The organism is Formosa haliotis (genome assembly GCF_001685485.1).
In the GTDB taxonomy this organism is placed as follows: domain Bacteria; phylum Bacteroidota; class Bacteroidia; order Flavobacteriales; family Flavobacteriaceae; genus Formosa; species Formosa haliotis.
Window position 1 is genome coordinate 3,234,353 of the sequence record NZ_BDEL01000001.1, and the last position, 115,343, is coordinate 3,349,695.

Sequence of the window (115,343 nt, forward strand, 5' to 3'; positions counted from 1 at the left end):
TTTTGCCGGAGGAGCAGTAATGGGCTTAGGCGTTGTAGGTTTAGGAGTTTTAGGTTTAAGTTCTTTATTTATAATGTACCAATGGATGTGGCCTGGAGCAGAAAATATTCCTATGGTATTAAATGTACTTTCAGGATTTTCTCTAGGGGCATCTTCAATCGCTCTTTTTGCTCGTGTAGGAGGAGGTATTTATACTAAGGCTGCCGATGTAGGAGCCGATTTAGTAGGAAAGGTTGAAGCTGGAATTCCAGAAGATCATCCTTTAAATCCAGCTACTATCGCAGATAATGTTGGAGATAACGTAGGAGATGTTGCAGGTATGGGAGCCGATTTATTCGAATCGTTTGTAGGTTCTATTATTGGTACCATGGTTTTAGGATCCTTAATATTTACACCAGGTTTCGATGGTTTAGGAGCAGTTTATTTGCCTCTAGCTTTGGCTGCTGTTGGTATTATTATGTCTATAATAGGAACCTTTTTTGTTCGTGTTAAAGATGGTGGAAATCCGCAAACAGCATTAAATATTGGCGAATTTGGTTCGGCGGGCTTAATGGTTATCGCGTCTTATTTTATAATTAAAGCCTTAATCCCAGAGCAAGTAGACGGTTTACCTCAAGGATCTTGGGGTGTTTTTATGGCAACCATCGCAGGTTTAGTTGCGGGATTATTAGTTGGTAAGGTTACAGAATATTATACAGGAACAGGTAAAAAACCTGTAAAAGATATTGTTAGACAATCTCAAACCGGTGCAGCAACAAATATTATAGCTGGTTTAGGTGTGGGAATGATGTCTACTGCAGTTCCAATTTTGTTAATTGCAGCAGCAATTATCATTTCACATTATTATGCAGGTTTATATGGTATTGCAATTGCAGCAGTAGGAATGTTAGCAAATACTGGAATTCAATTGGCTGTAGATGCATACGGACCAATATCGGATAATGCAGGTGGTATTGCGGAAATGGCCGAATTACCTCACGAAGTAAGAGAGCGTACAGATAAATTAGATGCGGTAGGAAACACCACTGCGGCCATAGGAAAAGGATTTGCTATTGCTTCAGCAGCCTTAACTGCTTTGGCACTTTTTGCAGCGTTTATGAAAACCGCAAATGTAACGGCTATCGATGTGTCTCATCCAGATATAATGGCAGGACTTTTAGTAGGAGGTATGTTACCGTTTGTGTTTTCGGCATTGTCTATGAATGCGGTGGGTCGTGCAGCCATGGCCATGATAGAAGAAGTGCGTCGTCAGTTTAGGGACATTCCTGCTTTAAAGGATGCGCTTGTGATTATGAGAAAATACGATTCAGATATGACTAAAGCTTCTCCAGAAGATCGCGCCATTTTTGACCGTGCCGATGGTGTTGCCGAATACGAAAAATGTGTGGCCATTTCGACCCAAGCTTCTATTAAAGAAATGGTATTACCTGGTTTACTAGCCATCGTGGTGCCAGTACTAATTGGTTTTATTGGAGGTGCAGAAATGTTAGGTGGTTTGCTTGCAGGGGTTACAACTTGTGGTGTTTTAATGGCTATTTTTCAATCGAATGCTGGTGGTGCTTGGGATAATGCTAAAAAGATGATTGAAGAAGAAGGTAAAAAAGGAACAGAAGCCCACAAAGCGGCTGTTGTTGGAGATACTGTGGGAGATCCGTTTAAAGATACTTCTGGTCCGTCATTAAATATCTTATTAAAATTAATGTCTGTAGTTGCATTAGTTATTGCACCAAGTATTGCCTTAGATGCAGATGCTGTTACAGCTTATAACGAAAACACCTTAAATCATAACACAGAAATGGTTCAAGAAGTGCGTAAAGAAGTTGCTATTACTGTAGACGATGATGGTAATAAAATAGCCGAAGTGACTACAGTTCGTGTGGTAAATGGTGAAGAGCATATTGAAACTAAAGTTTACGAAGGGAGTGAAGTAGATCAGTTTATTCGTGAAAACACAAATTAAAAAATAAATTAAAGTTTTAATCAAAACCGCCTGAAATTAATGTTTCAGGCGGTTTTTCATTTATAAATAGCTTTAAATCCGATATTAATCTTCTATTTTTACACTAAATTTAATATGACGATTAGTATTAAAGATGTTTAAGAAAGATCCCTTACAAATAATTGCATTTCAAAGTTACGGTTCAAGTACTCATTTTTATCTTCGAGGTAGAGCGTTAGAGGACGAAACCATTGATTTGGAACAAAAAGGATTATTCAAACTTTTTATAAACACGTATAAACGTTTTGAAAGTGATGAGGTAAAGGATGTAGAATTAAATTTACGTTTACCAAACGATCGGGTTTTAAAAGTTAGGACCGATGAACATGGCTATTTTAAATCTGAAGAAATTTTAGAAGATTTAGATACCTTAACAAATAAGGAAGGATGGTTACAAGTGGTCGCTTCCTATAGCGATGTCAATATAAAACGTAAAATAACAAATCAGAATCGATTTCCTGCCGAAATTTTGATACCCTCGAAGACAGCACAATATGGTGTTATTAGCGATATAGACGATACCATTATGCATACGGGTGTAACCTCATTATTAAAATGGCGTGTTTTTGTAAATACCTTTTTTAAAGGGGCTTTTAAACGCATTCCTTTGGAAGGTGCTGCTGGATTCTACCATAAGTTACACCGAGGTAAATCGGGGAAAGATGCTAATCCTATTTTTTATGTAAGTCATAGCCCTTGGAATTTATATCGGTATTTAAAATTTTTTCTGAAAGCGAATAATTTTCCAAAAGGTCCTATTTTACTGCGTAGTATGAACACGATTTTTAGAAAGAAAAGCAGCAGTGAGAAGCCTGAAAAACAGAAAGAAATTATAAATATACTTAAAATGTATCCCGAGTTGCCTTTTATTCTAATAGGTGATAGCGGTGAACACGACGCCGATATTTATATTGAAATTGCAGAGTTGTTTCCTAAGCGCATTCTTGCTATTTATTTACGCTGTGTAGGACATAAAACTAAAATGCTGCGCATAAAAGGACTTTTTGAATCTTATAAAACCACACCGGCTTTATTGGTGCATTCAAGTAAAGAAGCTATAGATCATGCCAGACGTAGCGGATTTATTCAGTAAAAAAATTAGAATAAGCCGTTTATTTCGGCATCAATTCTATTAATAACATAGCCTAAATCTTCAGGATTGTCTACAAAATCTAAGTTATCTACATCAATAATTAAGAGTTTCCCTTTGTTGTAGCCATGAATCCAAGCTTCGTAACGCTCATTTAATCGGCTTAAATAATCTATACTTATAGAATTTTCGTAATCACGACCACGTTTTTGAATTTGCCCAACTAAGTTCGGAATCGAGCTGCGTAGATAAATTAACAAGTCTGGCCCTTGTACAAGCTCTTCCATCAAATCAAAAAGCGAACGGTAATTTTCAAAATCACGATTCGTCATTAATCCCATGGCGTGTAAATTAGGTGCAAAAATATGGGCGTCTTCGTAAATTGTTCGGTCTTGAACAATCTCTTTTCCGCTTTGTCTAATTTGTAAAACTTGTCTAAAACGACTATTTAAAAAGTAAACTTGAAGATTAAAACTCCAGCGTTCCATCTGGTTATAAAAATCATCTAAATATGGATTGTCTACAACGTCCTCTAATTGGGCTTCCCATTTAAAATGTTTAGCAAGTAACTTGGTTAACGTGGTTTTTCCAGCGCCAATATTTCCGGCAATTGCAACGTGCATATCTTAAGGTGTTTTTAATTGGAATTGATTCAGGGTTTTCAAGTCGTAAAGATACAAGGTTTCGTTGGTAAGCAAAAACTGTTTTATTAATAAATCGGGTAACTTTATTTTTAAAAAACTTGAAGTTCCTTTTTTTAAATAGAACAATTCATTTGCTTTTTGAAGCACTAAATTCTCATTGCTTTCATCGAGTTTTGTAAAGCCTTCATTTTTAATTTTTTGAACCATAGAGCCAACATAGTTAAACTGATAAAGAAAATCTTTAGTAAGAAGCCAGCACCAATTATAATTACTTACAATATCTAAAACATCGTTATTTATTGGGGTCGATGCCGCTCGTACAGCATTGGTTTTATAATCGTAAAGTTCTAATTGTTGGGTGTTGTCGTTAAAAATCCATAATGTGGTGTCGTATCCTGTTGCCACATGCGATGGATTTCTGTATGGTGTAATGGTATTAAAATCGATTTTAAAAATTTCTGCCAAACGGTTATCTAAAATTATTACCGTATTAAAATTACTGTAAAATAAATTCAGTCGCAACGAATTAAAAGTGTTAACACGTGTAATTGGTCCTAACTGCAAATTGGTGTAATGTAAAGTCTGTTTTGCGTTTTGTTTAGAAAATTCATTTTGTTTAATATAATAGGTGGTTTCTAAGCCATCATCATCAACAAAAGTGGTTACCTCTAGCGGTTTCGATGATTTAAGCTCGGCTTCAATAATCGATTGGCTATGCATAGATACGGTTGATAACAAAAAAGCAAATACAAGAATTTTCATACTTGAAAAGTACAAAATTCAACCGATTATTTTCAAAATTTCGTTGAGGTGAATTTAAAATAAACAAACTGCAATAAAATAAATCTCAATAAAATTGAATTCCAGATTAAACGATTTAAAATTTTAAGAGTCTTATAACATATTATAACCTTGGTTAATTCAATTTAATATGAAATCACACATGTTTAAAACACTTATGGTGTTTGCCATTTTCGCGACCTCATTGCATAATTATGCACAGGCCGATTTTCAGGGCGTAGCCTACTACGAGTCTAAAACTACTGCAGATATGCCAGACTTTGGAGGTAGACAAATGAGCGAAGAACAAAAAAAACGAATTGCAGAACGTATGAAATCGATGTTAGAAAAAACATATGTATTGACGTTTAATCGTTCGGAATCTATTTATAAAGAAGAAGAAAAGTTAGAAGCGCCTACAACATCTGGCGGACGTGGATTTAGAGGCATGGATTTATCTTCAGGGCCGCAATATAAAAATATTAAAACCAACCAGATTCTTATAGATCAAGAGTTTTTTGGGAAACAATTTTTAATTAAAGATTCTTTGCCAAAATTAGAATGGAAGATGGAAAATGAAACCAAGCAAATTGGACAATATACCTGTTTTAAAGCCACAGCCATGAAAACGGTTAGCGCAACGGACATTAGAACTATGAGACCTCCAGGACGGGGCGGAGATGATAACGATAAAGAAGAGAAAGAAGAAACACCAAAGCAAATTTTGGTAACGGCATGGTATACACCACAAATTCCAATTAATCAAGGGCCAGGAGAATACTGGGGATTACCAGGTTTAATTTTAGAAATTAATGCCGATCGTACAACCATACTTTGCTCTAAAATTGTTTTAAATTCTAAAGATGGCGAGGTTATTAAGGAACCTAAAAGAGGTAAAGAAGTAACACAAGAAGAATACAACGAGATTGTGAAAAAGAAAATGGAGGAAATGCGCGAAATGTATGGAGGCCGAGGACCAGGTGGCGGACGTAGACGATAATAGCTTAGAACATATACCAATTAAAATGAAAAAAATACTAGTTGTTTTGTTGCTTCTAGCTGTTAACTTGGGTTTTGCACAGGTAAAATTAGAAGGCGTGGTTAAAGATAGTATTGGCAATCCGTTAGAGCTGGCCAATGTTATCGCTATAAATACCGAAACTCAGGCATTAGAATCTTATGGAATTACAAACCCACAAGGTGAATATAAATTATCGGTTTCTAAAAATTCTGTTTACAATTTACAGGTAAGTTATATTGGAATGAAAACCGAACAATTAAAGGTAGAAACTACAGATAAAAATGTATATAAAACCTTTGTTTTGCATAGCGATAATACGCTAGATGAAGTTGAATTAATTTACGAAATGCCAGTAACTATTAAGGGAGATACCATTGTTTATAATGCAGATTCCTTTAAAAATGGTACCGAACGAAAGTTGGAAGATGTCCTTAAAAAGTTACCGGGTGTAGAGATTAACGACGACGGACAAATTGAAGTAGAAGGCAATGTAGTGAGTAAAGTAATGGTAGATGGGAAAGATTTTTTTGATGGCGATTCTAAACTAGCCACTCAAAATATTCCGTCTAACGCGATAGATAAAGTCGAAGTTTTAAAAAATTTCGCAGAAGTTGGGCAGTTAAGTAGTGTAACAAACAACCAAGATAATGTTGCGATAAATATTAAATTAAAAGAAGGAAAAAAGAATTTTTGGTTTGGAGATATTAAAGCAGGATCTGGAATTGCAGAAACAGAAGGCTTATATATTTTACAACCCAAATTGTTTTACTACAGCCCGAAATACAGTATAAACCTAATTGGAGATTTAAATAATCTTGGCGAGATTGCCTTTTCCCGACGTGATTATTTCAATTTTACGGGCGGATTTAGAGCACCAAGTAGAAGTAGCGGAACCAATATTAATTTAGGTAGTAATAGTCTTGGTTTTTTATCGCTTCAAAATAATAGAGCGCAAGAAATAAATACCAAGTTTGGAGCTGCCAATTTTAGTTATTCGCCAAATGAACACTTAGATTTAAGTGGTTTTGGAATATTCTCGAGCAATAGAATTACGATGCAGGAAAATAATAGCATCATTTATACCAATACAGATTTAGGGGTGCCAGACGAAATTACCGAGAGTAAAACGAAGCAAAGTAGCGATTTATTCATGGCCAAGTTTAGTGTGGGGTATAAGCCAAACTCCGATAACCAATTAGACTATGATGTTATGGCGCGGGTATCTAAAGAATCTCAAGATCAGTTAGAAAATTCTTCTGTGCTTGGAAATACCATGCAATTTGAATCTTCTAGTCCGTTTAGTATCAATCAAAATTTAAACTATTATTACACGTTAAGTGAAAAACACATTTTTGCTATAGAAGCCCAACATTTATGGCAAGACGAAGATCCGTTTTATAATGCAATTATAGAAGATAAAAATACTTACGATAATACGGCAGATGCGCTAGGATTAGATAAGCAGCAAATAGATTATAATGTCAATCAAGACAAGCGCGTAAAATCTAATCAGGTTGATGCTAAAGTTGATTACTTTAATGTATTAAATGCAAAGAGTAACATAAATGTTACGTTAGGAACTATTTATAGTCATCAGAAATTTAACTCAGATATTTTTCAAGTTTTAGATGATGGTACTGCGTTCGATCCTACACCAACTATTAACGATGGCCTTGATGAAAATAACATACAATACGCCTTTACCGATGTGTATGTCGGGCTGCGTTACACTTTAAAATCTGGAATATTTACGTTTACACCAGGTGCTACTGTGCATTCTTATAGTAGTAATAACGAGCAGTTTGGAGAGAAGTATACTAATAATTTCTTTAAAATTCTACCTGATGTCGATGTCCGTCTTCAGCTTAAAAAGAGTGAGCGCATAACTTTAACCTACAATATGGAAACGCAGTTTACCGATGTTACCCAATTGGCCAGAGGTTTGGTAATGAATAATTACAATTCGTTCTTTTATGGAAATGAAGCTTTAGATAATGCCATTTCTCATGCCGTGCGGTTATCATATTCTAGCTTTAATATGTTTAACTACACCAATGTATTTGCCAATATAAGTTATAATAAGAGTATCGATAAAATAAGAAACATTACCAATTTCGAGAGTGTAATTCGTTCTAATTCGCCATTTAACTCGGCTTATGCAGATGAAACGGTATCTGCAAACGGACGTTTTCAGCGTCAATTTGGAAAATTTAGAGCGTCTGCAAATGCACGTTTTAACTATTCGAAATTCAATCAATTTATTCAGAATAATAGATCTGTAAACGAAAATTACACTCAGAATTACGGATTAGAATTACGTTCTAATTTTAGGGAAGCGCCTAACTTCGAGATAGGTTACAATTATAGTATTCAAGATAACGACCAAGGCCAAACCCGAACAAAATTCTTTACCTCTTCGCCGAGGGTTGAATTTGATGCCTTAATTTGGAAAGTCCTAACGTTTAAAACCGATTATACTTATAATAATTTTAAAGATGAAGAAGCAACTTTAAATAGTTACGAGTTTTGGAATGCATCTTTGGCGTATAGAAAAGATAAAGACAGTAAGTGGGAGTTTGAATTGAAAGCAACCAACTTGTTAAATACCAAAACGCAGAGCCAGAGTAGTGCCAGCGATATTTCTGTACGTGCTACAGACTATTATATTCAGCCGAGATACGTAACATTAAGAGCCGTATACTCGCTATAAAGACCAGAATTGTTAGTGTTTTTTACCATTGATCTGAGAAAATTAAGGTGCGAAGTAAAATTTTATTAGCACCTTAATTGCTCATTTTTAGGGCTTAAAATAAATTCAATAAAAAATGATAGATTTTTATTTGAAACACTAAAAAAGAATAATATATTTGCATCCGGTTTTGGGGAGATACTCAAGCGGCCAACGAGGGCAGACTGTAAATCTGCTGACTACGTCTTCGCAGGTTCGAATCCTGCTCTCCCCACAAAAGCAAGCTTTATAGCTTGCTTTTTTTGTTTTTATACTTTTCAGTTTGTACTTAGTTTCGCTTTAATATTCTTTTATTGTACAAATTCTAGAAGAAGTCTTTTAAATAAGGTGGAGGAAATAAATTTCATTCAAAACAATACATTCTATTTTGAATGAAATTATTATAACAGCGTTTCGATTTAGAATAAATCATCAACGGAGAGGTAGCGTTCGCCTGTATCGTAATTCATCGTTAAGATTGTTTCATCGCCTTTTAAAGTTTGTAACTGTTTCCTAACCGCGGCTAGGGATGCTCCTGTAGAAATACCAACCAAAATACCTTCTGTTTTGGCTATTTTTCTAACTTCATTAAAAGCTTCTTCGGTAGTAATTCTAATAGCACCATCAATAATTTTAATATTGAATACGTCTGGAACAAATCCAGGACCAATACCTTGCAAACGGTGCGGTCCGGGGTCGCCTCCAGAAATGATGGCCGAATCATCAGGCTCTACAGCAAAAACTTTTAAGGACTTATATTTTTCTTTTAAAACCTCTGCAATACCCGTAATATGTCCGCCCGTTCCAACACCCGTTATAAAATAATCTAGCCCTTGAGGGAAGTCCTTAATAATTTCTAAAGCTGTTGTTTTACGATGTATTTCTGGGTTTGCTTGGTTTGTAAATTGAGATGGCATCCATGCATTTTTATTATTGGCAACCATTTCATTCGCCTTAGCGATCGTGCCACCCAAGCCTTGCTCTTTAGGTGTTAAAACAAGATTTGCGCCATAAGCCGCCATAAGTGCACGGCGTTCTACAGACATAGATTCTGGCATCACTAGAGTTAACTTGTAATTTTTAACCGCAGCAACCATGGCTAAACCAATACCTGTGTTACCAGAGGTAGGTTCAATAATTTCTGTTTCTGGAGTTAATATATTTCTTTTTTCCGCCTCTTCAATCATGGCCAATGCAATTCTGTCCTTTATGCTTCCTCCCGGATTTTCTTTTTCTAGCTTCATCCAAACGTTGGCATTCGGAAATAATTTAGATAATCGCACTACAGGAGTGTTTCCGATGTTTTCTAGAATGTTATTAATTTTCATATGTTTTTAGTGTTTTTTGTTTTCTGTATAAGCTGCTCCGTAGGTCTGTATTTTAGTTTGTACCTCGTTATTTCCAGAAATAGTTACAATGTATAATCTGTCGAATTCACTAGCGTCATCTATTGCAGATCCGGGATCGCCACCTAATAATTCCACCATTTTAGGAGTGGTATTGCTGTGGCCCACGATAACATGATTTCCACCTTCCTCTCTAATTCTATCGGCTAAGGCCTTAAGGTTGCTTGGATCGTAAATTTCGGGTGTTAATCCAAAGGCGTTTGCCGTTGGTTCGGCTGTATCACGCGTTCTAATATAATCTGTGCTATGAACATGGTTTATGTTTGCGGCCTTTAAGATTTTCATTAATGCTTTAGCGCGTTCTTTTCCCGATTCTGAAAGTTCAGGATCTGTGGTAAGATTTGCTTTTTCTGCATGTCGTACTAAATAGACCACCGTTGGAGCTTGAGCAAAACTGCTGTTTTTTTTAGGTTGAATGCCTTCATGGTTAAAAGGAAGTAGCGAAAAAAATAAAAAGGAGATCGTGAGTAGTAATTTCATATTAGCGACAATGTTATAGTTTAATGCGTAATAGGAAATTTCTTAAATCTTGTTATAAATTACTCTAACTACGCATTATAAATTTAGTGATTACTAGCCGATAATAAAATTTAAAATACCATCTATTCCAATCTTATCAATTGGATGGCATCCATTCTTAAGCGGGCATCTTTTATTAAAGTTTCGAGCGTTAATTGTGCGTTTCTAGCAATTTCAATTTCTTCAAGTCTTATATTACTGTTCTTTTCTTTTAAAATCATAAGTCTGTCAATTTCATGATTCAGAGTGTTATTCATCCGCTCTAACCCGTCTTCAATAGCTTCTTTGCGTTGTATTTCAGTAATTTTTGTAGCCATAGAAATCATTTGAGGTATGATTGTATCCATTAATGTCTCGTTATCGAGTAGGGGATCAATCTGTCCGGAAACTAAATTTTTGTCTAAAAGTTCTACAGGAAATTCAGTGGTAACATTTTTTCCAGTATGGTTTACAACCACTCTAAGCGGGGTGTTTGGTAAAAATCGATCGACATAACTATTCGATTGCGACGCAGTTTCGAGTACAAAAATTAGCTCTAAAAGCAAGCCTTGATTTTTACTCCCTTTAAAAACGGCATAGCTGGCACTACCAGTTCCCGAGCTTAAAACAAGATCGATAGCATCGGTGGTCATAGGGTGATCCCAACTAAGAAAATTAAGATCTTCACGGCTTAGGGCATGTGTTCTACTAAAAGTAACACCTACGCCTTCTGGCGGAATGGATGGAAATATTTCGGTGTTTATAGATGTTGGTTTTAAATAATAGGTTTTAGACACCAAATCTTCCATTTCAATATCAAAATGCCTAAACACTTTAGTTAAATACTGTTCCAGACGTTTGTCTTTATCTTCAGATTGAATTTGTTCCACTAATTTTGAAGCTATTTTAGGTCGGAAAGAATTCATTTCCAGTAAACGATCTCGGCCATCGGCTAAAGTTTTTTGAAGCTCTTTTTGATAGTTTGCTGTTTCAGAAATTAATAATTTTAATTTTGAATTTTTAGCTGAATTTGGATCCGATTTTGAAAGTTCTAAGAGCCTTTGACTAAAAGTTTTCGAAATTTTATGTCCGCCTTCAATATTGTTTTCAAACGCATTTAAACCTTCATGATACCATTTTACGAGAATTTCTTGCGGACTATCAACAAGGTATGGCACATGAATTTGAATGGTTTCTACCTGTCCTATGCGGTCTAATCTCCCAATACGTTGTTCCAATAATTTGGGGTGTAGGGGCAGGTCGAATAAAACGAGGTGATGCGCAAATTGAAAATTTCGACCTTCACTTCCTATTTCTGAACACAGCAGAATTTGTGCGCCATCGGGTTCCGAAAACCATGCAGCATACCTGTCGCGTTGCACTATGGTCAAGTCTTCATGAAATACCGCCACCTTTATACTACTGCGTTTTGTTAAGGCTTGCTCTAAAGCCAATACTTTTTCTTTGCTTTTACAAATAAGTAAAACTTTGGCAGGAGTAACGTCTTTTAGCATAGTTAGTAGCCATTGTACTCTAGGATCTTTATTGAACCAAAATTTCTGAGCACTTGTAGCTTCCTTAGGTTGCATGTCATGAAAAAATTCGTCCTTTAATCGTGAACTCCACAGTGTTTTATCGGTAGTAACTTCTAAAGGAATAAGTTTAGCTTTTCGTTTAGGAAACCCCGATATGGTTGTGCGCGTATTTCTAAATAATACACGACCGGAACCATGCTGGTCGAGTAAATTTTCGATGATATTATCGAAATTATTACCTTTAATTATGTCCTGTAGTTTTTCTTTTGAAAAGATAGACTCCAAGCGTTTCATGGCTTTCGTGTTTAGTTTTTTGCCTTGATCTAATGTTTCAACAATTTGGGCAATGTCTTTTTGGTTCGAAGATTCGTTTATAAAATCGTCGTAATTTTCATATCGATTAGGGTCTAGTAATCGCAAACGTGCAAAATGACTTTCTAAACCTAATTGTTCGGGAGTTGCAGTGAGGAGTAACAAGCCTTGAGCAACCTGGCTTAGACGTTCTACAATGCTATATTCCGGGCTTGACTGGGTGGCAGACCATTCTAAATTATGGGCTTCATCTACAACAAGCATGTCCCAATTGGCAGATAAAGCTTGTTGGCTACGTTTTTCTGAACCTGCCAAAAAAGCCGTACTACAAATAATAAGTTGGTTATCTAAAAACGGATTTCCGTCGGGGGCATTGTCATCTAAGGAAGCGCAGCGCTCTTCATTAAAAATATTAAACCACATATTAAATCGACGTAAAACCTCCACAAACCATTGATGTACTAAGGATTCGGGAACCAGAATAAGCACTCTAGAAATACGTCCGGATAACAATAGGCGATGCAGAATTAAACAGGCTTCAATAGTTTTTCCTAGTCCAACTTGGTCTGAAAGTAACACGCGAGGTGCATATCTTGAACTCACTTCGTGGGCTATATAAAGTTGATGCGGAATCAGGTCTATGCGTCCGCCAACAAATCCACAAACAGGAGAAAGCCGTCTTTTGTATTCAAGTTCTAATGTTTCTCGGCGCAAAGCAAACGCTAGAGGAGAGTCTACATCACCCATAAAAAGTCTGTCATCTACACCGTGATTTACAGAAACATCTCCCAATTCCGATTCGGATATGGTTGTTCCTTTACCATGATATTTGTATAGGTTCTTGTCAATTTCAACCTTAGTTATTAGTAAAGGTTCGTCTTTTAGGTTTTTAATGGTATCTCCAATTTTAAATATCACGCGTTGTAAAGGCGCACTTTCAGTAGCATATAAACGTGTAACATCTGCAAGTGGAAAATAAATTTTAACCTTCCCTTTAGTGGCTTCGGTTAAAATACCAACACCAAGTTCGGGCTCGCCTTTGCTTGTGTATCTTTGACTTGGAAAAAATATATGCATTAAGATATTCGGTTTAAAATTGGGATATGCGTGTGCTTTTGTTTGTTATAATTGATCAATATCTACTGAAAAAATCCCAAATTAAAACATTGGCGTCTAAACCTGAGTTTTCCTTTGTGGGTAAATCGTGACCAAAATGTTGTAATTTATAATACCAGACTTCATTATTATGTATGCCTTTTTTGTAATGATAAGCTTGTATTTTAGGTGAAATGGACAAGGTGTCAATTTGTTTACATGCATTAAATTTACTCCAATAGTTCATTATGGTATCCATATGTGGAGCGCCTCCCCAGCCATACGCTGTAGACATACTGCCGTCTATAGGTACAATGGTGTCTAGGGTTCCAGATATTTGTAAAACAGGTATGGGTTGTGTTGTTAAATTTCTGTTTTTCCAGAGCTGCCCTGTCATGGTGCCTTCTACCGATGCTATTGCTTTAAAAACATTAGGCGATTTGCAAGCTAAGGTATAACTCATAAAGCCCCCGTTAGAAATGCCGCAAGAAAATGTTCTGTTAGGATCGAGATTATGTTTAGTCTGTAGATGTTTTGCGAGATCTGTTAAATAACCAATATCATCAATCTTGGTGGTTGCTAATCCTCCTGTCCAATAGGGTTTTCCTGTATTTACATCTAAAGTTCCTTGGGGGTAGCAGACCATAAATTTGTTGATTTCGGCAATGCTATCTAGTTGTAAACTCTGCATATGGTCATTTGCAAACCTTCCATAACTGTGAAGTACGAAAACTAAAGGAGCGTTTTTAGGTAAATTTGAAGGTGTGTATATTATGTATGTTCTCTCTAAATTATTATGTATGAATGTACCTTTGCTAATATGGTTTTTACATGAAAAAAGACATAGTACAATAGCTGCAAACGTAAATAAAACTTTAAATTTTAATTGGTGATTTACCATGGGTTTGCATTATAAAGTATGGCTTAATTGTAGTAAAATATTTGGTTATAAGTTAATTACATCTTTAAATGTAACATATTTATTAAACTTGTAAAAGGGTATGGAACAGATTAATACAGCCTGTTGAATATTTAAACAAGGATGTAGGTTTGGTTATGCCGTGGTTTTGATTTTCTTCTCGGCACTTATAATTTGCTCTACGGCTTGTCTGTATTTTATAGGATTTGTAGCCTTTTTTATGGCTTTGTATGTTTTTTGTGGGTTCGAAGTCGATTTTGAAAAATAGTCCCAAAACCCTAACATTTTCATTTTAATTGGTGTTGGTCCAGATAAATAAGCGTCGTATTGCTGATAAATAGTGTCGTGAAATTCAGAGAAAATAGTCCAACGGTCTTCTGGGTATTCGGTGGTGTTGTTTTTAATCATGCTAGGTAAAAACGGGTCGGCAATTAAACCGCGACCAATCATAAAATGGTCGATACTAGGAAATCGTTCTTTAAGGGTGTTAAAGGCAGAGACACTAGTAATATCGCCATTATAATACACCTTATGTTTTGTATTGTTTATGCAAGTTTCAAAAGCATCTAAATCTACAGAACCTTTGTATAGCTGTTTTCCAATACGGGCGTGAATGGCAATGTTTTTAAGTGGATATTTATCTAATATAGGAAATGCTTCAAGAATTTCTTCGGCATTTTCGTAACCCATTCGCATTTTCATAGATACTAATATATCGGTTTCGTTATGTGCTCTATGTAACACTTCATCAATCCGGGATGGGTTACAAATTAATCCAGACCCCATTCCAGATTTTGTAACCATGGGGTAAGGGCAACCTAAATTCCAATTCAGTTCTTTATAGCCTAAACTTTGTACGTAGTTGGCAACAAAAATAAACTCGTCTGGATTGTTAGTTATAACTTGTGGAATGACTTCTAATGTGGTATTGTTTTCTGGTAATAAATCGTTTTGGTACGATTGCTTAACTTTCAGTTTTCCATCAAGTCTAATATAAGGAGCATAAAACGTGTCTATACCGCCAAAATAATGGTTAAACGCATTTCGGAATCTAAAATCTGTAAATCCCTGTAGGGGCGATGAAAGTAGGGTAGAAGCCATGTTTAAATTTAAATAGGGCAAAGATACGTTAATTGATTGAGGACCACTTGACCATTCTTGTAATATTGTTTTAACCTTAATATTAAAGAGACCTGTTGGTGTAAAACGTTTAATTTGCCCTATCTAAAATAGAATCTGTATTAGTTATTATTCAATAAGTGAAAAAGTAAAAAATCTATTTCTTGAAATCTGCTTCTGTTAAATTGTTGTTGAATTTTATATCGGTCCAATTTACATGAATCCAAGGATCGTTAGATACCTCGGCATCCCAATTGGAGGCTTTATATTTACGTTTAGTAGGTATTAAAAGACCGTCGATATTTTCGTATTCCATTTTCATTAATAAAGGGTCCATTTTATTAAAGTCGACCACCGTGAAAAGGAATTGGTCTACAAGGGTGGTTTCCTTATTAATATAGATCTGATAAATGTCTTTTGGTGTGTTGTCTTCAGATTCAAAAGTAATCTTTACAATGTCGTATTTTATATCGTCAATTGTTTTCTCTCCAATATATTCGTAAATCACTCCTTCATCTAATAATTTAGGCATCATGGTAAACCAGTAAAAATTTGTAGGTCTGTTAAATGCAACGGCCTTTAAAAGTGCGTCATCATTTACAATAGTACCATTATGCTTTAGCCAGAATTCTTGGCCATCATAACCTTGTTCAATTAAGCCTTCTAACTGTGGTAATGTGCGTTCGTGTTTTTTGTAGGCGCCATAAGACAGCTCCCCCGAAAAAATGTATTTTTCTTTAGAAATATCCGTTTTTCCATCTGGAGTTTTATAGGTATACGTATATATAACGTCTTTTTTCTCTCGTAGTTTTTTGTAATTTCCAACATGCTGTACCATATTATAAACCAATTCGTGTGCGTTGTTCTTAAATTCGGGAGTAGATGCTTGAGTAGTCTCTACAGGAGTCTCTTTTTTAGGAGCAGCTTGTTTGTCGTTTTTACACGACCAAATAAATAGGCTTAACATTGCGACTACTAATACTTTAATTTTCATAGGTTTTTTAGTTTAATTGTTTTGAAATTTTTACTTCTGAATACTTATAGTATTGTTTACTGTCGGTATAAAACAGGATAACTTTCGTTATTTTTTCGATTCTTTTTGAATGAAATAAATATGCTTTTAAGCAGGGAATACAAATAAAAAAGCCATTTTCGGTTAAGAAAATGGCTTTTGTTAAATCGTGCGATTTTTTATAAGTTGAATGCTGCCTTTACAACATCTACATAATCTAATTTTTCCCAAGTAAATAGTTCGACATCTAAAGTAACAGGGCTACCGTTTGGTTGCGAAAATGTTTTGGTAACAGTTTCGTTTTGTCTTCCCATATGTCCGTATGCAGCGGTTTCGCTATACATAGGTTGACGTAGTTTTAAACGTTCTTCAATAGCGGCTGGGCGCATATCGAATATTTGAGATATTTTGTGTGCTATCTCGCCATCGGTCATATTAAAAGGACAAGTTCCGTAGGTGTTTACGTAAATTCCCATAGGCTCTACAACTCCAATAGCGTATGAAATTTGTACAAGAATTTCTTCGCAAACTCCTGCTGCTACTAGGTTTTTAGCAATGTGTCGCGTAGCATAAGCAGCACTACGGTCTACCTTACTAGGGTCTTTTCCAGAAAAAGCACCACCACCATGGGCACCTTTTCCGCCATAAGTGTCTACAATAATTTTACGTCCGGTTAAACCGGTGTCGCCATGCGGACCACCAATAACAAATTTACCAGTTGGATTAATATGGTATTTAATGTCGTCGTTAAATAAGTTCTGAATATGTTCAGGTAATTTAGCGATAACACGTGGAATTAAAATTTTAATGATGTCTTCGCGTATTTTTGCTAACATGATGTCGTCGGTCGCAAAGTCGTCATGTTGTGTAGAGATAACAATAGCTTCTATGCGATGCGGTACATTGTCATCGCTATACTCTATAGTAACTTGGCTTTTAGAATCTGGACGTAAATAGGTAATATCTTTATTTTCGCGTCTTAAAGCTGCTAGTTCTTTTAAAAGCAAATGCGATAAATCTAGCGCTAAAGGCATGTAATTTTCGGTTTCGTTGGTGGCATAACCAAACATCATACCCTGGTCTCCGGCACCTTGCTCTTCTTTGCTTTCTCTGTCTACACCTCTGTTAATGTCGTCGGATTGTTCGTGGATTGCAGAAAAAACTCCGCAAGAATTACCATCAAACATATATTCACTTTTCGTGTATCCAATTTTATTGATGGTTTCTCTAGCAATTTGCTGAACATCTAAATAGGTTGTAGATTTTACTTCACCAGCAAGTACAACTTGACCAGTAGTAACTAGAGTTTCGCAAGCCACTTTTGCGTCTGGATCGAATGCTAAGAAATTATCTATTAATGCATCGCTAATTTGATCTGAAACTTTGTCTGGGTGTCCTTCAGACACACTTTCGGAGGTAAATAAATAGGCCATAATCTAATTTATAATGATTAAATATGGAGGGGATTTGACGAAAACGTCTCAGGAAGTATGCAACTGTCCTTTAGCATTTTTTATTGAGGTTGCAATCAGTCAAATCTTTCCTCGTTTTGATGGGGCAAAAGTACATATAATATTATAACTAAAAAAGCACCTTAACGAAACCTTTTAAAAATAAAAAAGCCTTCAGAAAAAAATATCTGAAGGCGTTTTAGCTATTAGTAGATTATAATCGATTAGTGTTCATTTAATCGGAAGTCTGGATAAGCATCCATACCATGCTCATGAGCATCAAGTCCTTCAATTTCTTCTCTTTCAGAAACACGGATTCCCATGGTTTTCTTTAAAGCAAATATGATTATAAAAGAAGCAACTATACACATTACAGCGTAACATGCAACACCTATTAATTGTGTTAAGAAACTATGATCTGGGTTTGTAGAGAAAATACCTACAGCTAATGTTCCCCAGATACCACAGATAAGGTGAACTGCGATTGCTCCTACAGGATCATCTAATTTTAGTTTGTTGTCTACAAAACTTACTGCTAGTACAATAAGTACCCCTGCAATGGCACCAATAATAATGGCGCTAGTAGGTGTAACCACATCTGCTCCGGCAGTGATACCAACTAAACCACCAAGAATTCCGTTTAAGAACATGGTTAAATCTAGGTTTTTGTACATGGCTGTAGAAACTAACATAGACACTACACCACCAGCAGCAGCAGCTAAACACGTTGTAACAAGTACTAAAGATGTAGCTCCTGGGTCTGCAGAAAGTACAGATCCACCGTTAAATCCGAACCATCCTAACCATAAGATTAATACTCCGGCAGTTGCTAAAGGTATGTTGTGACCTGGAATTGCTTGTATTTTTCCATCTTTAAATTTCCCAATTCTAGGGCCTAAAAGGCAAACAGCAACAACTGCTGCCCAACCACCAACAGAGTGTACTAGTGTAGAACCTGCGAAATCGTAGAAGCCCATTTCATCTAAAAATCCGCCACCCCATTTCCATGATCCAACAATTGGATAAACGAGTCCTACATAAATTATAGCAAAAATCATAAACGGTACAATTTTCATACGTTCTGCAACAGCTCCAGATACAATAGTTGCAGCGGTAGCAGCAAACATACCTTGGAATAAGAAGTCTGTCCAATAGGTATAGCCTTCGCTATATGCTAAGTCTAAAACCCCAGCATCTGTTAATGGTGATGTTAATCCGAATCCTGCGAATCCTATAAAGCCATTAAATTCTCCTGGGTACATTAAGTTAAAGCCTACTAAACAATATAATAAAAGGCCAATTGTTATAATAAAGATGTTTTTAAATAGAATATTTAAAGTGTTTTTTTGTCTTGTTAAGCCTATTTCTAAGAATGCGAATCCAAGGTGCATAAAGAAAACAAGCGCTGTACAGACCATCATCCATACATTATTTATAGTTAAAATTTCCATACTTTAGTTTTTGTGTTGATTATTTTAATGTTTCTCCTCCTTTTTCGCCAGTGCGAATTCTGTAGCATTCTGTAATGTCTGATACGAAAATTTTACCATCTCCAACATCGCCTGTTCTAGCAGATTGAATGATTGTTTTAACGGTGGTGTCTTCAAAATCATCATTAACGACAATTGAAAGGTATCGGCGTTGGATATCGCTAGTACTATAACTAACTCCACGATAAACGTGACCTTCTTTTTCGTTTCCAAGTCCGGTTACATCCCAGTAAGAGAAAAAATTAATACCAACTGCGTGAAGTGCTTTTTTAACTTCCGCGAATCTAGATTTTCTAATAATTGCTTCGATTTTTTTCATTATCAATTAGGTTTTCATTTTTAGTTAATTTGAATTTATATAAATAATTTTAAATATTGAGTACTTGTTAATTTTTTTACGTTAAAAAGATGCCTTGTTCAAGGCATCTTTTCTTTTGTATAAAGATGTATTATATATTATTCAAGTTCTCTGTTTCTTTTTCCGTGGTATGCAATAGATCCGTGTTCAGAAATATCTAATCCAGCAATTTCTTCTTCTTCTGTTACTCTTAGACCTCCGCATGTTGCTTTTAGTATGGTTAAGAATATGTATGAAAGTACAATTGCCCAGAATGCATAGGCTATTACACCAATAGCTTGTGCTGCTAATTGCGAAACACCTCCGCCATTAAATAAGCCAATTCCGGTTTCTCCATCAACACCCCAAAGGCCAATTACTAGAGTTCCCCATGCGCCGGCAACACCGTGTACAGAAATAGCTCCAACGGCATCGTCTATTTTTAAAGTTTTTTCTATAAAGCCAATAGATAATACAACTAAGATACCTCCAATTAATCCTGCTAATACCGATCCGCCTTCGGTCATGTTTCCACAACCAGCAGTAATACTAACAAGACCTGCAAGTGCTCCGTTTAAAGTCATTCCTAAATTTGGTTTTCCATTTTTTATCCAAGTAAATAGTAATGCGCTTAATGCTCCTGCAGATGCAGCTAAGTTGGTAACAAGCACAACTTGTGATGCTGCTACAGAGTCATCGCCTCCCCAAGCTAATTGAGAACCACCGTTAAAACCAAACCATCCTAACCATAGAATGAATACACCTAAAGTGGCGTACATTTGGTTGTGACCATGCATTTCTACAGGCTTTCCGTTAAGGAATTTTCCAATTCTAGGACCTACCATCCAAGCGGCTACTAAGGCAGCCCATCCTCCTACAGAGTGTACTATTGAAGAACCTGCGAAATCAATAAATTCGGCTGGCATCCATTCGGCATTTAGCCATCCACCATTCCATTCCCATCCACCAGCTATTGGGTAGATTAAAGCGGTAAGTATGATACTGAAAAATGCATATGTTGTATATTTAGTTCGTCCGGCAATTGCTCCAGAAACTATAGTTGCAGCGGTTGCGGCAAATACTGTTTGGAAGAATAAATCGGCAGCTCCTTGAGAAAATACAAATCCTCCCCAGTGAAAGAATCCTCCGCCAGAAACATCGGCCCCATACATTAAAGAGTATCCGATAAACCAAAATGCTAAAGATCCTACAGCGATATCAAGGAAATTCTTCATGGCAATGTTAACTGCGTTTTTAGAATCTGTCATTCCAGACTCTACTAAGAAGAATCCTGCCTGCATAAAGAATACTAAAATACCAGCAATAAGCATCCAAAGCATTCCCATGTCATCTTTTACAGCTGCTGCAACAGCCGCTGCGTCTTGAATTGCAGGCGTTGAATTTAAAATTAACATCATAAATTAAATTGTTAAGGTTAGTAGTTAGTGAAAGTAAGACGTGGTTGTCTTGTTGGTTTTTTTGGTTGGGTTAATACGCTTAGAAGGCGTAAATAGCAGCGATGGTAAAGGCAGCTAATTTGTCTGAAGCTTCTCCATCATTATCGATGTAAGGCATACTGTCAGACCAAGAATCTAATCTAATTTCTGGCTTGATTATTAGGTTTTCAATAGTGTAGCTTCCAGTAAGAGTAAATGCTAAAACACTATCATCCTCTAGGTCAAATCCGTCATCGTCCATAGAGCCATCTTCGTAATATTTTCCGTAAAATTCACCTCTTAACCCGATACTAAAAGAATCGCTAGTTGCAAATTGTGGGTATAATGCTGTACCGTAAAATCCAGATCCGTCATTATTGTTATATGCAGCGTTGATTCCTAAGTAAAAAGCATCAGATAAATCGAAACCTCCGGTGTAGTCTACTTCAAATCCTAAACCACCATTGTTTCCGCTGTCGTAGTAAAAGTTAAGGTACTGACCTTTGTAGCCTAATTGAGCGCCTAAAGCGTATTCGCCATCCCAAGATGTGTCGTTAACATCCCATGGGTTTGTTACGGCTAACATTAAGCTAAAGTCGTCAGATAATGCGAAATCAGCTTTAATCCCCATATGAGAAAAAGGTCCGCTAGAGAATAAATAAGATGTACTGTAGTTAAAGTTTGCGGCAGGAGCAATTACTTCATAACCTAAGAAGGTATTCCAACGACCAAATGTTAAGGTTGTTTTGTCGCTTACACTCCAGTATACATAAGCTTGGTTTACAATACCGTCTATAATATCGCTATTAAAAGTAGCAGCGGCACCTCTTGGTCCAACTACTAAATCAAGTACTGCACCAACTTTGGCACCTTCGTAAGATACTATTAGGTTACCCATACCTAAAGCAAATCCAGATTGATCTGCAAACGCAGTTCCAAAAGCCTGGCCTTCATTGTCGGGAGCGGTTAAGTAGGTTTGGTAGTAAGTGTCGACACTTCCGCTAATGCTAAACTTAGGTTTGGCTTTCATTGTTGCGATAGTGTCTTGAGCATAAATGCTAATAGATGCAAAGATAAGGGCTAAGGTAAAGATTTTCTTCATTTTGTGTTGGTTTTGTCAGTTAATAACGTCGTAAATCTAAGTAAAAAGTATTTACACCCGAAAAAAATAGGGGGTAAGAAAGAATTTTTATGATTTAATTATTTTTACCCCTGAAAAAATAGGGGTATTGTAATTTAAAGTTGGAAATATTGAATTTTAAAAAAGAAAATGTTGATTTAAATTGAAATAAATGTTAAATTTTATGAATTAAATGCATAAAATTTAATGTTGGCTTAACAAGAGTTTTGTGTATGGGGTAAATTGTTGCGATTTTTTAGATGTTAAACGGTAATGAATTCGTAAATTACATCCCCGATTATTTATAAAAAGGAAATAAAAGTTCAAGTACACTTATAATGTCATAAAAATTTAAGGGCGATTATTATAGTATATACTATACTACTATATTAGTGCTAGCTAATAGTAGAATTTAATTAAAAATATTAAGGAATATGTTGAAGAAACAGGGGCTATATTTGCCAGAATTCGAACACGACAATTGTGGGGCAGGATTTATTTGTAGTTTAACAGGAAGTCGGTCGAATGATATAATTCATAAAGCACTAGAGATACTAGTGAAATTGGAACATAGAGGCGCAGTTAGTGCAGATGGTAAAACAGGAGATGGTGCAGGAATTTTAATAGATATACCGCATGATTTTTTTGTTAAATATTGTGATTTTGAACTGCCAGCACGTGGAGAATATGCAGTAAGTAATATGTTCTTACCTAAAAAGGATAATCAGCGTGATTTTTGCGTGGATACCTTCGAGAAATGTATTGCAGAACAAGGTTTGAAATTGTTAGGTTGGAGAAATGCTCCAGTTAACAATAAAGTAATAGGGAAAATAGCAGCAGCTAGCGAACCTTTTATTAAGCAAGTCTTTATTGGTAAAAGTCACCCAGAACAATCAGAGTTCGATTTTAATTTAAAATTGTTTGCTGCAAGAAAAATTGCAGAACATACTGTTTATAATTCAAAATTGTCTGAATCTTCATTCTTCTACTTTCCAAGTTTATCTACTAAGACCATTATATTCAAAGGATTATTAGTTCCTGAAGATATTAAAGAATATTATTTAGATTTATTAAACCCGCTATTAGATGCTAAACTAGCTTTAGTACACCAGCGTTTTTCAACAAACACATTCCCAACATGGGATTTGGCTCAGCCTTTCCGTTACATGTGTCACAATGGTGAGATTAATACTTTAAGAGGAAATGTATCTCGTATGTTTTCGCGTGAAGAAATCATGGAAAGCGAATGGTTTGGCGACGATATTAAGCGTATTGTGCCTACTATACTAAGAGGTAAGTCTGATTCTGCTTCTATGGATATGGTGGTAGAATTATTGTTGATGACAGGGCGTTCGTTACCAGAAGTAATGATGATGTTAGTGCCAGAAGCATGGGAGAAAAATGAAACCATGTCTGATGCTAAAAAAGCATTTTACGAATTTAACTCTTGTTTAATGGAGCCTTGGGATGGTCCTGCATCTATTCCGTTTACCGATGGAAGTTATATTGGAGCGGTATTAGATAGAAATGGATTACGTCCATCGCGTTATACCGTTACAAAAGATGATTTCGTAATCATGTCTTCAGAAACTGGAGTGGTAGATATAGAGCCAGAAAACATTAAATTCCACGGGCGTTTAGAGCCAGGAAAAATGTTTTTAGTTAACATGGACGAAGGTCGTATTGTTAACGATGAAGAAATAAAAGAAGAAATAGCCAACAGGCATCCTTATAGAAAATGGTTAAATGAAAATTTAATTCACTTAAAAGATATTCCATACGGTGAAGAACCTGTAACTCATGAAGAAGAAGATTTATCGGTTAGACAATCTGTTTTCGGCTATACCCAAGAAGATTTAAATACTATTATTCAGCCTATGGCGCAAGGAGGTAAAGAACCTATTGGGTCTATGGGTAGCGATACGCCGATAGCCATTTTATCTGAGCGTCCGCAACTTATTTATAACTACTTTAAGCAACTGTTTGCTCAAGTAACAAATCCACCGTTAGATGGTATTCGTGAAGAGTTAATTACAGACATAAGTTTAACATTAGGAAGTGATACTAATATTTTTGATATCAGCGAATATCACTGCCGTAAGCTAAAAATTCAGAACCCTGTAATTTCTAAACAGGATTTAGATAAGATAAAAAATCACGATAAGAGTCCAGATTACCAAGTAACATCTATATCTATTTTATACGATGTAGCAAAAGGAGTAAACGGACTTGAAAACCGATTAGAAGAAATTGTTGAAATAGCTTCAAAAGCGATAGATTCTGGAACCAATATTATTATTCTTTCAGATAGAAATGTAAATAAAGAAAAGGCTCCAATTCCTGCATTGCTTGCCTGTTCTTATATAAACCATGCCTTATACAAGCAGAGTAAGCGTTCTCAAATTAGTATCATTATAGAGTCTGCAGAACCTAGAGAAGTACATCACTTCGCCTTATTATTTGGTTATGGAGCAAGTGCAATTAACCCGTATATGGTTAACGAAATTGTAGAACAACAATTAGAAGCGCAAGATATTACTGGTTTAGATTTTGAAGACGCTATTAAAAACTACAATAAAGCCGTTGGAAAAGGAATTTTAAAGGTGATGAACAAAATTGGTATCTCAACTTTAAATTCTTACCGCGGGTCTCAACTTTTCGAATGTATTGGTATTAATACTAAAGTGGTAGAGAAGTATTTCCCTACTACGCCAACGCGTATTCAAGGAATTGGTTTACATGAAATTGAAAAGGAAATTTCTAAGCGTCATGAGCATGCGTATTCAGTACGTGAAGTAGATGCGAATTTAGATTTAGAAATTGGCGGACAATACAGATGGAGACGTAATGGAGAGAAACACTTATTTAATCCGTTAACCGTAGCTAAATTACAAGAATCTGTTCGTACAAATAAAAAGTCTACTTACAAGGAGTATGCAGAGCTTGTAAATAATCAGTCTAAAGATTTAATGACTATTCGTGGATTGTTTGAATTTACAAACTACGATCCTATTTCTATAGATGAGGTAGAACCATGGACAGAAATCGTAAAACGTTTTAAAACGGGAGCGATGTCTTACGGGTCTATTAGTAAAGAAGCACACGAGAATTTAGCTATTGCCATGAACCGTATTGGTGGGAAAAGTAATTCTGGTGAAGGAGGAGAAGATCAAGAACGTTTTTATAAGGATCCAGATGGAGACTGGAAAAACAGTGCGATTAAGCAAGTTGCTTCCGGACGTTTTGGTGTAACTTCTAATTACCTTACAAGTGCAAAAGAGATTCAAATTAAAATGGCACAAGGGGCTAAACCTGGAGAAGGTGGACAATTACCTGGGCCAAAAGTGAATCCTTCTATTGCAAAAACACGTAATTCTACACCTTATGTAGGGTTAATTTCGCCACCACCACATCACGATATTTATTCTATTGAAGATTTATCGCAATTAATTTACGATTTAAAATCGGCTAACAGAGAAGCTCGTGTTAACGTAAAATTAGTATCAGAAGTTGGTGTGGGTACCGTTGCTGCCGGGGTTGCTAAAGCTAAAGCCGATGTGATTTTAGTATCAGGTTTTGATGGAGGTACAGGAGCATCGCCATTAACATCTTTAAAACATGCAGGTTTACCATGGGAATTAGGAATTGCTGAAGCACAACAAACTTTAGTAATGAACGATTTACGTAACCGAATTGTTTTAGAATGTGACGGACAATTAAAAACAGGTCGCGATGTTGCGATTGCTTGTTTATTAGGAGCAGAAGAATTTGGTTTTGCTACAGCACCATTAGTAGCGTCAGGATGTATCATGATGCGTGTGTGTCACCTAAATACTTGTCCTGTTGGAATTGCAACTCAGAATCCAGAATTACGTAAAAAATTCAAAGGAAAACCAGAGCATGTTGTAAACTACATGTATTTTGTTGCTCAAGAATTACGCGAAATTATGGCGCAATTAGGATTTAGAACGATTAACGAAATGGTTGGACAATCTCAAAAGTTAGACCGCAATAAGGCTATAGAACATTATAAAGCTTCAGGTATCGATTTAACGCCAATATTACACAGAGTAAAAACAGAGCCTTACGTAAAATTATATAATACAGAAAAGCAAGAACATAATTTAGATGTACATTTAGACTTCGAAATTATTAATAAAGCACACCCTGCATTATTCCGTAAGGAAAAAACATATTTAGATTTTAAAATAACAAACATTGACCGTGCGGTTGGAGCTGTATTAAGTAACGAAGTTTCTAAAATTTACGGTGCTCAAGGCTTACCAGATAACACCTTAAATTTAAACTTTACAGGATCTGCGGGACAAAGTTTTGGAGCATTTGCAACCAAAGGTTTAACCATGATTGTTAATGGAAATACAAATGATTATTTAGGTAAAGGATTGTCTGGAGCTAAATTAATTATTAAGGTTCCAGAAAAAGCAACGATTGTTCCAGAAGAGAATGTTATTACAGGTAACGTAACCTTATACGGAGCAACATCTGGAGAAGTTTATATTAATGGTAAAGCAGGAGAGCGTTTCTGTGTAAGAAATTCGGGAGCTCAGGCCGTAGTTGAAGGTATCGGAGATCACGGTTGTGAGTATATGACAGGTGGTGTTGCGGTTATTCTTGGAGAAGTTGGAAGAAACTTTGGAGCAGGTATGAGTGGAGGAATTGCTTATGTTTTAGATGCGAAAAATTCATTTAGAACCAATTGTAATTCCGAAGATTTAAACTTAGATCCAGTCGTTTTAGAGGAAGATATCGTAGCTTTAAAAACGTTAATCACGAATCATTATAATGCAACTTTAAGTCCGTTAGCACAACGTATTTTAGAACAATGGGAAGAATATTTGCCGAAATTCATTAAGGTTTTACCAGAAGAATATAAGCAAGCTTTAATTAAATTAGAACAAGAAAACCTTGTAACGCAATAGATAAAATGGGAAAAATAACAGGATTTTTAGAATATAAACGTGAAGTTGAAGCATACGAGCCAGTAGAAGAGCGTATTAAAGACTATAAAGAATTTACAATTCCATTATCTGAACCTGAGATGAAAAATCAAGGGGCACGTTGTATGGATTGTGGTATTCCATTTTGCCATAGTGGTTGTCCACTAGGGAATTTAATTCCAGATTTTAACGATAAAGTATATAAAGGAAAGTGGAAAGAAGCTGCGGCAATTTTACACTCTACAAACAATTTTCCGGAGTTTACAGGAAGACTTTGTCCTGCACCTTGCGAAGAAGCTTGTGTGTTAGGAATTAACGAAGACCCTGTAACCATTGAGAATATTGAAAAACAAATTGTAGAAACAGCCTTTAAAGAAGGTTGGGTAGTGGCGCACCCGCCAAAACATCGTACAGGTAAAACAGTTGCGGTTATTGGTGGTGGACCATCAGGTTTAGCTGCTGCACAACAATTAAACCGTGCAGGACACTTAGTGACTTTATTTGAGAGAGATGATAAAGTTGGAGGGTTATTACGTTACGGTATTCCAGATTTTAAATTAGAAAAAGAAATCATAGATCGTCGTATTGAAGTGTTAGAAGAGGAAGGTATTACATTTAAAACCAATGCTCATGTTGGTGTAAATGTAGATGCCGAACAACTTAAAAAAGACTTCGATGCAGTGGTGTTATGTGGTGGTGCAACGGTAAGACGTGGTATGCCAATTCCTGGAGCTGAATTAAATGGTGTTGTTCAGGCAATGGATTTCTTAAAACAAAATAACAAACGCGTAAGTGGACAAAAAGAATTTGAAAATGAAATTCTTGCTACTGGTAAAAACGTTATTGTTATTGGTGGGGGAGATACTGGATCTGACTGTATAGGAACTTCTAATCGTCACGGCGCAAAATCGGTAACAAATTTTGAAATTTTAGATAAACCTTCAGAAGGCCGTCCAGCACATCAACCTTGGCCATATTGGCCAATGAAATTGCGAACTAGTACGTCTCATAAAGAGGGTGTAGAACGTTTTTTCAGTATTTCAACTAAAGAATTTTTAGGCGATGAAAAAGGTAATCTTAAAGGTTTAGTAACTGCTGAAGTAGAATGGATTTTTAAGCCAGGCGAGCGTCCGCAATTAAAGGAGCTTCCAGGTACCGAGAAAACGTGGGATTGCGAATTAGCATTGTTAGCTTTAGGATTTACAGGGTCTGAAAAAACAATTGCCGATCAGCTTGGTCTAGAAATGGATTTTAGAACGAATATTAAAGCAGATACAAACGATTATATGTCTAATGTGCCAGGTGTTTTTGTAGCCGGAGATATGCGTCGTGGACAGTCGTTAATTGTTTGGGCAATTTCAGAAGGTAGACAAGCCGCCTACCATGTAGATAAATACTTAATGGGAGAATCTAACTTACCTTTAAAAACAGGTATAGATTTGCCAAGAGTGTAATTAATAATAAACACGTTAAAAAAATATATTTTTTATAGGTTGTTAATCTAAAAATTAAGATATTTGAAACTCGAATGAAAAATATACTAGTAAATATAATTTCTATTAGTGTCGTTGTGATTAGGTTGCAAGGATAAAGGAAGTGTATTTATTATAAAATTAAATAAAATTATAAAGCCTTCCTTTTTGGAAGGCTTTTTTTTATTGAAAATACGGTACCCAATCGAGATGGACTGTGTTTTGTTTTATGGTTTGATGATGAATGTGGTAATGTGTTTTAAGATCGGATTTTGTGTTTAGTTGATGAAACTAGAAAAATGGCGATTTTTTTATCATAAAATGAAGAAATTGAACATCATATATATTAGGGTTTAAAACTCTGTTAATCAGTGTTTTAAATATGTATTATTAAGACTGAGTTTAGTCTATATGGATAGGATTAAAACTGTTAAAAAACAACAAAAAATTAATTTAGAGCTCTCAAAGGAAATAGAATTAGAGCAAAAGCTTTTAAAAACATATGAAAAACTTAAAAAAGTATAGCCACGCTGTCACACAAGACCCTTCATTACCTGCGGCGCAAGCTATGTTGCATGCTATTGGGTTAACAGATGAAGATTTACAAAAACCATTTATCGGGATTGCAAGTACAGGTTACGAGGGAAACCCTTGTAATATGCACCTTAATGACTTAGCGACACATGTTAAAAAAGGAACGGAAAATGCAGATTTAGTAGGATTGATTTTTAACACGATTGGTATTAGCGACGGAATTTCTAACGGAACACCAGGTATGCGTTATTCGTTAGTTTCTAGAGATATTATTGCAGATTCTGTTGAAACGGTTGTAGAAGGAATGAGTTATGACGGGTTGGTAACTGTTGTGGGTTGCGATAAAAATATGCCAGGTGCTCTAATGGGGATGTTACGTTTAAACAGACCTTCTGTTTTGGTGTATGGAGGTACTATTGCTTCTGGCTGCCATAACGGAAAAAAACTAGATATTATTTCTGCTTTTGAAGCTTATGGCCAAAAAGTAGCAGGAACTATCGATGATTCAGAATTTAAAGAAGTTGTTCATAAAGCTTGTCCGGGAGCCGGTGCTTGTGGTGGAATGTATACAGCAAACACGATGGCTTCTGCTATTGAGGCTTTGGGTATGTCGTTACCATTTAACTCGTCTAATCCTGCTGTTGGACACGATAATTTAAAAGAAAAAGAATGTGTAAAAGCGGGAGAAGCTTTACGCATGTTATTAGAAAAAGATATTAAACCTTCAGATATTGTAACTAAAAAATCTTTAGAGAATGCTTTCAGATTAGTTACAGTTTTAGGGGGATCTACAAATGCCGTGCTTCACTTTTTAGCCATTGCAAAAGCGGCGAAAGTTGAGTTTACCTTACAAGATTTTAAAAGAATAAGCGATTCAACACCATTGTTAGCCGACTTAAAACCAAGTGGTAAATATTCTATGGAAGATTTACATGGCGTAGGAGGTATTCCAGGTGTTTTAAAATACATGTTAGAAAACGATATGCTTCATGGCGACTGTTTAACTGTAACAGGAAAAACGATTGCCGAAAACTTAAAAGATGTTCCTAATTTAATTGAAGGGCAAGATATTCTTAAGCCTTTAAATGAACCTATAAAAGAATCTGGACATATCAGAATTTTATTCGGAAACTTAGCTACAGAAGGTGCTGTTGCAAAAATTACAGGAAAAGAAGGTCTGTCGTTTAAAGGAACAGCGAATGTGTTTAACAGTGAAACAGAGGTTAACGAAGGAATTAAAAATGGTAAAGTAAAGAAAGGCGATGTTATTATAATCCGTTACGAAGGACCAAAAGGAGCTCCAGGAATGCCAGAAATGCTTAAGCCAACGTCTTCTATAATGGGTGCAGGTTTAGGTAAAGATGTAGCACTTATTACAGATGGTCGTTTCTCTGGTGGATCGCATGGTTTTGTGGTAGGTCACGTGGCGCCAGAAGCCCAAGATGGAGGGAATATTGCTTTAGTTGAAAATGGTGATATTATTTTTATCGATGCCGAAAACAATACCATTGATATTGAAATTTCAGAAGAATTATTAGCAGAAAGAAGAGCTAAATGGGTCGCGCCAAAATTAAAAGCTGAGCGTGGCGTTTTATATAAATATGCGAAAACAGTATCGTCTGCATCTAAAGGATGTGTGACTGATGAATTTTAATTTTTTACTATGACTACAGAAACAGTAAAAGCAACACAGACCGCTACAGAAAAAACAGTGCGTATTTCTGGGAGTGAGGCTATCATAAAATGTATGTTAGCTGAAGGCGTTGAAATTCTTTACGGATACCCGGGAGGAGCGATCATGCCAGTTTATGATGAACTTTATAAATATAGAGATCAAATTCATCATGTCTTAACACGTCATGAACAAGGTGCAGCACATGCAGCACAAGGTTATGCACGTATTTCTGGTAAAGTAGGGGTCGCCATGGCAACGTCTGGTCCAGGAGCAACCAACTTAATTACTGGTATTGCAGATGCTCAAATAGACTCTACACCTTTGGTTTGTATTACAGGTCAGGTAGCGTCTCATTTATTGGGTAGCGATGCATTTCAAGAAACAGATATCGTTGGTATTTCTACTCCGGTAACCAAGTGGAATGTGCAAATTACTAAGGCTGCAGATATTCCAGAAGTTATGGCTAAAGCATTTTATATTGCTAGAAGCGGCCGGCCAGGACCTGTTTTAGTAGATATAACTAAAGATGCACAGTTTGAAGAATTCGACTTTAAATACGAAAAATGCAAGTCTGTACGTAGTTATAAATCGGTTTGTAAAACCAATCCGGAAAGTGTAAAAAAAGCAGCAGATTTAATAAATAGTGCCAAGAAACCAATGATTGTTTGGGGACAGGGAATTATTTTAGGAAAAGCAGAAGCTGAGTTAAAAGCTGTAATAGAGAAAGCGGGAATTCCTTCGGCATGGACTATTTTAGGTGCTTCGGCTTTACCAACTAGTCATCCTTTAAATATAGGAATGGTTGGTATGCATGGTAACTATGCTCCAAATATGCTAACAAACGAATGCGATGTGTTAATCGCTATCGGAATGCGATTTGATGATCGTGTAACTGGAAACCTGGCAACTTATGCCAAGCAAGCTAAAGTGGTACATTTTGAAATTGATCCGGCAGAGATTGACAAAAATGTGAAAACTGATGTAGCCGTTTTAGGAGATGCGAAGGCAAGTTTAACAGCTTTACTACCGTTGTTGAATGAAACAACACATACAGAGTGGCATAATAAATTTAAAGAATTATACGCTGTTGAATACGAGAAAGTAATAAAAGACGATTTACATCCTACCAAAGAAGGGTTAACCATGGGGGAAGTAATTAATCAAATTAATGAACAATCTAAAGGGGATGCCGCTATCGTTTCAGACGTTGGTCAGCATCAAATGATAGCTTGTCGTTATGCTAAATTCAATAAAACAAAAAGTAATATTACATCTGGAGGTTTAGGAACCATGGGGTTTGCTCTTCCTGCTGCAATTGGAGCAAAAATGGCGGCGCCAGATCGCGATGTTGTAGCCATAATAGGAGATGGAGGTTACCAAATGAATATTCAAGAATTAGGTACCATTTTTCAACAAAAAGTACCCGTTAAAATCGTGGTGTTAAATAACGAATTCTTAGGTATGGTACGTCAATGGCAACAATTGTTTTTCGATAAACGTTATGCGTCTACCGAGATGACAAATCCAGATTTCGTAGCCATCGCCAAAGGATATTATATAGATGCAAAACGTGTTTCTAAACGCGAAGAATTGGCAGATGCTGTTGCAGAAATGATGGCTTGCGAGGGCGCTTATTTCTTGGAAGTTTGTGTAGAAAAAGAAGATAATGTTTTTCCAATGATACCAACAGGAGCATCAGTTTCAGATATTAGATTAAGTTAATTATGGAAAATATAAACACATATACCATCTCGATTTACACCGAGAATAATATTGGTCTTCTAAATAGAATTTCAGCAATTTTTCAGAGAAGACATATAAATATTGAAAGCTTAAATACATCAATTTCAGAAATTGAAGGCGTATCTAGATTTACCATAGTAGTAAATCTTGAAGAAGATCGTATCAAGAAAATTGTGGGTCAGATAGAAAAGCAAGTAGAAGTTATCAAAGCATATTATCATACAGACGAAGAAACTATTTATCAAGAGTCTTGTATGTTTAAATTAAAATCTGATTTGTTGTTCGAAGAGCGCGAAATTCAGAATATTATAAAAGACAGCAATGCGAGAATTGTAACTGTTAATAAAGAGTTTTTTGTTTTAGAAAAATCTGGAAGAAGAAACGAAATAGAGCAATTATATCGCGATTTTAGTGCCTATGGCATTATGCAGTTTGTGCGTTCAGGACGCATAGCAGTTACAAAAGATGAAATGAAAATATCACAAATGCTAGCAGCATTTAATTAATTTAAAAAAAATGGCAAATTATTTTAACACCTTATCATTAAGAAATCAATTAGAGCAATTATCACAATGTCGTTTTATGACATCTTCAGAATTTGAAGATGGTGTAAATGCATTAAAAGGAAAAAAGATTGTTATTGTAGGATGTGGGGCACAAGGACTGAACCAAGGATTAAACATGAGAGATTCTGGTTTAGATATCTCTTATGCATTACGCGAAGAAGCAATTAAAGAAAAACGTGCATCTTATGTAAATGCTACAGAAAATAATTTTACTGTAGGTACTTACGAAGAATTAATTCCTACAGCAGATGTTGTTTTAAACTTAACTCCAGATAAGCAACATACAAGTGTTGTAAATGCTGTGATGCCTTTAATGAAAAAAGGTGCAACTTTATCGTACTCTCACGGGTTTAATATTGTTGAAGAAGGAACTCAAGTACGTAAAGATTTAACGGTAATTATGGTGGCTCCAAAGTCTCCAGGATCTGAAGTACGTGAAGAATATAAGCGTGGTTTTGGTGTGCCAACATTAATCGCTGTACACCCAGAAAACGATCCAGAAGGAAAAGGTTTAGCACAAGCTAAAGCTTATGCCGTTGCAACAGGTGGAGACAGAGCAGGAGTATTGCAGTCGTCTTTCGTTGCCGAGGTTAAAAGTGATTTAATGGGTGAGCAAACTATTTTATGTGGTGCTTTACAAACAGGATCTATTTTATGTTTCGATAAAATGGTCGAAGAAGGTATCGATCCAGCTTATGCTGCTAAATTAATTCAGTACGGTTGGGAAACTGTTACCGAAGCTTTAAAACATGGTGGTATTACAACTATGATGGATCGTTTATCGAATCCAGCAAAAATTAAAGCGTATAAATTATCAGAAGAATTAAAAGATATTATGCGTCCGCTTTTCGAAAAGCATATGGATGATATTATCTCTGGTCACTTCTCTAAAACCATGATGGAAGATTGGGCTAACGACGATGTTAATTTATTAACGTGGAGAGAAGCTACAGGAGAAACAGCTTTCGAAAAAACAAAATTAACTTCAGATAAAATTTCTGAACAAGAATACTTTGATAATGGTGTCCTTATGGTTGCTATTGTGAAGTCGGGAGTAGAATTAGCATTCGAAACTATGGTAAGTGCAGGTATTGTTGCTGAGTCTGCTTACTACGAGTCGCTTCACGAATTACCATTAATTGCAAACACGATTGCTAGAAAGAAACTTTACGAAATGAACCGCGTAATTTCTGATACAGCTGAATACGGTTGTTATTTATTCGATCATGCAGCGAAACCTTTATTAGAAGATTTCATGAAGACTATTAAAACCGATGTTATTGGTAAGCCATATGCTACGTCTAACGAGGTAGATAATATTGAATTAATTGCAGTGAATGATGCCATAAGAAATCATCCTATTGAAGCTATTGGTAAAACACTAAGAACAGCCATGACTGCAATGAAAACAATAAAAACTGAAGTTGAAGAAGACGCTTCAGTGTTAGCTTAATATATCTTATGCAAACAGAAAACAAAACATATTTTCCAAGTTTAAAAGCAGTACAAGCAGCAGCCGAACGTTTAAAGTCGGTTGCTGTTTCTACGCCTTTAACGCAAAACCTACAATACTCCAAACGTTTCAATGCCAATATTTTATTTAAGCGTGAAGATTTACAATTAGTACGCTCTTATAAAATTCGTGGTGCTTATAATAGGATTTCCTCTTTAACGCCCACCCAAATGGAACACGGAATTGTATGTGCAAGTGCAGGAAATCATGCCCAAGGTGTGGCATTATCGTGTAAATTATTAAAAATAAAAGGTACTATTTTTATGCCTTCACCAACACCAAATCAAAAAATTGAACAGGTAAAAATGTTTGGTGAAAATTACACGGATATTGTTTTGGTTGGCGACACTTACGACGATGCTTATCATGCAGCCATGTTAGAATGTGAGCGCCTTAATAAAACGTTTATTCACCCGTTTAACGATAAGGAAGTTATAGAGGGGCAAGCTACAATCGGACTAGAAATACTAAGCCAGATTGATGCGCCTTTAGATTACGTTTTTGTCCCAGTGGGTGGTGGGGGATTAGCTTCGGGCTTATCTACCGTATTTAAACAATTATCTCCAGATACTAAAATTATTGGTGTAGAGCCATTAGGTGCGCCTTCCATGCAAACGTCTTTAAAAAACGGTTGTAATACGGAGTTAACATCTATAGAAAATTTTGTAGACGGAGCTGCTGTTAAAAAAGTAGGAGATCGAACTTTTGCTATTTGTCAGCAGAATTTAAGTGATATGATTACCGTGCCTGAAGGGAAAATCTGCGAAACCATATTAGAGCTTTACAATAAAGATGCTGTAGTTGTCGAACCAGCGGGAGCCTTAAGTGTAGCGGCATTAGATTTTTATGCCGAAGAAATTAAGGGTAAAAATGTAGTATGTGTTATTAGCGGAAGCAATAATGATATTACAAGAACTGCCGAAATTAAAGAACGCGCCCTCTTGTACTCTAATTTAAAGCACTATTTTATAGTGAAGTTTCCGCAACGTGCCGGGGCTTTAAAAGAGTTTGTAGCCGAAATTTTAGGTCCGAATGATGATATCACATATTTTCAATATACAAAGAAAACGAATCGTGAAAACGGTTCTGCAGTGGTAGGAATCGAATTAAAATCTTCTGCCGACTTAGCGCCTTTAATGAAAAAAATGAAGTCGAGAAATTTCTTTGGCGATTATTTAAATGATAAACCCGATCTGTTTCAGTTTTTAGTATAATCTTAACTTATAGTTAAAACGCGAATAGTGATTTAATTGGTACTTTTAAAGAATCGAACGTAAAATTCATTTCATATGCACACATCTTTTTTAGAGATTCCAGAGCAATATAAAATTACACAAGAAATCAATCAAAATACATATTTGGTAGGCGGTACATTAAAAACATGGACTGGCGAAACAGCAAATGTGTATTCTTCTATTTCTTCTACTCCAGACTATAAACCAACCTTACTTGGTAAAATTCCACAATTAGGAAAAGACGAAGCTTTAGAGGCTCTACATGCAGCCTGCGAAGCTTATGGAAAAGGGCAAGGTGAATGGCCAAGAATGAAAGTTATAGATCGCGTCGCTTGCATGGAAAAGTTTGTTGAACAAATGAAAACCAAGCGGGATGAGGTTGTAAAATTATTGATGTGGGAAATTGGTAAAAGTTTACCAGATTCTGAAAAGGAATTCGATAGAACTGTAGATTATATCTACGATACTATTGAAGAATATAAGCAACTAGATCGCGATTCTGCAAAGTTTGAAAAACACGATGGTGTTTATGCTCATATTAGACGAGGATCGCTAGGTGTGGTATTGTGTTTAGGGCCTTACAACTATCCGTTAAACGAAACTTTTGCACTGTTAATTCCTGCTATAATTATGGGGAATACAGTTATTTTTAAACCTGCTAAACACGGGGTGTTATTAATGACGCCATTATTAGAAGCTTTTCAAAATAGTTTTCCGGCAGGTGTTGTAAATATTATCTATGGTCGCGGCCGTGTGGTGGCAACGCCTATCATGGAAGCAGGCCGTGTAGATGTTTTGGCCTTAATAGGAAATAGTACGTCTGCAAATGCGCTTCAAGATAGTCACCCAAGACAAAATAGGTTGCGTTTAGTTTTAGGTTTGGAGGCTAAAAATCCGGCGATTGTTTTACCAGATGCCGATTTAGATTTAACGATAGATGAGTGTATTGCAGGAACTTTATCTTTTAACGGACAACGTTGTACCGCTTTAAAAGTGTTATATGTCCACGAAAATATTGTTGATGAATTTAATAAACGTTTTTCTGCAAGAGTAGACGCCCTGCAATTTGGAAATCCGTGGGATAAAGGAGCAAAATTAACCCCACTTCCAGAACCTGGAAAACCAGACTATATTCAAGGTTTAATTGATGATGCTTTAGACCAAGGTGCTTCAATTTTAAACGAAAAGGGAGGGAAAACAACAGAAAATTATATTTTTCCAGCCGTGCTGTATCCCGTGAATAAAGATATGCGTGTATTTAAAGAAGAGCAATTTGGTCCGGTAATTCCAGTGTTGTCATTTTCAGATATCCAAGAACCATTAAGCGATATGGCCGATTCTAACTACGGTCAGCAGGTTAGTATTTTTGGTCAGAATGTAAAAACATTAGCACCATTAATAGATACTTTAGTTAACTTGGTGTGTCGTGTAAACTTAAATAGTTCGTGCCAGCGTGGACCAGATGTGTATCCATTTACAGGAAGAAAAGATTCTGCCGTTGGTACATTAAGTGTTCATGATGCCTTAAGATCATTTTCTATCAGAACGTTTGTGGCTTCAAAAGATAATACATACAACAATGCAATTTTAAATGAATTATTAGATACCAAAACATCTAATTTTATAAGTACAGATTATATTTTATAATATAATTCCTCTGTATTAATTTAGTACATTTTTAATCTTATTATATATTTTAAAACAGCTTCATTCTATAAACCTTAGAAAAGAAGCTGTTTTTATTTTAATGTTTTGGAGGGTTTTAAAAAGACACCTTTATTGTGAGTTATCTATCTAACTAAATTCAGTAAAACAACCTTAGAAAATTCCTATAATTTTTCAGAGGATTAGTATCGTGTTAAAGATTATGCATTCGAATTAAGAGAATCGTAATATATTGATAATTTTTTCTGAAAAAAGATGCAAACCTAGGTGCCGTTAGTAGATACTTTAGTAAATTTGGTTTCTTGTGTTTTAAGGAAACATTACGATGTGTAAGTTGGTCATGTAAAGTGATCTATGACAGATTTGATTTGAAAGAAGAAAAGCAATTTAGAGGCGAAAATAGGTATGTAATCTATTCGTCTTTTTTGTTGGCTATCGGCTATCAAAACAAAGATTTGGCATTGAAAAGTTAAATAATTAACACGCAAGACAAAATTGTAAAAAAGGTTAAAAAGTTTATTGATATATTGAATTAATTTGTACATTTGATTTATGATTCTTACAAAAAATAATATACGCCCATCTAGTCCCGCAAATGCATTGCGCCGACGCCGCAGTGCACACTAATCTACTAGAGTTGTTCACCTGATTTACGTATTTATTTTTTTTATATTTTGATTACATCACAATTTACATTTTACACACAGAATTTAGTTATTTTAAATAGTAACCATTTTATGTTACGCCCTATTTTATTTCGCCGCCCGTAGGGGTGTGTTTTAATTTAGGAACTTTTTAGGTGTGTCCAGTTCTTCTATCAAATAAAAATTCTTTTAACTTTTTTAATTTTTAAAATCAAAACAATGGAAATTGTTATTGCTAACAAATCGCATAGTAAATATGCCGAAATTATTTGCGAAACTATTGCAGAATCTGCTCGTGTAAGAGGTACTGGAATTGCAAAGCGAACTCCCGAATATATCATAACCAAAATGGAAAATGGCAATGCTGTTATTGCTACCGAAAACGGTGTGTTTGCTGGTTTTGTATATATCGAAGCATGGGGACATGGTAAATTTGTTGCCAACTCTGGTTTAATTGTGCACCCAGATTTTAGAAATAGAGGGTTAGCTAAAGAAATTAAACATAAAGTTTTTGAGCATTCGAGAGCCAAATTCCCGAACTCTAAAATATTCAGTATAACAACCGGTCTTGCGGTTATGAAAATGAATACCGATTTAGGTTATAAACCGGTTACATTTTCAGAATTAACAGACGATCAAACCTTTTGGGATGGCTGTCAGACGTGTAAAAACTACGACGTGCTTCAACGTACCGAACAAAAAATGTGTTTGTGTACAGGGATGCTTTACGATCCAGATAAGCAACCACCAAAAGATCAAAAAGAAATAAAATCTAAAGTTTTTAATCGATTAAAAAGTATTAAAGAACATTTGTTTTTAAAAAAGAAAATAAATAAAATGAAAAAATTAGTTTTAGCATATAGTGGAGGTTTAGATACATCGTATTGTGCGGTGCATCTTTCAAAAGATAAAGGATTTGAAGTACATGCAGTAAGTGTAAATACAGGTGGATTTACTTCAGAAGAAATAAAAAAATTGAAGGAAATGCTTATAAAATGGGTGTTTCTACCTATGTGAATATAGATGCTGTTGCCACTTTTTATAACAAAGTTGTAAAGTATCTTATTTACGGAAATGTATTAAAAAATAATACGTATCCACTTTCGGTAAGTGCCGAGCGTATTATTCAAGCTATCGAAATTATAGAATACGCAAAAAGTATAGGAGCAAAATATATTGCACACGGTAGTACGGGTGCAGGAAACGACCAAGTACGTTTCGATATGATTTTTCAAACTTTAGCTCCAGAAATTGAAATTATTACCCCTATTCGTGATGAGAAATTAGCAAGACAAACAGAGATTGATTATTTGGTTGCTAATGGTATAGATATGAACTGGGAAAAGGCAAAGTATTCTGTGAACAAAGGACTTTGGGGAACCAGTGTTGGAGGCGCCGAAACCTTAACATCAGAAAAACCATTACCAGAGGAAGCCTATCCGTCGCAATTAGAAAATTCAGGTTCAGAGAAAGTAACATTAACCTTTAAAAAAGGGGAGTTTGTTGCCTTAAATGGGAACGAAAATGCACCAGAAAAAAATATTGAAGATTTAAATGTAATGGCTTCTAAATATGCCATTGGTAGAGATATTCATGTAGGTGATACTATTGTAGGGATTAAAGGTCGTGTAGGTTTTGAAGCTGCGGCTGCCCTAATTACGATAAAAGCCCATCATTTATTAGAAAAACACACGCTTACAAAATGGCAAATGCAACACAAAGATTACTTATCTAGCTTTTACGGCATGCATTTACACGAAGGTCAGTTTTTAGATCCTGTAATGCGTAACATGGAAGCCTTTTTAGAAAGTAGTCAGGTAAACGTAACAGGAGATGTTGTGGTGACTTTAAAACCATATCATTTTTCTTTAGATGGTATCTCGTCTAAACACGATTTAATGAGTTCTACATTTGCAAGTTATGGAGAAGAAAACAAAGGTTGGACTGCAGATGATGCTAAAGGATTTATTAAAATAATAGGAAATCAAAATAAGATTTATCAACAAGTAAATAACAAATCATGATACAAGCAGGAATTGTTGGAGGTGCGGGATATACGGCAGGAGAACTTATTAGAATTTTAATGTATCATCCTCAAGTAAATATCAATTTTATTTATAGTACATCTAACGCTGGGAACCCAGTAAGTAAAGTACATCAAGATTTAATTGGTTCTACAGATTTAACATTCACAGACACGATTAATGCCGACGTTGATGTTTTGTTTTTATGTTTAGGTCACGGAAATTCAACAGCATTTTTAGATAATAATAGGTTTTCTAAGGCAACTAAAATCATCGATTTAAGTAATGATTTTAGATTAGAAGCAGATGCTAATTTTAACGGAATGGAGTTTGTTTACGGACTTCCAGAACTAAATAAAGAAGCCATTGTTAAAGCTAATTATCTTGCAAATCCAGGCTGCTTTGCTACGGCTATTCAATTGGCTTTATTGCCTTTAGCATCAGACGGAAAATACCAAGAAGATGTTCATGTAAATGCCGTAACAGGTGCTACAGGAGCGGGAACATCGTTATCTGCAACAACACATTTTACTTGGCGAGATAACAACTTTTCGTATTACAAACCGTTTACGCATCAGCATTTAGGAGAAATCAATCAATCGGTGAAGCAATTACAAAGCGATTTCAATTCCGAAATCATTTTTATGCCTAATCGTGGAGATTTTTCAAGAGGAATTTTTGCTACAGCTTATACTAAATACGAAGGGACTTTAGAGGAGGCCAAAGCATTATATAAAGCTTTTTATAAAGATGCTAAATTTACGGTTGTTTCAGACGAAAATATTCATTTAAAACAAGTTGTAAATACGAATAAATGTATTCTTCATTTACATAAACACGGCGATAAATTATTGGTAACAAGTGTTATCGATAACTTGTTAAAAGGTGCTTCGGGCCAAGCGGTTCAGAATATGAATTTAATGTTCGGATTTGAAGAAACTGAAGGATTACAACTTAAAGCCACTTACTTTTAAAAAAAAACCAAATGAAAATTGCTATAATCGGAACAGGAAATTTAGGGTACTCTATTGCTAAAGGTTTAATTATAAACAATGCAATTACGACGCTTTATTTAACCAAGAGAAATGTAGACTCTTTAGAAGAGTTTAAAGGCTATCCAAACGTTACTTTAACCAGTGATAACGTCTTAGCAGCTCAAAAATCTGATATTTTAATATTTGCAGTACAACCTGCGCATTTTGAAAAAGTATTAGCAGAAATTAAACCGCATTTAACAGAAAAGCACGTTTTAATTTCTACAGTAACAGGATTTTTAATTCCTAAAATTGAAACCGTAGTTGGAGAAAATCAGTTTATAATCCGTGCCATGCCAAATACAGCTATTGCAGTGAGTAAATCTATGACCTGCATTTGTAGTAATACCATGGGAGCAAAACGCATTAAAATAGCAGAAGCCATTTTTAAACGTTTGGGACATACGTTGATTATTCCAGAATCGCAAATGCAAGCAGCCACGGTAGTTTGTGCAAGTGGAGTGGCGTTCTGGATGCGCTTAATACGTGCCACCACACAAGCGGCCATTCAGTTAGGTTTTGATGCTGAAGTGGCTCAAGAATTATCAATGCATACCTGCGAAGGTGCAGCCAATTTGTTAATTACAAGTGGGAATCATCCAGAAGAAGAAATTGATAAAGTAACAACGCCAAAGGGCTGTACTATTGAAGGATTAAACGAAATGGAACACAAAGGTTTAAGTTCGTCTTTAATTCAAGGTATGGTGGCGTCTTACAATAAGATTAGCAATATTAAAAAAGAACAAATATGAGTTTGTTTCCAGTATACCCGCTTTACGATATTACACCCGTAAAAGCGAAAGAAGTATTTGTTTACGACGATAAAAATGTAGAATATTTAGATTTATATGGTGGTCATGCCGTAATTTCAATTGGGCATGCGCATCCAACATATGTCGACCGTTTAACCAATCAATTGCAAAACATTGCGTTTTATAGCAATGCGATTCAGAATCCATTACAAGAGCAATTAGCTACAGATTTGGCTGAGTTTTCAAAGTGTAAAGATTACCAATTATTCTTGTGTAATTCGGGAGCAGAAGCTAACGAAAATGCATTGAAATTGGCTTCATTTCACAACGGAAAATCTAAAATGATTGCCTTTAAAAATGGGTTTCACGGCCGTACATCTGCCGCCGTTGCAGCCACCGATAATCCTAAAATTGTAGCACCTTTAAATGCACAACAAGCTGTTGACTTTTTTGAGTTAGGCGATTTAGAAGGTGTGGAACAAGCGTTAAAAAACAACGATGTTTGTGCTGTAATTATTGAATGCATTCAAGGTGTTGGAGGTTTAGACGAAAGTACTACCGAATTTTATAAAGGTTTAGAAACACTATGTAAAACTTACAATACCTGTTTAATTGCAGACGAGGTACAATCTGGATTTGGAAGAACAGGTGATTTTTTCGCCTTTCAAAAACACGGTATTACACCAGATATTATTTCGCTTGCAAAAGGTATGGGTAATGGGTTTCCAATAGGAGGAATTTTAATTCATCCAGAGATTAAAGGCTCGTTTGGTTTATTAGGAACAACCTTTGGGGGAAATCATTTAGCTTGTGCTGCATCATTAGCCGTTTTAGATGTTTTAAAAGCTGAAAACCTATTAGAACACACAAAAAATATGTCGGCTTACTTTATAGAAAAAGCCAACGCTTTACCAAAATTAAAAACGATTAAAGGTCGAGGATTAATGCTTGGATTGGAATTCGATTTCCCAATAGCGGATTTAAGAAAGAAACTTATTTTCGATCATCATATATTTACAGGAAGTGCTAAAAATCCTAATTTACTAAGAATACTTCCGCCATTAACGATTCAAAAAGAACATATAGACGTCTTATTTGAAGCCTTAAAAAAAGAATTAGCTTAAATGAAAAAATACACGCAAATTTCAGATATTTCAAATCTTTCAGAAACCATAAAAGAAGCGATTCTTTTAAAAATGAATCCTTTCGAATACAAACATTTAGGGACGAATAAAACCCTAGTGATGTTGTTTTTTAATTCCAGTTTGCGGACGCGGCTGAGTACAGAAAAAGCTGCGAAAAATTTAGGCATGGAAGTAATGAGTCTGAATGTAAACGATGCGTGGAATTTGGAGTTTGAAGATGGCACAATTATGAATGCTGGAACGTCTGAACATGTTAAAGAAGCCGCTAAAGTTATTTCGCAATATGCCGATATTATTGCTGTGCGTGCGTTTCCAAGTTTAATAGACAAGGAAAAGGATTATGAAGAAATGGTAATTAAAAGTTTCGAAAAATATGCAACGGTGCCTATAGTAAATATGGAAAGTGCAACAGCACACCCCTTACAAGCTTTGGCCGATGCGATTACTATTTCAGAACTATCAGAAAAAGCAAAACCAAAAGTTGTGATGTCTTGGGCTCCACACCCCAAAGCATTGCCGCAAGCCGTGCCCAATTCATTTGTAGAAATGATGCGTAAAATGGATGTAGATTTAACCATTACGCATCCTGAAGGGTATGAGTTAGATCCAGAAATTACGAAAGACACGCCTATAAACTACAATCAAGAAGAGGCGTTAAAAAATGCCGATTTTGTGTATGTGAAAAACTGGAGTAGTTATAAGGATTATGGGCAAGTGTTAAACAGAGACCGTAATTGGATGATGACAGCCGAAAAACTTGGGCATGCTAAATTTATGCACTGTTTACCGGTGAGAAGAAATGTGATTGTTGAAGATGCTGTATTAGATGGCGATCAATCTATTGTGATGCAAGAAGCGAATAACAGAACGTATGCCGCTCAAATTGTAATGAAAGAAATTCTAGAAAATCTATAATATGAAAACACTAAAAGTAGTAAAAATAGGAGGAAATATTATTGATGATGACACTGCCTTAGCTGAATTTTTACAGGGATTTTCGAAGATTGAAGGACCAAAGATATTAGTGCATGGCGGAGGAAAATTAGCTACTAAAATGGCTAAATCTATGAATATAGAAGTGAAAATGACCGATGGTAGACGTATCACCGATGCCGATACTTTAGATATTATTACCATGGTTTACGGTGGGAAAATTAATAAAAATATAGTCGCTCAATTACAAGCCAATGCGTGCAATAGCGTTGGGTTTACGGGAGCCGACGGGAATGCTATTGTTTCAGAAAAACGCCCAGTAAAAACTATCGATTATGGTTTTGTTGGCGATATAAAAACAGTAAACACAGAAGTGCTAGAAGTGCTTTTAAAACATAATGTAACGCCTGTTTTTTGTGCCATTACGCATAATGAAAAAGGTCAGTTATTTAATACAAATGCAGACACAGTTGCTTCAGAATTAGCTATAGCTTTTGCCAATTTATATCAGGTAGAACTTAATTACTGTTTCGAAAAAGATGGCGTTTTACTAGATGTAGACGATCCTAATTCGGTTATAGAAGATATTAATACCGCTAATTATGCTACGCTAAAAGCAGAAGGAGTTATTACAGATGGTATGCTGCCAAAACTAGACAACTGTTTTCATGCCATATCACATCACGTAAGCAAAGTATGCTTAGGTAAACCAAACATGCTATTTAATCAAAACACAAAACATACAACCATTCAAGCCTAATGACGACGCAACAATTAACAGAGGAGGCCATTGCATTACTAAAGAATTTAATTGAAACCCAATCATTTTCTTCAGAAGAAGATAAAACCGCACAGCTAATAGAAGCTTGGTTTAATCATCATAACATACCCTATACGCGCACAAAAAACAACGTTTGGGCACTTAATGCCGATTTTACCGACGGTAAACCAACGATGCTTTTAAATTCGCATCACGACACTGTAAAACCAAATAATGGGTATACTAAAGATCCGTTTAAAGCTATAGTAGAAGACGGAAAATTATACGGTTTAGGGAGTAATGATGCCGGAGGATGTTTGGTGTCCTTAATAGCAACCTTCACTTATTTTTACAATAAAAAAGATTTAAAATACAATTTGGTTATTGTGGCTTCTGCCGAAGAAGAAAGTAGCGGGCCAGATGGTTTAAACAGCATGCTTTCTATTATACCAAAAATAGATGTGGCTATAGTAGGAGAACCAACATTAATGAATTTAGCCGTAGCCGAAAAAGGTTTGGTGGTTTTTGATGCGAAAGTAAAAGGAACACCTAGTCATGCCGCACACCCTAATAACGATAATGCTATTTATAACACCATTCCAGTTTTAAATTGGTTTAAAGATTATAAGTTTGAAAGACCATCTGAAACTTTGGGCGATGTAAAAATGACGGTGTCTCAAATTCACGCGGGGAAACAACATAATGCCATTCCTGCCGAGGTTGAATTGGTGATAGATGTACGTGTAAACGACAAATATACCAATGCGGAAATTAATGATATTTTGGTTAACGAAGCACCTTGTACAGAAATTAAAGCGCGTAGTTTACGTTTAAATTCATCCTCTATTCCTAAAGATCACGAATTGGTGAAAGCGGGAATCGAAATCGGACGTACAACTTACGGGTCGCCTACTTTATCAGATCAATCGGTGTTAAGCTGTTCGTCTTTAAAATTAGGGCCCGGAGATAGCACACGCTCACATTCTGCAGATGAGTTTATTTACATTAATGAAATCGAGGAAGGCGTTGCCATTTACATTCAATTACTAGAAAAAATACTTTAATCATTTAGCGTGAAGGTCGACTTCAAACTAAAATATAAATTAATTGTTCGTGATTAGTTATAAAACTCACGTCATTTTGAACCTATTTTAGGATCTTATTTTTAATGTTTTGATACTAAAATAATGAGATGCTGAAACTAGTTCAGCATGACGGTTAAAAGGGAGTTGTAATTAAAAACGGAAATTCGTTTAATAAAAAAATATAGTTATGAAACTTTGGGATAAAGGTCTTTCAATAGATAAAAAAATAGAACAATTCACTGTTGGAAACGACAGGGAAATCGATATACATATAGCGAAATACGATGTGCAAGCTTCTAAAGCTCACGCGAAAATGCTAAAAAGTATCAATATAATTACAGAGGAAGAATTAGGACAATTACTTGGCGGATTAGACGTTTTGGCTTCGCAAATAGAAGCAGGAACTTTTGTTATTGAGCCAGAATTTGAAGATGTACACTCTAAAATTGAGTTTGAATTAACGAAGACTTTAGGAGAGGTTGGTAAAAAAATACATACAGCACGCTCTAGAAACGATCAAGTTTTAGTTGCGCTTCAGTTGTATTACAAAGCAGAATTAAAAGAAGTACAAGAGAAAACCAAAACGTTTTTCGAAACGCTTTTAGGATTAGCCGAAACTCATAAAGAGAAATTGTTGCCAGGTTATACGCATTTACAAGTAGCTATGCCGTCTTCTTTCGGACTTTGGTTCTCTGCCTATGCCGAGTTGTTAATAGACGATGTGTACATGGTGCAAGCGGTTCAAAAAATAGCAGATCAGAATCCGTTGGGCTCTGCGGCGGGTTATGGAAGTTCGTTTCCTATAGATCGTGATATGACGACTAAGGAGATGGGATTTTCTACCTTAAAGTATAATGTGGTGGCAGCGCAAATGAGTCGTGGTAAAAGTGAACGTGCTATTGCGGCTTCTTTAGGAAGTTTAGCCAATACTTTGGCCCGTTTTGCTATGGATATTTGCCTGTATATGAGTCAGAATTTTGGATTTATTTCTTTTCCAGACGAGTTAACAACGGGAAGTAGTATCATGCCACACAAAAAGAATCCTGATGTATTTGAGTTAATTCGTGGAAAATGTAATAAGATTCAAGCGCTTCAAACCGAAATGGTTTTAATAACAAATAATTTACCAAGCGGATATCATCGAGATTATCAATTACTGAAAGAAAACACCATTCAGGCCTTCGAAGACATCAAGAATATTCTAGATATTTTTAATTTCTCTATTGCGCAAATCAAAGTTAAAGATATCGACCTACACGACGAGAAGTATAAATTTTTATTTACTGTAGATAATATCAATACATTGGTGGTAGACGGCATGTCGTTTAGAGATGCTTATAAAAAAATAGGAGGCGAAGTCGAAGCAGGTACATACACTCCAGATGCGTCTAAAAAACACACGCATTTAGGAAGCATCCATAACTTGGGATTGGATGAAATAAGTCGTAAATTTCCAAAACTTTAATTTAAAAACTGAATAATATGAAACGTTTAAAATATTTAGCTATTGTTTTTGCATCTGTAATGGTATTTAGTTGCGGAAGTAAAGAGGAAAAGAAGTCGGTTGCTAAGGCGCCAACTGCTCCCGAAATGACTGAAACTACTACAGAACCGACAAAAGATATTACAGATGATGCTGTAGTAGAAATTATGATTCATGGTACAGATAAAATGACCTTCGATTTAAAGAAAATTGAAGTCAAAGCCGGGCAAAAAGTAAAGTTAACCTTGATGCATACTGGAAAAATGGCTAAAAATGTGATGGGACATAACTTTGTGCTTCTAAAAAATGGTGTAGACATGCCAACTTTTGCTTCGAAAGCAGCTAGTGCATCCGATCATGATTACATTCCTGAAAATACAGATGCCGTTATTGCATATACAAAACTGCTAGGTGGAGGAGAACAAGATACTATCGAATTTACAGCTCCAGAAGCAGGTGTATACGACTTTTTATGTACGTTCCCAGGTCACTATGCTTTAATGAAAGGTAAGTTTATTGTAGAATAAAAAGTTAGTCTTAGACATAGACCTAATTTAAAATAACGCAAAAAAAAGCATCTTCAATTGAAGATGCTTTTTTCGTTTTGTATGATTAATCTTTTATTAGATAATAGTAGATTGACCTAAGTGGATATTAGAGAAATTATGATTAGAATCTTTGGGATTGCTAATAAAATCTGCAATAAAATCTCCAACCTTAGTTGTTGTAATATTATCGTATTTCGTATTTAAATCTGGTGTTGTAATATGAAGCGATAAAGATTTATCTACAGCCGTTCTAATTAAATCAGCTTCGTCGTTTAAATCGAAATGATCTAATAATAATGCAGCAGATAAAATAGAGGCAATAGGGTTTGCAATACCTTTATTAGTAGCTTGTGGATACGACCCGTGGATAGGCTCGAACATAGCGTGTTTATCTCCCACTGAAGCAGAAGCTAATAACCCGATAGAACCACCAATTACACTTGCTTCGTCGCTAATAATATCTCCAAACATGTTTTCGGTTAAAATAACATCAAATTGTTTAGGATTTAAAATCATTTGCATTGCTGCGTTATCTACGAATAGAAAATCTAATTCTATGTCTTGGTAATTTTGAGCCACTTCGGTAACTACTTTACGCCATAAACGAGAAGTTTCTAGTACGTTTGCTTTGTCTACTAGAGTTACTTTTTTTCTACGAGATTGAGCAGCTTTAAATGCTAAATGTGCAACGCGTTCTATTTCTTCGCGAGAATATTCGCATAAATCTGAAGCCGAATTGCCATCTTCGCTAGTGGCTTTTTTTCCGAAATAAATACCACCAGTAAGCTCGCGGTAAATACTAATATCTGTGCCTTTAATAATGTCTTTCTTTAGTGGCGATTTGCTTAAAAGACTGTCGTAAGCTTTTACAGGTCTTATGTTTGCAAACAATCCTAACGATTTTCTTAGAGCAAGTAAACCTTGCTCTGGACGAACCTTTGCAGACGGATCGTTGTCGTATTTTGGGTGACCAATAGCTCCAAATAATAAAGCATCGCTATTTTTACAAAGATCTAAAGTTGCTTCTGGTAAAGGATCGCCAGTTTCGTCTATGGCAACAGCACCAACAGGAGCAAATTTAAAATTGAAAGTATGATCGTATTCTAAAGCAATGGCTTTAAGAACTTTTATGGCTTGTGCAGTGACTTCAGGTCCTATACCGTCTCCTGCTAAAACTGCTATATTTAGTTTCATAGAATTTATTTTTTAGTGGTCGAAGTACGACTTGATTTTGTTTTATAGGGCAATTTGTTCAGATTTAGCTTCAAAAGCTAAGATGTCTTCTTTTTTACTTAATAAATAATCGATATCGTCGTAACCATTTAGCAGACAGGTTTTTTTGTATGGATCTATTTCAAAAGATTCCGAAAAATCTGTGCCTTTTATTGAAATGGTTTGATGCTCTAAATTTACACTAATTATTGTTTCTGGAGAATTTGTAATGTGATTAAATAAAATCTTTAAAAATTCTGGTGAAACTTGTACAGGAAGAATCCCGTTATTTAGTGCATTTCCTTTAAAAATATCGGCAAAGAAACTTGAAACCACTACTTTAAATCCGTAATCGGCTATTGCCCAAGCCGCATGTTCCCGGCTTGAACCACAACCAAAATTATCGCCGGCAACTAAAATGCTTCCTATATAGGAGGTGTCGTTTAATGGAAATTCGGTATTTAAATCTCCATTTTTTTGATATCTCCAATCTCTAAATAAATTATCTCCAAAACCTTCTCTATCTGTGGCTTTTAAAAAACGTGCTGGGATAATTTGATCTGTATCTATATTTTCAATGTCTAATGGAATGGCTCTAGACTGAAATGTTGTAAACTTTTCCATTTAGTTTAAGTGTTTTGTAATGTCAATAATTTTTCCTTCTACCGCCGTTGCCGCTGCTACCAACGGACTTGCTAAAATGGTTCTAGCGCCTTGTCCTTGGCGACCTTCAAAATTTCTATTCGATGTAGAAACGCAATATTCGTTTTGCGGAATTTTGTCGTCGTTCATGGCTAAACAGGCCGAACATCCAGGTTGACGAAGTTCGAATCCAGCTTCTATAAAAATATCTTTTAAGCCTTCTTCTATAATTTGAGCTTCAACCAATTTACTTCCTGGTACTAACCAAGCTGTAACATTAGGTGCCTTTTGTTTGCCTTTAATATATTCTGCAGCCACTCTAAAATCTTCAATTCTAGAATTGGTACAGCTCCCTATAAACACGTAATTAATAGGTTTATTGACAAGCGATTCTCCTTTCTTGAAATCCATATATTTCAACGATTTTTCAAAAGAAACATCGTTTAATGTAGGGATGTTGCCAGAAACTTTAATTCCCATTCCAGGGTTAGTACCGTAAGTTACCATAGGTTCTATGTCCTCGGCATCGAAAAAATATTCTTTATCGAATGTAGCTCCTTCATCTGTAGGAAGCGTTTTCCAATAGGCTACTTTTTTCTCGAATTCTTCTCCTTTCGGAGCCATTTCGCGACCTTCAACATAATCAAAAGTTGTTTGGTCTGGTGCAATCATTCCACCACGAGCTCCCATTTCTATACTCATATTACAAACCGTCATACGGCCTTCCATACTCATATTTTCAAAAACGTCGCCGGCATATTCACAGAAATATCCTGTACCTGCGTTGGTTCCTAATTTAGAAATGATGTATAAAATAACATCTTTAGGAAGTACGCCTTTTTTTAACTTCCCGTTTACCGAAACACGTAAACTTTTAGGTTTTGTTAAAAGTAAACACTGACTAGCAAAAACTTGAGCAACCTGACTGGTGCCAATTCCAAAAGCAATAGTTCCAAATGCACCATGTGTAGATGTGTGACTGTCTCCACAAACTATGGTCATCCCGGGTTGTGTGATACCTAATTCGGGTGCCATAACGTGCACTATTCCATTGTATTTGTGACCTAATTCAAATAATGTGATTCCGTTGTCGGCACAGTTTTTTGATAGCTGCTCAAGCTGATGTCTAGATAGTGTATCTTGTACTGGTAAATGTTGATTTGTTGTTGGTGTATTATGATCTGCTGTTGCCACAATTTGCTTAGGTCTAAAAATAGGAATATCTCTATCTTTTAACTCATTAAAAGCTTGTGGGCTTGTTACTTCATGTATTAAATGTTTGTCTATGTACAATATTTGTGGGCCATTCTCTATAGCGTCAACAACATGTGCATCCCAAACTTTATCGAATAATGTCTTTTTCATTTCAATTTAATTTTGCTATTTCTAATTTGAAATAGACTTTTGGCTTAATGTATTAAGCGGAAATAATTTGATTATAAACGCTACTAGTTTCAATAATTTGATGGATATCTGAATCGTTTACTTCTTTTTTAACATCTGCAAAGTTTAAGAAGTTAGCATAAACTACATCTAACTGTAATTTTGTTAATTCGTAACCTACATTTTTAGCTCTATATGCTAATGCGGCTCTACCGCTTCTTGCTGTTAATACTATAGCCGATTCTGTAACACCCACGTCTTTAGGATCTATTATTTCGTAAGTTTCACGATTTTTAATAACACCATCTTGATGAATTCCCGAACTGTGTGCAAATGCATTTGCTCCTACAATAGCTTTATTTGGCTGGGTGTAAATTCCCATATGTTCAGAAACCATTTGGCTCGTGCTATATAATAAAGACGTATTAATATTGGTGTCTAAGTTTAAAGTTGGGTGTTGTTTTAAAATCATAACAACTTCTTCTAATGCTGTATTACCAGCACGTTCTCCAATACCATTAATAGTACATTCTATTTGTCTAGCACCGTTAATAACACCTTCAATAGAATTTGCAGTAGCTAAACCTAAATCGTTGTGGCAGTGGCAAGATAAAATGGCTTTTTCAATACCTTTAACGTTCTCCTTTAAGTATTTCATTTTAGCGCCATATTCACTAGGTAAGCAGTATCCAGTGGTATCTGGAATATTTAAAACAGTTGCTCCAGCTTTAATTACCGCTTCGCAAACTCGTGCTAAATAGTCGTTATCGGTACGTCCAGCATCTTCGGCATAAAATTCTACATCTTCTGCAAATGTTTTTGCATAACGCACAGCTCTTACTGCACGCTCGATGATGGCATCGCGATTAGAAGAAAATTTAAATTTTATATGAGAGTCTGAAGTTCCTATACCGGTATGAATTCTAGGTTTCTTAGCAAAACGCAAGGCTTCTCCCGCTACTTTTATATCATTTTCTACAGATCTGGTAAGACCACAAACTGTTGCATTCTTTACGATTTTTGAAATGGCTTCTACTGAAGCGAAATCTCCCGGACTTGACACAGGAAAACCTGCTTCTATAACATCAACTCCTAGGGTATCAAGTCGTTCAGCAATGATTATTTTTTGCTCTTTGTTTAACTTGCAACCTGGGACTTGTTCGCCATCGCGAAGCGTCGTGTCAAATATTTGAATGTTAGTATATGACATGTATCTAAATTTATTTTCTTATTGTTCTACGAATTTATATTTTACTTTTGTGAGAAGAATACCTTATATTGTTATTTTTACGATGTTTAAAAGGATTTAAACATATTTAAGTATCTGAAAATCAATAAATTATAATACATATTATTTGATGATAAAAGACCAAAAAGATAATTTGTTTTTATTAGTTAAGTCTTTAACCAAGTCCGAAAAGCGACAGTTTAAACTTTACGTTGGACGATTGGGTGTAAATACCGATTCTAAATTTTTAAACCTCTTCAATATTCTAGATAAATTAACGGTTTACGATGAAGATTTTATCTTGAAAAATGGCGATGTTAAAAAGCAACAGTTAGCTAACGTTAAAGCACATTTATACAAGCAAATATTAATTAGTTTAAAGTTGAACCCATCGCATCAAAATATTAGATCGCAGATTAGGGAACAACTAGATTTTGCCTCTATTTTATACCATAAAGGATTATATAAGCAGAGTTTAAAAATTTTAGATAAATCGAAAGAGCTTTCTATACAAAACGAAGAAAAAAATTTAGCTTATGAAATTGTTGAGTTCGAAAAGTTAATCGAATCGCAATACATTACTCGAAGTATTGGTGGCCGAGCAGATGAACTTACAATCCAAGCCAAGGAGTTAAGTGCATTAAATGTTATAGCAAGTAAATTATCTAACTTATCGCTACAGTTATACGGATTGTTTTTAAAAACGGGCTACGTAAGAAACGAAGATGAAGGCGAACAAGTAAAATCGTATTTCTATAAAAGATTACCAAAATACAATATAAAAGATTTAGGATTCAGAGAGAAATTATGGCTGTATAACGCATATTTATGGTTTAGTTTTTTAATGCAAGATTTTAAAAATTGCTATAAATACGCTTCAAAATGGGTGGATTTATTTTACGAAAATCCAAGCATGATTAACCTAAATCCGGTATTCTTTTTAAAGGGAAATAATTATTTATTAGAAGCCTTATTTTTTGTGCGTAGCCGAAATAAGTTCGAGGAAGCTTTAATTAGGTTAGAAGCGATTGTAGAAGATAAATCGTTTTTAAGAGACGAAAATGTCGAAGCTTTGGCGTTTTTATATTTAAACTTAAATAAAGTGAATTTGCATTTTATTGATGGCACGTTTCAAGATGGGTTAAAGTTAATTCCTAAAATAGAAACAGATTTAAAGCGCTTTTCGAACAGAATAGACGAGCATCACACCATGATTTTCTATTATAAATTTGCGAGTTTATATTTTGGTGCCGGCGATAATAAAATGTGTATTGCTTATCTAGATAAAATTATTTCTAATAAAACCTTGTCTATGCGCGAGGATTTATTGTGCTTTTCAAGAGTACTAAATTTAGTGGCTCATTACGAGGCTGGTTTAGACTACCATATAGAAACTTTGTTAAGAAGTACCTATAAATTCTTGATTAAAATGAACGACATGCACGAAGTTCAAAAAGAAATGATAAAGTTTATTAAAGGCTTACAAGATGTGTATCCGCAGGACATTAAGAAAGCATTTTCTCAATTAAGAGACACTTTAAAAACCTACGAAAATCATCCGTTTGAAAGACGAGCATTCCTGTATTTAGATATTATTTCTTGGTTAGAAAGTAAAATTGAAAACAAACCTGTAGGACAAATAATTAGAGAAAAATATTTAGCAGAGAATAAGGGTTAGAACCACTTTTTTTGTAAATAAGTAGTAAATTATTTGGAAAATCAACTTTTCTAACTGAATATTTGCACTCACAAAGTTCAATACCATATTGAAATGTTATCAAGAAAGGTGGAGGGATTAGACCCGCTGAAACCTTAGCAACCCTTTAAATTATAAAGAAGGTGCTAAATTCTACTTGAATACCGATTCATTTATCGGCGATTTAGATAGATAACTAAACGAAATTGCATTCAGTAATTTTTATTATTTTCTTTTTAACATTTTTCTATTAAGTACGCCTCATCGGCGCATTTGACTTTTGGTTTTAATCCATTTATTAACTCAAAAGAAAGAAAAATGAGTACTCAAAAATTCGCAACTCAAGCGTTGCACGCAGGCCACGACGTAACTAAAAACGCAGGTACACGAGCCGTGCCAATTTACCAAACATCATCGTATGTGTTCGAAAACTCAGACCATGCAGCCAACTTATTTGCTTTGTCAGAACCAGGTTACATTTACACGCGACTTAACAACCCAACAAACGATGTGCTAGAACAACGTTTGGCAACTATCGAAGGTGGTTTAGCAGCAGTGGTTACGGCATCGGGAGCTTCGGCAATTACAACAGCATTATTAACTCTATTACGCGCAGGCGATCATATTGTCGCGTCTAGTAGTTTGTATGGCGGAACCTATAATTTACTAGCGGTAACTTTGCCAAGACATGGTGTTACTACAACATTTGTAGATCCTTCAGACGCTGAAAATTTTCAAGCAGCTATTCAAGACAATACTAGAGCTGTGTTTATCGAATCTTTAGGAAATCCGAAACTTGATGTTTTAGATATCGAAGCCATTGCTAAAGTTTCAAAAGCAAATAACATTCCTTTAATTGTAGATAATACGGTAGCTTCACCTGCCTTATTAAACCCTATAAAATATGGTGCTAATATTGTAATTCATTCCTTAACTAAATATATTAATGGTAACGGAACTAGTTTAGGAGGAGTCATTATCGATGCAGGAACTTTTAATTGGGCAAATGGAAAATTTCCTGAGTTTACAGAGCCTTCGGCGGGGTATCACGGTTTAGTGTATAGCGAGGTTTTAAAAGAAGCAGCATTTATTGCTAAAGTAAGAATTGAAGGGTTACGCGATTATGGAAGTGCCTTGAGTCCGTTTAATGCGTTTCAAATTATTCAAGGTTTAGAGACTTTAGAAATTAGAATTAAAAAACATAGTGAAAATGCTTTAGCATTAGCACAGTGGTTAGAAGGTTTAGACGAGATTGCTTGGGTAAATTATCCAGGTTTAGAAAGTAGTAAATATAAAACCTTAGCCGATAAATACCTTCCGAAAGGACAAAGCGGATTAGTAACTTTTGGACATAAAGGAGGTTTTGAGGCCGCTAAAATTATTCAGAATAACACCAAATTGTTCTCACTTTTAGCGAATATTGGCGATACTAAATCTTTAATTATTCATCCTTCTAGTACAACACATCAGCAGTTAGACGAAGCTGCCCAAAACGCTTCTGGAGTAACTACCGATTTAATTCGTTTGTCTGCAGGAATAGAGGATTTAGAAGATTTAAAAGCCGATTTAACACAGGCTTTTGCAGCCATTAAAAACGTCTAAATTTCTTTAATTTTCAGCCCTTTTAATTTGTAGCTTTTATATCTTGCAGCATGAACAATTTACAACATATTTCATTAGAATCTTATAAGACCATTAGCGGTGTCGAATTGCCTATTCAGCTTTCTTACGAAGTCTTTGGGCAACCCTTACACGAAGCGCCAATTGTGTTGGTTAATCACGCCTTAACAGGTAACAGTAATGTGGCTGGTGTTGGCGGTTGGTGGAGCGATCTTATAGGCGATAATAAAGTCATAGATACCAAGAAATATACGGTGATATCTTTCAATATTCCGGGTAATGGTTATGACGGATTTATAATAGAAAATTATAAAGATTTTGTAGCTCGAGATATAGCAAATATCTTTTTAAAAGGGCTAGATATTTTAAATATAAAAGAACTTTTTGCCATTATTGGTGGTTCTTTAGGAGGTGGGATTGCCTGGGAAATGGCTGTTATGGCTCCAACATTAGCAGAGAATTTAGTGTTTGTAGCTACCGATTGGAAATCGACCGACTGGTTAATAGCGAATTGTCAAATTCAGGAACAATTTTTAACTAATTCTAGTAACCCGGTTTCAGATGCGCGGATGCATGCTATGTTGTGCTACAGAACGCCAAAATCGTTTAAAGAACGCTTCCACAGAAGTAAAAATGAAGATTTAGAAATTTTTAATGTAGAAAGTTGGTTGTTGCATCACGGAAACAAATTGCAGGAACGTTTTCAGCTTTCAGCTTATAAATTAATGAATCAGTTGTTAAAAACAATCGATGTTACCAAAGGTCGCCCAGACGATGTGAATGTATTAGATATCATTCAGTCTAATATCGCCATTGTAGGTGTAGATACAGATTTGTTTTTCACTGCTGAAGAAAATAGGGAAACCCAAAAACAGCTCGCACTTACGCATCCAAATGTTACTTATAATGAAATTCATTCCGATCACGGTCACGATGCCTTTTTGATGGAATTTGAACAATTAGAAACTATAATTGAAGGTATTTTTAAGCCCGAGTTAAAGAACAAACGTATGAAAGTATTAAAATTTGGAGGGAAATCTTTAGCAAATGGTGAGGGTTTAGAAACGGTTCTTAATATTATAGAAAATAAAGTTAAGAACGATGAGAAAATTACCGTTGTGCTATCGGCAAGAGGAAATTCTACAGATGAGTTAGAAGCGATTTTAGATAAAGCCAAAAACGACGAGCCATATAAAAAAGACTTAGAAGCCTTTAAAGCTTACCAAATAGAACCTTGTCCGGATATCGATTTTTCTGAAGAATTTTCGGTGCTAGATAAAGTGTTTGGTGGCGTAAAATTATTAGGCGATTATAGCAATAAAATTAAAGATGAGGTTCTCGCACAAGGCGAATTGTTGTCTGTAAAACTAGTTGCCAAATTACTTAACGACAGAGGTGTTCAGGCACATGCTACAGATTCTAGGTTACTTATAAAAACAGATGATACTTATGGTAATGCACAGCCAAATACCAAAGTATCTAAAGACAATGTATTAAAACATTTTAAAAGACATAATGGCGATACGGTAAATATTGTCACTGGCTTTATTGCTTCGAATAAAGATAACAAAACCACAACTTTAGGGAGAAACGGAAGTAATTATTCTGCATCCTTGCTAGCTAATTTTTTAGATGCTGAAGAGTTGCAAAATTACACACATGTAAATGGTATTTATACGGCCAATCCAGATTTGGTGCCAGATGCTAAAAAATTGAAGAATTATCGTTTGCAGAGGCTAACGAATTAGCCAATTTTGGAGCTACCGTATTACATGCAAAAACCATAATTCCGTTATTAGAGAAAAATATTTCACTCCGAATTTTAAATACCTTTAATAGTGGCGATAACGGTACTTTAATTACAGCTAAAACGAGTTCTAAAGGAATCAGGTCGCTTTCGGTTTTAGATAATGTGGCCTTAATTAATCTTGAAGGACGTGGTTTACTAGGGAAAGTAGGAGTCGATGCTCGCGTATTTAAAACCTTAAGTGCGAACGATATTAGTGTAAGTATAATTTCGCAAGGATCATCGGAACGAGGTTTAGGTTTGGTGGTCGATGCCAAAAAAGCCTCGCAAGCTGTCGTTGCTTTAGAACGTGAATTCGAAACCGATTTTTATGTTCAGGACGTTAATAAAATTGGAATTATAGACGATGTAGCTGTAATTTCTATTGTTGGGCAGGATTTAAGTACGTTCCATAAACCTTTTAATGCATTAATTAAAAACCAGATTGTTCCATTACTTTTCAATAATACCATTACCGGCGAAAATGTAAGTTTAGTGGTTAGAAAATCGCAACTTCACAAAGCCTTGAACGTGATTCACGGTGAGATTTTTGGGATGTCTAAAAAAATAAACTTGGCCATTTTTGGTCATGGATTAGTGGGAGGTACCTTAATAGACCAAATTATTGCCTCGGCAAGCGATATAGAAAAACGCAAGGGGATTAAACTAAATATTTTTGCTATTGCGAACTCTAAACAAGCCTTGTTTAATAAAAAAGGCATGGATGAAAATTGGAGAGCCGCACTTCAAGAAAAGGGAAAGCCATATACATTTGACAGTTTAGTGGAGTATACCAAGAAGCATCATTTAGAAAATTTAATTGCTATAGATAATACGGCTAGCGCGCAATTTGTATCGCATTATATTCCGTTAGTAGAACATGGTTTCGACCTAGTGTCTTCAAACAAAATCGCGAATACTATCGATTTTAAATTTTATAGCGATTTGCGAAAAACACTAGCGAAAAATCAGAAAAATTATCTTTACGAAACAAATGTTGGTGCCGGCTTACCATTAATTGATACTATAAAATTATTACACTTATCGGGAGAAAATATCACTAAAATTAGAGGGGTATTTTCTGGGTCGTTAAGTTATTTATTCAATAATTATTCACTTAAAAACGAGCCGTTTTCTAAGATTTTACAAGAGGCGGTCGATAAAGGATTTACAGAGCCAGACCCTCGGGAAGATTTATGTGGAAACGATGTTGCTAGAAAATTACTAATTTTAGCCCGAGAACTCGATTTACATAACGAGATTGCCGATGTAGATATCCAGAACTTAATTCCTGAAAATTTACGTGAAATCGATGCAGATTCATTTTTAAAATCATTTTCAGAAATGGATGCCCTATATCAAGGGATAAAAGAAGAGCAAAAGCCAGGACATGTATTGCGATATATAGGCGATTTACACGGGAATTTAGCCGACGAAAAAGGAGCTAAATTAGAAGTGAAATTAGTTTCGGTTCCAGAAAGTTCACCATTAGGATCTTTAAAAGGATCGGACTCTATTTTCGAAATTTATACCGAGTCTTATGGCGATCAGCCTGTGGTTATACAGGGGGCAGGTGCAGGCGCAGCAGTAACCGCTCGTGGGGTATTTGGAGATATTTTAAGATTAACAGAAAAAAACACCAATTAATATAATGAAAGAGAATCATTTTGAAACGGAAGCCATTAGAACACAAACAGAGCGTTCGCAATTTTTAGAACATTCAACACCACTTTATTTAAGTTCGAGTTTTGTGTTCGAAGATGCCGAAGATATGCGTGCGTCTTTTACGGAAGAAAAAGATAGAAATATTTATAGCCGTTTTACAAATCCGAATACCTCAGAATTTGTAGAAAAAGTGTGTAAAATGGAAGGTGCAGAGGCAGGTTATGCATTTGCAACGGGTATGTCTGCTGTATTTTCAACATTTGCGGCGTTATTAAATAGCGGCGATCATATCGTATCGGCAAGTTCTGTGTTTGGATCTACGCACACCTTGTTTACTAAATATCTTCCGAAGTGGAATATAGAAACCTCTTACTTTAATGTAAAAGATGTAGATAAGATAGAGAGCTTAATCCAGCCTAACACCAAAATTTTGTACGCCGAAAGTCCTACCAACCCTGCCGTGGATATTTTAGATTTGGAGGTTTTAGGAAATATTGCTAAAAAGCATAATATTTTATTGGTAATAGACAATTGTTTTGCGACACCGTATTTACAACAGCCTATAACGTTTGGAGCAGATATAGTGATTCATTCTGCAACAAAATTAATGGATGGTCAAGGTCGTGTTTTAGGAGGTGTAGCCGTAGGTCGTGCCGATTTAATTCGCGAAATCTACTTGTTTTCAAGAAATACTGGGCCTGCTTTATCGCCGTTTAATGCTTGGGTGTTATCTAAAAGTTTAGAAACTTTATCGGTTCGTGTCGATAAACATTGTGAAAATGCGGTAAAAGTAGCCGAGTTTTTAGAGGGGCATGAAAATGTGTCTTTAGTAAAATATCCGTTTTTAAAATCTCATCCACAGTACGATATTGCGAAAAAGCAAATGAAACTAGGTGGAAATATTATTGCTTTTGAAGTAAAAGGAGGTGTAGAAGGAGGCCGTGCCTTTTTAAATAAAATAAAAGTATTGTCTTTGTCTGCAAATTTAGGAGATACACGTACCATAGTTACGCACCCAGCCTCTACAACGCATAGTAAATTAAGCACGGAAGATAGAATGGAAACCGGAATATCTGATGGTTTAGTAAGAATTTCTGTAGGTTTAGAACATACAGATGATATTATTAACGATTTAAATCAGGCTTTAAATTAATTCTGAAAAAGGAGTATATTTGAACCATGCTTTCAAAGAAAACCAAATACGGATTAAAAGCGCTTATCTTTTTAGCGCGTCAAGAAAACAGTACCCCTGTACAGATTAGTGTGATTTCTAAAAGTGAAAATATTTCACAAAAATTTTTAGAAAGTATTCTATTAACATTAAGAAAAATAGGGGTATTGGGTTCTAAAAAAGGTAAAAATGGAGGTTATTATCTGCTAAAAGAACCTAAAGATATTAAAATGTCTTTAGTGATGCGCACTCTTGAAGGACCTATTGCTATGGTACCTTGCGTAAGTTTAAACTTCTACGAAAAATGCGACGATTGCCCAGACGAAACCCTTTGTGGGGTTCATACTTTAATGGCCGAAGTGCGCGATAAAACACTTGATATATTCAATAACAAGTCGTTAGCTGATTTAGTGTAATCAATTTTTTTTCAATTTATGTTTGCATATCTTAATAACATCCTATACATTTGTTGAATAATCTACTAGTCCGATAGGATTAAAGGAAGTAGAGTAAAATAGATGGATATGTTGGATAGTACAATAGATATTTCATATTGGAATAAACAATTAAAAGATAAAACCCCTCAAGAAATTATTGAATGGGCTATCGCTTTAACAGATAATAGAATAGTAACAACTAGTTTTGGAGTGTATTCGGCCGTGTTGCTAAGTACGTTTGCAAAACAAGATAAAGATATTAAGGTGATTTGGTGTGATACCTTATTTAATACACCAGATACTTACGAACATGCTAATAAATTAATAAATACATTCAATTTAAACGTTGAAAAATATGAGCCTTTGTTGAGTAAATCGGTAATTGATGCAACAATAGGAATCCCGGACGTAACCAGCCCAAAACATGCCGAATTTACAGAAGTTGTAAAGCTAGAGCCTTTTAGAAGAGCTCTAGCCGAGCAAGCTCCAGAGCTTTGGTTTACAAATATTCGTGTTAGACAAACCGAGTATAGAAAATCTAAAGATATTTTAAGCTGGAGTAAAGAAGGTATATTAAAGGTGAGTCCGTTTTATTATTGGTCAGATGAAGATTTAGATGCTTATATAGAAGAACATAAGCTTCCTAAAAACCAATTTTATTTTGACCCTACCAAGGCATTACAAAATCGAGAGTGTGGAATTCACTTTCAATAAATGAAAAAGAATCATGCAAAGTTTTAGATCAGAAATAGAGAATCCTGTAGTAGAGAAGGATATTATTGAATTAGAGAAAAAAATTCGCTTATTCAAGGAAGGAAGTCTTACCGATGAAAGTTTTAGAAGCTTACGTTTAGCTCGTGGAATATACGGTCAGCGTCAAGAAGGCGTACAAATGATTCGTATTAAACTACCTTACGGAAAAGTAACGTCTAACCAATTGTTTAGAATCTCTGATGTATCCGACCGTTTTTCAACAGGAAGATTACATATTACAACACGTCAAGATATACAAATTCATTATGTAAGTATTGACGATACACCAGAACTATGGTCGCAATTAGAGCAAGACGATATTACTTTGCGTGAAGCCTGTGGTAATACAGTAAGAAATGTAACAGCAAGTGAAACAGCAGGTATCGACGTTAACGAGCCTTTCGATGTTACGCCGTATGCCCATGCTACATTTCAATTCTTTTTACGTAACCCAATTTGTCAAGAAATGGGACGTAAATTTAAAATCTCGTTTTCATCTTCAGATGCAGATACGGCTTTAAGCTATATACACGATTTAGGATTTATTCCTAAAATTAATGATGGTGAACGCGGATTTAAAGTTTTGCTAGGAGGAGGTTTAGGATCTCAGCCAAGAAATGCAGATGTGATTTATGAGTTCTTACCAACCTATAAAATTATTCCTTTAATAGAAAGTGTATTACGTATTTTCGATCGTCATGGTGAACGTGCAAGACGTATGAAAGCGCGTATGAAATTCTTAATTAAGGATGAAGGTTTAGATAAATTTTTAGAATTAGTTGAAGCTGAGCAAAAAGCCTTATCGGTAAAAGAATTTCATATTGAAGCAGAAGATGCCGTAATTCAATTTCCAAATGTCGAAGTGCCAACTGTAAATATAGCAGACGAGAATGCTTATAATACGTGGAGAGCTTTAAATGTAATTCCGCAAAAACAAGACGGTTTATATGCTATTGGAATTAAAGTAAAATTAGGTGATTTTTATACCGATAAAGCTAGAAAATTAGCAGCTTTAATTAGAGATTATGCTGCAGATGAATTACGCTTTTCTTTAAGACAAAACATTTTAATTCGTCACGTAAAAGAAGAATTATTACCATTCTTTTATCAAGAATTAAAAGCTTTAGACTTTACAGATGCCGGATATAATGCAACTACAGATATTACTGCTTGTCCAGGAACAGATACTTGTAACTTAGGAATTGCGAGTAGTACGGGAATGGCCGATGAGTTAGAGCGTGTGTTAACAGCAGAATATCCGCAATACATCAACAATCAAGATATTGCTATTAAAATTAGTGGATGTATGAATGCTTGTGGGCAACACAATATGGCCCACATTGGTTTTCAAGGGATGTCTATTCGAACTAAAGATAAATTAGTTGCCCCAGCCGTACAAGTGTTACTTGGTGGTGGTGTTTTAGGAAATGGAGATGGACGTTTTGCAGATAAAGTAATTAAGTTACCGTCTAAAAGAGGACCGCAAGCTTTACGTTTAATTTTAGATGATTTTGAAGCTAACGGAAATCCAGGCGAATCGTTTTTAGAGTATTACGATCGTCGTGAAGGCCAAAAGTATTTTTACAATTTCTTAGTAGCCTTGTCTGATACAGATAATTTACAACCAAGCGATTTTCTTGATTGGGGAACGAATGAAGAGTACAAGCAAGAAGTAGGAGTAGGGGAATGTGCAGGTGTTGTTATTGATTTAGTAGCTACTTTATTACTTGAGGCTAAAGAAAAATTAGATAAAGCTGAAGAAGTTTTTGAAAATTCTACCCAATGGGCAGACGCCATTTACTTTGCATACACGGCGAATGTAAATGCAGCAAAAGCCTTATTGCTTTCAGAAAATGTGAAAACCAATTCTCAAGCTAATATTATAAAATTATTCGATGAGACTTTTATAGAAACTAATAAAATAACCTTATCAACAGAACAAAGTTTTTCAGATTTCGTATACGAAATCAATAAAAACGAACCAAGCAAAGAATTTGCAACCACATATATTAACCAAACCAAAGCTTTCTTTAACACCATTGACGTTTTTAGATCACGTGAATTAGTCTATGCAAACAACTAACAACATACCAAAATTATCGGTAGTAGGTGCAGGTCCGGGAGATCCAGATTTAATATCGCTTAAAGCAATTAAAGCCATAGAATCTGCAGATGTTATCCTGTACGACGCACTTATAAATGTTGACTTACTTAAATACGCTTCAACCACTACAGAAGTTATTTTTGTCGGGAAACGCAAAGGATGTTACGCATATCAACAAGAACAAATTAATGAGCTTATTGTACAGCGTGCAAGAAGCTTTGGGCATGTGGTTCGCTTAAAAGGCGGAGACCCTTTTGTTTTTGGACGTGGTGCAGAAGAAATCGAGTATGCAAAATTAAATGGTCTTAAAGTCGATGTTATTCCAGGAATGTCATCTGCTTTATCGGTACCAACAAGTCAAGGTATTCCGTTAACCAAGCGGGGTGTTTCCCAAAGTTTTTGGGTGATTACAGGAACCACTAAAAACCATGAAATCTCTAGCGATATCGCTTTAGCAGCCAAATCGTCTGCAACAGTTGTTATCTTAATGGGAATGAGTAAACTGCCAGAAATTGTTCAATTATTCGTAAACGAAAATAAACATGAACTTCCTATAGCAGTAATACAAAACGGAACCTATGCCAACGAAAAGATAGGAGTTGGTACCATTAATTCTATTCAAGATGTTGTTGCTAACCAAGGTTTAAGCGCTCCAGCCATTATTGTTATTGGAGAGGTGGTTAACGAGCGCATGGCATTAGATCGAATTAAAACAGAGTTACACGCGTTAAAACCCGCGTTATAAAATATATTAAAATCGTTATTTTCAGTAAAATTTTTTAAAAATGATAAAAACAGATATACTAATAATAGGAGCAGGACCGACAGGATTATTCACTGTTTTTGAAGCAGGATTATTAAAGTTGAAATGTCATTTAATTGATGCTTTACCACAAGCTGGTGGGCAATGTTCAGAACTTTATCCTAAAAAACCGATATACGACATTCCTGGATTTCCAGAAATTTTAGCAGGAGATCTTACAACAAATTTGTTGGAGCAAGGAAAACAGTTTGAGCCTGGATTTACTTTAGGCGAACGTGCAGAAACTATAGAGAAACAAGACGATGGATCTTTCATTGTAACTACAAATAAAGGAACAAAACATCAAGCTCCAGTTGTGGCTATTGCTGGTGGATTAGGGTCTTTCGAGCCTAGAAAACCATTAATAGAAAACATTGAAAAATACGAAGACCACGGGGTAGATTACTTTATTAAAGATCCAGAAAAATATAGAAATAAACGTGTGGTTATTTCTGGAGGAGGAGATTCGGCACTAGATTGGAGTATCTTCTTAGCCGATATCGCTTCAGAAGTAACACTTATTCACAGACGTAACGAATTCCGTGGTGCCTTAGATTCAGTAGAAAAAGTGCAAGAATTAAAATTACTTGGAAAGATTAATTTAGTTACACCGGCAGAAGTTACAGGTGTGTTAGGAGACGATCATATCGAAGGGGTTACAGTTACTAAAGGAGAGGAAGAATTTCAAATAGATACAGATTTCTTTATACCATTATTCGGGTTATCGCCAAAATTAGGCCCTATTGGAAATTGGGGACTAGAAATCGTGAAAAATGCGATTAAAGTAGATACTGTAGATTATCAAACAAATATTCCTGGAATCTTCGCAATAGGAGATGTAAACACTTACGAGGGCAAATTAAAACTAATTCTTTGTGGCTTCCATGAGGCAACTTTAATGTGTCAATCGGCTTATAAAATTATTAATCCAGGGAAGAAATATGTGCTAAAATATACAACAGTAAGTGGTATTGACGGATTCGACGGATCTAGAAAAGAAGCACCAAAGGCAGTTGTACAAGCCATAGTATAAAATCTTGATTTTAAATTAGTCGTTTATTAAAATTGACTGTAAATTAGTTGAAATTAATTCGACTGTTAATGTATTCATGTTGACTTTTATTTTTTAGGAAATAACAAAGGTCAACATGATTGCGTTAAAATAAAAGGCATTTTTTTATGATAGAAGATCCAAAATTGCAAAATAAATTAGTTTCAAAAATCTATAATGTTCGTCTGAAAGATTCTATTGCAACCTTCACTAAGCATCTGTTTTATGTGATGTTTGATGATGAACCGGCTTCAGAATTACAACATTTAGAAAACCTGTTTTTAGAAATGGGTAGAAAATTAGACATCGATAATGCTTTCGAAATTTGGGAAACCTTCAAGTTTAATTTGCCAGCCATTAGACGGCGATTAGATTTAGACGCTATTGCTATCGAAAAAAACGATCCCGCAGCTAAAAGTTTAGAAGAAGTTTATTTGGCTTATCCCGGTTTTTATGCCATTGCCATTTACAGATTAAGTCATGATTTATTGAACTTTAACGTGCCAATAATTCCTAGAATGATGAGTGAATATGCGCATGGTGTTACCGGTACAGATATTCATCCAGGGGCACAAATAGGAGATTCCTTTTTTATAGATCACGCCACCGGAATTGTAATAGGAGAGACTTCGGTTATTAAAAATAATGTAAAAATCTATCAAGGGGTAACTTTAGGAGGCGTTCAGGTTAAAAAAAGTTTATCGGCCACCAAAAGGCACCCAACTATAGAAGATAATGTTATTATTTATGCGAATGCAACTATTTTAGGGGGAGATGTAGTTATTGGAGCCGATAGTATAATTGGAGCCAATGTATGTGTTACGGTATCTATCCCAGAAAATTCGATTGTAACTTATCAAAAGGAATTTAATTTAAGATCTAGAAATGATGTTTAAATCTGAAAGTATTTTAGATAAAATAGGGAACACTCCTTTGGTAGAAGTTACGCGTTTAACTAACAAACCTAATGTTAGGTTATTTTTGAAATTGGAAGGAAATAATCCTGGAGGAAGTGTAAAAGATCGTGCGGCATTTAATATGATAAGCGAAGCTTTAAAACGCGGCGATATAAAAGAAGGCGATACCTTAGTGGAAGCCACTAGCGGAAATACAGGAATTGCTTTAGCATTTATAGCGCCCTTATTGGGTGTAAATATGGTATTAATTATGCCAGAAAACTCTACCGAAGAACGTATTAAAACGATGCGTGCTTACGGTGCAGAACTTATTTTAACGCCAACCGAAATTGGCATTGAAGGTGCTAGAGATTTGGCGATTAAATTAAATAAGGAGAAAGGCTACTTTTTATTAAATCAGTTTTCTAATCCAGATAACTGGAAGGCGCACTATAAAACTACAGGTCCAGAAATTTGGGAAGCCACAGCGGGCGAAATCTCTCATTTTGTATCGGCTATGGGCACTACGGGAACCATAATGGGGGTGTCTACATTTTTAAAAGAAAAAAATAAAGCCATTACTATAGTTGGAGCACAACCTACAGACGATGCTAAAATTCCGGGTATTCGTAAATGGCCTGAAGCCTATTTACCTGAGATTTTCGATAAATCTAAAGTCGATCAAGTTGTGGAAGTTAGCGAACAAGAAGCCAAAGCTATGACACAAAGACTAGCAAGAGAAGTTGGAATTTTTGGAGGTATGAGTAGTGGTGGTGCCGTTGCAAGCGCTTTAAAAGTTATAGAAAATTTAGAATCGGGAGTTGTGGTTGCAGTAATTTGCGATCGCGGCGATCGTTACTTATCTTCTCCTTTATTCGAGAATTAAAGTATTAATTAGTCATAAAATGCTGTAAATAAAAAATTATTACTTTTATTTGCAACTAAGTTCATAACCATATTAATTCGTTATCACGAAAGGCAGAGGGAATAGACCCGGTGAAGCCTTAGCAACCCTTTACCACACTTAAAGAAGGTGCTACATTCTACTCAATGAAACTATTTTCAAAGGGCCAGATAACCCAAGAAAAATTCCTTTCTTTCCTGATGACATATTGATATAAAACATCAAACATGTCAAATATTTATCAAGCCATACAAGAGCGTATTTTAGTACTAGACGGTGCTATGGGTACCATGTTGCAGCGTTATAATTTTTCTGAAGAAGATTTTAGAGGCGAACGCTTTAAAGATTATCCGTCGCCATTAAAGGGAAATAACGATTTACTGTCCTTAACCCAGCCACAAGCTATTGCCGATATTCATCGCAAATATTTTGAAGCCGGCGCCGATATTGTAGAAACCAATACCTTTTCGGGAACAACTATTGCTATGGCCGATTACGATATGGAAGATTTGGTTTACGAACTTAATTTTGAATCGGCTAGAATTGCTAAGCAAGTGGCCGAGGAACTAACAAAAGCAAATCCAGATAAACCTCTTTTTGTAGCCGGAAGTATCGGGCCTACAAACCGAACAGCAAGTTTGTCTCCAGATGTAAACCGTCCGGAATATCGCGCGGTAACTTTCGAAGAATTACGTAAAGCTTACAAACAACAAACAGAAGCTTTGTTAGATGGCGGTGTAGATTTACTATTGGTAGAAACTATTTTCGATACTTTAAATGCCAAAGCAGCGTTGTTTGCTATAGATCAGGTTCAGGAAGAACGCAATCTTAACATTCCTATTATGGTGTCTGGTACCATTACAGATGCTTCGGGTCGTACCTTATCTGGGCAAACGGTTGAAGCTTTTTTAATGTCTATATCTCACATTCCGTTATTAAGTGTAGGTTTTAATTGTGCTCTTGGTGCCGATCAATTACAACCGTATTTGCAACGTTTATCTAATGAAACAGAATTTTATACGTCTGCACATCCTAACGCGGGATTGCCAAATGCTTTTGGTGAATACGACCAAACTGCGGAGCAAATGCAAGAACTTATAGAAAGCTATTTAAAAGAAAATATCATCAATATTATTGGTGGGTGCTGCGGTACAACACCAGAGCATATTAAATTAATTGCAGAAGTTGCTGCAAAATATAAGCCAAGACAAGCTGCAGTTAGTATTTAGTTTCTAGTTGGTAGTTAATAGAACAAAATGAATTATACAGAATTAGATGTATGGAAACAGGCTAGAGTGATGGTGAAAATGATTTATAAATTAACGAAATCATTTCGGCCAGAAGAACTTTACGGTTTGACAAATCAGCTAAGGAGATGTGTAGTTTCGGTTCCTTCAAACATAGCAGAAGGTGTAGGAAGACAATCGCAAAAAGAAACGATTCATTTTTTATACATTGCAAAAGGGTCTATTAATGAAGTTGAAACCCAATTATATTTATCTTTTGATTTAGGATATATTTCAGAAGACGATTTAAAACACAATATTGATAAATTGATTATTAATAAAAAACTGCTTAACGGTTTTATTAATTATTATAAAAAGTTATGATGGATAACGAAGCCAATAACGAACAACATACAACGAACAACAAACCTAAATATTTAAGTCTTTCAGGATTGGAACCTTTAGTGGTTACTCCGGAAAGTAATTTTATAAATGTAGGAGAGCGAACCAATGTAACGGGTTCTAGAAAATTTTTACGCTTAATAAAAGAAGAAAAATTCGATGAAGCCTTAGATGTTGCTAGAGACCAAGTAGAAGGCGGGGCGCAAATTATCGATGTTAATATGGATGAAGGAATGCTAGATGGTAAAGAAGCCATGGTAACATTCCTGAATTTAATAGCATCTGAGCCAGATATTGCTCGTGTGCCTATTATGATTGATAGCTCGAAATGGGAAATTATAGAAGCAGGTTTACAGGTTGTTCAAGGTAAATCGGTCGTGAATTCCATCAGTTTAAAAGAAGGTGAAGCAGCTTTTATTCATCATGCTAAATTGGTGAAACGCTACGGTGCCGCTATGGTGGTTATGGCTTTCGATGAAGATGGTCAGGCCGATACCTATCAGCGTCGTATCGATATTTGTAAACGCTCGTACGATATATTGGTCGATAAAGTTGGGTTCCCACCGCAGGATATTATTTTCGATCCTAACATATTTCCTGTAGCTACGGGTATGGAAGAACACCGATTAAATGCTTTAGATTTCTTTAATGCTACAAAGTGGATTCGAGAAAATCTACCCTACGCGAATGTGTCGGGAGGGGTAAGCAACGTGTCGTTCTCGTTTAGAGGGAATACCGTAGTTCGTGAAGCGATAAACTCAGCGTTTTTATATCATGCTATTAAACATGGTATGAATATCGGGATCGTAAATCCAACTATGTTGGAGGTTTACGACGAAATTCCGAAAGATCTTTTAGAACTAGTAGAGGACGTTTTATTCGATAGAAAAGACGATGCGACGGAACGCTTATTAGAATTTTCGGAAACGGTAAAAGGCGATAAGAAAGTCGATGAAGCCAAGGTTTTGGAATGGCGTAGTCATGCATTACAAGATAGAATTACACACGCTTTAGTAAAAGGAATCGATTCCTTTATTATAGAAGATGTAGAGCAAGCCCGACAAGAATCTAAAAAGCCTATAGAGGTTATAGAAGGGCATTTAATGATTGGGATGAACGTGGTTGGAGATTTATTCGGAAGCGGAAAAATGTTCTTACCACAGGTAGTAAAGTCGGCGCGTGTAATGAAAAAAGCTGTCGCTTACTTACAACCTTTTATTGAAGCAGAAAAAGATGGAAAGCAAGAATTTGCTGGAAAAATATTAATGGCCACTGTAAAAGGCGATGTTCACGATATTGGAAAAAATATAGTGAGTGTTGTACTTGGATGTAACAATTACGAAATTGTAGATTTAGGTGTTATGGTGCCGCCAGAAAAAATTATAGAAACGGCTAAAGCCGAAAATGTAGATGCTATTGGTTTAAGCGGATTAATTACACCGTCGTTAGACGAAATGGTGTATTTGTCTAAAGAAATGGAAAAACAAAAATTTACCATTCCGTTACTTATTGGAGGAGCTACAACTTCTCGAGCGCACTCAGCCGTTAAAATTGCACCAAATTATACCCATGTTGTTGTGCATGTAAACGATGCTTCAAGAGCTGTGACCGTGGTAGGGAATTTACTTCAAGAAGATAGTAAGATTTATAAAGAACAGATTCGCGAGGAATACGAAAAGTTCCGTGAACAATTCTTAAAACGCGGAAAGAAGAAGAATTTTGTAACCATAGAAGATGCTCGTAAACGTAAGTTTAAAATCGATTGGAATACCTCAGAAATCACAAAGCCAAAAGACTTAGGTGTTCAAGTGATTCAAGATTTCGACCTTGAAAAACTAGAAGACTTTATAGATTGGAGTCCGTTTTTTAGAAGTTGGGATTTACACGGGAAATATCCAGATATTCTAGAAGATGAAGTTGTAGGGCCACAAGCCAAAGAATTATTTGCAGACGCCAAAATTCTACTAAAACGTGTTCTCGATGAAAAGCTTTTAGGAGCCAAAGCAATTTTTGGTTTATTTCCTGCCAATACAGTAAACGATGACGATATTGAAATCTATGATGAAGATGGCAAAGTAAAAGTAACCTTTCTAACCTTGCGCCAGCAATTAGATAAACGCGAAGGTGTGCCAAATTTTGCTCTTGCAGATTTTATAGCACCTAAAGATTCCGGAGTTCAGGATTATATGGGGTGTTTTTGTGTAAGTACAGGTTTTGGAACAGCCGAATTAGCTAAGCAATTTGAAGCAAACCATGACGATTATAATTCTATCATGATCAAAGCCATTGCCGATCGTTTAGCAGAAGCTTTTGCCGAATACTTGCATAAAGAGATAAGAACAAATCATTGGGGATACGATACAAACGAGCAACTTTCTAATGAAGAATTAATTAAAGAAAGTTATAAAGGTATTCGTCCAGCACCTGGCTATCCAGCATGTCCAGATCATTTAGAGAAGAAAACCATTTGGAAACTTTTAAAAGTAAAAGAAGAAATTGGTGTAGAAATTACAGACAGTTTAGCCATGTGGCCAGCGGCAAGTGTTAGCGGCTATTATTTTGCCAACAAAGAAGCCAAATATTTTGGACTAGGAAAAATTACCCAAGACCAATTGGTAGATTATGCTAAACGTCGCGGTATTAGTAATGAAGTTGCCGAAAAATGGTTGAGTCCGACCTTAGCCGATTAAAAAAATATTATGAGTCACAAGTTTATTGAATTACATTTGGGAAGCCATGTTATTGTGCATGGATTCGACGCTCAGAATAAAGAAATAACTGAGAGCGTAGAGGCCAAAGAATTTACCAAAAAGCTCGTTGCGCTTTCAAGAATTAAATCGGTAAGCGAAAATTTTATTTTAACAGATTATACATATGGTCGTTTAATATATTGGGAATATAAAGGCGATTATAACACGATTAAAAAGCTATTAACAACATAATGAAAGTTACAGATCACATAAAACAAGCTAACGGAAAAACGTTATTTTCTTTCGAAGTTATTCCGCCGCAAAAGGGTAAAAATATTCAAGATTTATATAATAACATAGATCCGTTAATGGAATTTAAACCTCCTTTTATAGATGTAACCACTTCCAGAGAAGAGTATGTGTATGTGGATAAAGGTAACGGCCTTTTAGATAAACGTATTACCAGAATGCGTCCTGGAACTGTTGGTATTTGCGCTTCAATTATGCATAAATATCAAGTAGATGCCATTCCGCATTTATTGTGTGGAGGGTTTACCAAAGAAGAAACCGAGTATGTTTTAGTGGATTGTCATTATTTAGGACTCGATAATGTTGTGGCGCTTCGTGGCGATGCTCGTAAGGACGAATCTTACTTTAAACCTACCGATGGCGGGAATCATTACGCCAGCGAATTGGTAACACAAATTTCAAATTTGAATAAAGGAAAGTACCTTCACGACGATATTAAAGTAGAGCATAATTACGATTTCTGTATTGGCGTAGCGGGCTATCCAGAAAAGCATATGGAATCTCCTTCTTTAAACACCGATTTAAAACGTTTAAAAGAAAAAGTAGATGCTGGAGCAGATTATGTGGTTACTCAGATGTTTTTCGACAATCAAAAATATTTCGATTTTGTAGAAAAAGCTCGTGCTATTGGTATAACCATCCCTATTATTCCGGGTATAAAACCATTAGCAGTGAAGCGTCATTTACAAGTTTTACCACAGGTGTTTAAAATAGATTTACCCGAAGATTTAATAGATGCTGTAGAAGCATGCAAAGACAATAAAGCAGTTAGACAAGTTGGTATTGAGTTTGCTATTCAGCAATCTAAAGAATTAAAAGCAGCAGGTGTACCTTTTCTACATTATTATTCTATGGGGAAAAGCGATAATATAAAAGCGATTGCGTCTGCACTATTTTAATAATTAAGTTACTTTTGCGACTTAACCCTACTTATGAAATTTTATCTTAGTTTATTTTTAATTGTGATTGCTAGTAGCTTGTTTTCACAAGAAAAAAAAGAAACGTCTTATTTCGATGTCAATTATTTTAGAGGAAATATAGCGCTGCACAATAACTATATTTTACATCTTATTGAAGGGCATCCGGAGGGAACGATCATAGGTTGGAATAAAAAAACATTTGGAAACGAAGATTGGCAAGAAGGTTATAACTATCCAGATTACGGGGTGTCTTTTTCGTATCAGAATTTAAAAAATGAAACTTTAGGAAATAACTACGCTCTATATGCGCACTACAATTTCTACTTTTTAAAGCGTAATATCATGTTGCGTGTTGGTCAGGGGTTGGCGTATAATACCAATCCGTACGACAGGTACGATAATTACAAAAACACAGCATTTGGTTCTCATATTTTAAGTAGCACCTATATCATGCTAAATTATAAGCGCGAACGTATTTTCGATAGGTTTGGAATTCAGGCGGGAGCCTCACTTATTCATTATTCTAATGCTAACGTCGTGGCCCCGAATGCTAGTATAAATTCTATAACATTTAATGTTGGGCTTACTTATGATTTAGATGAAGAAGACCCGGAGTATATTCATGCCGAAACTAAAGAAAAGTTTACCGAACCCATAAAGTATAATATTGCGCTTCGTGGCGGAGTAAACGAAAGTGATGTAATAGGTATGGGACAATCTGCTTTTTATGTTATTTCTGCATATGCCGATAAACGTTTATCTAAAAAGAGTGCGGTGCAAGTAGGTGCGGACCTATTCTTTTCTAATTTTTTGAAAGATTTAATAGCATATAATGCTGTGGCATTTCCCGAGCGAAATATAGATTCCGATACCGATTATAAGCGTGCAGGTTTGTTTGTAGGACACGAGTTGTTTATTAATAAAATGTCTGTGGTTACCCAATTGGGGTATTATGTGTATTATCCATTCGATTTTGAAGGACGCAGCTATTTACGAATTGGTTTAAAACGTTATTTTGGAGAGAAATGGTTTGGAGCCATTACATTAAAATCGCACGGAGCTAAAGCTGAAGCAGTAGAATTTGGAATAGGAATTCGATTATAAAGGATGAAAAATATAATTTACATAGTGTTTGTTTTAATTGTAATGTCTTGCGATAACGATACGGCAAACGACTGTTTTAGAACATCGGGTACTACAATTTCTAAAGCTATTGCGGTAGAATCGTTTGAAACCATTCTGGTAAACAGAAATATAGAACTAATCTTGAAACAAGGTCCAGAAATATCGGTTATTATTGAAACCGGTGAAAATTTGATGAATGATGTTGAGGTTCATGTGGTGGATGGCGAATTGCAGCTTACCGATAATAATACCTGTAATTTGTTTAGAGATTACGATCCTACAAGAATCACCGTGACTACACCAACGGTAACAAGCATAAGAAGTTCTACCCAATTCGATGTGCAGTCTGAAGGTGTTTTGGTTTTAGATCGATTAACCTTAACATCGGAAGATTTTAATGATTCCGATAGTTTTAATGTAGGCGATTTTAATATGCACATTAATGTGCAAGATTTAAATGTGGTTTCTAACAACATTTCCATGTTTTATATCTCAGGAATTACCGAGCATTTAACGGTAGGTTTTTATGCTGGTGCTGGCCGATTTGAAGGCGCTAATTTAATAGCGAATACTGTAAATGTTTACCATAGAGGGAGTAACGATATTATTGTAAATCCGCAAATATCTTTAAAAGGAGAGTTGGTAAGTACGGGAAATTTAATTTCTAAAAACAAACCAGAAACGGTAGAGGTTGAAGCCAAATATAAAGGCGATTTGTATTTTGAAGATTAAATAATTGCTGAGGTTTTAGCTTGTAACTTCGATACAAGAATGAAATTCTCTGTATAATAAGAACTGTTTCATACTAAATAGAAAAAGTACGCCATTGGGAATATTCTGAGTTGTACTACACTTTGTTGTTTTTCCTATTTATCACCCTAAACTCCTTTCATAATCCCACAAAGGATATGAGTCAACTGTAGTGAGAAACTAAGTTTAATCTAAACCATATTTAAGAAGTGAGGATAAATAATTATATTTGTTAGAATTTTAAAATGCTAAAAATTGATTAGGACTTTAAGTATTAGATGTTTTTTAGCACTCCTATTTTGTTGTCAATTCGGCTTTTCTCAGGCAGTAGAAATTTTTGGTAAAGTGCATAGTGCCTTAGATGTAGAAAATATACATGTAATAAATAATACGAGTAAGCTTTTTACAATAACTAATAGTAAAGGAGAATTTAAAATTTATGCTAAACTAAATGATACGTTAGTCTTTTCTTCCATTCAATATAAATCCAAACATATAGTAGTCGATGCCGATGCTTATCAAAAGCGAAAACTGGAAATTGATTTAGAAGAACAAGTAAATCAGCTAGATGAAGTTGTTGTAGGTAAGATACTAACTGGAGATTTATTGTATGATATAAATAATTCGGATGCCGAAAGGTCAATAAATTTTTATGATTTAGGTATTCCTGGCTATACAGGAAGGCAACGTACCCAAAGTGAAAGACTTTTGGCTACTGCAGGAGAATTTAAACCTATAATGTTAATAGGGATTGTAGCGGGGGGTATGCCTCTAGATCCTATTATAAACGAGATCTCTGGAAGAACAAAGATGCTAAAAAAACGAGTTAGGTTAGAGGCGAAAAATGACCTCTTACGAAAGATAAAATCAGATTTATCCGATGATTTTTTTAGTGTGTATGAATTAGATGAGACTTTGAAAACGGATTTTTTCTATTTCTGCTTGGAGTCTACTGATTTTTATGAAAGATGTAACGGAGCAAAAGATGTAGAAATACTCGAATATTTAAAGGAAAAGTTAGTGGCTTACAAAAAGAACTTGTCCTCTACTACAAACTGAACTAGCGATTCTAATCAAAAATTAATCTTTAGTCAGATCTCTAAACAATTCTTCTAAACTTTCATTTTTCTGATTAAGTTGAAGGATTTTCAATTCATTATCATGTGCAAAATCGAAAACTTTTGGACGCATATCCATATCCGTTGCAAACGTTATTTCATAAGTGAAATCATAAATATTTTTTACATTTTTCACATGTGGAAGACGTTGTAAAAAGGCATCTTCTACGCGATAATCAAATTCTACCAAAATAACTTGGTCTTTTCCTGATTGTAAATCTTTTAAACGTTTATCTGTAACAATTTGTCCTTTGTTAATTATAATAACACGGTCGCACATGGCTTCTACCTCTTGCATGATGTGTGTAGAAAGGAATACGGTTTTAGTTTTTCCGATGGTTTTTATTAATTCGCGAATAGAAACTAATTGGTTGGGGTCGAGTCCGGTTGTGGGTTCATCTAAAATTAAAACTTCCGGGTCGTGTAATAAGGCGGTAGCTAGGCCTACACGTTGGCGATATCCTTTAGAGAGTTCGCCCATTTTTTTATGAGCTTCTGGGCTAAGTCCTGTGAGTTCTATAACCTCGGCTATACGCTGTTTGCCAACCTTGTAAATATCGGCGTTAAATGTCAAATATTCTTTTATGTACATGTCTAGGTACAAAGGGTTGTGCTCAGGAAGATACCCCACACTGCGTTGTACCTCATGAGATTGTGTGGTAACATTAAATCCATTTACTTCAGCTTCGCCAGAAGAGGCATCAATATAAGTGGTTAATATTTTCATCATTGTAGATTTTCCTGCCCCATTTGGCCCCAGAAACCCAACTATTTCCGGTTTTCCAACAGAAAAAGAAACATTATCCAATGCTTTTTGCGAGCCATAAACTTTGCTGAGCTGTTCTACCTTTATAGACATATTGTAATAGTTTGTTCAAAAGTAAACATTATATAATTTATTTTATGAATTACCTTAAAATCTTTAAAACTATATCGTATTAACAAAAAAAATAAATATTTCGTTTTGTAATGTGAAATTATTAATTACTTTAGTGCCAGCAAAAAACAAAACATGCAAAATAGTAATTTCACATATTTTAACTTTTTCTATTTCTTTTTTAGCGAAAGAAACGAGGCATTGTATGTGTAATTTATAAACATAAATTTTAATATAAAGTCTCGATGAAAATCGAGACTTTTTTTATTTATATGATAAAAACAGTTTCAATTCAGGGTATAAAAGGGTCGTTCCATCACATTGTTGCTAAAACGTATTTTGACGATAATGTGGATATCGATGAATGTATGTCTTTCGACACGTTAGTCGATAACCTGATTAGCAAGAAAAGCGATGTGGGAATTATGGCTTTAGAGAATTCTATTGCCGGTTCTATCTTACCCAATTATGCGTTGATTGATAAACATAACCTTCATATAATTGGAGAAATGTATCTCGATATTCAGCATAATTTAATGGCATTGCCAGGACAAAATATTGAAGATATAAAAGAAGTGTATTCGCACCCTATGGCGTTATTACAATGTAAAACCTTCTTTAAAAAGTATCCGCATATTAAATTAATTGAAGATAAAGATACAGCCGAAACAGCAGAGCGTATTAGAAATCGAAAATTAAAGGGTGTTGCTGCTGTGGCAAGTAAAGTTGCTGCCGAAATTTTTGAATTAGAAATTTTAGCAGAAAGTATTCAAACCATAAAAGCAAACGAAACCCGATTTGTAATTGTAAAAACGCAAAATTCTATTTTAGATGAAAGCGAAATCAATAAAGTGTCTATGCGCTTTGAATTAGAGCATAAACGCGGAAGTTTGGCAAGTGTGTTAAATGTATTAAGCGACTGTAGAATGAGTTTAACCAAAATACAATCGTTGCCAAAAATAGAAACACCTTGGAAATATGCTTTTTTTGTAGATGTTACTTTTATAAAGTACAAGAATTTTGATAAAGCGAGAGCCATTTTAGGAATTATGGCAAAAGAATTTAAAGTATTAGGCGAATATAAAAACGCAAAATTATGATAACTGTAGCAAAGAGGTTACAAACGGTTGAAGAGTACTACTTCTCAAAAAAATTAAGAGAAGTAAATAGCTTGAAAGCAAGCGGAAAACCGATAATAAATTTAGGAATAGGAAGTCCGGATTTAATGCCGCCAAAGCGTGTAATAGATGCAATTACCGAAAGTTTTACACACCCTAATGTGCACCAATATCAGAGTTATCAAGGATTACCAGAATTGCGCGAAGCCATGTGTGCGTTTTACAAATCTCAATTTAATGTAGACGCCGATCCTGCTTCAGAAATTTTGCCTTTAATGGGAAGTAAAGAAGGTATTCTTCATATTTCAATGGCCTTTTTAAATGCAGGAGACGAGGTTTTAATTCCGAATCCAGGATACCCAACCTATGCCTCGGTAACTAAATTGGTAGAAGCCAAAGCCGTTTATTATAATTTAGACGAAACAAATGGTTGGTTGCCAGATTTAGAAACGTTAGAAAAAACCGATTTAAGTAAGGTAAAATTAATGTGGGTAAATTATCCGCATATGCCAACGGGAGCTAATGCTACTAGAGGTTTATACCAAGAATTGGTTGCATTTGCTAAACGCAACGATATATTAATAGTTAACGATAACCCTTATAGCTTTGTGTTAAACGATAATCCTAGAAGTATTTTAAGTATTTCTGGAGCAAAAGAGGTGTGTGTCGAGCTTAACTCGTTAAGCAAAACATTTAATATGGCAGGTTGGCGTGTAGGTATGGTTTTAGGAAGTGCCGACCATATTAATGCGATTTTAAAGGTGAAAAGTAACATGGATTCTGGGATGTTTTACGGAATCCAGAAAGGGGCTATAGAAGCTTTAAAAAGTACCGATGTTTGGTTTAAAAGTTTGAATAGTGTATACCAAAAACGTCGTGAGTTAGTTTGGGAATTGGCCGATGCCTTAGGGTGTACCTACGATAAAACAGCCTCAGGGTTATTTGTATGGTCTAAGTTGCCAGAAGGTGTAGATGCAGAACAGTTTATAGATAAAATATTATACAATAATTCAATTTTTATAACACCAGGAATCATATTTGGGAGCCAAGGAAAAGGGTATATCCGTTTTTCTCTATGTGCTTCAGAAGAAGATTTAGAAGAAGCAATCCACAGAATTAAAACGCAAAACTAATACGAATGAAGAATATAGTAGTCGTAGGTATTGGTTTAATAGGAGGGAGTATGGTAAAGGACCTTAAAAAGGCTCATCCAGAAACTAAAATTATTGGTGTCGATAAAAATAAAGATCATTTAAACGAAGCTTTGGTTAGAGGTTTAATAGATGAAAAAGGGAATATAGATGTAGTTAAAAATGCAGATTTAGTGATTTTGTCTATCCCGGTTGATGCGTCTGTAAACTTACTTCCAGAAATTTTAGATTTAGTACAAGACGATGCATTGGTTATAGATGTGGGTTCAACAAAGCTAGATATTTGTAATGCCGTAGAGCATCATAAAAACAGACGAAATTATTTGGCATGTCATCCTATTGCAGGTACAGAATTTTCTGGTCCGCAAGCCGCAATTTTCGATTTGTTTAGACAGAAAACGAATATTATTTGCGAAGTTGAAAAAACAGCATTTAAATTACAAGAACGCGCTTTAAAAGTGTTTTCAGATTTAGGAATGCGTATTCGATATATGAATCCAGAATCACACGATAAACATATTGCTTATGTGTCGCATTTATCGCATATTAGTTCGTTTATGTTAGGAAAAACGGTAATAGATAAAGAGCGTAACGAACGTGATATTTTCGATATGGCAGGCAGTGGTTTTGCATCGACAGTGCGTTTAGCAAAAAGTTCACCAAATATGTGGACCCCAATTTTTAAGCAGAACAAAACTAACGTAATAGAAACTTTAGAAGAATATATAAACAACCTTAATCAATTTAAAATTTTATTAGAACAAGATGACTTTGAGGCTATTTTTAATGAGATGAAAAACACAAACCGCATTAAAGATATTTTAAAAGGAATTGCATAAACAGTGATATTATTATGGAGAACAAGAAAGAATTAAGAACCTGGTTAGACGATTTAAAATTAGATCACCCTCTAGTAATTGCAGGGCCATGTAGCGCAGAAACAGAAGAGCAAGTATTAAAAATTGCACATGAGTTAAAAGATACTGATGTAAGTTACTTTAGAGCAGGGATTTGGAAACCAAGAACAAGACCAGGAATGTTTGAAGGCGTTGGTGCTTTAGGATTAAAATGGTTACAACGTGTAAAAGCTGAAACAGGAATGAAAACTGCTACAGAAGTTGCTAACGCAGCACACGTTAAGTTAGCTTTAGAGCATGATGTAGATTTATTATGGATTGGTGCACGTTCTACTGTAAGTCCGTTTATTGTTCAAGAAATTGCAGACGCTTTAAAAGGTACAGATAAAATTGTATTGGTAAAAAACCCTGTAAACCCAGATTTAGCACTTTGGCTAGGAGGTATCGAGCGTTTAGCTTCGGCAGATATTAAAAACTTAGGAGTTATTCATAGAGGATTTTCTACTTACGAAAAATCGAAGTACAGAAACAATCCAGAATGGCAAATCGCGATTGAATTACAATCTAAATTTCCAGATTTACCAATCATAAACGATCCGTCGCACATTACTGGAAAACGTGATATGATTTTTGATGTGTCGCAAACCGCATTAGATTTAAACTTTGATGGTTTAATGATAGAAACGCATTTCGATCCTGAAAATGCATGGAGTGATGCTGCACAACAAGTAACACCAAAAACATTAGTTCAAATTATGAAGGATCTTAAAATTAGAAAAGAGACAGATCCAGAAGCAGATTACAATACTTCTTTAAATAACTTAAGAGCTAAGATTGACGTTATTGACAATCAAATTATAGATCTTTTAGGAAAACGTATGGTTGTTGCCGATGGTATAGGTACTTTAAAACGTCAGAAAAACGTATCTGTTTTACAAAGCAAGCGTTGGAACGAGATTTTAGGCGCTATGGTTTTAGAAGGGGAAGCTCACGGATTAAGTGAAGAATTTATCTTAAAAATGTTTAAAGCGATTCACCAAGAATCTATAAACCACCAGGAAAAAATAATCAATAAATAAATTGTTTATTCATTGTATTAATAACAAAGGGCACGTAATAGCGGGCCCTTTGTTATTTTGTTTGCTTAGGTCGTTTAAAAATATATCGCGTAACAAAAATACCTTGTCCATCATCTGTTCCGGCATCACTTTCTACGGCACTGGTAACAAATGCTAATTCCCAACCTTCTTCTGTCATCGCATTAATTTTAGAGCTTACAACAGCATCATTCGATGCAATATTTTGAAAACGAATACCTCCAATATTATAAAAGTTTAGAAGCTTTGTTTCTTCAAAATCTTTAATGCGTATATCTCCTCTAGAAGCTTTATTCCTGGTAGCATCATCGTCTGTTTGTTCAGAAGTAAAATCCTTATAATTACGCTCGTCAACAGAAGAAATTAAGCGCGATCTTCCTACGCCATTCGGTACAATAGACTCAACCGAGGTCACGATTTTGTATTCCACTTGTGCAGACATTTCAGCAAAGCAAATAAAGTAAAACAGGCAAATAAATAAAATGCGATTCATGGGTTTAAAATTAAATATTGAGAAAATCTAATATAAATGTTTTTGTACCAATTAAATTATTTTTTAGTCTTCAATTTTTGTGGCATCTTTGTATTTCATGACAGGAACAGTATACAAATCAACAGGAAGCTGGTACACCGTAAAAACGGCCTTAGGTGCCACTTACGAATGCCGTATAAAAGGTAAATTTAGATTAAAAGGCATTAAAAGTACTAATCCTATTGCTGTTGGCGATTTGGTTGATTTTGAAATAGAAACCTTAGATAATGTAACCACAGGAATTATTCATCATATTCACGATCGTAAAAATTATATCGTTCGTAAATCTGTAAACCTGTCTAAGCAAACCCATATTATTGCCTCTAATATCGATCAGGTATTTTTATTAATCACAATTAATAATCCACCCACTTTAACCAGTTTTATTGATAGGTTTTTGGTTACTGCAGAAGCTTATTCCATTAAAACAATCTTACTTTTTAATAAAATAGATGTGTATAACGAAGACACTATTTTAGAAGTTCGCTATTTGGCTTCAATCTATCGTGCCATAGGTTACGAATGTATTGGAATCTCGGCAGAAACAGGGAAAAATGTAGATAAAGTTAAGGCCTTAATGTTAGGAAAGGTAAGTATGTTTGCTGGACATTCTGGAGTCGGTAAATCTACTTTGGTAAATGCTTTAGAACCGTCTTTAGATTTAAAAACAAAAGCCATCTCCGCACAACATATGCAAGGGCAGCACACCACCACCTTTGCCGAAATGTTCGATTTAAGTTTCGATGCAAGAATTATAGACACACCTGGGATTAAAGGTTTTGGTGTTGTAGATATGGAAAAGGAAGAGATTGGCGATTATTTTCCTGAATTTTTTGCTTTAAAACAAGATTGTAAATTCAATAACTGTCTGCATATCGAAGAACCTAAATGCGCTGTTAAAGATGCCTTAGACCGCGATGAAATTGCATTCTCGCGTTACCGCAGTTATGTGCAGATTATTGAAGGAGAAGACGAGCATTACCGAACAGATACTTGGGATAAAGAACGAGATGACCTATAATGAAAGCAGTTATACAACGAGTAGCACAAGCAAGTGTTACTATAGACCATAAAAAAGTAGCCGATATACCTAACGGACTTCTAATTTTATTAGGTATTACTACAGATGATACCCAAGAGGATATTGTATGGCTATCAAAAAAAATTGCTAATCTACGTATTTTTGAAGATGACGAAGGAGTCATGAATACTTCTTTAGTCGATATAGATGGGGAAGCTATTGTGGTAAGTCAGTTTACTTTACAAGCAAGTACAAAAAAAGGAAATAGACCAAGTTATATAAAAGCAGCAAGACCAGAACTTGCAATTCCGTTATACGAATCTTTTGTCTCACAGTTCCAATCAGATCTAGGAAAGCCCGTTCAAACAGGGGAGTTTGGAGCCGATATGAAAGTAGAATTATTAAACGATGGACCAGTAACTATAATTATTGATACTAAAAATAAGGAATAAGTGTTTTTTGGGGTAGGATTTTATGATAAATTATGTTAAATTTATTGTGCCCAAATTTACTAACCTATGTCCCTTAAACCTACGTTAGGTCTATTCTTTCTAGTCCTAACGATTAAGTTAACAGCTCAATCTAATTTTAGAGTTGATCCAGAATTAAAAACGACCTTAGCAAAACATGCCAATGTATTAGTAAACACTAACGATGTAGAGATTCACATTCTTAGTTATAATAAAATGGTGATTAAAACCCATCGCGCAGTTACCATTTATAACGCATCCGGCAGTAATAAAGCCTACACTTACGAAACCTACGATGGGACTACAAAAATAAAAACGTTAGAGGCTACTGTTTATAATGCTGCAGGCGAAAAAGTAAAACGCTATAAAGCAAAAGACTTCAAAGATGCTGCTCGCGCCGATGGTATTTCTATTTATAATGACGACCGCATTAAATATCTAGAGCATCAATCTGTAACATATCCATATACTATAGATTATATTGGATCAAGTCTAAAAGTTGTGGGATTTATATATTACGCATAAATAGATGCTAGTCTAAATAAGAAAAAATCTATATTTCTGACACCTCTAAATTGTGCTCTAAAAGCTTTTATTTTAGCATTGAAAGATTCAGCCGATGCGTTTGTACTTCTGTTATCGAAATAATTTAGTATATTTTTGTAATGAATAGACATGGTTCTTGCTATTGTATTAAAGCTTTTAAACTCCGCTTTTCTTACTTTTTCATCCCATTTCGCTAGTCTAATTAATGCAGATGTTTTATCTTTTGAATTATTAAATATCCATGATAAGTTCTGACATAGATTATATGCCTTTTCTAAATCTGGATATCTCTGAAATAGAACTTCCGCTCTTTGAGATTGATTTTTAGTCCATTTTGAACTTGATTTGTATAGTAAATATCTGCTTCTAGCGAGTAACTGTTTGAGTGTATCTCCATTTTTAAGGAGTTCAGGGGTAAACTTCAGGGATTTACTTCTTGCTTTTTCTATAGCATCGTTTTCTAGGTCTATAGCATCCCATCTATGCTTAATTCTAATCTCTTGTAATGCATCTAGTGCTAATTTTTGAACATGGAAACGATCTATAACCAATGTCGCATTGGGGAATGATTTCTTAACTATCAGTCCCATATTTCCAGCCATATCTAAAGTTACTTCCTTAACCTTACTTCTTTGTTTTAGAGGGATTTTGCGTAGTATATTAATAACCGTTTCAGCTTTGGTTCCTTTTACCATTGCTATTATAGCTCCTGTCTTTCCTTTTGCGGATTTATTTGTTATTATGGTATATAAATCACCATTGGAGAAAGCTGTTTCGTCCAATGAAAGGTAACCCCCGATGTTTTGAGGAAATAACATCCAATTTCTTGCATGCGACTTTTGATCCCAAGATTTAAAGTCACTTAAATAATCTTTATATTGTCTTTGCATACTTCTAGGGTTTACTCCATAGAATTTAGCGACCAGAGTTGTGCAAGAAGCATTATTACTAATAGAGTTCTTTTAAAAAAGCAGCAAATTCACTAGTCATTCTAGTGCCTTTTGCTACTAATTTCCAATCCCTTGTAACCACTTTATTAGTGTCTTGATTAATCCATCTTCGTCTAGTGATATGTAAGAAAACATTCTTACCTCTTATGGGGAAATCCTGAATACTAGCTTCTGGAAAAAAACCTTTAGAGTGTAGTTTTTCATCTTTATGATCCAATGGTGCATTGTTTAGTTCTGTGAAATAAAAATGAATTTCTTCAGCTTTAACCTCATGCTTAGTTAAGTCAAAATAGGTTACTAAAACTTCTGGAAGTAATAAATTAGCAATTGATAATAGAGTGTCTGAGGACATGTATTTCTTTTATTCAAAGGTCTTCCAATTTTTTGTACTCCACAACTTTTTGTGTTGAGCCATTATATTTCGGAAGTCGAACATACTATGACGGCTTTTCTCCCTACGTGGTCTCCATTAGAAGGATTTTATACAGGAGTTTTACATGCTTCTTATAAGATAATTAACGATACCGATGTGCCTTTGGCATTAAAAGAAGAGCACTTTAATGGTTATAATATTACTAAGCAAGGCGATTATCACTTTGTAGCCGAAAACTTAACGGCTATTGCGCCAGAAGCTTATAGCCCGGAATTTTATACGTTCGCTCCGCGATTAAAAGTGGCTTTGGAAATTTTCGATATGAAAGGTGTTCAAGGTAAAAATACCAATTGGCAAGATTTCGGAGAATGGGTGCATGAGAGTCTGCTTTCCGACACTCAAGAACTGCCAGAAGAAGTAAAGAAGACCATAATATCGCTCACCGAAAATGCAACTACCAACGAAGAAAAGGCAAGAATTGTTTACGATTATCTTCAAAACAAGGTTAGATATATTAGTGTTCAAGTTGGTATAGGAGGATGGAAACCCATGTTGGCCAAAGATGTAGACCGTTTAAGTTATGGCGATTGTAAAGCGCTTTCAAACTATACACATGCCTTATTAAATGTTGTTGGTGTGCCATCTTATTACACGTGTATATATGGAGGAGAAGAAATTCAAAATATAGATAAGGATTTTTCAAGTACTCAGGGAAATCATGCCATTTTAGCGATTCCAACAGCAGATGATTTTATTTGGTTAGAATGTACCAGCCAAAATACACCATTTGGGTATATTGCTAATTTTACAGACGATAGGGATGCTCTGATTATTACTCCTGAAGGCGGGGAAATTGTGCATACTAAAACCTATGAAACCGAAGAGAATCTATTACATACTTTGGCAGATATTAGCATACAAGCAGACGGAAGTTTAAATGCAGATATTGTTGTAAAATCTTATGGTACACAATACCGTGGAGCGAAAGGTATAGAAGTCGAATCAGAGAAAAATCAGAAATTAAGATTTAAAGATAATTGGAGCTATATTAATGATCTAGAAATTTCGTCGTTCAATTTTAATAATGATAAACAGCTTGTAGAATTTACAGAGCATGTGTCGGTTTCTGCTAAAAAATATGCTAGTAAAACAGGGAAAAGACTATTACTAGCTCCTAATGTGTTTAATAAATTAGTCCATATTCCGCCACGATATACTAACCGAACTCTACCTATTCAAATCGATCGGGGTTTTATAGATACAGATAGCTATCAAATTCATTTAGAAGACGGATTAAACGTAGACGCCTTGCCAAACGATTCGGTTTTAGAAACCAAGTTTGGGTCGTACTATTCCTCTATAAAAAAAGATGAAAACGGTTTACTAACCTATACAAGATCTTTAACCTATAATAAAGGTATTTATCCTAAAGAAGACTATCAAGCTTTTAGGGATTTTTGGATTGCTATTTCAAAACTCGATAATGCCAAAATTGCTTTACTAACCACTAATTAAACCTATGAAATTACTACCTAACCTACTATGTATTTTAGCCATTCAAGTCTGTTTCGCACAAGATTACAGATTTGGAAAAGTATCGAAAGAAGAACTCGAAGAAACGGCTAACGCTAAAGACCCAGAAGCCCATGCAACAATTTTGTACGCTAATGAAGATGTTACGTTTAAATACGAAAAAAACAAAGGATTTACTGTTGTTACCGAAGTACAAAAACGGATAAAAATTTACGACAAAGAAGGTGTAAAATGGGCTACGGAAAGCGTAGCATTTTTCGACCCAGATAATAGTTCTAAAGGCGAAAAGTTGAAAGGACTAAAGGGCTATACTTATTCTCTAGAAAACGGAAAAATTGAAGACGTTAAATTAGATAAGGATAATGTGTTTGATGAAGCTACAAATAAATATTGGAAGCAAGTTAAATTTACGATGCCTAATATTTCCGACGGGTGTATCGTAGAGTTTCAATATAGAAAAGAATCCCCATATTTGAGTATCGATAATCAAGTATTACAGTACGATATTCCCGTAAAAAAGCTAGATTTTAGAGTTTCCATTCCAGAATATTTTCATTTTAATAAATATATAAATCCGAAAGCCTCTTATTTTCCTACCATCAAGGAAAGCAAGAAAAATAGAACAGAAAGCTTGTCTAGCAAAACAAGGACTAAAGAAGGCGGTGGGTTCTCTAACGTCGTTACAACTTACGATTCCTCGCAATGGGATTTTGTAGAAACCGTTTACGAAGCCAGTTTAACCGATATTCCAGCTTTAAAACCGGAGCCATTTGTAGATAATTTAGATATTTATCGCAGCGAAATTAATTGGGAATATGCTATGTATAAAGGTCCAGACGGAGAAATTAAAAAGTATTCCACAAATTGGGAAAGTGTAACGAAAACCATTTATGAGCATGAAGATTTTGGTGGACAATTAGCCAAATCTGGATATTTTGAAGCCGATATAGATAAACTTTTAGCCAACGTTACCAATCAAGAAGAGCGTATAGATCTAGTTTATAATTTTGTAAAATCGAAAGTGGCATGGAATGAATTTTATGGTAATTACACCGAAAACGGTGTGAAAAAAGCCTATAAAGAAGGCATAGGAAATGTAGCTGATATTAATTTAATGCTAACTGCGATGTTGCGTTATGCAGGTATTTCGGCAAACCCTGTTTTGGTAAGTACTAAAAGTAATGGTGTTCCTTTATATCCTACGCGTCAGGGATTCAATTATGTAATTTCTGCCGTTGAATTAAAAGATAAACTGATATTGCTAGACGCAACCTACAAATATGCCATGCCAAATATATTACCTTCTCGAGCATTAAATTGGCAAGGTAGAATTGTTCGTGAGCATGGGAGTTCGGCTTGGGTAAGTTTGTTGGATCAGCCAATAGCAGAGGAAGCTTGTACATTACAAGTTAAATTGCAAACAGATTTAACTGCCGAGGGGCGTGTTTTAGACAAGCTAACCAATGCCAATGCTATGAATTTTAGAAGTCGATATAATAATATGGGGAACGATGAGCGACTAAGAGCGATAGAATCTGGTAAAGGTGAAATTGAAATTTCAAATTATGAGATTAAAAATATGGACAATCTTAACGAGCCTAATATTCAATATTCTTACACTTTTAAATTAAATAGTGCTGCCGAACAAATAGGCGATCAAATTTATGTGTCTCCCATGTTATTCTTTACCAATTCGGAAAATATATTTAAACAAGAAGAGCGTTTATATCCTATAGAATTTAATCATCCACGTAGTTATACCTATAAAGTATCCGTTATGTTGCCAGAAGGATATAAAGTAGAGAGTTTACCAGAAAGTGCAAGGTTTCAATTTAAGGGTGGAGAAGGCGATTTTAGCTTTATGTCCAGCAGTAACAGCAACATGGTTGCGTTTAGAGTTAATTATAGTTTAGCCAATACTTTTGTGATTACTGATGATTACGAGCATTTTAAAACATTTTTTGGGATGATGGTTGAGAAGGAAACCGAAAAAATGGTTTTAACTAAAATTAGTACTGGAGGAACAGAATAAGTCCTATTTTTTTTAAGGATTAAAATAAATAAAATAGTAGTTTTACACAGTAAAAGAAACAAGCCGTCTAGCGTTTATGTTTTTTAAAAGCCTAAATGCTAGACGGTTTTGTATTAGAGTTGCTCAATTAACCTGAGTGTGGACTAACCAGTAGTTTATAAGTAAAATTATGGGTTAGAAAAACTATAATCATTAACAACTAATTTTCTTTTTCCAGAAGATAATAACGGAATATCATCAACATATTCTATAGTTATATTTGCATCTTTACCTAAATAGCCTTTAAATTCTGAAAGGATTTCGTTTTCTTTAGTAAACTTGGCTATAGGGTTTAATTTAAAAATATAGTCTTTTTCACCTACTTGAATAAATTGATACTGTTTTAATTCATCATATTTCCACATATTAACTGTTACTATGTGAGATGTTATCGTGTTATTGTTTGTGTCAAAGATAGTATCTACTTTTCTTCCATTGATTTGAGAAATCACTGGGGCAAGTTCTTTTCCTTTTGGATTTTCAGACATCATAGCTATATCGCCATTGTCGTATCTAATAATAGGCATGCAATAATTAAATAAGTCGGTTATCACTACACGACCATATTCACCATATTTAGCAGGTTCATCATTATCTAAATTTAAAATTTCGATATAAAAACTAGCCCAATTTATATGGAATTCTTCTCCACCAGTTCTACTTTGTTGGGCAAGCATTCCATTTTCCATGTTAGAATATCTCGATAGCGTTGGGCATTCAAAATAATGTTCCATGGTATTTTTAGCATAAGACGTTAATGCTTCAGAGTTTGCAATAATAGATTTTATATTATTGCTTTTTAAAGGCTCTGCCTTTGTCTTGTCCATATATTTGCAGAGTAATTCAAATGTAGATGCAAATCCTACTAAATTTTTGTCATTTCTATCTGCTTTTATTTTTGAAATAAACATTTTAAAATCGTCATCGGTATAATTATGAATACTATACGGTACAATATTTTCTTTCCACATCTGAAATTTGCTTTTTCTATTAATATCATTCCAAACCTTCATATAATAAAGTTTGGTGCCAAGTTGGTAACCAGCCTGTTTTGCGAAATATATAACGTCTGCGGTATTTCTTAATCGTTTGTTTTTATTATGAAATAATTTAAAAGGAGTACCTGTAGAGCCACTAGTTACTACAGGGGTGTTTTTTTTATGAATATAATCTTCCGATTTAAAGTCATTATAATTATTCCTAATTATGTTTTTGTTAATTACTGGAAAATCTTTAATTGATTTAAAATTAGAGACATCTTTATAAAATGGGGTAGTTTTACAAGCATGGTTTAGTAGGTTTAGAAGCCTATTCTCTCGAGCTGTTTTCGATGCCTCAGTGTTGTAGTTTTCTAAAATAAAATTAATATCATTATAATGGTTTTTAATATGTTTGCCTTTTAACGCATCCATTAACCAAAAAGAAATTTCACGAAAGGAGTTACTCATAAAAAATATTTATTATAATTTTTTTTAGTTTTCGAAGTCATTAAGGAAATTTAATAAATTTTGTAGAAAGAAATTTATAATATAGATGAATAGCAGTATAATTCTGTTTATTAGTTGGTTATCGTATTATTTGTAGGAATTAATTTTGTGAATAACAAGAACAGAATAAGTCCTATTTTTTTTAAGGATTAAAATAAATAAAATAGTAGTTTTACACAGTAAAAGAAACAAGCCGTCTAGCGTTTATGTTTTTAAAAAGCCTAAATGCTAGACGATTTTATATAACGACAGACAAATGAATATTGAAGATGCCCAATTAGCTGTAGATTCTTGGATAAAAGAGCATGGTGTACGCTATTTTAACGAGCTAACCAATATGGCACAACTTACAGAAGAAGTAGGAGAAGTGGCTAGAATTATAGCTAGACGTTACGGTGAGCAAAGTGAAAAAGAAAGTGATAAAAATAAAGATTTAGGTGAAGAATTAGCCGATGTTGTTTTTGTGGTACTGTGTTTAGCGAACCAAACAGGAATTAATTTACAAGATGCGTTTAATAAAAAAATGGATTTAAAAACGAAACGCGATCACGATAGGCACCACAACAATAAAAAATTAAAATAATAGCATGAATATTAGTTTACAACGTTCACAGGTACTTCAAAAACCTTTAAGTGTTACTATTACGGGGTCTAAAAGTGAATCGAATAGATTACTTGTTTTACAAGCTTTATTCCCTAATATTACACTAGAAAATCTTTCAAATTCAGACGATACAGAAGTCATGCAAATGGCTTTAAAATCTACAGATGCTGTTATCGATATTCATCATGCAGGTACCACCATGCGGTTTCTTACAGCTTACTTTTCAAGTTCTGAAGGGAAATCTGTAACCTTAACGGGGTCGAAACGTATGAAAGAGCGGCCAATTAAAATTTTAGTCGATGCTTTGCGCGATCTTGGTGCCGATATTTCTTATGTTGAAAACGATGGCTATCCGCCAATACAAATTTCAGGTAAAAAACTTACCCAAAATCAAGTCACGTTAAAAGCAAATGTTAGTAGCCAATATATTTCTGCTTTAATGTTAATTGGTTCGTCTTTAGAGAATGGACTAGTACTGACTTTAGATGGAGAAATTACCTCTGTTCCGTATATTAAAATGACCTTAAATTTATTGCATCAATTAGGCATTGAAGCAGAATTTCAAGGCCAAACAATTTCTGTTCAGCCTAAAAAAGATCTTGTGGCCGGAACAGACTTTACCGTGGAAAGCGACTGGTCTTCGGCTTCATATTTTTTTAGTATTGTAGCCTTAAGTGCCGTGGGTAAAACAATTACCTTGTCGGCTTATAAGGAAACATCGTTACAAGGCGACTCTGTTTTAGCCTCAATTTATGAGCAGTTTGGTGTGCAAACAACTTTTGAAACTAATACGATTACACTTAAAAAAGTAAAAGCAGTTTCAAAAGAAACAGTAATTACTTTAGATTTAGTTAATGCACCAGATATTGCACAAACTATTGCTGTAACTTGTTTCGGACTAGGAATTGCTTGCGATTTATCTGGATTACATACTTTAAAAATTAAGGAAACCGACCGATTAGAAGCGCTTAAAACAGAGCTTGAAAAATTGGGAGGTACTGTTTTTATAACGGATAAAAGTTTAAAATTGGAACCTTCAGATAATATAGTAGAGAATGTTGCTATAGATACGTATAACGATCATAGAATGGCTATGGCTTTTGCTCCTTTGGCACTTAAAACAACCATGCGAGTAAACGACGCTGAGGTTGTGTCTAAATCGTATCCAGAATTTTGGAGCGATTTAAAAAATATTGGCTTTATAATTAACGAAGATTAATTGATGTCCATTTAAAAAGTACTGTAAATAAAAACGGATTGGCTATACCAATCCGTTTTTGCATTAAAAGAATTAAAACAAACTAATAAATCACAATTTATAAACTCTTACCCAATCAATAAATACCGAGCAAGGAAATTCTGCTTCTGAAACAATTGGTCCGCCGTAAGTGTAGTTTGAGCCACCAACACCTGCGCTTAAAATGGCGTACATGCTATGCTCGAAAGGATGCCATTCATCAAAATGGTTGGAGTATTCCGATACCGTTACGCGTTTTCCATTTATTGTTGTAACCGATTTTTGATCTTGTCCATCAACATGATGTCCGTCGCCATCATTGAAATAATGAATATGATACACATTGCCATCTACAAAAAATTCTAAGCGATCGTTAAACCAATCGATACCATAGGTGTGAAAACCAGCACTTCCAGCACGAAAATCGTCCTCTAATGGTGGGTAGTTTCCGTATTCCGGATCTGTAGGATTAGGGGTTTGCTTGGTTTCGTAATTATAATATCCGCCCAAATGCCCATGATTCCAGTCATGATATTCGTTGTTTTCCCATGCCCAAGCATAATGTACCGAGCCTAAATTGTTATACGGGATAGCGCCTGCATATTCCATAATATCGATTTCTCCGCCTTGTGGCCACATTAAATGATCTTGTCCTTTTGGAATCTCTTGTGGCATTAGCCAAAAGGCAAATCCTTGACCTTGGTGTCGAACGTCACGCCCGTAAACTCGTGACACAATACGATGTCCTGGTCCCCAAGAAGCCTTATTATGCGTACGAATTCTTCCGCTAGTATAATTTCTATCCATATAACTTTCTTTTCGTGTGGTAATGACTAAACATCCACCATCGGCACCTTTTATATCGTCCTGAAAACTTACATTTTCTTTTCGGTCTGTAGCATAATCCAATTGTCCAGTTCCCCAATCACCATTAATTCCTGTTCCTGTTTCGTAACTCCATTTGGTAGTGTCTAAAGTGCCAGAATTAAACTCGTCAGACCAAACCAATTCTCCTGCATTGTCGTAATTCTCATCCTCTGAAACAAAAACACGTATACTAATTTGTTTCGTTAACAGTTGGTTTCCATTTAAGGCACGGACTTCAATAGAATAGTCATTTGTTCCACCTTTTAAGAATTGGTGTAAAAAATAATTTGAATTGAAATTTTTGGTTTGATTTTCTATAACGATTTGATACGATGTTGCATTAACTGCCGAAATCTCAAATTCTACATTCCCGCTACCGTCGCCATAGGGAGTTGAATCGCTAAAACCTACAATATTAGTTTTTACCGAAAGATCTGACAATATTGGTTCTTTGGTGTCCTGCGAATCTGAATCGCTACACGAATGCATTATTAAAACCATGCCTAGAAAAAGAAGATCGAGAGGCCTCATAGTTCTAATTTTTAACAAACTCTAATTTTGAATATGCGTTAACGGTAGAATTACTGCCAATAAAAATATGGAAATCTCCAGCTTCTGTTTCCCACTTTTTATTTGCGGTAAAAAAGGACAATAATTCTGCGGTAATTTTAAAGCTTACTGTTTTAGTTTCTCCTGGTTTTAATTCTATTATTTCAAAACCTTTTAATTCCTTAATTGGGCGTGTTATGCTTCCTACCAAATCACGAATATATAGCTGAACAATTTCTTTTCCTTCTCGCTTTCCTATGTTTGTTATGTCTACTGAAGCCGTAACAGTTTCATTAGGATGAAATGAATTTGAAGATAGTTTTACTTCGGAATATTTAAATGAAGTATAACTCAGTCCGTAACCAAATGGAAACAATGCTTCGTTAGATACATCGTTATGATGTGAATAGGTAACTTCTTTATTAGCTGAAGGTCTTCCGGTATTTTTTTGATTATAATAAAAAGGTTCTTGCCCAACTGCTCTCGGAAAAGATACAGGTAGTTTTCCTGAAGGGTTGTCGTCTCCAAACAAGACATCGGCAACGGCATTTCCGTGCTCAGAACCTAAATGCCAAACCTCTAAAATGGCAGGTATATGGTCTGCCGCCCACGAAATTTCCATAGGTCTACCATTCATTAAAACCAATACAATATTTTTGTTAACGGCATAAACGGCTTCCAATAATTCTTGTTGTAATCCTGCAAAGCCAATGTTTGCCTGACTTCTGCCTTCCCCAGATTGAAAGGCATCTTCACCTAAAACCATAAGTACAACATCTGCATGTTTCGCTATAGTTATTGCCTCATTAAATCCTGAGGTATCGGTAGTGTTTAAAGTTAAGGGCGCTAAAAATGAACGTTCGCCAATAGATAAATCGGTGCCTTTTGCATAGCTGATATTCGCATTTTTGCCCATGGCATTTGTTATGCCTTCTAAAACGGATACAGCAGAATTTTTTTCACCTTGAGCTCTCCAATTTCCTATCGGGCTGTCTTTATCGTTTGCTAAAGGTCCGATTACTGCAATGTTTTTTGCTGTTTTACTTAAAGGTAAAAGGCTTTTCTCGTTTTTTAAAAGCACTATAGATTTTTTAGCGACATCTCTGGAAATAGCTAAATGCTCTTTGGTTAAAATATCTGTTTTTTCGCGTTTTGCATTACTATATCGGTAAGGGTCATCGAATAATCCAAGACGGAATTTTACACGAAGTACGCGTTTCACGGCATCATCAATCAACGCTATATCTAATCTGTTTTGTTCAACTAAGGTTTTTAATCCATCTTCGTAAACACGACCTTCCATATCCATATCACTACCTGCATGAATAGCAAGATTCGCTGCCTCTAATTTGTTTTTTGCTACACCATGAGGGATTAATTCAGCTATAGAGCCCCAGTCTGAAACCACAAAACCATCGAACCCCCATTCGCCTTTTAATAACGTACGTTGTAAATAGGAATTCGCAGTTGCTGGCTGTCCGTCAATTTCATTAAATGCATTCATAAAGGTGGCAACTCCGGCGTCGGAAGCTGCTTTGAAAGGCGGTAAAATAACATTTTGTAGCTCGTGTTCTCCAATATTTACAGTATTATAATCCCGGCCAGATTCTGCAAACCCATAACCTGCAAAATGTTTAGCGCAGGCAGCAATGGTATGGGGGTCGGATAAATCGTTTCCTTGAAAACCTTGAATTCTAGCAACCCCGATAGCGCTTGTTAAAAAAGGGTCTTCTCCAGAACCTTCCATTATTCGTCCCCAGCGGGCATCTCGAGAAACATCAATCATAGGAGCAAACGTCCAATGCAAACCTTCCGCAGATGCTTCTTTGGCCGCAATACTTGCACTCAGTTTCATGGCTTCTAAATCCCAACTGGCACTTTCTGCTAGCGGGGTGGGGAATATGGTTTTGTAGCCATGAATCACATCATAACCAAAAATTAAAGGGATTTTTAATCGAGAATGTTCCATAACTAAACTTTGGGCTTCTCGTGTGGCTTCAACCGTAAGGACATTTAACATGGATCCCACGTCTCCGTTTTTAAGTTTTTCTAACTTGGTTTTGTTATCAATATCTGATGGAATACCGGTAACATCCCAACTTCCGTTGTATTGATTTAGCTGGCCTATTTTTTCTTGTAAGGTCATTAACGATAAAACAGAGTCTACTTTATGCTCTAAAGTTGCTTCAATAATTGTATTATTTTGAGCGGTAGATTTACCTGTGAAAATTAAAAGTGCTAAAATGAAAAGCAATTTAGGTTGTAGATGTCGCATAGTTTCTATTTTAAACGTTAGGGGTTAGCATTCCAATTTTCTTAATATTATAAGTTGGATGTAACGAGTTTGTAATTAAATCTTTTAGCTGAGTTCGTTTGGGTAAAATTACCAATTACTCGTGTTAAATGGAGAAATAGTACCTATACAAAAATTATACAACTTGAAAAATGTCTATTAATTTACTTAAAAAAGAGCTAAGTATTGTAAGTTACAGTAGGGCTTAATCTTTTTTATTAAAGGCATAATACCTATATGATGTGGGAAAATCAAGGGATAGGATTACATCATCATAAATATAGGGATGTAGTGTTTATGATGTGGTGATTTTTACGATTAGCATAAGGTATGGAGAATATAAACACAGTTTTGTAGCATATTTTATGGTAAAGATGAGCTGAAAAAAATTAATTGTAGTGTTTTTTTGCGGAACATGTCTGTATAAAAAGGGTTAACTATTTAGTTTAATGCCGTATTTATAATCCATTTTGAACTATACGTTAAACCAAACAAATACATATGGATTATTAATAAAAAAAGGGAAGCCGAAGCCTCCCTTATATAAATGCATTGGACGATTAATTCCAGAACAAGCTATAAAGCATAACTAAAATAATCATCACGGCAAATGCTCCAATATTAAATGTCGGACTCGTTTTAAATGTTTCCTTTTTAATTTCAATACCCTTGGCGTCATCGGCTCCATTATGCTGAATTAAACTAGCAATTGCAATAACAATCATGGTCAAGATAAATGTGTATCCCATTTGATCCATAAAAGGGACATCTACAAAAAACGGACTTGTAGACCATTGGTGAGATGCAACTTTGAAATATAGCGCGATTGGAATGGATGCTAAGGCTCCAATAATAGCAGCTTTGTTTGTTGTTTTCTTCCAGAATAAACCTAAAATAAATACAGCTAAAATACCTGGACTTACAATTCCTGTATATTCTTGAATAAATTGAAACGCTTGGTCAATCCCTCCTAAAAGAGGCGCCATAATACATGCAATAACTAAAGCAACAGCTGCAGAAATTCTACCCATGTTTACAGTTTGCTTAGAACTCGCATTTTTATTGATGTATTGCTTGTAAATATCCATTGTATAAATGGTAGATGTCGAATTTAGCATCGATGCTAAAGACGATACTATCGCGGCTGCCAACGCGGCAAAAGCGACACCTTTTAATCCTGTTGGTAGAAATTGTAATAACCACGGGTAGGCTTTATCAGCTTGTTCTAGAGATGGCAAATTCTTTAATCCAGCTTCTCCCAAACTTGCTAAAATTTCAGGGTCGTTTACCATGACATAAGCTGCAATTCCTGGAATTACAACAATTAAAGGGATAATTAATTTTAAGAAAGCAGCTAGTAAAATACCTTTTTGTGCTTCTCTTAAAGATTTAGCAGCTAAAGTTCGTTGTATAATATATTGGTTGAATCCCCAATAGTATAAATTCGCAACCCACATACCTCCAACTAATACGCCAATTCCTGGTAAGTTTTTGTATTCCGGGTTCGATTTATCTAATATCATGGCAAAACGATCAGGCACTTCTTCGTATACAACTTTAAGTCCTTCCATCATACCATGTCCTCCAGAAACCGTATTTAATGCTAAGTAGGTTGTAGCAAGGCCTCCAAGGACTAAAAACACCACTTGAATCACGTCGGTCCAAGCAACTGCCGAGAGTCCACCATATAAGGAATAAGCAGCTGCAAACAGTGCTAAACCTATAACTCCATATATCATTGGTATTCCCATAATGGTTTCCAATGCTAATGAGCCTAAATATAATACCGAGGCTAAATTAACAAAAACATATAGGGCTATCCAGAATATGGCGAGTATGGTTTTTAAGTTTGTAGAATATCGTTTTTCAACGAATTCTGGAATGGTATATAACCCTTTTTCAATGAAAATAGGAAGAAAATATTTTCCAACTATTAGTAAAGTTAAAGCGGCCATCCATTCATAAGAAGCAATAGCCAGTCCGGAAGCGAAGCCAGATCCAGACATACCTATAAATTGTTCGGCAGAAATATTTGCAGCAATTAAAGAGGCCCCAATGGCCCACCATGGTAAAGATTTACCTGCTAGAAAATAATCTTCGGCATTTTTTTCATGTCCTTTTTTGTCTCTCGACATCCATAATCCTACACCTAAAATAAGGATAGCATACGCCACGAAGATGAAATAATCTAAAAATTCAAATTGAGTAGTCATAATTAGTTATTGGTTAGTTTGTTGTGTGGTAAATATAGCAAAATATCGTAAAAATTTATTTCAAGGGTGTCATTTGACTCGCTTTTGATGTCTATGTTGTTGTTTTTTAGTTATTTATGAAGGTAAAAATCTCAAATAAAAAATAAGCACAATTTAATACAACGTTTTCGAAACCTGCTTATTTTTAGGAATTCAATCAATAAAGGCAGAGTTCTTATCGATTAAATCAAAAAAACTGTATGTAAATTACTAAAATTACAATCTGTTTAAAAACTAATTTAATTATGAAAACTATATTCCATGAAATAAAGAAACCCTTAGTATTAATAATGATGTTATTTTTTTGTTTTTCATGTGCAACTATACCTAAAAATGCTAAGGCTGTATTAGGGTTCGAGAAATCTAAATATTTGGGAAAATGGTATGAAATCGCACGATTGGATTTTAAGTATGAAAAAAACTTAAATAATACCACAGCAGAATATTCATTAAATCCAGACCAGTCGATAAAGGTTGAAAACAAGGGCTATAATTATAAAAAGGAAAAATGGGAATCTTCAACCGGTCGAGCGAAATTTGTTGAAGCCGATTCCATAGCTAAACTTAAGGTCTCCTTTTTCGGTCCGTTTTATTCGGGCTATAATGTAATAGCTGTAGAAAACGATTATTCTTATGCTTTGGTTGCTGGAAAAAGTTTAGATTATTTATGGATTTTATCACGAGAAGAAACAATTCCCGAATCAATTAAAACCAAATTTCTAGAACAAGCCAAAACGATAGGTTACGATACAACCGATTTAATTTGGGTAGAACATAATAAATAATAAACCTATCATATTGTTGTTGTATTGTTATTTTTTTATTGAAGAATTTATAAACTTTTTGCATATTTACAGTATCGCTTAAATATTAATCAATAACGATAGAACAATATGAAAAAATTAGTTGCAGAATTTATAGGAACCATGTGGCTGGTATTAGGAGGTTGCGGTAGTGCTGTTTTAGCAGCCGGTTACCCAGAATTAGGGATTGGCTTTGTAGGAGTTGCCATGGCATTTGGATTAACAGTATTAACCATGGCGTATGCTATAGGACATATTTCAGGTTGTCATTTAAATCCGGCTGTTTCAATTGGTTTAGCCGTAGGTGGCAGATTCGATAAAAAAGAACTTGTACCTTATATCATAGCCCAAGTTCTTGGTGGTATTTTAGGAGCAGGAATTTTATATGCTATTGCATCGGGGAAAGCTGGTTTCGAACTTGGCGGATTTGCAGCCAATGGGTATGGCGAACATTCTCCAGACGGTTATAATATGATGTCGGCATTAGTTACCGAGGTGGTAATGACCTTTATGTTTTTAATAATAATTCTTGGTGCAACACACTCTAAGGCTCCAAAAGGATTTGGAGGTTTAGCCATTGGTTTAGGTTTAACATTAATTCACCTAATAAGTATCCCTGTTACTAATACATCTGTAAACCCTGCGCGTAGTACTAGTCAGGCTTTATTTGTGGGAGATTGGGCTTTGGGTCAATTGTGGTTGTTTTGGGTTGCACCAATAGTAGGAGCTATTTTGGCTGGACTAGTTTATAAATTTATTTCTCCAGAAAAAGTGTAGACTTTTGTAAGTGAAACTAACGTTGTTTTTATTTTGCAAATTATCTGATATTTAATATCTTAGAATACTAACTATTAAAAATTAAAATATGAGAAGTCTCCTTTGGCTTGTAGCCGTAATCTGTATTATAGTTTGGGTATTAGGTATGCTAGATATTGTACCCGGATTAGCAACAAGTAGTTTACTCCACATTCTTTTAGTTATTGCCATTATTGTAATTCTTTATAATATTATTTCAGGACGTAAACCACTTTAGGACTTAATTTTGTTATTCAAATAAAAATCTACTTTCAAGAACTAGTTTTGGGAGTAGATTTTTATTTTTACCTAAAATTCATAGTATTCAATATGGGAAAAAAGACTAATCACATTTCAAAAAGGATACAATCTTTTATAAGTAAACAGAACATGTTTTTTGTTGGAACTGCTGCCGATGAAGGTCGGGTAAACATTTCACCAAAGGGGATGGATAGTTTCCGAGTTATTAATAAAAATAAAATTATTTGGTTGAATCTTACTGGAAGCGGAAACGAAACGGCTGCTCATCTTTTAAAGCATAATAGAATGACAATAATGTTTTGTGCTTTCGAAGGGAATCCGCTTATCCTAAGACTTTATGGAACGGCTAAAATTTTTCATCCACGAGATAGTGAATTTAATACGTATATATCGCATTTTCCTACTACAGTAGGGGCGCGTCAGATTATTGAAATGGATGTGGATTTGGTGCAGACTTCTTGTGGCTTTGCAGTACCGCTTATGGAATATAAAGCAGATCGGGACACTCTTGTAGAGTGGTCTGAAGAGAAAGGGCAGAAGGGCATAGAAGAATATTGGATTGAAAAAAACTCGGAAAGCATAGATGGGTTTGAAACCAAAATTACTAATAACTAAAGTTTAGTATGACTACTCATCTCGCCATAGCGTACTCTAAAATACCAACGCCAAACACTGTTATTGAATATATTACCCAGAGTGATAATCCTTTGCTATCGGAATATAAGGGAAAACAGGGCACTTTTCTATCGAACGCTATTTTAGATGAATTTGTAAAAGCAGAATTACTTCACGATGAATATACCTTAACCCAAGACACTAAGCGTAAACTATTATCGCTTTCTAGTGGCGAACGTAAAAAAGCTTTTTTTGAATATGTGTTGCAAGACAAACCGGAGTTTTTAGTCGTTGTTAATCCATTTGATGCCTTAGACGTTGCTAATGTTGCCGAATTAAAAAAGCGTATCACGATCCTCTCGGAAACGATTCCTATCGTTCAATTTTTTAGTAGAAAAAACGATATTTTACCGTTCGTTCAGTTTGTTTTAAAGCTTAATGAGGATACGTTTAGCCTGCAGCCCATTACCGACTTTTTAGATGTTGAAGGGCGAAAACCAGATTTTCAGTTTAAGAATCCTATTCCGCAACCCATTTCGAAGCCTAATCGATCTTATCCTGCAATTTTAGTCGATTTAAAAAAAGTTAATGTTAGTTATAACGACAAACCTATTTTAAAAGATATAGATTGGACTATCAAAAAAGGTGAATTCTGGGAATTAAAAGGGGCAAACGGCACTGGAAAGTCTACCTTATTAACCATGATGATAGGCGATAATCCGAAAGCTTACGGGCAAGAGGTTTATTTATTTGGAAAGAAAAGGGGATCTGGAGAAACGGTTTGGGATATTAAACGCAACATGGGCTATTTTACGCCAAGCATGATGCATTTATTTAACGGGCAACATTCTGCTTTAAATATGATTATTTCAGGGTTAAAAGATAGTATCGGATTGTACCAAAAACCTACAGATTTAGAAGTCGATTTAGGAAAAAAATGGTTAAAACTAATAGGTTTAGATACCTTAAAAAATGAAAACTATTATTATTTATCTGAAACGAATAAGCGTTTAATTTTAATATGCCGGGCCATGATTAAACATCCGCCTTTAATTATCTTAGATGAGCCTACGGTTGGATTAGACGATACAGGAGCTTTGGTGTTTATTAATTTGGTTCAGAAAATTGCTAAAGAAAGTAAGACGTCTATTTTATATGTCTCTCATAAAACAGAAGCAGCTTTAAAACCCAAGCATGTATATCTTTTAGAAAAAACGAAAAACGGATCGATTGGTAAGATTGTTCAGCCTTAAATAGTAAGCGAAAAAATGTAAATGATAGAAAAAAACACAAGTAATTCGGTACACGTTCCAAAATATATTTTACCGCTTATAATCGTATCTCAATTTTGCTGTACATCACTTTGGTTTGCGGGAAATGGGGTCATGGATGCGCTAATAGAAACTAACCATTTAGAGGCTTCGGTATTAAGTTTTTTAACTTCGGCAGTACAGTTTGGTTTTATATTAGGGACCTTTGTTTTTGCTTTGTTTTCCATTTCAGATCGGTTTTCACCTTCAAAAGTTTTTATGATGAGTGCCATACTAGCGGCATGTTTCAATTGTGGGTTAGTATTAGAAAATCAACCGCTTATAATTTTACTTTTATTACGATTTTTTACGGGTTTTTTTCTTGCGGGTATCTACCCTGTAGGGATGAAAATCGCCGCCGATTATTACCATCAAGGATTAGGGAAAGCCTTGGGGTTTTTAGTAGGAGCATTAGTTTTGGGAACGGCTTTTCCACATCTTTTAAGTAATGTCTTGCAGCAATTTCCATGGCAAATGGTTATTTATACCACTTCGCTACTTTCGGTTTTAGGGGGAGTGCTTATTGTTTTGTTTGTTCCCGACGGACCGTTTCGGAAATCGAGCTCGAAGGTAGATGTAACTATTCTTTCTAAGCTGTTTAAAGACCGTGAATTTAAGGCTGCTGCCTTTGGTTATTTTGGTCATATGTGGGAGCTTTATGCCTTTTGGGCTTTTACACCTATACTTTTAAAAACGTATAATGTGTTGCATCCAGGAACCAATTTAAATATTGCATTGTATTCCTTTATCATTATAGCTAGTGGCACACTAAGTTGTTGTGTTAGCGGTATTATGTCGAAAATAAAAGGTTTAAAACGCTCTGCCTATTACATATTGTTAGCCTCAACCGTGTGTTGTTTGATATCTCCGTTTTTTTTCTACATTAATTCAGCTTCATTGTTTGTGCTGTTTTTAATATTTTGGGGTATGGTGGTTGTGGCCGATTCTCCATTGTTTTCAACTTTAGTAGCGTATAATACACGACCAGAAACCAAAGGAAGTGCTTTAACGATAGTGAATTGTATTGGGTTTTCTATTACTATTATTAGTATTCAGACCTTAGGATTTTTACAAACTATAATGCATCCTATGTTTATGTTTGTGTTTTTAGCGATTGGCCCAATATTAGGTTTAATAGCTTTAAATAAGAGTAAAGCTAGGTAATTATCCTTTTATTTATATTAAACTGAAATTATATGCGAATCCGATTTGTAAATTAATTTCAGTGCATTCCAGAATTACTATTTTTTTGAAGCATTCAACCTGCGAATCAATAATACAAATACAGCTAAATTGAATACAATAAGGACTAATCCTAGAATCTTAGGATTTGAGATCGTATACCAATTAAAAACTTGATTTAATCCGAATACGATTAAGCACAAACCTGATAGTAAAAGTAAGAGTGTCTCGCGTTTCATAAGAAAAAAAGTTATTAGTTGTCTTTTTTATAAACATGTGGATTTTCAACAATTCCTTTTTTGAATATTTTTCTGATATTCATTCTTAAAAAGGAATCTAATTTTAAAATCTGATTGGTTACAGTTTGTTCAGGACGGCCTCTAAAGGTCGTTACATGAAACCTGTCGGAAGGTTGAAGTGGTTGGTCTGAAAAATAATAATTAGATACACATTGCCTAGAGGCATTGGCAGTAACGGGACTTACCGAATGCCAAGACGCCTGGTGTGTGGCCATAACAATAAGCCGGTTGAATTTTGAATGTACAACAACTTGCTTCTTTTTAAGGCCGTTAGGCCAAAGTTCTAAGTGGCCGCCATTATCATCGTTCCAATTCGGACTTACATAAAATAATAAATTTAAAGCACGCCAACGGTTGCGCTCTATATCGTGAGAATTGTCGAGATGCGGGTTTAAAAATTGACCTTTATGCATGGCCGATAATCCTCCTGCATACAGTTTGTCATCGGGATATAAATCCTCTATTTTGCAGATGTCACAAATGTGCGATACTATAGTTTTGTCTTGAAACGCATAAATAGCTTCTTCTAAAATAGGGTGATACTTATTCATTTGAGCTGCGACATGTTTGTGTTCTCGCAAGCTCTTTTTAAGTGTCATGTCTTCTGGCGAAGGGAAATTTTTATGAATATCATTAACAATGTCTACCGGTAAAACATCATCTAAATAAAAATAGCCTATACCGTTTTTAGACGATTCGAATTGGTGCCTTAAGGACTCTTTTTCGGTATTTAGCCGTTCAGAAATTAAATCTGCTAAACTGTGTCTGTCTACCGTATTACTGTTCATTACTATAATTAATTAAGTCTTTTAAGGCTAGCAGATTTTGAAAAATGCTGTTATTAAAGAACGATTCAAAACTCTAGAGGATCTACTAAAGCGGATTAGCGCTAAAGGTATCTCCTTGCTGAATATCGCCAGTTTCGAAACCTTTTTTAAACCAACGCATACGCTGTGCGGAAGTTCCATGAGTAAAAGAATCGGGAACTACATGGCCTGTAGCTTCTTTTTGTAAACGGTCGTCTCCAATGGCATTGGCAGCATTTAAAGCTTCTTCTAAATCGCCATCTTCCATCATGTTAGAAATTTCTTGAGAGTGATGTGCCCAAACACCGGCAAAGAAATCGGCTTGAAGCTCTAATCGAACAGAGTATTTATTGTATTCTACTTCGCTTAACTGACTTCTTAAGCGTTCCATTTTATCTGAAATTCCCATTATTTTCTGAACATGGTGTCCAACTTCATGGGCAATAACATAGGCTTGGGCAAAATCTCCCGGAGCATTCATTCGTCTCGCCATTTCGTCAAAAAAGCTTAAATCTAAATATAATTTTTCATCACCAGGGCAATAGAAAGGTCCCGTAGCACTAGAAGCGGCACCACAAGCAGAGGCAACAGATCCGGTGAAAAGGACTAAAGTAGGCTCTCTGTAATTAGGAATAAGTTGATTCCATACATCCTCGGTACTCGCTAAAATGGTTTTACTAAATTGTGCAAGTTCTTCATCTTCTTGTGTTGGAGTATAACTAGAAGATTGTGTTGTAACTGGACCTCCGCCTAATAACTGACTTACTAAATTCAAAGGGTTAAAACCGGTAACGACACATAAAACAACGGCAATAGCAACGATAATTAAGCCTTTTTTAGAAAACAATAACTTAACCAATGGTATAAGTAATAAAGGGTTAATACCTCCTAATCCTCTACCTGTACTTGGCCCTCTTTGACCTCTTCTGTCTTCAACATTCGAACTTTGTCTTTTACCTTGCCATTTCATAATAACTTGTGCTTTTGTTTAATTCTCTTAAAATAAAATTACTCATTTTTTTAGTACATCTAAAAAGTAATTTCGAATAAATTTTTAAATCATTTAACAATATTACCAATAGAATTTAAAAAGTAGGCTAAATAAATTAAATTATTTTGATGCCTTATCCGTTTAGTTGAATTTTCGGTGGTAAACAATATATTTTTAGATATAAGGATTGTCTGTTCTCATATTGTAAGTAGGATAGCTTTAATAGGGGGGTAAATTGCTATCCTCTTAAAAATATAAGCAAAAAAAATCCCAAAACTAAAGGAAGAATTGGGATTTTAATACATTATATGTGGTTTTGAACCAAGCGGTATTTAGTGAGCGGAACCTCCCGAAACAGGCCCGATTGGCATAATAACTTTACCGTAAACTTCGTTTAAAAGCGTTGCTACACCTGTGTAAATTGCTGCCGCGCCACAGATTATACCCTCTATTCCTGTAAATGTTTTTATTACCTTATTTCCTGTGTAATCCCCTAAAGCTAATAAGAAAAATAAAATGGCTAAGGTTGCAAACACAAACTGTAGAGCTTTATTAATTTTTAGAGTCCCTATAAAAAGTAGCGACGTGAAAATTCCCCACATAATTAAATACGCAATCATTGCGGTATTCGAAGTGCTCTCTATTAAATTTAATTTTGGCATTACAATGAGTCCTACTAGAGTTAACCAGAAAAAGCCGTAAGATATAAAAGCGGTCATCCCGAAACTGTTATTTTTTTTAGACTCTAAAATACCAGCTATAATTTGAGCTAAACCACCATAAAAAATCCCCATAGCTAAAATCATAGAATTCATTTCGTAAAAACCGGCATTGTGTAGGTTTAATAAAACGGTAGTCATACCAAAGGCTAAAAGTCCTAATGGACCAGGGTTTGCCGAGTTGTCTTTAATTAATACTGTTGATTGTTCCATCTATTTATGTTATGTTAAACTATTAAAATTCTTTATGAGGTTTACAGGCTTAATTTTTTATAATGATCCCTTTTAAATTACCTTTGATAAAGGAGGTTATTCCGTTAAAAATTACGCTTGTAAAAAGTGCGGCAAAAATAGGCAATTTTAGCATATACTCTCGTGGTTTTTAGCTTTTTCTGTTTAAAAAATAATAACTTAAATGTTTAAGTAATTTGATTAAAAATATTAGTGTATTAGGTTGTGGTTGGTTAGGGCTGCCATTGGCAGAAATATTGGTAGACCAAGGCTATTTGGTTAAAGGGTCTACAACACAAACGGACAAGCTAAAAGTGCTAGAAGCCGAAGGTATAGCTCCGTTTTTAATTGATATTAATCACGGTGCGATAGCGTCAACATTTTTGGATTCCGAAGTAGTAATCATTTTAATAACGTCTAAAGATTTGGATAGCTTTACACGGTTAATCCAGGAGATAGAGGCGTCTGCCATTAAGCATGTTATTTTTGTAAGTTCCACTTCGGTTTACCCTAACACCAACGGGATAGTTACAGAGACGAGTGAAACCAAATCTAGTCCGTTGTTAGATATCGAAAATGCATTCCGAAGTAACACGCATTTTAGTACAACTATAATCCGTTTTGGAGGGCTTTTTGGCTACCAAAGAAAACCGGGTAATTTTATTCGTGCCCGTAATATTATTCCCAATCCCGAGGGGTTTGTAAATCTGATTCATCAAGACGATTGTGTGTCTATTCTTACAGCAATAATAAGGCAAAATGTTTGGGGAGAAATCTTTAATGCCTGTGCCGATTCTCACCCAAAACGAGCCGATTTCTACACAAAAGAAATGGCAAAAGTAGAGCGATTTCATCCTGTCTTGGATCCTTCAACTAAAAACGAATATAAAATCGTAAGTCCGAAGAAACTTATAGATCGATTAAATTTTCAGTTTAAATATTCAGATTTAATGGCGTATTAAATCTCGTTAAAAGGTCTGAAATTTAACACTAGGTTTAAAAAAGACTAAAATATCTGCTTACAAAACACGCACTAACAGTAGGATTTACGAATTAAATAAATAATAATCATCTATTTACTTGACAACGCCTATCTGCAGATTGTATATTTGCGGCTTGCTTACAACATTTTTGTGAAATTAGAGTAGTCTAATTCGCATAATATTTCAAAACAAAATATCATAAAATGAAATTATCACACTTTAATTTTAATCTACCTGAAGAATTATTAGCCGAAGACCCATCAGAAAACAGAGATGAGTCGCGCTTAATGGTTTTAGATAGAAAAAATCAAACTATTGAACACAGACAGTTTAAAGATATCATCGATTATTTTGATGAAGATGACGTGATGATTCTTAATGATACTAAAGTATTTCCTGCGCGTTTATTCGGAAATAAAGAAAAAACTGGCGCACGTATTGAAGTGTTTTTATTAAGAGAATTAAACGAAGAGCAACGCCTTTGGGACGTTTTAGTTGATCCAGCGCGTAAAATTAGAATTGGAAATAAATTATATTTTGGAGACGACGATACCTTAGTAGCCGAAGTTATAGATAACACGACTTCTAGAGGACGTACCTTACGTTTCTTATACGATGGGTCGTATACAGAGTTTAGAAATAAACTTAAAATATTAGGAGAAACACCACTACCAAAATATATTAAAAGAGAAGTTAAGGCAGAAGATGAAGAACGTTACCAAACCATTTATGCTAAGCATGAAGGAGCCGTTGCAGCGCCAACAGCAGGTTTACACTTCTCTAAACACTTATTAAAACGTTTAGAAATTAAAGGTGTTAAATTTGCCGATGTTACCTTACATGTAGGTTTAGGAACTTTTAACCCAGTAGAGGTAGAAGATTTATCGAAGCATAAAATGGATAGCGAAGAAGCTATTATTGATGCTAAAGCGGTAGATATTATTAATACAGGAATTAAAGATAAGCGTCGTGTTTGTGCGGTAGGTACAACATCTATGCGTGCTATTGAAAGTTCAGTGTCTTCGCATGGTACTTTAAATGAATTTAATGGTTGGACAAATAAATTTATTTTCCCTCCTTACGATTTTAGTATCGCGAATTGTATGATTACTAACTTCCATACGCCAAAATCGACTTTATTAATGATGGTTTCTGCATTTGCTGGTCACGATTTTCTTAAAAAAGCGTACGACGAAGCGGTTAAAGAAGGATACAAATTTTATAGCTATGGTGATGCCATGTTAATTATATAAGTTATAAAAACCATATACATTTAAAAGCCTTGTTCGTCAAGGCTTTTTTTATAGATTTAAGAGTCAAGGATTAGTACATAAAGCTAATTACATTTTAATTACTTTTGCAGTATTATGGCAAACAAGAAAAAGGACGTTCGGGCATTAACTAAAGATCAACTTCGAGACTTTTTTGTATCGCAAGGCGATCAAGCGTTTCGTGGAAATCAGGTTTACGAATGGTTATGGAGTAAAGGAGCTCATCAATTTACAGACATGACCAATCTCTCTAAAGAGACCCGACAAATGTTAGAAGATAACTTTGTAATAAACCATATTAAAGTCGACACCATGCAGCGCAGTAGTGATGGTACTGTTAAAAATGCGGTACAATTGCATGACGGTTTGGTGGTCGAGTCGGTTTTAATTCCAACAAAAAGCAGAACAACCGCCTGTGTTTCTAGTCAGGTAGGCTGTAGTTTAGATTGTAGATTTTGCGCAACTTCACGTTTAAAACGTATGCGTAATTTAAATCCAGACGAGATTTACGACCAGGTGGTAGCTATAGATAATGAAAGTCGATTATATTACGACAGACCTCTAAGTAATATCGTTTTTATGGGGATGGGCGAACCACTTATGAACTATAACAACGTTATTAAAGCCATAGATAAAATTACCGATGTTGAAGGTTTAGGCATGTCGCCAAGACGTATTACGGTATCGACCTCTGGTGTGCCTAAAATGATACGAAAAATGGCCGACGACGCCGTGAAATTTAAACTGGCCGTATCCTTGCACTCGGCAATCGATGAGGTGCGTACTTCAATTATGCCATTTAATGAAACCTTTCCTTTAGCCGATTTAAGAAGTGCTTTAGAATATTGGTTTAGTAAAACAAAAAGTAGAATTACCTACGAATATGTGGTATGGAAAGGTATAAACGATAAACGAAAGGATGTTGAGGCTTTGGTTCAGTTTTGCAAATTTGCACCAAGTAAAGTCAATTTAATTGAATATAATCCTATCGACGATGGCGAGTTTCAACAAGCGCCAGATGAAGCCATAGACATGTACGTAAAAGTACTTGAAGCCAATAACATTACAGTCACTATAAGACGCTCTCGCGGGAAAGATATCGATGCTGCTTGCGGACAGCTTGCCAATAAAAGTTAGTTCCTGCATTAACAGAATAATTAAAAGTATTTAAAACAAATTAGTATGACGTATCCTTGGGGACATGACAAACGGTATAACGATTACAGTTCGTATATAAAAACCGTATTCAAAGAGCGCGTACAAAAGGTGTCTGTAGATGCGGGTTTTTCTTGTCCCAATCGCGATGGAAGTAAAGGATTTGGCGGATGCACGTTTTGTAATAATTCTACTTTTAATCCGGCCTATTGTAGCGACGGAAATTCTATAACCAGCCAGATAGATACCGGTATTGGTTTTTTTGCCGAGAAATATAAAACACAAAAATACTTAGCTTATTTTCAAGCTTACAGTAATACTTACGAAAGTTTAGATGTACTTAAAAAGCGATACGAAGAAGCCTTAGCTCACCCAAAGGTTATTGGCTTGGTTATTGGTACACGACCAGACTGTATAAGCGACGAACTTTTGGCGTATTTGTCTACCTTAAGTAAGCAGTATTATGTGACTATAGAGTATGGGATTGAGTCTACAAACAATACCACGCTTTTAGATATTAATCGTGGTCATGACTATCAAACGGGAGTAGAAGCTATAATGAAAACGCATGCTGCAGGTATTCATGTTGGAGCGCATTTAATTTTAGGACTTCCTGGTGAGCAAAACGCAGATATTTTAAATCATGCTAAAGAAATGTCTAAATTACCATTAAATTTCTTGAAACTGCACCAATTACAATTGGTAAAAGGATCGATTATGGGAGAGCGCTATTTAAAAGGTTTAGAAGATATTAATTTATACACGGCAGAAGATTATATAGAATTGGCTATAGATTTTATTGAAGTACTCAACCCTAATATTGTTTTAGAGCGCTTTGTTAGTCAGTCGCCAAAAGAATTTTTAATTGCACCTAAATGGAATTTAAAGAATTTTGAATTTGTAGACAAAGTAAATAAGCGATTAAAAGAACGCGATACTTGGCAAGGTAAATTGTATAAAGTAGCATTGGAAAGTTGATTTACAGTTTTTTGTTTCAGACGACTCTAAAAATAGTTTATAACGCACTTTTTTATTAGGTTTGTATTGCTAATAACTCCTAAGAATTCTAGTTGAAAATTGTAGAACAAATAAAGCAGCCTATTGCTTACGAAATGGAACTTTTTGAACAAAAGTTCTTGCTTTCAATGTCTTCTAAAGTAGCGCTACTTAATAGGATTACTCATTATATAGTTAACAGAAAAGGAAAACAAATGCGACCTATGTTCGTGTTTTTGGTTTCTAAAATGGTGTCTAACGGCGAGGTTAGCGAACGTACGTATCGCGGTGCTTCTGTAATCGAATTAATACATACCGCCACCTTAGTGCACGATGATGTGGTCGATGATAGTAACAGACGTCGTGGATTTTTCTCTATAAATGCCCTTTGGAAAAATAAAATTGCCGTGCTTGTGGGCGATTATTTATTATCTAAAGGCTTGTTATTGTCTATAGATAATAATGATTTCGATTTGCTTAAAATAATCTCAATCGCTGTGCGTGAGATGAGTGAAGGCGAATTGCTTCAAATTGAAAAAGCACGTCAGTTAGATATTACCGAAACCGTTTATTACGAAATTATCCGTCAAAAAACAGCAACTTTAATTGCAGCCTGTTGTAGCTTAGGAGCTGCTTCTGTAAAACCTGGATCTACACATGTAGAAACCATGCGTAAATTTGGAGAACTAATCGGGATGGCCTTTCAAATTAAAGATGATTTATTCGACTACGGGCAGGAAAAAATAGGAAAGCCTACCGGTATCGATATTAAAGAGCAAAAAATGACACTTCCCCTAATTCATGTGCTCAATAAAGTCTCTAAAAAAGAGAACAAATGGTTAATTAATTCTATTAAAAACCATAATAAAGATGCTAAGCGCGTTAAAGAAGTTATTGCATTTGTAAAGGATCAAGGCGGCTTAGACTATGCCGTAACAAAAATGAAAGGATTCCAAGAGGAGGCTTTAAAAATGTTAGAACCTTATCCGGAATCTGAGTACAAATCATCATTAATTTTAATGGTGAATTATGTTATAGACAGAAAAAAATAAAACCTTCAGGCAACCTTTCGCGTCATTTTTTCGTCTTTATAAATAGAAGACCAAATGAAATCGTTTTTGAAAGTTATTCAGTTGCATAAAAACCAAAATCAGCTTATAAAAAAGCTATCCAAAACAATCGCGAAGCACAGCAAGCTTTGTTCGATTGGCATGCGCCTAAAATGCTAAGTGTTTGCAGGTATTACATTAAAGATGTTCAGCATGCAGAAGAGGCTATGTTAAATGGCTTTTTTAAGGTATTTACGCAACTACATACCTTTCAAGATACAGGTGCTTTCGAAGGGTGGATTCGACGTATTATGGTTCGTGAATCTATTTCGTTTTTAAGGCAAAAAAAGCTGCTTGTTTTTACGGAAGTAAATAGTGCCGTAGAAAATTATAATGCTGTTTATAGCGATGACCATTTTGATGTTGAAGATATTCAAAAGTGTATAGACGATTTACCCGAAGGCTATAAAATGGTATTTGTAATGTATGCTATTGAAGGGTATAAGCATAAAGAAATAGCCGAATTGCTAAACATTTCTGAAGGGACTTCTAAATCGCAATTGTTTAAGGCAAAACAGTTGCTTCAACAGCAGTTAAATGCATTAAATTCCGATAATTATGGTGTCAAATAATTTTGAAACTAAAATAAAAGAAACCCTAGAGGAACGCCGCATTGAACCTTCGGTAAATGCCTGGGAGAAATTGCAGACAGATTTAGATGCGACTAAGCCAAAGCGCGGCTTAAAATCATTTTGGGTAGTAGGCATAGCCGCCAGTGTAATTGGGGTGATGTTAATTAGTACTTGGATGTTTTATTCTGAACCTACATCTCAGACACCTCCGGTTATTGTGGAGCAGCCTGCCGAAATTCCTCAAGAACAAGAAACTGATTCTAAACCAATCCATACCCTTGTAACCGATAGTAAAATAGATGAGTTTAAGCAAGAAGAACATAGCTTGGAAGAACAAAAAGGAAAGTCTACAGAAAAATCACATCTAATAAAGAATGCAGGAGGTATAGCTAAAAAGCCTTCAACTTCAGTACTTGTTAACACCGAAACAAAAGAAAAACCGTCAAATACAAATGAAGGCATGGTTGAAGAAACCCTACAAAACGGACTTGCTGAACATACGGTTACTGGCGATTATATAGAAGATTTATTACTGCAAGCCGAACAGGATTTGGCTAAAAAACCTTCAGAAAGAATACAGCAAACCGTAGATTCTAAACAGCTTCTAGAACATGTAGAAAATGAAATAGAACACAGTTTCCGAGAAAAAGTGTTCGATGCGGTTAAATCGGGATTTGTAAAGGTTAAAACGGCAGTTGTAGAACGAAATCACTAAAAGTTTTGAATTTAGTTTAAGTAAAAATTCTGTCCTATCTAGGAGAGACTGGTTAGCATTTAATAACGTAATCCGACACGAACAAGTGTTTGTCGAGATGACTTAAATATATCATCAATTATAATCAATTAATCAAAAAACGAATAGTATGAACACCATTACAAAAATTACAGTGGCCTTTATTTTGCTCCTTGTTTCAGAAGTAAGTATTGCACAAGAAACAGTGGTAAAAGATTCCTTGAATACCGAGGAAATTAAGATGTTAAAAGCCGAAAAAGAGGCTGTCCGGGCAGAAGAGAAAGAATTATTGCGTCAAGATGTTGAGGCGATAAATAATAAAATAGATGCCGGATATATTACTCAGGAAGAAGGGGAGATTTTAAAACAAAATGCTGCAAAAAAGCGTGCTTTAAATATTGCGAATCGCGAAACGATTATCGACAATAAAATAGATTTACTAAAACGCAACGACGAGTCTTATACTTTTGGTGAAGATGGATTAATTACCATCCGTATAGGGAAGGGGATTGTAAGTGAATCGACTAACGAAGAGACCTCAATTCAAATAGGAGCTAGGGCCGAATATTCGCCCATCTACGATAAGCGTACCACAAGCGATTTGGTTTTTGCTATCGGATTTAATAACGCGCTTATAGAAGGTGAAAGCTTAGGCGATTCTCCTTATAAACTTGGTGGATCTGGATTTGTAGAATTAGGTTGGGCCTGGAAAACTAGGGTTTTTGAAAACTCGAATGCACTGCGTTTAAAATATGGGGTGTCTATGCAATGGAATAAATTGAATATTAAAGACAACATGTATTTTGCCGAGCGTGGCGATTTGGTAATTTTAGAGGAGTATCCTTTCGATGTAAAAAAATCGAAATTTAGAACCACAAATTTGGTGTTTCCTGTGCATTTTGAATTTGGCCCATCTAAAAAAATTGAACACGAGGATTATTTTAGATATTCTACACATAAAAAATTCAAATTCGGGATTGGGGGTTATGGCGGATTTAATATCGCATCACTACAAAAAGTGAAGTTTTATGAAGATGGAAGTAATCAGAAAAAGAAATATAAAAATTACGAGGCTGTAAATAGTTTTGTATATGGTGTGAGCAGTTATATGGCTTTAGGGAGTGTAGGTGTGTATTTTAAATACGATTTGTCTCCAATTTTTAGGCATCAAGAATTCGATCAAAATAATATCTCGCTCGGTATTCGTTTCGATATGGATTAGTATAAAATGAAGTTGTCTTACTGATATTGAATCTCGTCATTCTGAATTTATTTCAGAATCTCATGACATTGATAGCTTTTTATCATGAGAATCTGAAACACGTTTGGGCTGACGGAAATCTGATTTTTAGGACAACTTCTTTCGTCTTATTTTTGTGTAGACTCTTTGAAAGATACCTCACCGCCAACTATGGGTAACTCTAATTGTGTGCCTTCTAAGTCGATTGTTAATTCTGTTCCTGGTTTTGGTAATAAGGTAAAATTACTGTCGCTAGAAAAAATCATCAATCCTATCTGTTGTCCTTTTTTTATAACCTGATCGTCGGGTTGCAAACCAAAAGTCATGTCGTAGAATTTTCCGGGAATTAAAGGTTCACTGCTTCGTAAGGACTTATAATTCTGAGGATCTGCCCAGCCGCAAGTAATAATATTGTCTGTTATTTCTGCACCTTGATTTGTATTCCAAGGTAAAGATACCAACCATACCGATAAATTTGCGGCTGGTTTACTACTTGCTAGTTTTATATGAATTTTGGCAACTCCAGAAATGTGAAGGTCTTTGGTTAAAGTAGGGGTTACATATAATAATCGGTGTTTAGAGGATGCTAGTTTTGCCAACGAATCTCCAGAAAACTTCGAGTCATCTATTAAGGTTTCTTTGGTGGCTTCATTTATTTTTTCGGTATTTAGAGCGCCATACGAAAGACCACCAGGGTGTAATTGTAAAGTTACTATGGAGGCATCGGGGTTTGGATAATCGGCATACGAAGTAGGTTCTAATCGATTGTCGTTTTCACGAACAATCCAAGCTTTAGGGTCGTTTTCAACACCATTATCTATACCAAATAAATAATGGGTAAACCAACGATTCATAAGCGATAACGGCGGCGGACCGCCATGCCCGTCTTGGTGATAATAAATTTGTACAGGAAGTCCTTTTTCTTTTGCTGCTTTATAAATGCGGTAACTATGTTCTGGCATCACATTCCAATCGTTAAAGGCATGCGACATTAATAAGCCTGCTTTCATAGGTTCCATATCGTTTAAATAGTCGCGACTTGCCCAGAAGTCGTTATAATCACCAGTAATTCTATCCATGCCATTTTTCATTTCTGTATCGCGAATTACTGTATTGCTATAGGCGCGTTTAGATTCGTCTCCGCTATGGATAAAATCGTAAAGCACATCTATGTCTTCACCTAAATAACCACCAGGAGAACGTACTAAACCATTCGATCTATAATAATGATAGTACGATGTATTAGGCGATACTGGAATGATGGCTTCTAAACCCTCGACACCAGTGGTGGCTGCCGCTAAAGGAATGGTACCATTATAAGATGTCCCCGTCATGCCTACTTTTCCGGTAGACCAATAGGCCTTAACTTCTTCTTTACCTTCTGGCGAAGTATAACCTTTTGCACGACCGTTTAACCAATCGATCACGGCTTTCGGAGCTAAAGATTCGTTATCGCCACCAACTGTAGGAGATCCTTGAGACAAGCCTGTTCCTGGCGACGATGAATGTACTACAATATAACCTCTGGGTACCCATGGTAAAACTTGAGACTCCGAAATTATAGGTCGCTTTCCAATACGTTTAACTTCTGGATGTACACGGGGTTTTGCAGGCTCACCAATTTCGTGATGCACATCCCAAAATAAACCAGGAACATCTGCCGCAACGCCTGCGTAATACGGACTGGACTCATAGATGATAGGGAGTTTTAAACCTTCAGTTTCTGTTTGTTTAGG

At 35.2% G+C, this 115,343-nt stretch carries 91 protein-coding genes, 1 tRNA gene, 4 pseudogenes and 2 riboswitches (2 of these 98 running past the window's edge); of the genes and pseudogenes, 67 read left to right on the top strand and 29 right to left on the bottom strand.

Annotated elements, in window-relative coordinates:
• Nucleotides 1–1,960: the 3' portion of a sodium-translocating pyrophosphatase gene (locus tag A9D35_RS13545; protein ID WP_066223867.1), read on the top strand. 380 nt of this gene lie to the left of the window's left edge; the window shows 1,960 of its 2,340 coding nt (coding positions 381–2,340); its start codon lies beyond the left edge, outside the window; it ends in the stop codon at nucleotides 1,958–1,960.
• 133 nt (nucleotides 1,961–2,093) lie between these two features.
• Entirely contained in the window at nucleotides 2,094–3,092 is a 999-nt protein-coding gene (locus A9D35_RS13550; RefSeq protein WP_066223869.1) for an App1 family protein phosphatidate phosphatase, read from the top strand.
• A 5-nt stretch (nucleotides 3,093–3,097) separates the two neighbouring features.
• Here the strand turns inward: A9D35_RS13550 and A9D35_RS13555 are convergent, their stop codons facing one another.
• The gene (locus A9D35_RS13555) at nucleotides 3,098–3,712 is read right to left on the bottom strand and encodes a deoxynucleoside kinase (RefSeq protein WP_066223871.1); all 615 of its coding nucleotides are present in this window, start codon (nucleotides 3,710–3,712) and stop codon (nucleotides 3,098–3,100) included.
• Between the two features lie 3 nt (nucleotides 3,713–3,715).
• Nucleotides 3,716–4,495: a hypothetical protein gene (locus A9D35_RS13560; RefSeq protein WP_066223874.1), complete on the bottom strand. Its 780-nt coding sequence runs from the start codon at nucleotides 4,493–4,495 to the stop codon at nucleotides 3,716–3,718.
• Nucleotides 4,496–4,664: 169 nt separating this feature from the next.
• Here A9D35_RS13560 and A9D35_RS13565 point away from each other — a divergent pair, with 169 nt between their 5' ends.
• The 3 genes from A9D35_RS13565 (at nucleotide 4,665) to A9D35_RS13575 (ending at nucleotide 8,497) form a co-directional block, all read left to right on the top strand.
• Nucleotides 4,665–5,513 carry a GLPGLI family protein gene (locus tag A9D35_RS13565; protein ID WP_083191709.1) on the top strand — a complete coding sequence of 283 codons (849 nt, stop codon included), beginning with the start codon at nucleotides 4,665–4,667 and terminating at the stop codon, nucleotides 5,511–5,513.
• A 25-nt stretch (nucleotides 5,514–5,538) separates the two neighbouring features.
• Nucleotides 5,539–8,244: a TonB-dependent receptor gene (locus A9D35_RS13570; protein ID WP_066226099.1), complete on the top strand. Its 2,706-nt coding sequence runs from the start codon at nucleotides 5,539–5,541 to the stop codon at nucleotides 8,242–8,244.
• Between the two features lie 171 nt (nucleotides 8,245–8,415).
• A tRNA-Tyr gene (locus A9D35_RS13575) sits at nucleotides 8,416–8,497 on the top strand.
• A gap of 184 nt (nucleotides 8,498–8,681) precedes the next feature.
• On the opposite strand, the gene cysK is transcribed toward A9D35_RS13575, so the two are convergent.
• From cysK to A9D35_RS13630, 11 genes are all read right to left on the bottom strand, one after another.
• Nucleotides 8,682–9,590 (bottom strand): cysteine synthase A, encoded by a 909-nt coding sequence (gene cysK / locus A9D35_RS13580; RefSeq protein ID WP_066223876.1) that lies wholly within the window; start codon nucleotides 9,588–9,590, stop codon nucleotides 8,682–8,684.
• A 6-nt stretch (nucleotides 9,591–9,596) separates the two neighbouring features.
• Nucleotides 9,597–10,148, bottom strand: coding sequence for a SixA phosphatase family protein (locus A9D35_RS13585; RefSeq protein WP_083191710.1), 552 nt, complete (start codon nucleotides 10,146–10,148; stop codon nucleotides 9,597–9,599).
• A 122-nt stretch (nucleotides 10,149–10,270) separates the two neighbouring features.
• Nucleotides 10,271–13,090, bottom strand: a complete 2,820-nt coding sequence (gene rapA / locus A9D35_RS13590; RefSeq protein WP_066223879.1) for an RNA polymerase-associated protein RapA — start codon at nucleotides 13,088–13,090, stop codon at nucleotides 10,271–10,273.
• Nucleotides 13,091–13,145: 55 nt separating this feature from the next.
• A complete protein-coding gene (locus tag A9D35_RS13595; RefSeq protein WP_066223881.1) occupies nucleotides 13,146–14,009 on the bottom strand; it encodes a CE1 family esterase in 864 nt (287 codons plus the stop codon).
• A 153-nt stretch (nucleotides 14,010–14,162) separates the two neighbouring features.
• Entirely contained in the window at nucleotides 14,163–15,128 is a 966-nt protein-coding gene (locus A9D35_RS13600) for a tRNA dihydrouridine synthase (RefSeq protein ID WP_066223882.1), read from the bottom strand.
• A 175-nt stretch (nucleotides 15,129–15,303) separates the two neighbouring features.
• Nucleotides 15,304–16,140, bottom strand: a complete 837-nt coding sequence (locus A9D35_RS13605; protein WP_066223884.1) for a DUF6503 family protein — start codon at nucleotides 16,138–16,140, stop codon at nucleotides 15,304–15,306.
• 197 nt (nucleotides 16,141–16,337) lie between these two features.
• The gene (metK, locus tag A9D35_RS13610; RefSeq protein ID WP_066223886.1) at nucleotides 16,338–17,591 is read right to left on the bottom strand and encodes a methionine adenosyltransferase; all 1,254 of its coding nucleotides are present in this window, start codon (nucleotides 17,589–17,591) and stop codon (nucleotides 16,338–16,340) included.
• A 242-nt stretch (nucleotides 17,592–17,833) separates the two neighbouring features.
• Nucleotides 17,834–19,060: an ammonium transporter gene (locus tag A9D35_RS13615; RefSeq protein WP_066223887.1), complete on the bottom strand. Its 1,227-nt coding sequence runs from the start codon at nucleotides 19,058–19,060 to the stop codon at nucleotides 17,834–17,836.
• 19 nt (nucleotides 19,061–19,079) lie between these two features.
• On the bottom strand, nucleotides 19,080–19,418 hold the full coding sequence (locus A9D35_RS13620; protein WP_066223888.1) for a P-II family nitrogen regulator: 339 nt from the start codon (nucleotides 19,416–19,418) through the stop codon (nucleotides 19,080–19,082).
• 137 nt (nucleotides 19,419–19,555) lie between these two features.
• Complete coding sequence (locus A9D35_RS13625) at nucleotides 19,556–20,854, bottom strand: ammonium transporter (protein ID WP_066223890.1); 1,299 nt, start codon at nucleotides 20,852–20,854, stop codon at nucleotides 19,556–19,558.
• Nucleotides 20,855–20,933: 79 nt separating this feature from the next.
• Nucleotides 20,934–21,974 (bottom strand): outer membrane beta-barrel protein, encoded by a 1,041-nt coding sequence (locus tag A9D35_RS13630; RefSeq protein ID WP_066223892.1) that lies wholly within the window; start codon nucleotides 21,972–21,974, stop codon nucleotides 20,934–20,936.
• Between the two features lie 452 nt (nucleotides 21,975–22,426).
• Between A9D35_RS13630 and gltB the strand changes: the two genes are divergently transcribed.
• From gltB to azu, 18 genes and pseudogenes are all read left to right on the top strand, one after another.
• A complete protein-coding gene (gene gltB / locus A9D35_RS13635) occupies nucleotides 22,427–26,932 on the top strand; it encodes a glutamate synthase large subunit (protein WP_066223895.1) in 4,506 nt (1,501 codons plus the stop codon).
• Nucleotides 26,933–26,937: 5 nt separating this feature from the next.
• On the top strand, nucleotides 26,938–28,404 hold the full coding sequence (locus tag A9D35_RS13640) for a glutamate synthase subunit beta (protein ID WP_066223897.1): 1,467 nt from the start codon (nucleotides 26,938–26,940) through the stop codon (nucleotides 28,402–28,404).
• 520 nt (nucleotides 28,405–28,924) lie between these two features.
• A complete protein-coding gene (gene ilvD / locus A9D35_RS13645) occupies nucleotides 28,925–30,610 on the top strand; it encodes a dihydroxy-acid dehydratase (protein ID WP_066223899.1) in 1,686 nt (561 codons plus the stop codon).
• A gap of 9 nt (nucleotides 30,611–30,619) precedes the next feature.
• Entirely contained in the window at nucleotides 30,620–32,353 is a 1,734-nt protein-coding gene (ilvB, locus tag A9D35_RS13650; protein ID WP_066223901.1) for a biosynthetic-type acetolactate synthase large subunit, read from the top strand.
• Nucleotides 32,354–32,355: 2 nt separating this feature from the next.
• Complete coding sequence (gene ilvN, locus A9D35_RS13655; RefSeq protein WP_066223903.1) at nucleotides 32,356–32,880, top strand: acetolactate synthase small subunit; 525 nt, start codon at nucleotides 32,356–32,358, stop codon at nucleotides 32,878–32,880.
• A 10-nt stretch (nucleotides 32,881–32,890) separates the two neighbouring features.
• Nucleotides 32,891–34,393 carry a ketol-acid reductoisomerase gene (gene ilvC / locus A9D35_RS13660; protein WP_066223904.1) on the top strand — a complete coding sequence of 501 codons (1,503 nt, stop codon included), beginning with the start codon at nucleotides 32,891–32,893 and terminating at the stop codon, nucleotides 34,391–34,393.
• Between the two features lie 8 nt (nucleotides 34,394–34,401).
• The gene (ilvA, locus tag A9D35_RS13665) at nucleotides 34,402–35,667 is read left to right on the top strand and encodes a threonine ammonia-lyase IlvA (protein ID WP_066223906.1); all 1,266 of its coding nucleotides are present in this window, start codon (nucleotides 34,402–34,404) and stop codon (nucleotides 35,665–35,667) included.
• A 75-nt stretch (nucleotides 35,668–35,742) separates the two neighbouring features.
• Nucleotides 35,743–37,335, top strand: coding sequence for an NADP-dependent glyceraldehyde-3-phosphate dehydrogenase (locus A9D35_RS13670; RefSeq protein WP_066223908.1), 1,593 nt, complete (start codon nucleotides 35,743–35,745; stop codon nucleotides 37,333–37,335).
• Between the two features lie 881 nt (nucleotides 37,336–38,216).
• Nucleotides 38,217–38,822, top strand: a pseudogene (locus tag A9D35_RS18945) (GNAT family N-acetyltransferase); the annotation flags it as partial.
• A gap of 12 nt (nucleotides 38,823–38,834) precedes the next feature.
• A pseudogene (locus A9D35_RS18950) lies at nucleotides 38,835–40,021 on the top strand (argininosuccinate synthase).
• Nucleotides 40,018–40,995: an N-acetyl-gamma-glutamyl-phosphate reductase gene (gene argC, locus A9D35_RS13685; protein WP_066223911.1), complete on the top strand. Its 978-nt coding sequence runs from the start codon at nucleotides 40,018–40,020 to the stop codon at nucleotides 40,993–40,995. Before A9D35_RS18950 ends, argC begins: the two are co-directional and overlap by 4 nt.
• Nucleotides 40,996–41,006: 11 nt before the next feature.
• Nucleotides 41,007–41,807: a pyrroline-5-carboxylate reductase gene (proC, locus tag A9D35_RS13690; protein ID WP_066223913.1), complete on the top strand. Its 801-nt coding sequence runs from the start codon at nucleotides 41,007–41,009 to the stop codon at nucleotides 41,805–41,807.
• Nucleotides 41,804–42,931: an aspartate aminotransferase family protein gene (locus A9D35_RS13695; protein ID WP_066223914.1), complete on the top strand. Its 1,128-nt coding sequence runs from the start codon at nucleotides 41,804–41,806 to the stop codon at nucleotides 42,929–42,931. The genes proC and A9D35_RS13695 overlap by 4 nt, the downstream gene beginning before the upstream one ends.
• Entirely contained in the window at nucleotides 42,932–43,867 is a 936-nt protein-coding gene (locus A9D35_RS13700) for a Rossmann-fold NAD(P)-binding domain-containing protein (protein ID WP_066223916.1), read from the top strand.
• Nucleotide 43,868: 1 nt separating this feature from the next.
• A complete protein-coding gene (gene argB, locus A9D35_RS13705) occupies nucleotides 43,869–44,645 on the top strand; it encodes an acetylglutamate kinase (protein ID WP_066223918.1) in 777 nt (258 codons plus the stop codon).
• The gene (locus A9D35_RS13710) at nucleotides 44,645–45,709 is read left to right on the top strand and encodes a M20 family metallo-hydrolase (RefSeq protein ID WP_066223920.1); all 1,065 of its coding nucleotides are present in this window, start codon (nucleotides 44,645–44,647) and stop codon (nucleotides 45,707–45,709) included. Before argB ends, A9D35_RS13710 begins: the two co-directional genes overlap by 1 nt.
• A gap of 208 nt (nucleotides 45,710–45,917) precedes the next feature.
• Nucleotides 45,918–47,195, top strand: a complete 1,278-nt coding sequence (gene argH, locus A9D35_RS13715) for an argininosuccinate lyase (RefSeq protein ID WP_066223922.1) — start codon at nucleotides 45,918–45,920, stop codon at nucleotides 47,193–47,195.
• A 17-nt stretch (nucleotides 47,196–47,212) separates the two neighbouring features.
• The gene (gene azu, locus A9D35_RS13720) at nucleotides 47,213–47,740 is read left to right on the top strand and encodes an azurin (protein ID WP_066223924.1); all 528 of its coding nucleotides are present in this window, start codon (nucleotides 47,213–47,215) and stop codon (nucleotides 47,738–47,740) included.
• A gap of 96 nt (nucleotides 47,741–47,836) precedes the next feature.
• Here the strand turns inward: azu and leuB are convergent, their stop codons facing one another.
• From leuB to A9D35_RS13740, 4 genes are read right to left on the bottom strand one after another with little or no spacing between them, the layout of a single operon-like run.
• Nucleotides 47,837–48,955, bottom strand: coding sequence for a 3-isopropylmalate dehydrogenase (gene leuB / locus A9D35_RS13725; RefSeq protein WP_066223926.1), 1,119 nt, complete (start codon nucleotides 48,953–48,955; stop codon nucleotides 47,837–47,839).
• Nucleotides 48,956–48,997: 42 nt separating this feature from the next.
• Entirely contained in the window at nucleotides 48,998–49,597 is a 600-nt protein-coding gene (gene leuD / locus A9D35_RS13730; RefSeq protein WP_066223927.1) for a 3-isopropylmalate dehydratase small subunit, read from the bottom strand.
• Nucleotides 49,598–50,980: a 3-isopropylmalate dehydratase large subunit gene (gene leuC, locus A9D35_RS13735; protein ID WP_066223928.1), complete on the bottom strand. Its 1,383-nt coding sequence runs from the start codon at nucleotides 50,978–50,980 to the stop codon at nucleotides 49,598–49,600.
• Nucleotides 50,981–51,032: 52 nt separating this feature from the next.
• Nucleotides 51,033–52,208: a 2-isopropylmalate synthase gene (locus A9D35_RS13740; RefSeq protein WP_083191711.1), complete on the bottom strand. Its 1,176-nt coding sequence runs from the start codon at nucleotides 52,206–52,208 to the stop codon at nucleotides 51,033–51,035.
• 148 nt (nucleotides 52,209–52,356) lie between these two features.
• Here A9D35_RS13740 and A9D35_RS13745 point away from each other — a divergent pair, with 148 nt between their 5' ends.
• The 19 genes and pseudogenes from A9D35_RS13745 to A9D35_RS13835 all read left to right on the top strand — a co-directional run bounded on the left by A9D35_RS13745 (nucleotide 52,357) and on the right by A9D35_RS13835 (nucleotide 75,592).
• Entirely contained in the window at nucleotides 52,357–53,904 is a 1,548-nt protein-coding gene (locus A9D35_RS13745) for a hypothetical protein (protein WP_066223930.1), read from the top strand.
• A gap of 93 nt (nucleotides 53,905–53,997) precedes the next feature.
• Nucleotides 53,998–54,121: riboswitch (SAM riboswitch) on the top strand.
• A gap of 119 nt (nucleotides 54,122–54,240) precedes the next feature.
• On the top strand, nucleotides 54,241–55,524 hold the full coding sequence (locus A9D35_RS13750; RefSeq protein WP_066223931.1) for an O-acetylhomoserine aminocarboxypropyltransferase/cysteine synthase family protein: 1,284 nt from the start codon (nucleotides 54,241–54,243) through the stop codon (nucleotides 55,522–55,524).
• Between the two features lie 50 nt (nucleotides 55,525–55,574).
• Nucleotides 55,575–58,975: pseudogene (thrA, locus tag A9D35_RS13755) on the top strand (bifunctional aspartate kinase/homoserine dehydrogenase I).
• Between the two features lie 4 nt (nucleotides 58,976–58,979).
• Nucleotides 58,980–60,146, top strand: coding sequence for a trans-sulfuration enzyme family protein (locus A9D35_RS13760; protein ID WP_066223935.1), 1,167 nt, complete (start codon nucleotides 58,980–58,982; stop codon nucleotides 60,144–60,146).
• A 26-nt stretch (nucleotides 60,147–60,172) separates the two neighbouring features.
• On the top strand, nucleotides 60,173–60,580 hold the full coding sequence (locus A9D35_RS13765; RefSeq protein WP_066223937.1) for an RrF2 family transcriptional regulator: 408 nt from the start codon (nucleotides 60,173–60,175) through the stop codon (nucleotides 60,578–60,580).
• Between the two features lie 108 nt (nucleotides 60,581–60,688).
• Entirely contained in the window at nucleotides 60,689–61,315 is a 627-nt protein-coding gene (locus tag A9D35_RS13770; protein WP_066226104.1) for a phosphoadenosine phosphosulfate reductase domain-containing protein, read from the top strand.
• 13 nt (nucleotides 61,316–61,328) lie between these two features.
• Nucleotides 61,329–63,437 (top strand): ferredoxin-like domain-containing protein, encoded by a 2,109-nt coding sequence (locus A9D35_RS13775; protein WP_066223938.1) that lies wholly within the window; start codon nucleotides 61,329–61,331, stop codon nucleotides 63,435–63,437.
• A complete protein-coding gene (gene cobA / locus A9D35_RS13780; RefSeq protein WP_066223940.1) occupies nucleotides 63,424–64,203 on the top strand; it encodes a uroporphyrinogen-III C-methyltransferase in 780 nt (259 codons plus the stop codon). The genes A9D35_RS13775 and cobA overlap by 14 nt, the downstream gene beginning before the upstream one ends.
• Before the next feature lie 40 nt (nucleotides 64,204–64,243).
• Nucleotides 64,244–65,293 carry an NAD(P)/FAD-dependent oxidoreductase gene (locus A9D35_RS13785; protein ID WP_066223942.1) on the top strand — a complete coding sequence of 350 codons (1,050 nt, stop codon included), beginning with the start codon at nucleotides 64,244–64,246 and terminating at the stop codon, nucleotides 65,291–65,293.
• A 146-nt stretch (nucleotides 65,294–65,439) separates the two neighbouring features.
• Nucleotides 65,440–66,207 carry a serine O-acetyltransferase EpsC gene (gene epsC / locus A9D35_RS13790; protein WP_066223943.1) on the top strand — a complete coding sequence of 256 codons (768 nt, stop codon included), beginning with the start codon at nucleotides 65,440–65,442 and terminating at the stop codon, nucleotides 66,205–66,207.
• Nucleotides 66,197–67,093, top strand: coding sequence for a cysteine synthase CysM (cysM, locus tag A9D35_RS13795; RefSeq protein WP_066223945.1), 897 nt, complete (start codon nucleotides 66,197–66,199; stop codon nucleotides 67,091–67,093). The genes epsC and cysM overlap by 11 nt, the downstream gene beginning before the upstream one ends.
• 77 nt (nucleotides 67,094–67,170) lie before the next feature.
• Nucleotides 67,171–67,288, top strand: a riboswitch (SAM riboswitch).
• A 50-nt stretch (nucleotides 67,289–67,338) separates the two neighbouring features.
• Nucleotides 67,339–68,340, top strand: coding sequence for a homocysteine S-methyltransferase family protein (locus tag A9D35_RS13800; RefSeq protein ID WP_066223948.1), 1,002 nt, complete (start codon nucleotides 67,339–67,341; stop codon nucleotides 68,338–68,340).
• 27 nt (nucleotides 68,341–68,367) lie between these two features.
• Complete coding sequence (locus A9D35_RS13805) at nucleotides 68,368–68,721, top strand: four helix bundle protein (protein ID WP_066223951.1); 354 nt, start codon at nucleotides 68,368–68,370, stop codon at nucleotides 68,719–68,721.
• Entirely contained in the window at nucleotides 68,718–71,429 is a 2,712-nt protein-coding gene (gene metH / locus A9D35_RS13810; RefSeq protein WP_083191712.1) for a methionine synthase, read from the top strand. The genes A9D35_RS13805 and metH overlap by 4 nt, the downstream gene beginning before the upstream one ends.
• Before the next feature lie 9 nt (nucleotides 71,430–71,438).
• Nucleotides 71,439–71,681 (top strand): hypothetical protein, encoded by a 243-nt coding sequence (locus A9D35_RS13815; RefSeq protein WP_066223953.1) that lies wholly within the window; start codon nucleotides 71,439–71,441, stop codon nucleotides 71,679–71,681.
• Nucleotides 71,681–72,637, top strand: a complete 957-nt coding sequence (metF, locus tag A9D35_RS13820; RefSeq protein ID WP_066223954.1) for a methylenetetrahydrofolate reductase [NAD(P)H] — start codon at nucleotides 71,681–71,683, stop codon at nucleotides 72,635–72,637. The genes A9D35_RS13815 and metF overlap by 1 nt, the downstream gene beginning before the upstream one ends.
• A 33-nt stretch (nucleotides 72,638–72,670) precedes the next feature.
• Nucleotides 72,671–73,762: an acyloxyacyl hydrolase gene (locus A9D35_RS13825; protein ID WP_066223956.1), complete on the top strand. Its 1,092-nt coding sequence runs from the start codon at nucleotides 72,671–72,673 to the stop codon at nucleotides 73,760–73,762.
• A 3-nt stretch (nucleotides 73,763–73,765) separates the two neighbouring features.
• Nucleotides 73,766–74,515: a head GIN domain-containing protein gene (locus A9D35_RS13830; protein WP_066223958.1), complete on the top strand. Its 750-nt coding sequence runs from the start codon at nucleotides 73,766–73,768 to the stop codon at nucleotides 74,513–74,515.
• 273 nt (nucleotides 74,516–74,788) lie between these two features.
• Nucleotides 74,789–75,592 (top strand): carboxypeptidase-like regulatory domain-containing protein, encoded by an 804-nt coding sequence (locus tag A9D35_RS13835; RefSeq protein ID WP_235817904.1) that lies wholly within the window; start codon nucleotides 74,789–74,791, stop codon nucleotides 75,590–75,592.
• A 21-nt stretch (nucleotides 75,593–75,613) separates the two neighbouring features.
• Here the strand turns inward: A9D35_RS13835 and gldA are convergent, their stop codons facing one another.
• Complete coding sequence (gene gldA / locus A9D35_RS13840; protein ID WP_066223960.1) at nucleotides 75,614–76,510, bottom strand: gliding motility-associated ABC transporter ATP-binding subunit GldA; 897 nt, start codon at nucleotides 76,508–76,510, stop codon at nucleotides 75,614–75,616.
• Nucleotides 76,511–76,800: 290 nt separating this feature from the next.
• Between gldA and A9D35_RS13845 the strand changes: the two genes are divergently transcribed.
• The 4 genes from A9D35_RS13845 to A9D35_RS13860 are packed head-to-tail and all read left to right on the top strand — an operon-like array spanning nucleotide 76,801 to nucleotide 80,733.
• A complete protein-coding gene (locus A9D35_RS13845; protein ID WP_066226111.1) occupies nucleotides 76,801–77,628 on the top strand; it encodes a prephenate dehydratase in 828 nt (275 codons plus the stop codon).
• Nucleotides 77,625–78,779, top strand: coding sequence for a pyridoxal phosphate-dependent aminotransferase (locus A9D35_RS13850; protein ID WP_066223962.1), 1,155 nt, complete (start codon nucleotides 77,625–77,627; stop codon nucleotides 78,777–78,779). The genes A9D35_RS13845 and A9D35_RS13850 overlap by 4 nt, the downstream gene beginning before the upstream one ends.
• Nucleotides 78,780–78,784: 5 nt before the next feature.
• Nucleotides 78,785–79,636 carry a prephenate dehydrogenase gene (locus tag A9D35_RS13855; RefSeq protein WP_066223964.1) on the top strand — a complete coding sequence of 284 codons (852 nt, stop codon included), beginning with the start codon at nucleotides 78,785–78,787 and terminating at the stop codon, nucleotides 79,634–79,636.
• A gap of 14 nt (nucleotides 79,637–79,650) precedes the next feature.
• On the top strand, nucleotides 79,651–80,733 hold the full coding sequence (locus A9D35_RS13860) for a bifunctional 3-deoxy-7-phosphoheptulonate synthase/chorismate mutase type II (protein ID WP_066223966.1): 1,083 nt from the start codon (nucleotides 79,651–79,653) through the stop codon (nucleotides 80,731–80,733).
• A gap of 52 nt (nucleotides 80,734–80,785) precedes the next feature.
• Here the strand turns inward: A9D35_RS13860 and A9D35_RS13865 are convergent, their stop codons facing one another.
• Nucleotides 80,786–81,244, bottom strand: a complete 459-nt coding sequence (locus tag A9D35_RS13865) for a hypothetical protein (RefSeq protein WP_066223968.1) — start codon at nucleotides 81,242–81,244, stop codon at nucleotides 80,786–80,788.
• 97 nt (nucleotides 81,245–81,341) lie between these two features.
• Between A9D35_RS13865 and rsgA the strand changes: the two genes are divergently transcribed.
• The 3 genes from rsgA to A9D35_RS13880 all read left to right on the top strand — a co-directional run bounded on the left by rsgA (nucleotide 81,342) and on the right by A9D35_RS13880 (nucleotide 83,299).
• Nucleotides 81,342–82,304, top strand: a complete 963-nt coding sequence (rsgA, locus tag A9D35_RS13870; protein WP_066223970.1) for a ribosome small subunit-dependent GTPase A — start codon at nucleotides 81,342–81,344, stop codon at nucleotides 82,302–82,304.
• Nucleotides 82,304–82,756, top strand: coding sequence for a D-aminoacyl-tRNA deacylase (gene dtd, locus A9D35_RS13875; RefSeq protein ID WP_066223973.1), 453 nt, complete (start codon nucleotides 82,304–82,306; stop codon nucleotides 82,754–82,756). Before rsgA ends, dtd begins: the two co-directional genes overlap by 1 nt.
• Before the next feature lie 66 nt (nucleotides 82,757–82,822).
• The gene (locus A9D35_RS13880; RefSeq protein WP_066223974.1) at nucleotides 82,823–83,299 is read left to right on the top strand and encodes a DUF3857 domain-containing protein; all 477 of its coding nucleotides are present in this window, start codon (nucleotides 82,823–82,825) and stop codon (nucleotides 83,297–83,299) included.
• Here A9D35_RS13880 and A9D35_RS13885 read toward each other — a convergent pair.
• Both A9D35_RS13885 and A9D35_RS13890 read right to left on the bottom strand, forming a co-directional pair.
• Complete coding sequence (locus A9D35_RS13885) at nucleotides 83,290–84,210, bottom strand: ISAon1 family transposase (RefSeq protein ID WP_218017731.1); 921 nt, start codon at nucleotides 84,208–84,210, stop codon at nucleotides 83,290–83,292. The two genes, A9D35_RS13880 and A9D35_RS13885, sit on opposite strands and share 10 nt — an antisense overlap.
• 58 nt (nucleotides 84,211–84,268) lie before the next feature.
• Entirely contained in the window at nucleotides 84,269–84,622 is a 354-nt protein-coding gene (locus A9D35_RS13890) for an ISAon1 family transposase N-terminal region protein (RefSeq protein WP_066220852.1), read from the bottom strand.
• Nucleotides 84,623–84,676: 54 nt separating this feature from the next.
• On the opposite strand from A9D35_RS13890, the gene A9D35_RS13895 reads away from it, so the two are divergent.
• Nucleotides 84,677–86,158 carry a DUF3858 domain-containing protein gene (locus A9D35_RS13895; RefSeq protein ID WP_141675539.1) on the top strand — a complete coding sequence of 494 codons (1,482 nt, stop codon included), beginning with the start codon at nucleotides 84,677–84,679 and terminating at the stop codon, nucleotides 86,156–86,158.
• A gap of 4 nt (nucleotides 86,159–86,162) precedes the next feature.
• Complete coding sequence (locus A9D35_RS13900) at nucleotides 86,163–88,208, top strand: DUF3858 domain-containing protein (protein WP_066223978.1); 2,046 nt, start codon at nucleotides 86,163–86,165, stop codon at nucleotides 88,206–88,208.
• Nucleotides 88,209–88,375: 167 nt separating this feature from the next.
• Here A9D35_RS13900 and A9D35_RS13905 read toward each other — a convergent pair whose 3' ends face one another.
• Nucleotides 88,376–89,695: a phenylacetate--CoA ligase family protein gene (locus tag A9D35_RS13905; RefSeq protein WP_066223980.1), complete on the bottom strand. Its 1,320-nt coding sequence runs from the start codon at nucleotides 89,693–89,695 to the stop codon at nucleotides 88,376–88,378.
• Between the two features lie 295 nt (nucleotides 89,696–89,990).
• Between A9D35_RS13905 and A9D35_RS13910 the strand changes: the two genes are divergently transcribed.
• Entirely contained in the window at nucleotides 89,991–90,317 is a 327-nt protein-coding gene (locus A9D35_RS13910) for a nucleotide pyrophosphohydrolase (protein ID WP_066223982.1), read from the top strand.
• A gap of 4 nt (nucleotides 90,318–90,321) precedes the next feature.
• The gene (locus A9D35_RS13915; protein ID WP_066223984.1) at nucleotides 90,322–91,557 is read left to right on the top strand and encodes a 3-phosphoshikimate 1-carboxyvinyltransferase; all 1,236 of its coding nucleotides are present in this window, start codon (nucleotides 90,322–90,324) and stop codon (nucleotides 91,555–91,557) included.
• A 90-nt stretch (nucleotides 91,558–91,647) separates the two neighbouring features.
• Here A9D35_RS13915 and A9D35_RS13920 read toward each other — a convergent pair whose 3' ends face one another.
• The 3 genes from A9D35_RS13920 to A9D35_RS13930 form a co-directional block, all read right to left on the bottom strand.
• Nucleotides 91,648–92,973 (bottom strand): glycoside hydrolase family 16 protein, encoded by a 1,326-nt coding sequence (locus A9D35_RS13920; RefSeq protein ID WP_218017742.1) that lies wholly within the window; start codon nucleotides 92,971–92,973, stop codon nucleotides 91,648–91,650.
• 4 nt (nucleotides 92,974–92,977) lie between these two features.
• Nucleotides 92,978–95,266, bottom strand: coding sequence for a beta-glucosidase BglX (bglX, locus tag A9D35_RS13925; protein ID WP_066223987.1), 2,289 nt, complete (start codon nucleotides 95,264–95,266; stop codon nucleotides 92,978–92,980).
• A 578-nt stretch (nucleotides 95,267–95,844) separates the two neighbouring features.
• A complete protein-coding gene (locus A9D35_RS13930) occupies nucleotides 95,845–97,497 on the bottom strand; it encodes a sodium/sugar symporter (protein ID WP_066223989.1) in 1,653 nt (550 codons plus the stop codon).
• Between the two features lie 284 nt (nucleotides 97,498–97,781).
• On the opposite strand from A9D35_RS13930, the gene A9D35_RS13935 reads away from it, so the two are divergent.
• From A9D35_RS13935 to A9D35_RS13955, 6 genes are all read left to right on the top strand, one after another.
• Nucleotides 97,782–98,321, top strand: coding sequence for a lipocalin family protein (locus tag A9D35_RS13935; protein WP_066223992.1), 540 nt, complete (start codon nucleotides 97,782–97,784; stop codon nucleotides 98,319–98,321).
• A 108-nt stretch (nucleotides 98,322–98,429) separates the two neighbouring features.
• A complete protein-coding gene (gene aqpZ / locus A9D35_RS13940) occupies nucleotides 98,430–99,116 on the top strand; it encodes an aquaporin Z (RefSeq protein WP_066223993.1) in 687 nt (228 codons plus the stop codon).
• Between the two features lie 88 nt (nucleotides 99,117–99,204).
• Entirely contained in the window at nucleotides 99,205–99,372 is a 168-nt protein-coding gene (locus A9D35_RS18590) for a lmo0937 family membrane protein (protein ID WP_141675540.1), read from the top strand.
• A gap of 92 nt (nucleotides 99,373–99,464) precedes the next feature.
• Nucleotides 99,465–100,010 (top strand): pyridoxamine 5'-phosphate oxidase family protein, encoded by a 546-nt coding sequence (locus A9D35_RS13945; RefSeq protein WP_066223995.1) that lies wholly within the window; start codon nucleotides 99,465–99,467, stop codon nucleotides 100,008–100,010.
• 8 nt (nucleotides 100,011–100,018) lie between these two features.
• Nucleotides 100,019–101,263 carry an ATP-binding cassette domain-containing protein gene (locus A9D35_RS13950; RefSeq protein WP_066223997.1) on the top strand — a complete coding sequence of 415 codons (1,245 nt, stop codon included), beginning with the start codon at nucleotides 100,019–100,021 and terminating at the stop codon, nucleotides 101,261–101,263.
• A 21-nt stretch (nucleotides 101,264–101,284) separates the two neighbouring features.
• Nucleotides 101,285–102,484 carry an MFS transporter gene (locus tag A9D35_RS13955; protein WP_066223999.1) on the top strand — a complete coding sequence of 400 codons (1,200 nt, stop codon included), beginning with the start codon at nucleotides 101,285–101,287 and terminating at the stop codon, nucleotides 102,482–102,484.
• Between the two features lie 271 nt (nucleotides 102,485–102,755).
• Here A9D35_RS13955 and A9D35_RS13960 read toward each other — a convergent pair whose 3' ends face one another.
• The 3 genes from A9D35_RS13960 to A9D35_RS13970 all read right to left on the bottom strand — a co-directional run bounded on the left by A9D35_RS13960 (nucleotide 102,756) and on the right by A9D35_RS13970 (nucleotide 105,530).
• Nucleotides 102,756–103,589: a 2OG-Fe(II) oxygenase gene (locus tag A9D35_RS13960; RefSeq protein WP_066224001.1), complete on the bottom strand. Its 834-nt coding sequence runs from the start codon at nucleotides 103,587–103,589 to the stop codon at nucleotides 102,756–102,758.
• 85 nt (nucleotides 103,590–103,674) lie between these two features.
• Entirely contained in the window at nucleotides 103,675–104,577 is a 903-nt protein-coding gene (gene ypfJ / locus A9D35_RS13965; RefSeq protein ID WP_066224003.1) for a KPN_02809 family neutral zinc metallopeptidase, read from the bottom strand.
• A gap of 353 nt (nucleotides 104,578–104,930) precedes the next feature.
• Nucleotides 104,931–105,530: an acetate uptake transporter gene (locus tag A9D35_RS13970; protein ID WP_066224005.1), complete on the bottom strand. Its 600-nt coding sequence runs from the start codon at nucleotides 105,528–105,530 to the stop codon at nucleotides 104,931–104,933.
• Between the two features lie 215 nt (nucleotides 105,531–105,745).
• On the opposite strand from A9D35_RS13970, the gene A9D35_RS13975 reads away from it, so the two are divergent.
• From A9D35_RS13975 to A9D35_RS14010, 8 genes and pseudogenes are all read left to right on the top strand, one after another.
• A complete protein-coding gene (locus A9D35_RS13975) occupies nucleotides 105,746–106,510 on the top strand; it encodes an NAD(P)H-binding protein (protein ID WP_235817905.1) in 765 nt (254 codons plus the stop codon).
• 224 nt (nucleotides 106,511–106,734) lie between these two features.
• Nucleotides 106,735–107,784, top strand: coding sequence for a tRNA preQ1(34) S-adenosylmethionine ribosyltransferase-isomerase QueA (gene queA / locus A9D35_RS13980; RefSeq protein WP_066224007.1), 1,050 nt, complete (start codon nucleotides 106,735–106,737; stop codon nucleotides 107,782–107,784).
• Between the two features lie 114 nt (nucleotides 107,785–107,898).
• Nucleotides 107,899–108,939 (top strand): dual-specificity RNA methyltransferase RlmN, encoded by a 1,041-nt coding sequence (rlmN, locus tag A9D35_RS13985; protein WP_066224009.1) that lies wholly within the window; start codon nucleotides 107,899–107,901, stop codon nucleotides 108,937–108,939.
• 45 nt (nucleotides 108,940–108,984) lie between these two features.
• Nucleotides 108,985–109,935: a tRNA modification radical SAM protein MnmL/YtqA gene (mnmL, locus tag A9D35_RS13990; protein ID WP_066224010.1), complete on the top strand. Its 951-nt coding sequence runs from the start codon at nucleotides 108,985–108,987 to the stop codon at nucleotides 109,933–109,935.
• A gap of 92 nt (nucleotides 109,936–110,027) precedes the next feature.
• Complete coding sequence (locus tag A9D35_RS13995) at nucleotides 110,028–111,005, top strand: polyprenyl synthetase family protein (protein ID WP_066224011.1); 978 nt, start codon at nucleotides 110,028–110,030, stop codon at nucleotides 111,003–111,005.
• A 66-nt stretch (nucleotides 111,006–111,071) separates the two neighbouring features.
• Nucleotides 111,072–111,634, top strand: a pseudogene (locus A9D35_RS14000) (RNA polymerase sigma factor).
• Complete coding sequence (locus A9D35_RS14005) at nucleotides 111,621–112,349, top strand: hypothetical protein (RefSeq protein ID WP_066224013.1); 729 nt, start codon at nucleotides 111,621–111,623, stop codon at nucleotides 112,347–112,349. Before A9D35_RS14000 ends, A9D35_RS14005 begins: the two are co-directional and overlap by 14 nt.
• 148 nt (nucleotides 112,350–112,497) lie before the next feature.
• Nucleotides 112,498–113,589, top strand: coding sequence for a hypothetical protein (locus tag A9D35_RS14010; protein ID WP_066224015.1), 1,092 nt, complete (start codon nucleotides 112,498–112,500; stop codon nucleotides 113,587–113,589).
• Nucleotides 113,590–113,735: 146 nt separating this feature from the next.
• Here A9D35_RS14010 and A9D35_RS14015 read toward each other — a convergent pair whose 3' ends face one another.
• Nucleotides 113,736–115,343, bottom strand: partial view of a Xaa-Pro dipeptidyl-peptidase gene (locus A9D35_RS14015; RefSeq protein WP_066224017.1) — the 3' portion only. 228 nt of this gene lie beyond the right edge of the window; only the last 1,608 of its 1,836 coding nucleotides appear in the window; its start codon lies off the right edge, out of view; its stop codon occupies nucleotides 113,736–113,738.

Coding starts and splice junctions, on each gene's coding strand:
- A9D35_RS13550 (WP_066223869.1), top strand. CDS start 2,094: ATGTTTAAGAAAGATCCCTTACAAATAATTGCATTTCAAAGTTACGGT.
- A9D35_RS13555 (WP_066223871.1), bottom strand. CDS start 3,712: ATGCACGTTGCAATTGCCGGAAATATTGGCGCTGGAAAAACCACGTTA.
- A9D35_RS13560 (WP_066223874.1), bottom strand. CDS start 4,495: ATGAAAATTCTTGTATTTGCTTTTTTGTTATCAACCGTATCTATGCAT.
- A9D35_RS13565 (WP_083191709.1), top strand. CDS start 4,665: ATGAAATCACACATGTTTAAAACACTTATGGTGTTTGCCATTTTCGCG.
- A9D35_RS13570 (WP_066226099.1), top strand. CDS start 5,539: ATGAAAAAAATACTAGTTGTTTTGTTGCTTCTAGCTGTTAACTTGGGT.
- cysK (WP_066223876.1), bottom strand. CDS start 9,590: ATGAAAATTAATAACATTCTAGAAAACATCGGAAACACTCCTGTAGTG.
- A9D35_RS13585 (WP_083191710.1), bottom strand. CDS start 10,148: ATGAAATTACTACTCACGATCTCCTTTTTATTTTTTTCGCTACTTCCT.
- rapA (WP_066223879.1), bottom strand. CDS start 13,090: ATGCATATATTTTTTCCAAGTCAAAGATACACAAGCAAAGGCGAGCCC.
- A9D35_RS13595 (WP_066223881.1), bottom strand. CDS start 14,009: ATGGTAAATCACCAATTAAAATTTAAAGTTTTATTTACGTTTGCAGCT.
- A9D35_RS13600 (WP_066223882.1), bottom strand. CDS start 15,128: ATGGCTTCTACCCTACTTTCATCGCCCCTACAGGGATTTACAGATTTT.
- A9D35_RS13605 (WP_066223884.1), bottom strand. CDS start 16,140: ATGAAAATTAAAGTATTAGTAGTCGCAATGTTAAGCCTATTTATTTGG.
- metK (WP_066223886.1), bottom strand. CDS start 17,591: ATGGCCTATTTATTTACCTCCGAAAGTGTGTCTGAAGGACACCCAGAC.
- A9D35_RS13615 (WP_066223887.1), bottom strand. CDS start 19,060: ATGGAAATTTTAACTATAAATAATGTATGGATGATGGTCTGTACAGCG.
- A9D35_RS13620 (WP_066223888.1), bottom strand. CDS start 19,418: ATGAAAAAAATCGAAGCAATTATTAGAAAATCTAGATTCGCGGAAGTT.
- A9D35_RS13625 (WP_066223890.1), bottom strand. CDS start 20,854: ATGATGTTAATTTTAAATTCAACGCCTGCAATTCAAGACGCAGCGGCT.
- A9D35_RS13630 (WP_066223892.1), bottom strand. CDS start 21,974: ATGAAGAAAATCTTTACCTTAGCCCTTATCTTTGCATCTATTAGCATT.
- gltB (WP_066223895.1), top strand. CDS start 22,427: ATGTTGAAGAAACAGGGGCTATATTTGCCAGAATTCGAACACGACAAT.
- A9D35_RS13640 (WP_066223897.1), top strand. CDS start 26,938: ATGGGAAAAATAACAGGATTTTTAGAATATAAACGTGAAGTTGAAGCA.
- ilvD (WP_066223899.1), top strand. CDS start 28,925: ATGAAAAACTTAAAAAAGTATAGCCACGCTGTCACACAAGACCCTTCA.
- ilvB (WP_066223901.1), top strand. CDS start 30,620: ATGACTACAGAAACAGTAAAAGCAACACAGACCGCTACAGAAAAAACA.
- ilvN (WP_066223903.1), top strand. CDS start 32,356: ATGGAAAATATAAACACATATACCATCTCGATTTACACCGAGAATAAT.
- ilvC (WP_066223904.1), top strand. CDS start 32,891: ATGGCAAATTATTTTAACACCTTATCATTAAGAAATCAATTAGAGCAA.
- ilvA (WP_066223906.1), top strand. CDS start 34,402: ATGCAAACAGAAAACAAAACATATTTTCCAAGTTTAAAAGCAGTACAA.
- A9D35_RS13670 (WP_066223908.1), top strand. CDS start 35,743: ATGCACACATCTTTTTTAGAGATTCCAGAGCAATATAAAATTACACAA.
- argC (WP_066223911.1), top strand. CDS start 40,018: ATGATACAAGCAGGAATTGTTGGAGGTGCGGGATATACGGCAGGAGAA.
- proC (WP_066223913.1), top strand. CDS start 41,007: ATGAAAATTGCTATAATCGGAACAGGAAATTTAGGGTACTCTATTGCT.
- A9D35_RS13695 (WP_066223914.1), top strand. CDS start 41,804: ATGAGTTTGTTTCCAGTATACCCGCTTTACGATATTACACCCGTAAAA.
- A9D35_RS13700 (WP_066223916.1), top strand. CDS start 42,932: ATGAAAAAATACACGCAAATTTCAGATATTTCAAATCTTTCAGAAACC.
- argB (WP_066223918.1), top strand. CDS start 43,869: ATGAAAACACTAAAAGTAGTAAAAATAGGAGGAAATATTATTGATGAT.
- A9D35_RS13710 (WP_066223920.1), top strand. CDS start 44,645: ATGACGACGCAACAATTAACAGAGGAGGCCATTGCATTACTAAAGAAT.
- argH (WP_066223922.1), top strand. CDS start 45,918: ATGAAACTTTGGGATAAAGGTCTTTCAATAGATAAAAAAATAGAACAA.
- azu (WP_066223924.1), top strand. CDS start 47,213: ATGAAACGTTTAAAATATTTAGCTATTGTTTTTGCATCTGTAATGGTA.
- leuB (WP_066223926.1), bottom strand. CDS start 48,955: ATGAAACTAAATATAGCAGTTTTAGCAGGAGACGGTATAGGACCTGAA.
- leuD (WP_066223927.1), bottom strand. CDS start 49,597: ATGGAAAAGTTTACAACATTTCAGTCTAGAGCCATTCCATTAGACATT.
- leuC (WP_066223928.1), bottom strand. CDS start 50,980: ATGAAAAAGACATTATTCGATAAAGTTTGGGATGCACATGTTGTTGAC.
- A9D35_RS13740 (WP_083191711.1), bottom strand. CDS start 52,208: ATGTCATATACTAACATTCAAATATTTGACACGACGCTTCGCGATGGC.
- A9D35_RS13745 (WP_066223930.1), top strand. CDS start 52,357: ATGATAAAAGACCAAAAAGATAATTTGTTTTTATTAGTTAAGTCTTTA.
- A9D35_RS13750 (WP_066223931.1), top strand. CDS start 54,241: ATGAGTACTCAAAAATTCGCAACTCAAGCGTTGCACGCAGGCCACGAC.
- A9D35_RS13760 (WP_066223935.1), top strand. CDS start 58,980: ATGAAAGAGAATCATTTTGAAACGGAAGCCATTAGAACACAAACAGAG.
- A9D35_RS13765 (WP_066223937.1), top strand. CDS start 60,173: ATGCTTTCAAAGAAAACCAAATACGGATTAAAAGCGCTTATCTTTTTA.
- A9D35_RS13770 (WP_066226104.1), top strand. CDS start 60,689: ATGTTGGATAGTACAATAGATATTTCATATTGGAATAAACAATTAAAA.
- A9D35_RS13775 (WP_066223938.1), top strand. CDS start 61,329: ATGCAAAGTTTTAGATCAGAAATAGAGAATCCTGTAGTAGAGAAGGAT.
- cobA (WP_066223940.1), top strand. CDS start 63,424: ATGCAAACAACTAACAACATACCAAAATTATCGGTAGTAGGTGCAGGT.
- A9D35_RS13785 (WP_066223942.1), top strand. CDS start 64,244: ATGATAAAAACAGATATACTAATAATAGGAGCAGGACCGACAGGATTA.
- epsC (WP_066223943.1), top strand. CDS start 65,440: ATGATAGAAGATCCAAAATTGCAAAATAAATTAGTTTCAAAAATCTAT.
- cysM (WP_066223945.1), top strand. CDS start 66,197: ATGATGTTTAAATCTGAAAGTATTTTAGATAAAATAGGGAACACTCCT.
- A9D35_RS13800 (WP_066223948.1), top strand. CDS start 67,339: ATGTCAAATATTTATCAAGCCATACAAGAGCGTATTTTAGTACTAGAC.
- A9D35_RS13805 (WP_066223951.1), top strand. CDS start 68,368: ATGAATTATACAGAATTAGATGTATGGAAACAGGCTAGAGTGATGGTG.
- metH (WP_083191712.1), top strand. CDS start 68,718: ATGATGGATAACGAAGCCAATAACGAACAACATACAACGAACAACAAA.
- A9D35_RS13815 (WP_066223953.1), top strand. CDS start 71,439: ATGAGTCACAAGTTTATTGAATTACATTTGGGAAGCCATGTTATTGTG.
- metF (WP_066223954.1), top strand. CDS start 71,681: ATGAAAGTTACAGATCACATAAAACAAGCTAACGGAAAAACGTTATTT.
- A9D35_RS13825 (WP_066223956.1), top strand. CDS start 72,671: ATGAAATTTTATCTTAGTTTATTTTTAATTGTGATTGCTAGTAGCTTG.
- A9D35_RS13830 (WP_066223958.1), top strand. CDS start 73,766: ATGAAAAATATAATTTACATAGTGTTTGTTTTAATTGTAATGTCTTGC.
- gldA (WP_066223960.1), bottom strand. CDS start 76,510: ATGTCTATAAAGGTAGAACAGCTCAGCAAAGTTTATGGCTCGCAAAAA.
- A9D35_RS13845 (WP_066226111.1), top strand. CDS start 76,801: ATGATAAAAACAGTTTCAATTCAGGGTATAAAAGGGTCGTTCCATCAC.
- A9D35_RS13850 (WP_066223962.1), top strand. CDS start 77,625: ATGATAACTGTAGCAAAGAGGTTACAAACGGTTGAAGAGTACTACTTC.
- A9D35_RS13855 (WP_066223964.1), top strand. CDS start 78,785: ATGAAGAATATAGTAGTCGTAGGTATTGGTTTAATAGGAGGGAGTATG.
- A9D35_RS13860 (WP_066223966.1), top strand. CDS start 79,651: ATGGAGAACAAGAAAGAATTAAGAACCTGGTTAGACGATTTAAAATTA.
- A9D35_RS13865 (WP_066223968.1), bottom strand. CDS start 81,244: ATGAATCGCATTTTATTTATTTGCCTGTTTTACTTTATTTGCTTTGCT.
- rsgA (WP_066223970.1), top strand. CDS start 81,342: ATGACAGGAACAGTATACAAATCAACAGGAAGCTGGTACACCGTAAAA.
- dtd (WP_066223973.1), top strand. CDS start 82,304: ATGAAAGCAGTTATACAACGAGTAGCACAAGCAAGTGTTACTATAGAC.
- A9D35_RS13880 (WP_066223974.1), top strand. CDS start 82,823: ATGTCCCTTAAACCTACGTTAGGTCTATTCTTTCTAGTCCTAACGATT.
- A9D35_RS13885 (WP_218017731.1), bottom strand. CDS start 84,210: ATGCAAAGACAATATAAAGATTATTTAAGTGACTTTAAATCTTGGGAT.
- A9D35_RS13890 (WP_066220852.1), bottom strand. CDS start 84,622: ATGTCCTCAGACACTCTATTATCAATTGCTAATTTATTACTTCCAGAA.
- A9D35_RS13900 (WP_066223978.1), top strand. CDS start 86,163: ATGAAATTACTACCTAACCTACTATGTATTTTAGCCATTCAAGTCTGT.
- A9D35_RS13905 (WP_066223980.1), bottom strand. CDS start 89,695: ATGAGTAACTCCTTTCGTGAAATTTCTTTTTGGTTAATGGATGCGTTA.
- A9D35_RS13910 (WP_066223982.1), top strand. CDS start 89,991: ATGAATATTGAAGATGCCCAATTAGCTGTAGATTCTTGGATAAAAGAG.
- A9D35_RS13915 (WP_066223984.1), top strand. CDS start 90,322: ATGAATATTAGTTTACAACGTTCACAGGTACTTCAAAAACCTTTAAGT.
- A9D35_RS13920 (WP_218017742.1), bottom strand. CDS start 92,973: ATGAGGCCTCTCGATCTTCTTTTTCTAGGCATGGTTTTAATAATGCAT.
- bglX (WP_066223987.1), bottom strand. CDS start 95,266: ATGCGACATCTACAACCTAAATTGCTTTTCATTTTAGCACTTTTAATT.
- A9D35_RS13930 (WP_066223989.1), bottom strand. CDS start 97,497: ATGACTACTCAATTTGAATTTTTAGATTATTTCATCTTCGTGGCGTAT.
- A9D35_RS13935 (WP_066223992.1), top strand. CDS start 97,782: ATGAAAACTATATTCCATGAAATAAAGAAACCCTTAGTATTAATAATG.
- aqpZ (WP_066223993.1), top strand. CDS start 98,430: ATGAAAAAATTAGTTGCAGAATTTATAGGAACCATGTGGCTGGTATTA.
- A9D35_RS18590 (WP_141675540.1), top strand. CDS start 99,205: ATGAGAAGTCTCCTTTGGCTTGTAGCCGTAATCTGTATTATAGTTTGG.
- A9D35_RS13945 (WP_066223995.1), top strand. CDS start 99,465: ATGGGAAAAAAGACTAATCACATTTCAAAAAGGATACAATCTTTTATA.
- A9D35_RS13950 (WP_066223997.1), top strand. CDS start 100,019: ATGACTACTCATCTCGCCATAGCGTACTCTAAAATACCAACGCCAAAC.
- A9D35_RS13955 (WP_066223999.1), top strand. CDS start 101,285: ATGATAGAAAAAAACACAAGTAATTCGGTACACGTTCCAAAATATATT.
- A9D35_RS13960 (WP_066224001.1), bottom strand. CDS start 103,589: ATGAACAGTAATACGGTAGACAGACACAGTTTAGCAGATTTAATTTCT.
- ypfJ (WP_066224003.1), bottom strand. CDS start 104,577: ATGAAATGGCAAGGTAAAAGACAAAGTTCGAATGTTGAAGACAGAAGA.
- A9D35_RS13970 (WP_066224005.1), bottom strand. CDS start 105,530: ATGGAACAATCAACAGTATTAATTAAAGACAACTCGGCAAACCCTGGT.
- queA (WP_066224007.1), top strand. CDS start 106,735: ATGAAATTATCACACTTTAATTTTAATCTACCTGAAGAATTATTAGCC.
- rlmN (WP_066224009.1), top strand. CDS start 107,899: ATGGCAAACAAGAAAAAGGACGTTCGGGCATTAACTAAAGATCAACTT.
- mnmL (WP_066224010.1), top strand. CDS start 108,985: ATGACGTATCCTTGGGGACATGACAAACGGTATAACGATTACAGTTCG.
- A9D35_RS14005 (WP_066224013.1), top strand. CDS start 111,621: ATGGTGTCAAATAATTTTGAAACTAAAATAAAAGAAACCCTAGAGGAA.
- A9D35_RS14010 (WP_066224015.1), top strand. CDS start 112,498: ATGAACACCATTACAAAAATTACAGTGGCCTTTATTTTGCTCCTTGTT.